This window comes from Octadecabacter dasysiphoniae (assembly GCF_021532615.1).
GTDB lineage: Bacteria > Pseudomonadota > Alphaproteobacteria > Rhodobacterales > Rhodobacteraceae > Octadecabacter > Octadecabacter dasysiphoniae.
In genome coordinates, this window is sequence record NZ_JAKGAQ010000002.1 from 56,388 (window position 1) to 171,730 (window position 115,343).

Here is a 115,343-nt window from a genome sequence, read left to right on the forward strand (position 1 = left end):
TGACGTGCCAAAAAACTATACAATTTTGCAAAGCCTGTTTCAGTCATCCAATTTGGCTGGTCGATATCTTTGCCATGGAGCATTTCAATGCCGGACTATGCACTTCGCGCACAAAACGTGACCCAGAAATTTGGGGCCTTTGTCGCGCTTGAGGATGTTTCTTTTGATTTGAAAGTGGGTGAAGTCCATTGCCTTGCCGGCGAAAACGGATCTGGGAAAAGCACCTTGATCAAAGTGATCAACGGGGTGAACACGCCAGAGCCGGGCGCGCAGATCAGCTTTTATGACAGCGCCCCTGCCGCGCGCGTGTCCCCGACGGATGCAAAGCGACATGGCGTGCACGTGATTTGGCAAGACCTTGCACTATTTCCCGACCTGACAGTGGCGGAAAACATCACATTTGACAGCTTCATCGCCGCCCCTTTCGCGCCGCGCGGTACTGCGGCGAAAACCGACCGCGCCGCGCAGATCATTACGCGACTGGGGGTCAAACTGGACCCGCATGCTAAATTGGGCGATCTCAGCATTGCCAAACGGCAATTGGTCGCCATTTGTCGCGTGCTGGACGCCAATGCGCGGATCATCTTTATGGATGAACCGACAGCTTCCCTTACCCGCAAAGAAACTCAAACTTTGTTGGACATCGTGCGCAAGCTTTCGGGGGACGGCATTTCGATTGTTTTCGTCAGTCACCGTCTGGCCGAAGTGCTCGACGTATGCGAACGCGTTACAGTCTTACGCGATGGTGCTTTCGTCGGATCCTACCCGACCGAGGGAATGACACAGAAACGGCTGTCCACACTAATGACCGGCCTGGACCTGGATGAGCACCCCCGTGACATTGAGAACTTTGGCGAGACTGCAATAGAAGTACGCGGCCTGTCACGTGATGCGGAATACGACGACATTTCCTTCTCGGTCCGCCGCGGCGAAATCCTCGGACTGACGGGCCTCATGGGGTCAGGCCGCACGGAAATTGCGCTATCGCTGTTTGGCATGACGCAAGCCGACCAAGGCGCAATCCTGATTGACGGCAAACCGGTGAACTTTCGTAACAGCCGCGCGGCGATTGCCGCGGGGATAGCCTATGTTTCCGAAGACCGCCTTAATCTTGGTCTGGTGCAAAGCCAGTCCATTATCAAAAACACGGCTTCAACAGTTCTTGATGATCTTGCCAAACCTTCCTTCTACCTCTCGCCCAAACGCCTTCGGGCTTTGTGCATCGATTGGATCGCTCGGCTCAAGACCAAGGTCAGCGACCCACGCTTGCCTGTGTCGTCACTATCAGGCGGCAACCAACAACGCATTGTGTTGGCCAAATGGCTCGCGACTAATCCCAAAGTTCTGATCCTCGATGCGCCCACAGTTGGCGTGGACGTGGGTGCCAAGGCAGGCATTTTTGAAATCGTGCGGGAGTTGGCCGCAAAAGGGATGGCCATCATTCTAATCAGCGACGAGGCCAGCGAGATCCACACACATACGGACCGTGTTTTGATCCTGCGGGGCGGCAAAGTTCACAAGGACCTGAAACCCGCAACCGTAAATGAAGAAGCGCTGGAGGAGATGATCAATGCGTAAAGTATTTGCATCTGCCGAGGGTATTCTTGGATTTCTCATCATCTGCCTGTCAGTCCTTTTGACCCTAACAACAGACAGTTTTGCATCCATTCAGAACATCTTTGACCTGCTCAACAACCAATCGGTGAACATCATCTTCGCGGTAGGTCTTGTGGTCGTTCTTGTGGCGGGAGGGATCGATATTTCCTTCTCGGTTGCCGCTTCAGTCGTACAGTACGTTGTTGTGACATTGCTTATTTCGATGGGCGGCGGAAACTGGGCCATTGGCCTGCTGTTGGCCGCCGCGACGGGCATCAGTTTGGGTCTGATCAACGCATTGTTCATTCATCGATTTCGGATCGTTTCGATCATCGTCACGATCGGGACGTTCAATATATTCTTTGGCTTACTAATGTATTTGTCACGTGGACGGTCGATCTACACGATCCCTGACTGGCTTTACGCACGTGTTTCGATCTTTAGCGTTGAATTGGAGCGCGGCGCGGCCACGCTATACCTGCCTGTGCTTGTCATGTTCGTTATGGTCGTGGCGACATGGCTTATCCTTTCTAGAACAGGATTTGGCCGCCAGATTTACGGCTTTGGCTCAAATCCCGACGCTGCACGCCGCTCTGGGATCAATGTCGCGCTGATCCAAGGGTTTGCCTATGGCTGGCTGGGACTTTGCGCCGGTATCGCCGGTATGATGCAAGCCCATATCGTACGCGAGGTCGTGCCCAACGCCCTTTATGGTCGCGAGCTGGATATCCTCGCCGCTGTTGTTCTTGGCGGCGCAGTTTTGGGCGGCGGGCGCGGCACGGTGCTCGGGGCAGTATTGGGCGTAATGCTCTTGGCGTTGATCCAGAACGGGCTGAACCTTTTGGGGATTTCACCCTTCGCGTTCAAAATGATCGTGGGTGCCATCATCCTGTGCGCCATCACGGCCACGAACCTTGACCGTATTTTGCCCCAAACACGCAGATCCACAAAGGGAGGCGCACTAGATGCGTAAGCTATTTCAAGGCTGGTCAGGCGACCGCATAGAACTGACCGCGATGGTGGCATTCCTTGCTCTGTCGGTCCTGTCTTTCGCAGCGATTGCCCCCAATTTCCTATCAGTTGGCATTTTCCGCTCCATGGCGTTTCAGCTGCCCGAACTTGGATTGCTGACCCTTGCAATGTTTATTCCGATTATTGCGGGCGGCCTGAACCTTGCCGTGACATTTACGGCCAACATCTGCGGATTGGCAGCTGCCTTCATCGTTCAGAAGTTCCTATTGGAAAACGGCGGTCTCGCCCTGCCCATCGCGTTGATTGTCGCCCTTTTGACAGGTTTGGTCATGGGCATGCTCGTCGGCGCAATGGTCGCCTATGTGGGTGCGCATCCGATCCTTGTGACGCTGGGAGCGATGATTTTCTTGCGTGGATTGGGTGAGTTACTGACCCGGGGCGGCGATATTTCCGGCATGCCCCCTGTATTTGAAACCATCGGCCACGGCACATTGCTTGGCGTTCCCAATCCAATGTGGATATTCCTCGCCGCCGTCGTGGTTTGTTTTTACATCATGCAATTCACTAAACTTGGGTTCTCGATCCATATGGTTGGCTCGAACCCCAAGGCGACACTATTTTCCGGTATCGATGTGAACCGCGTATTGGTCTGGGTTTATGGCCTGTCTGGTGCATTGTCCGGGCTTGCGGGCTTTTTGATGTTGGCGCGCTTTAATTCGGTACGTGTGGGCCACGGCGAAAGCTATCTGCTCATTACGATCCTCGCGTGTTTTCTGGCGGGCGCAAACCCGTTTGGCGGCTTTGGGCGCGTGCTGCCCTTGGCCGTCGGCCTGATCAGCCTGCAAGTCATCGCATCCGGCATGAACCTGATGGGCGCAAGCCAGCACTTGGCGACAGCAGCATGGGGTGGTTTTCTGATCCTTGTCATGATCCTGCGCGCGCCGTTCCAGTCAAAGACGTAAAGGACCTCACATGACCTATGTACTCGGAATTGATGTGGGGTCCGGCAGCGCGCGCTGCGGCGTGTTTGATCAAAACGGAACATTGCTGGGTACGGCAAAGCAGACGATTGCCATCCACCGCCCCGCGCCCAACCATATCGAGCAATCCTCAACCGATATATGGTCAGCCATTTGCGCCGCTACTAAAGGTGCAATTGCGCAGGCAAATGTTACGCCCGACGAGGTGATCAGCCTGTCGTTCAGCGCGACCTGCTCGCTCGTCTTGCTGGATCAAAACCACGCACCCTTGCCCCTCAGCGAAGGCGACGAAGGTTGGAACATCATCATGTGGATGGACCACCGCGCGAGTGCGGAGGCTGGCATATGCAATGCGACAGGCGCGTCTGTATTGAACAACCTTGGCGGCGCGATATCGCTCGAGATGCAGATACCCAAACTCATGTGGCTCAAACGCCAGCGGCCTGAGCTTTGGAATAAACTGGGGTATGCCGCTGATCTCGCCGATTATCTGGGGTGGCGCTGCACGGGCCAAAACGAACGCTCAATTTGCACGGTGGGCTGCAAATGGACTTACGACGCCGACAATGGATGCTGGGATGATCGGTTCTTTGATCAAGTCGGGCTGCCGGATCTGCGCGCGCGCGCCGCCTTGCCCGACACGGCTTGCGAGATTGGCGCACATCTTGGCACATTAACGCAATCCGCAGCAGATGATCTTGGCCTGACCACGCAGTGCCACGTGGCCGTCGGATTAATTGATGCGCACGCAGGCGCTCTGGGAACGTCTGGGCTGTTTGCAGACGACGCGCCAGAAACCCGCCTTGCCTTGATTGCGGGTACTTCAAACTGCCATATCGCCCTTACGAAAAACCGTATCGAAGTATCAGGTGTCTGGGGCCCTTACTACGGGGCCGTCCAAAACGGGCTTTATGCCCTCGAAGGCGGGCAAAGTGCGACCGGCGCGATGCTTGACCAGATCGTAGCACTGTTTGCAGGTGCGCAATCATTTGGGGACGCACCCCATGGCCCAATCTCCGATACGCTGATGAAGCGCATGGTAACAGACCCCGATCAGGGTAAAGACGTTATGGTCCTGCCTGACTTTATCGGCAACCGCTCTCCCTATGCCAACCCCGACCTGCGCGGCGCAATCATGGGGCTGACCTTGGAGGCACCGGAAGAGACCTTTCTCAAGGTCTATTGGGCCGCCTGCGCCAGTATAGCTTACGGCACGCGCCAGATCATTGATACCATGAGGGCGCAGGGTGTTCCGATTAACAAATTACATCTCAGCGGCGGCCATGCCCAATCTGCGCTGCTGGTGCAGATCTATGCCGATGCTACGGGCTGTGATGTGATCGTTGCCGAGACACCCGAACCTGTCCTGCTGGGCGCTGCAATCGCTGCTGCGATGCCGCTCGGAAATGATTTTCCAATCTCTCAAGGGCTAGCGGTCCGCGCTGCTCGCACCATTTCACCAAATCCATTCGCAACAGAAATGCACACGGCACGCTACGCGATGTTTTGCACCCATTACGAGGGTGATGCAGCACCGGCGGCCACGCCTGTCGCAGTCACCGCATAACCAAACTTACAGGATATCAGGATGACCATGACGGCGGGCCAAACGGCCGATTTTTCCACGCTTGCCAGCACGCTTCGCGGCCTTGCGATTGACGCGGTTGAAACGGCTGGCCACGGGCACCCGGGTGCGGCGATGGGGATGGCAGACTTTGCCACGGTCCTGTACGCAAATCACCTCCGGTTTGATGCAAGTAACCCCGAGTGGCCCGATCGCGACCGTGTGGTGTTATCAAACGGACATGCTTCGATCTTGTTGTACTCATTGCTCCATCTGACAGGCGTTCTGGGCGTAGACTTGGACGATATCAAGGCCTTCCGACAGGCAGGATCAAAGACTCCAGGTCACCCTGAAGTCGGGCATACACCGGGTGTTGAAACCACGACTGGCCCGCTTGGTCAGGGGTTTGCTACGGCGGTTGGCATGGCCCTCGCAGAGCGACGCCTGCGCGATGAAGTTGGCGCAGACCTTTGCCATCACCGCACATGGGTTTTTGCCGGTGATGGTTGCTTGATGGAGGGAGTCGGTCAAGAGGCCGCATCGCTCGCCGGACACCTTAGGCTTGGTCATTTGAACGTCCTATATGACATGAATGCGATCACGATCGACGGCAGCACAGATCTCTCTTTTACCGATGATACTGCTGCAAAGTTCAAAGCAATGGGCTGGCATGTCCTTGAAGCATGCGGTCACACGCATGGCGAAATCGACGACGCATTGGCCGCCGCCAAGCAAGAAACGGATCGACCAACCATTATTATGTTCCGTACGACAATCGGGTTTGGTGCCCCGACAAAGGCCGGAACGTCGGGCATTCATGGCGCCAAACTTGGAACAGAAGAAGCGGCAGGCGCAAAGGCTGCGCTCGGCTTGCCCCCTGCCCCGTTCGACATCCCTCAAGATATTAGTGACGCATGGTTGGCCATCGGTTCACGGGGTTCTGCTGGGCGACAGGCGTGGATCAAGCGGAGTGAGCGCTTGCCAGCCTCCGAATTAGCGGAGTTCTATCGCCGTGCAGAAGGGCGTCGGCCAAGCACGTTCCCATCCTCCACGAATGCCCCAAAGGCTGACTGGATCGACTCACAAGCTTCTGTCGCAACGCGCAAAGCCAGCCAAATGGCGCTTGACGTGTTGACCCATCAATTGCCTGAACTGATCGGCGGCTCTGCGGATCTGTTGGGCTCCAACCTGACCAAGACTGCTGCGACAGACACAGCGTTTACCGCTACATCCTCGGGCCGCTACATCAACTATGGCGTCCGGGAATTCGCAATGGCAGCTGCAATGAACGGCCTGGCATTGCACGGCGGCTTTGTACCTTACGGGGGCACATTCCTCGTGTTCTCAGACTACATGCGCAACGCGATCCGGCTGTCTGCGCTGATGGGTACAAGGGTGCTGTATGTCATGACCCACGATAGCATCGGCCTTGGCGAAGATGGCCCAACTCATCAGCCCGTTGAGCACTTGGCCAGCCTCCGCGCGATCCCGGGGTTAAACGTGTTCCGCCCTGCCGATGTGATTGAAACCATGGAGGCCTACGAAGTCGCCCTCGTCGGACCATCCGTACCGTCGTTGTTTACATTCTCACGCCAAAGCGTACCGCAAGTCAGGCTGACCGGCGGTTCAGAAAACCTCACCGCAAAAGGTGGCTATGTCTTACGAGAGGTAGACACCCGCGACATTACTTTGATCGCCACTGGCTCGGAAGTCAGCCTTGTTATGGCGGCCGCTGAGTTGTTGGCTAGGGATGGTGTGTCTGCTGCGGTAGTATCTCTGCCCTGCTGGGAGTTGTTCGATGCTCAGCCCCAAGCCTACCGCGATGCCACCCTTGGTGCAGCGCCACGTTTGGCCGTTGAAGCGGCGAATCCCTTTGGTTGGGGCCGCTATGTTGGCCATGAGGACAACATGATTGGGGTGCCTACCTTTGGCGCTTCGGCCAGCGCCGAGCATCTGTATGAACAGTTCGGCCTTACCCCTGAAAACATTGCAGCGATGTCTCAGGCCCGCATCGCTGCCACAAAATCATAGTACAGGATAAACTCATGAAATTCTTCGTCGACACCGCTGACGTCACTGCCATCCGCCACCTGAATGACATCGGGTTGATCGATGGCGTGACAACCAATCCAAGCATCATCGCCAAGAGCGGACGCGACATTATGGAGGTCACCAAAGAAATCTGCGGATTGGTCACCGGGCCCGTGTCGGCCGAAGTAACCGCGCTTGATTACGATGGCATGATGAAAGAGGCCGCCGTTCTGGCTAAGATTGCTGACAACATCTGCATTAAACTGCCGCTGACCATCGATGGCTTGAAAGCCTGCAAGGCTCTGACGTCTGACGGGCACCAGACCAACGTGACGCTCTGCTTTTCAGTCAATCAAGCCTTGTTGGCCGCCAAATGCGGCGCGACTTATGTCTCACCATTTGTTGGCCGTCTTGATGACATCAACCTCGATGGGATGCAGCTAATCCGAGACATCCGCACGATGTTCAACAATTACGACACTCTCAACACCCAGATACTTGCCGCGTCCCTGCGCAATGCTAATCACGTCTCAGGTGCAGCTCTCGCTGGCGCGGACGTCGGTACGATCCCCCCGAACGTTATCGAAGATCTTGCTGAACACACGCTCACCAAGAACGGCCTCGATACGTTCATGACTGACTGGGCAAAAACGGGACAGACAATCGTCTGAATTCAAATTCCGAAAATCTGCGTAGTAGTGGAAAAAGAGCATTCCTGATGTTCGCAACACAAAGATGTTGTTCCAGTAATTCACCGTGTACGTTCATGCGCCGCTAAGGGCTACTGGAGCCGCTTTCCTCCTGCTGCCTTCGCCAAAGCAGCCCTCGGATTCGACGCAGCATCTGGTCAATTTTAGCTTCGGCTGGCGACACGAGCGGCCCATTGCTGTCGTCGACCACGGCTTGCCATACTGCGTTGCGGCCCGTCCTTCCGGCCATTCGCTGCAACTGCACCAATGTCGGACCTTACGTAATCTCCTTAAGCGCACTCACCGAATTGACGATTTACCAGAGGCCTAGACATACGTATCTGATACGGGCCCTATGCGCATCATACCAGTCTTTGGTATTGTTCTGCGCAATCTGGGCCAACAGGTTAAAGGTGCTGCCTGAAATCTGGGTCAGGGGGGCCATCCATTGTTGCGTGCAGGCTTACGGTGCTACTTCGTGCATGCGTAAAATCGTGGCCACTGCGCGCGTCGTGCGTTTTTCGATGTTCGTATACGGCACCTTGATGACACCCAATTGCACGCGCACCATCCCCAGTCCTTCGAGCAAACCTATCAGGTCTTCGGCAATATCCATCGGGTCAGTCGCATCCGACAAAGCGCCCTGAGTTTGAGCCGATTGGAACATCAGGGCAAAGTCCCTTTGTGTCTGACCGTAGGCCGCATCAAAGAAGGTCTGTCCGATATGCGGATTGTCGCGTGCTTCTTCGTGCATCACACGTGCAAATTCCATCGTGTCGGCTGCGTTCAGGAACGTCAAAAGCTTGGTGCCGTATTGGACTAAAGCTTCGCGAAGTTCCGAGATCGTCTCGGTTTTGGGCGGGGTCACCTCACGGAATTTCACGGCTTCGGCTTCGGTCACGCAGCGCAGGATATCGGCCATATTTTCAAAGTGCCGGTAGATTGACGCTTTGGACACTGCCGCCTCGCGTGCGAGCAGATCCGTGGATACTTTTTCGAAACCGTGTTCGAAAAACAGCCGGCGTGCTGTGTGGATAATGCGGTCGCGTGCTGGTTGCTTGCTCATAAACCACACCTAGGCCGGGTGGTGCAAAAAGAAAAGTACTGCTCCGTACTCTTTTGACTTGCCGTCTTGGTGGCGTGCTCTAGGTACGGCGCAGTACCCATGCAGAAAGCCACCTGATGAAAACGACCATCTTGTTCTTAGTCACTCTTGCCCTTGCAGTTCCAGTGCACGCCCAAGACACCGAAAATTTGACCCCGTCGGGCGATCCCGCGCCCATAAGGGCGGTTAAGCTCATTCAGGCGGGGGGCGGCGCTGTACCGCTTGAGCGCGTTTTTTTCGGTCAAGTGGCGGCGCGCGAAACGGTTGATTTGTCGTTTGAGGTTGGTGGGCGGTTGATCATGTTTGATGCCCAAGAAGGCCAGTTTCTGGACGATGGCATCCAAATTGCCGCAATGGATTTGGCCCCGTTTGAACGTGCAGTCGAGCGTGCGACCCTACAGCTCGCCCAAGCCAATCGTGATCTGACGCGTGCGCAAACGCTTGTTCAATCCAACGCGGCCTCGGCAACGCAGGCCGAGAATGCAGAAACGGCGCGTGATCTGGCCGCAGTGGCCCTGCGCGAGGCGACAGATGCGCTTGAGGACGCGACGCTCCACGCCCCGTTCCGTGCGCTGGTCGCATCGCGTCTGACGCCCAATTTTGCCAATGTATCGCCTGGCCAACCCATCGTGCGTTTGCATGACATGTCCGAAGTTCGCGTTGAAATCGACGTACCAGAGCGGCTTTTCCAAAGCCTATCTGATGTTGAAGGTATCAGTTTTGTCGGCACATCGCCCCTGTTTGAGGGCGAAGTGCCGCTGACCTTGCGCGAATTCAACGCTGAGACGCAAAATATCGGCCAAAGTTATCGGGTCACACTTGCCTTGCCACCCACACAAGTGCCCACAGCGATTATTCCGGGCGCGTCAATGACCGTGACGGCGCGCTTGCGGGGCAGCGATGCAACGGCGATCACGCTGCCGCCATCAGCCGTTACGATGACCAACGATGGTGCGCAGGTCATGGTCTACAGCCCCAATGCAGACGGTGAAAACGGGACAGTTGGCTTGGTGCTCGTCAATGTGGCCTCGGCCAATGGTGCGCAGATCACTGTTACGGGCGTTGGATCAGACCAGTGGATTGTTGGTGCGGGCATTCAAATGCTGCGCGACGGCGAAACCGTGCGCCCCTTCACTGGCATGAGTGTGGAGTAGGTTGATGAAAATCGCGCGTTTCTCAATTGAATATCCGATCTACACGTGGCTTTTCATGCTGTTCGCCCTGATTGGTGGCGCGGTAGGGTACTTGTCGGTGGGCAAGCTTGAAGACCCCACATTTACCCTCAAATCTGCATTGGTGATTACCCCCTATCCGGGTGCGACGGCAGCAGAGGTCGCGACAGAAATTTCCGAAGTGCTAGAGGCCGAAATCCAGCAGATGGATGAGATCAAGACAGTCACATCGCGCAACACCCAAGGCAGTTCCGTGATTGAGGTTGAGGTCAAAGACCAATTTGGCGGCGACGAGTTGCCGCAAATATGGGACGACCTGCGCGACCGCGTGGAAGATGCCAGTGCCGCACTTCCAAATGGTGCCTTGCCGTCAATCGTGAATGACGATTTCGGAGACGTCTTTGGCATTCTATACGCCGTATCGGCGCCTGGGTTTTCGGACGCCGAAATATGGGACATCGCGACCTTCATGCGCCGCGATCTGCTGACCGTCGAAGGCGTCGCGAACGTTGAAATTCAAGGCCTCCCCGAAGAAGCAATTTTTGTCGAACCATCCTCGCAGATCGTGTCGTCCCTTGGCATTGATCCGGGGCTGATTATTGGGGCGATTAGCGCGTCAACGGCGATTAACCCAACAGGGTTTGTCAGCAATGGTAGTGCAAATCTGCGCATTCAAGGCCCCTCCGCCGAGGATAGCGTAAGCGAGATCAGCGGCCTGACGTTCGGGTTTCAGGGTGAGGTTCTGAACCTGCTTGATATCGCCGAAGTCAGCCGTGGCCGCGTTGATGATCCCGAACACATTCTGCGTCACAACGGCCAAGAGGTGTTTACCCTTGGCGTGTCTGGCTTGCTATCTGAGAATATCGTCACTGTCGGGCAGAGGGTGGAGGCGGAACTCAAGGTTCTAGAAGACCTTTTGCCGGTGGGCGTCACGGTCACGCCCATCTACGAACAACACCGCGTCGTTGATGATGCCAACAACAGCTTCCTTTTGTCCTTGGCGATGTCTGTGGGGGTCGTGATTGGTGTTCTGGCGCTGTTTATGGGGCCGCGCGCCGCGATTGTGGTTGGCGTGTCGCTGTTGCTAACTGTCACGTCCACCTTCTTTTTCATGTATCTCTTTGACGTCAAAGTCGAACGGATCAGCCTTGGCGCGTTGATTATCGCGATGGGTATGTTGGTCGACAACGGCATCGTGATTGCCGAAGGGATGCAGCAGGAAATGCGCAAAGGACGTTCCTCGCGCGAGGCTGCGGACACTGCGTCAAAGAAGACCCAGATCCCACTGCTGGGGGCGACCATTATTGGCATTATGGCCTTTGCGGGGATTGGTCTTTCGCCTGACGCCACCGGTGAATTCATGTTCTCGCTGTTTGCAGTCATCGCGATCTCGCTGTTGCTGTCATGGTTCGTTGCCGTGACGGTGACGCCGCTGCTGGGTCATTACTTGTTCAAAACGGGCGGTCTGGTCGGTGATGATACCGGCTATGATGGCCCTGTTTTTCGCGCCTATGGCGACGTCGTTCGTTGGGCGCTCAAGCTGCGATGGTTGGTCATTGCAGGGTTGATCGGCACGACTGTCGCCTGCGTCATGGCCTTTGCGCAGGTCAAGCAGCAGTTCTTTCCACCCGCGACAACGCCGCTGTTTTACCTTGAATACAAGGCAGCCCAAGGCACCGCGATTGGCGAAGTTTCAAACGATTTGGAGGTCATCGAAGACTGGCTTTTGGCCCGCGATGATGTTGCAGATGTAACGGCAACCATTGGCCAAGGCCTGACGCGGTTCATCCTCACCTATAACCCCGCGCGCGCTGATAGCTCTTACGGGCAATTGGTGATCCGTGCCACATCGCCAGAGGCAATTCCCGCCTTGCGCGCCGAGCTGGACCAGTTCGGGATCGAAACGCTGCCATGGGCGGAACTGCAAACGAAACGCATTATCTATGGCCCGCCGGTCAGTTCCGACATTGAAGCGCGCTTTTCCGGTCCGGACCCCGACGTACTTCGGGCGCTGGCGACACAAGCCGAAGATATTTTGCGCACGGCCACGCCGCTTTTGCATAGTGAGCATAGTGACTGGCGCGAACGTGAGATCATAACGCGCCCGATTTATGCCGAAGACCGCGCACAAGCCGCCGGGATTGCGCGCAGCGATGTGGCAAATGCCATTGCACTGGCCACGAACGGGATACCCGCGGGCACCTTTCGCGAACGGGACCGCCTGATTGATATCGTCGTGCGGACACCGCGCAGTGAAACGGCCCGCGACGGGCAACTTCTGGACCAGATTGTTTATTCTAACGCCATCGGGGGCTATCTTCCGCTCAGCCAAGTCATCGACGGGTTTGCAGTGGTGGCCGAAAACCCGGTGATCGAACGGCGCAACCGTGTCCCGACAATCACCGTGCAAGCGAACGTCATCGACGGGCTGACACCACCAACTGTTTTTGGTGAAATCCGCCCCCTGATCGAAGCGATTGATCTGCCCGTCGGTTACCGCCTTGAATGGGGCGGCGAGTTTGAAAGCGCGGGCGAGGCGCAAGCGTCATTGGGCCGTCAAATGCCGCTGGCCTTCGGAACCATGTTGCTGATCACGGTCCTGTTGTTCGGCAAACTGCGCCAGACTGCGGTGATCTGGACGATTGTGCCAATGGCGATCAACGGCGTGGCGCTTGGCCTGCTTTATGCAAACCTCGCGTTCAGCTTTACGGCGATGCTGGGGCTGTTGTCCCTGTCTGGCATGCTGATCAAAAACGCCATTGTGCTGGTTGAGGAAATCGACGCGCAAAAGGCCGACGGGTTGCCGCAGGATAAGGCGATCATCACCGCAAGTGTCAGTCGTTTGCGCCCTGTCGTGCTGGCTGCTGGAACCACGATCCTTGGGATGCTACCGCTTCTGGCTGACGGGTTCTTTGCGGCGATGGCGGTGACAATTATGGGTGGTTTGGGCTTTGCGTCCATCCTGACGCTGATCGGCGTGCCGGTGCTGTATCACACATATCTGCGCAAAGAACGACGCGCGGACAAACGTGCCGCCAGCGCACTGGCAGTGGCGTAATGGCCGGTATCCCGACAGATCGCTTTGAGAAGGTGCAGGTCTGCTCCGCCGCTGAGTTGCGCGATTGGCTGACAGCGCATCACACCCAGTCGGAAAACGTCTGGCTGGTGACATTCAAGAAAAGCGTGCCGGACAAGTATGTGTCCACACACGACATTTTGGATGAGGTTATTGCATTTGGGTGGATCGACGGAATTCGGCGCAAGTTGGATGATGACCGCACCATGCAAATCATCGGACCACGACAGACCCAAGCCTGGGCGAAAAGCTATAAGGATCGTGCCGCGCAGCTGATTGCGGATGGGCGAATGACCGATGCCGGGCTAAAATCAATTGCAGCGTCCAAGGAAAACGGGCTGTGGGATTATTGGGCGGATGTGGATGCGCTGATCGTGCCTGACGATTTGCGCGTGGCACTTGATGGCACTCCGATTGCCGCGCAGAACTTCGATCAATGCGCGCCGTCTTACAGGCGTAATTTGTTACGTTGGGTGAAGCTGGCCAAGACACCACAAACCCGGGCCAAGCGGATTGCGCAAATTGTTGACAACACAGCGCGGGACGAGAAAATTCCGCAGATGTAGTTTCATCCACAAATTTTTAGGTTTTCTAACAATCGAGCGAGACGATAGACCTTGGTCGTCGGACGCGCATGGATTGGTTTTTGTGCCTAAGCCGACATTCATGCGTACTGCGGCATCAATCCCTTCGGGCTCAAAGCAGCCATTCGCCGCACCCTCCATAACGTCTCCAACCTCCCCAACCTTGACCCCGACCCCCAAACAAGGGAAATGGTTAGTCAGCAATCGGGGAGCACACCATGACAATCCAAATGAACGGAAAACGCGGACTTATCATGGGTGTGGCCAACAACAGGTCCATTGCGTGGGGCATTGCCGACGCGATGCACAAGGCCGGCGCGGAACTGGCGTTCTCCTATCAGGGCGAAGGTTTGCTGAAACGGGTCGCACCGCTGGCCGAAAGCGTGGGATCAGATACGCTGGTCGAAGCGGACGTGATGGATGACGCCTCCCTTGATCAGTGTTTCAAAACCCTCAAAGACAAATGGGGCAAGATCGATTTCGTGGTCCACGCCATCGCCTATTCCGACAAGAACGAACTCACGGGGCGCGTGTCCGACACCAGCCGCGCGAACTTTACCAATTCCATGGCCATCAGCTGCTACAGCTTTATCGACGTGGCCCGCCGCGCCGCTGAAATCATGCCCGACGGCGGCACATTGCTGACGTTGACGTATCAGGGCAGCCACCGCGTCACGCCGAATTACAACGTCATGGGTGTGGCCAAGGCCGCTCTTGAATCCGCGACAATGTATTTGGCCGCAGATCTTGGCCCGCAGCAAATCCGCGTCAACGCCATCAGCCCGGGCCCGATGAAAACCCTTGCGGGGGCGGCCATCGCGGGCGCGCGCCGCACGTTCCGCTACGCCGAAGAAAACGCACCGCTGCGCCACAACGCAACACTAGAAGCCGTGGGCGGCACAGCCGTTTACCTCGCCTCTGACGCGGGGGCCTGCACAACGGGTGAAATCATCCGCGTGGATTCCGGTTTGCATACGATGATGATGCCAGCGCTCGAAAACCTCGGTTGATCGCGCGGTGAACCCCACAATCTTTCTTTTCTGCGCGCTTGCGGCGTGTTTTGGCACGGGTCTGGCCCTGCGCGGCGGTTGGACGTCGCCGTTGAAAACCACAATCCTCGGGCTTGATCCGCAAGGATTGGGGATTTCGGCACTGGCCGTCGCGGCTGCGATGTTCTTTTTCGGGCCGGTGTTCGGGATATGCATCATTCTGGTGATCGTGATCCACGAATTCGGCCATGTCGCCGCGTTCCGCGTGGCAGGACATCACGATGCATCCTTTCGGCTGGTGCCGCTTTTGGGTGGCTACGCGATTTCAAACCGTGCGGTCGACACCCAAGAAGAAGACGTGTTCATCACCTTGATGGGCCCCGCCATTTGCCTCGCACCGATGCTGTTGGCCTATGCGCTGGTCCCGTTCGCCACGCAATACTACCCCGCCGCAATCGGCCCGCTTTATACGTTTGCAGGCATCGCGGGCGCGCTGAATTTCTTTAACTTGCTGCCGATCTGGCCACTGGACGGCGGGCGCCTAACGGCGGCCATCACATCCGTGTTCCACGACCGCGCCCCGTTTTACATCTTTGCGGTATCGTCTGCGCTGATCGGGCTGATCGCCGTGCTGGCGCAATCGCTGTTCATGCTGATCTTCGTGATCATGACCGTGCAACACATGATCCAGAACGGCGGCGGCGATGGCCGCGCGCCCTACCGCCGCATGACCAAGAAACGTGCACGGATGTGTCTGGGTGCATGGCTGTTCACCGCCGCGGCCCTGTTCATGGGCGGCTTCAGCACAATCGTGCAGTTCGTCTAACCCGACAAACGCGCGCCTAAACGCCCGCCTTTAACATGTCGCGTATTTTCACCGCCTTCTCGAAATGATCCAGCCGGTGGGTTTCGATCCACCACCGCGCAGCCTCCATCAACTGCTCAGGATCATCGTTGCGGTTGGCAAAGAAGGCATAGAACGACAGCCCCACGCCATCGCCCTTTTTGGCAATCTTATCGCTACAAACCGCGATGGCCTTGGCGCGAAACGCCGGTTTCAGGCTCACGCTGCTTTGATTTCGATCAGTTCAATCGCAAAGGTCAAATCCTTGCCCGCCAGCGCGTGATTTGCATCCAGCGTCACCTCGGTCTCGCTCAGCTCAACCACAGTCACCGGCATCACGTGCGCACCATCAGGCGATTGCATCTGCAACGTCAGCCCCATTTCCAACGGGATTTCCGCAGGGATCTGTTCGCGCGGAATGGATTGGCGGTTGTCCGGATTGCTCTCTCCGTAGGCCTCGGCACACGGGATTTCCACAACCTTTTTGTCGCCCACTTCCATGCCTGGAATCGCCTTATCAAGGCCGGGAATAATCTGGCCGGACCCGACCACAAATTCCAACGGATCACGCCCGTCGCTGGAATCAAACGTGGACCCGTCGCCCAATGTGCCTGTGTAGTGGATGGAAACCGTATCGCCGGATTTGACCTGACCCATGAAAATCGTCCTTTAGCTAAAGCTGTGAAATTTGTTGGCGCGTGCCTAACAATCCACGCGCCAGTTTGCAAACGGGGGCCATCCGGCGCAGTCTTGCCCCATGCAACATCCTTTCCAGACCCCCGCCATCAAGGCCGCATTCGCCGCGTTCGCCCCGCCCCACCGCGCGGCCCTTCTGACCCTGCGCGATCTGATCTTTGACACCGCCGCGCCCCTTCCCATCGGCCAAATCACGGAATCGCTGAAATGGGGCCAGCCCTCCTACACCACAAACACCGCCACCCCGATCCGGCTGGGTGTGACCAAAACAAACGACATCGCAATACTCACCCATTGCCAATCCACCGTCATGTCGGACTTTCGCGCACTCGCCCCGCCCGACATGCGCTTTGACGGCAATCGCGCGCTGCATCTGGACCCAACAGACACGATCCCGCTTAATGACATCACGCCGCTCATCCGCGCCGCGCTCACTTACCGTTTATGAGGCTTCCCAAGGGCATCCCCCCATGCAAAGCTGTGATCAAATGAAAGGCCACACATGACAATCACAACCTGCATCTTCGACGCCTACGGAACCCTGTTTGACGTGGACGCCGCCGCGCGCAACGTCGCCAAAGAACCGGGGCAATCCCAACTGGCCGCTGTGTGGGGGACATTGTCAAAGGACTGGCGCTCCAAACAGCTTGAATATTCATGGCTGCGCGCCATCGGCGGCCGCCACATTCCATTCTGGCAAGTCACACAAGACGCGCTGGATTGGGCCATGGAAAACAACGGCCTGTTCGACAACGCCCTGCGCGCCAAACTGCTATCTGTTTACAAAGAATGCCCCGCCTTCCCCGAAGTCGCCGATATGCTCAAGGCGCTGAAAGAAAAGGACATGAACATCGCCATCCTGTCCAACGGATCACCCGATATGCTGGTCAGCGCCGTGCGCTCTGCGGGCATCGGCGAATATCTTGACGATGTGCTGTCGGTTGAAGAAGTCGAAATCTACAAACCCCACACCAACGTCTATGACATGGTCTGGGACCGCTTCGATGTGCCCCAAACCGATGTTTTGTTCGCCTCCTCAAACGGCTGGGACGCCGCAGGCGCTGCCGGATACGGCTTTGGCACCGTCTGGGTCAACCGCAACGGCGCCCCCCAAGACCGCCTATGGGCCGAACCGCACCGCACCCTCCCCGATCTCAAAACGATCCCCGATCTGGTCTGATGCCGCAGTTCACGACCGCTGACGGCACGCAGCTGTATTACACCGATGAAGGCCAGGGCCTGCCCGTCCTCGCGCTGGCGGGCTTGACCCGCAACACGGCCGATTTTGATCACGTGGCCCCACATCTGAACTGCCGTTTGATCCGCATGGATTATCGCGGGCGCGGCCAGTCCGATTGGGCCGATCCCGCGACCTACACAATCCCGCAAGAAGCGATGGATGCGCTGGCCCTCCTCGATCATCTGGACATCGAAAAGGCCGCAATCCTTGGCACGTCACGCGGCGGGCTGATCGCGATGGTGCTGGCCGCGACCGCCAAAAACCGCCTGCTCGGCGTCGCCCTCAACGACATCGGCCCCGAAATTGAGGCGGCGGGCCTGTCCGTCATCAAAGATTACATTGGCCGCAATCCGGCCCAATCCACCCACATCGACGCCGCCAAATTCCGCGCCAAAGCATGGTCCCATTTCAAAGGCGTGCCCATGGATCGCTGGCTGGCCGAAGTCCAGAACCACTACACACAAACCGACGACGGGCTGGTCATCAAATACGATCCCAAACTGCGCGACGCGGTGCTGGACGCGGGCGCGCGACCTGCCCCCGATCTGTGGCCGCTCTACGATGCACTGTCAGATCTGCCGCTGGCGATGCTGCGCGGCGATGCCTCTGATCTGCTCTCAGCCCAAACCTTCGAAACGATGCGCAATCGGCGCCCCGATGCCCATGCCGCCACCGTTCTGGGGCGCGGCCATGTTCCGTTCCTGGATGAACCGGAATCCTTGGGGGTCCTTCACGACTGGATACTAAGCTTATGAACATCGACATGATCCGCGCCGCCGCCACGCGCCTGCATGGCTTTGCCCGCCGCACGCCGCTGCTGTCGTCCCCGTTCCTAGATGACATCGCGGGGCGTCGCGTCTACGTCAAACCCGAATGCCTGCAACACACCGGCAGCTTCAAATTCCGCGGCGCATGGTCGGCCCTTTCTGCGCTCGACCCCGATGTGCGCGCCCGCGGCGTTATCGCGTTTTCCTCCGGCAACCACGCCCAAGGCGTCGCACTGGCCGCCGCGCGCCATAACACGACGTCGGTCATCATCATGCCCGCCGACGCGCCGCAGCTGAAAATCGATAACACGCGTGCTTTGGGGGCCGAGGTGATCCTGTATGACCGCGACCACGAGGACCGCGACGACATCGGCGCACGCCTATCGGCTCAGCGCGGCCTGACCCTCATCAAACCCTTCGACAACGAACAGGTCATCGCAGGCCAAGGCACCACAGGGCTTGAGATCGCGCAAGACGCCAACGAACTGGGCCTGCAAAACGCCGACGTTCTGGTGTGTTGCGGCGGTGGCGGCCTCACGTCCGGCATTGCGCTCGCGTGCGACGCAGACGCCCCAACCCTGCGCGTCCGCCCCGTCGAACCCGAAGGCTTTGACGATGTAAAACGCTCCCTCGAAACGGGCACCATTCAAACCAACACACACACCTCCGGCAACATCTGCGACGCGATCATCACGCCCCAACCCGGCGATCTCACCTTCCCGATCATGAAACGCCTCTGCGGCCCCGCCCTCACCATCTCCGAACAAGACGCCCTGCACGCCATGGCCCACGCCTTCCTGCGCCTCAAACTCGTGGCCGAACCGGGCGGTGCCGCCGCCCTCGCCGCCGCCCTGTTTCGCAAACACGACATCAAAGGCGACGCCGTCATCGTCACCATCTCGGGCGGCAACGTCGACCCGGCCCAATTCGCCCAAGCCCTCGACACTCTGCGCTGAAACCCCGCTTCTTTGGTTCCAAAATATCCCCGCCGGAGGCATCCAGCGTCACAACAGAAAGCCAGCACATGACCCGCTTCACCATCGCCAGCTTCAACGTCAAAAATCTCATCGGGGCGGACAAGGAATACTACAAATTCCAATCCTACACCCCCGAAGAATACGCCTGGAAACAGGATTGGATGGCAGACCAACTGCTCACCATGGACGCCGACATCGTGGGCTTTCAGGAAATCTTCGAAGAAGACGCCCTGCGCTCCGTGATCGCAGAAGCCGACGCATTGGGTGCCGCCTCAAACGCGGCGTCCATCCCCGACAAATCCAAACGCTACCACCGCAAAGCGATCTTTCGAAAACTCGCCTACACCCCCTACGGCACCAATGGTCTGGCCTTTGCGCCCAATGTCGCTGACGGCGGCCCGGGTGAACGCCGCCCCGGTGTCGCCATCGTGTCGCGTTTCGGTTTTGTCGGCACGCCGCAGGTGATCCAGGACCTCCCCGAACCTGTTGATATTCCGTTCTCGGCGTTGCGCCGCGCGGATGGGGACGCCGTGGGGGACGACGCCGACGCCGGCTATTTCCGCCTGCGCCGCCTGTCCCGCCCGATCCTCAAGGCCAAAATCCCCGTGCCCACCAACGACGGACAAACCCAAACCATCACCGTCTTCAACTGCCATCTCAAATCCAAGCTCGGCGAACACATCTCGCCCGAACCGCGCGATCTGACGAACTATGATCCAACGGCGCGCGCGCTCGGTTCTTTGCGTGCCGCCCTGCGCCGCATGGCCGAAGCATGGGTTTTGCGCGCTGAAATCGTCAAAGAACTCGACGCTGGCAATCCAGTCATGGTGCTGGGTGATTTCAACGACGGCGAACATGCCGTCAGCTCTGAAATCATCTCGGGCGAGGTCCCGTTCAAAAACTACGCATGGATGCTGCGCCACGACGCCAAAACCAAACGCGACCGTTACACCGACAGCGAAAACCAGAAAATTCGCGGCGCCATCAATAAGGTCCGCCTGCATTCTGCCGAAAAACTGTTCGTGCGCGGCTCCTCTCGCGATATGGTCTATACGTCCGCGTTTGGCGGCACGTTCGAATCCATCGACCAGATTTACATGTCGCGCCATTTCCACCCCGATTACAAAAAACGCATCGGCCAGATGGAATATTTCTCCGCGCTCAACGATCACCTGACCGACGGGTCCCACCCCGAAGCGCCCTACAACAAACTCGCGTCCGATCACGGCCAGATCATCGCGCATATAGTGATGGGCCAAGATGACGACGCATAACGTCCAATCCAAAGGCGCGGACCTGTTCGTACACGATGTTGGAACAGGCCCCACCATCGTCATGGCCCATTGTCTTGGCCTTGATCACACCGTCTGGGATGGCGTCGCCGATCTGCTGCCAGATCACCGCGTGATCCGCTACGATTTGCGCGGGCACGGTGCATCCGATGCGCCCGACGGTCCCTATTCCATGGGCACGCTGGTCGCAGACGCCGAAACGATCTGTGACGCGCTTGATCTAAAGGATGTGGTGTTCATCGGCCTGTCTGTCGGCGGGTTGATCGCCCAAGGCCTCGCGGTGAAACGCCTTGATCTTGTGCGCGCTATGGTGCTGTCCAACACGGCCGCAAAACTCGGCCAGCCGGGCCCGTGGCACGCCCGCGCCAAAGCCGCGCGCGCCGACGGCATGGATGGTATCGCGGATGCAACCGCAGACCGCTGGCACGTCAAGCGGGTCGAAAGTGCGGACAGTGCAATCGCGCAGCTGAAACAGGCCAACCCCGAAGGCTACGCCGCCACCTGTGAAGCCATCGCAGGCACAGATTTCTACACCCCGACATCCGGCTTGCGCCTGCCAACACTTGCCATCGCGGGCAGTCTTGATGGCGCCACCCCGCCCGATCTGGTCCGCGAAACCGCTGACCTTATCCCGGGGTCGGACTTCCACCTGATCAAAGGCGCCGGGCATATCCCGCCCGTCACACACCCCCGCGACGTCACAGCGGTGTTGCATGGGTTTCTAGGCGGAATCGGCCACGTTTGAGTGCGCCAGACCTTCAAGCGCGCGCGCCGACCAATAGGCCCCCGCCACATCGTGGCTAAGGGATGCAGTCCCCGTCACCCCGATGATGCGCCGGAACGGGCGCAACCCACGGCCCAGCGCCACCAACCTCGGGCCGACCACATCGGGTAAGTCCGCAATGAACACCGCCAACTGGTCGCGCAATCCGGCCCCAGGATTGTCGTAAAATTCCGCGCACGACATCAAAAACAGCCAGACATCCCGCGCCTGCGCATCCGCCACAGCCATGTGCCCACAGGGGTCTTCCTCCAGATCCAGAAGATAGATTTGCCCGTCATCCGCGCTGATCGTCATGTCTTTGACAAACGGTCGCCCGTGGGCGCGCCCGCTGTGATGCACCTGCACCAGAACATCCTGCGCCGCCTTGATCAGCCGCGCGCGCTCCGCCGTGTCTGTAATGGCCCGCAACTGGCTGCGCAGGGTGACACCGCAATCGGCCAACACGATGTGATCGCCGGTTTCGTCCAAAACCTCGGGCACGGGCAAACCTGCGGCATGAAAATCGCGCAACCGCGCCGCTTCGCCCCGCAATGCCGCCATGCCCCCAACCGCATTGGTCGGGCGCAACACCTTTGGCAAAACACGCGCCAGAACACGGTGCAGCCCGCTGAAAAACGTGGATCGCTCAGCCTCGGGGCGTTTGATCCATGCGTCTCGCCCCGCAAATGTGGTTTTTTCGACGCGCGCCGCGCTGGCAGCTTTTTGTTGGGCAAACACAATACTGGTCCCTAAATGACTGGGCCGAACCATATTCTGCACCCACCCGCACGCAACTGCAAATTATGTCACCCGAGGGCTTGCAGTTGCCCCCCTATCGCCGCACGGTCCGCCCATGGATCCGGCATCGCGCAAACGCGCCTTCACCTTTATTCTGATCACGCTGACCCTTGATGCCATGGGCATCGGTCTGATCCTGCCCGTCATGCCCGATCTTATCGTCGAGGTAGAGGGCGGCACCATCGGTGATGCGGCCCTTTGGGGCGGTATCCTCGCAACGACCTTTGCCGTGATGCAGTTCATTTTCGGCCCCATCCTCGGGTCGCTGTCAGATCGGTTTGGCCGCCGCCCGGTCCTGCTGATTTCGCTGCTGGTGATGACAATCGACTACCTCGTGATGGCCGTCGCCGGTACCATCTGGCTGCTGTTCGTCACCCGCGTGATTGGCGGCATCACGGCGGCCACGCAATCCACCGCCTCTGCCTTCATCGCCGACATTTCCAAACCCGAGGAAAAATCCGCGAACTTCGGGCTGATTGGTGCGGCGTTCGGCCTTGGCTTCGTGCTCGGCCCGGTGATCGGCGGCCTGCTGGGCGAATACGGCACCCGCGCACCGTTCTATGCCGCCGCCGCCCTTGGCGCTGTGAACCTGATCTTCGGCTACTACGTGCTCCCCGAAACCGTGACCGACCGAATCCGCCGCCCGTTCCTGTGGCGCCGCGCGAACCCCTTTGGCGCGTTCAAGGCACTGGGCCAACTGGACGGCGTGCGCCGCCTGATCTTCCTCGTGTTCTTGTATGAATTCGCCTTCATCGTGTACCCCGCCACATGGGCTTTCTTCACCAAAGAGGCTTTTGGCTGGTCCCCCGGCATGGTCGGCGCCTCCCTTGCGCTGTTCGGCATCGGCATCGCAATCGTGCAGGGCGGCCTGATCCGCTTTGCCCTCAAACGGTTCGGCGAACGCGGCACGATCGTCTATGGCATCACCTTCAACTTCCTCGCGTTCGTGATGCTCACCATGATCACAAACGGCTGGGTCGCACTTGCGTTCATCCCCCTCACCGCACTGGGCGCGGTCGTCACGCCAGCCCTGCAAGGGTTGATGTCGCAACGTGCGGGCGACGATCAACAGGGCGAACTCCAAGGCGTGATAGCATCCGCCAAATCCATCGCGATGATCTTTTCACCCATCGTGATGACACAAGCCTTCTACGCCTTCACCAACGACACAGGCATCTACTTCCCCGGTGCGGCGTTTGCCCTGTCGGCAGGCCTGATGATCCTATGCATGGTTGTCTTTCTGGGCCGCAAACGGCAGGTGGCGATCTAAACGACAAAACCTGTCGTTTTCGAACTTGCGCCGGGCCAGCCCCACCGCCACGCTCGACAAAACACATGAATCGAGATCGCCCATGCCCACCATCAAAGCAGCCGTTTGCCATGAATTCGGCCAGCCCTTCGTTATCGAAAACATCGACATCCGCGCACCCCAAGACGCCGAAGTCGAAGTCACCCTCGCGGCCTGCGCGATCTGCCACTCTGACATCACCTACGCCAGCGGCGCTTGGGGCGGATCATTGCCAGCGGTCTACGGGCACGAGGCCGCAGGCACCGTCACCGCCATCGGCCCCAACACCAAGGACGTCAAAATCGGCGACAAAGTCGTCGTCACGCTGATCCGGTCTTGCGGCACCTGCCCGTCCTGCGCCTCCGCGCGGCCCACCAACTGCGAAGAAGGATATGAGGGCGACCATGGCCCGATCAAAACTGCCGACGGCGGAAAACTCCACCAGGCGATGGCGTGCGGCGGGTTCGCCGAAAAGGTCGTCGTGGACGCCTCTCAGGTCGTGACCCTCCCCGACGGGATAACAATGGAGGCCGCATCCCTCCTCGCATGTGGCGTCATCACCGGCATCGGTGCTGTGGTAAACGCCGCCAAAGTCCGCCCCGGTCAAGACGTTGTCGTGATTGGCGCGGGCGGTGTCGGCCTGAACGCGATCCAAGGCGCAAAAATCGCGGGCGCACGCCGCATCGTCGCCGTCGATATGGAACCAAGCAAACTCGACATCGCGCGCGAATTCGGGGCCACCGATGCTGTCCTCGCCAGCACCGACGCCCCGTGGCGTGACGCCAAGGCCGCAATGGGCCGTGGCGCAGATGCGGTTCTGGTCACTGTTGGCATCGCGCCTGTGTATGACCAAGCCCCCAAATACCTCGCCAAGGGGGGCAACATTGTGATGGTCGGCATGCCCGCATCCGGCGCGTTCTCGCAATACGAGGCCGCAAATTTCGCCGCTGCAGGTCAGGGCATGATCGGGTCCAAAATGGGCGACGTCGTGATCAAACGCGATATCCCGTGGATGGTTGATCTGTACAAACAGGGCCGCCTGAAATTGGACGAACTGATCTCCGGCACATGGTCCCTCGATCAGATCAACGACGCGATTGACGATACCAAAACAGGCGCCGCCAAACGCAACGTCATCGTTTTTTGACCCATCCGGCGAAAACGGCGCGTCATCAAAGGGTTAGCAAAAACAGCCCCGTCAGCCCATAAAACGCCCATACCGGACCCATACCCAACCCATACCAGACCCATACGCCCGATTGGACAGATCATGAAACTTCAGGACCTCGACATCATCGTGACAGCCCCCCCCGCCCCGGGGTGGGGTGGCAGGTACTGGATACTGGTCAAAGTCACGACAGACACAGGCATCACTGGTTGGGGTGAATGTTACGCCAGCAGCGTCGGCCCGAACGCGATGACCGCCGTGATCAAGGACGTGTTCGAACGTCACATGCAGGACGAAAACCCTGAAAACATTGAACTTATGTTTCGCCGTGCCTATTCCAGCGGCTTCACCCAGCGCCCTGATTTAACGGTGATGGGCGCGTTCAGCGGCCTTGAAATTGCCTGTTGGGATATCCTTGGCAAAGACCGCGATCGCCCTGTCCATGCCCTCATCGGCGGGCGGCTAAACGACAAAATCCGCGCGTATACCTACCTCTATCCGCAAAAACACCATCCCCTACCTGATTTTTGGGCCAGCGCCGAAATGGCCGCAGACGTCGCAATTTCCCTTGTAAATCAGGGGTATACGGCCCTGAAGTTCGACCCGGCAGGCCCCTACACAATCCGCAGCGGCCACATGCCATCGCTACACGACATCGAAACATCCATCGCCTTTTGCCAAACCATCCGCGACGCTGTCGGCCCGAACGCCGATTTGCTGTTTGGCACCCACGGGCAGTTTTCAACGGGCGGCGCGATCCGCATGGGCCAAGCCCTCGAACGCTTCAGCCCCCTGTGGTACGAAGAACCCATTCCACCTGATGCCGTGGCAGAAATGGCAAAGGTCGCCAGCGCCGTGCGCATCCCCGTCGCCACAGGCGAACGCCTGACCACAAAGGCCGAATTCGCCACCGTTCTGCGCGCCGGCGCCGCCACAATCCTGCAACCCGCCCTGGGCCGCTCGGGCGGTATCTGGGAAACGAAAAAAATCGCAACATTGGCCGAAGTCTACAACGCTCAAGTCGCCCCGCATCTTTATGCAGGCCCCATCGAATGGGCCGCCAACATCCAGCTCGCCGCGACGCTGCCCAACATCCTGATGGCCGAAACCATCGAAACCCCGTTCCATGACGCGCTGATAAAATCGTCAATTACAATTGAAAACGGCTACATTCCGGTGCCAGCCGCCCCCGGACTCGGCATCGACGTAGACGAGGCCCTTGCCCGCGCGCACCCCTACACAGACACAGGCCTGCACCTCGAAATGCAAAGCGATCCCATCAGCTATCACGCGCCCAACCTGTTTGCAGGCGGCGCCCCGGTTAAAGATCAATCCTGACCGCCCCTTCATCTAGGCCAAAAACTCAATTCCATCTTTTCCTCATGCTCGATCCTCGCTATTCTTGAACAAAGTTCAAAGGATATCCCATGGCCGGAAAAGTCCAAGCACGGCGCGCCGCTCTACGCGATGCCCTGATCCAACACGCCGAACAGCGTATCGAAACCGACGGGCTGAAAAACCTGCGCGCGCGTGATCTTGCCAAAGACGCGGGCTGCGCGCTGGGGGCTATCTATAATGTCTTTGGCGATTTGAATGATCTGGTCCTTGCCGTAAACGCCCGCTCCTTTCACGCGCTGGGGGCACAAGTCGCCGAAGCCCTCGCCGACGCACCACAGGACGCGACCGAGCAATTGATCGTGATGTCACACGCCTACCACCGTTTTGCCGCCGAAAACTTCAACACATGGCGCGCGCTGTTTGATATCGAACGCCCCGCAGGCCAAGCCGCCCCCGATTGGTATCTTCAGGAAATGGGCCAACTGTTCGCCTATATCGACGCCCCGCTGTCCGTTTTATTCCCCGACCACGACGCCGAAAAACGCGCCCTTTTGACCAAAGCGCTGTTTTCCAGCGTACATGGAATCGTTCTTTTGGGCTTGGACGAGGCGTCAGCAGGGGTTCCGGCGGCGCAGCTGGATGAAATGATTTCCCTTATTCTCAGCCACTTAGCTTCCTAAATCTCAATTTCGTGAACATTGTTCAAAAAATATCTTGAACAAACGAACTTAGCTCGCTATCTCTAATTCATGAACGACGTTCACAATACAACGTGAACCACGACACATGAAAGGAAGCGATATGTTCAAGACACTTTCAACCCTCATTGCAGGGGTCAACGCACGCTCCGAAGACCGCGTTCGCGATGCCTTTGCCATTGAACTGATTGATCAGAAAATCCGCGAGGCCGAACAATCCCTGAAGGCCGCCAAGGCCACCCTCGCCTCTCTGATCCAGCGCCAGCGCAGCGAGGTCCGCCAACGCGACACCTTGAAAAACCGCATCAAGGATATGATGTCGCGCGCCCAAAGCGCGATGGATCAGGACCGCGATGATTTGGCAACCGAGGCCGCGCAGGCCGTCGCGAGCATGGAAAACGAACTAACCATCCGCAACGAAACCTGTGATCGCCTTGATCAAAAGGTCATCCGCCTGCGCAATTCAATCGAGGCCGGCCACCGCCGCATAATCGATCTGAAACAAGGTGCCATTCAGGCCCGCGCCGTGCGCCGTGAACAGGCGATCCAGACCAAGCTGAATTCGACGATCGGGCATACGTCCAACACACAAGAAGCCGAAGAATTGATCACCCGTGTCATGGGCCGTGACGACCCGTTCGAGCAGTCCGAAATCCTGCGAGAGATCGACCGCGACCTTGGCCATGAAACCCTTGCCGATCGCATGGCCGACAACGGCTTTGGCGCATCAACCCGCACCACGGCAGACGATGTTCTGGGCCGCCTGAAGAAAAAGAAATCCGCTTAACCAACCAATTTCAAAAGGAATAAACCGATGAACAACTTCAACAAATCCGACAACGGCCTGATCATTTTCTTCAACGGCATCGCAGTCGTTATCGCCTACGGCATGCTTGGACTGTCCCTTTATATGTCCCCGGACGTGCCGCTGGCGACCAAAGGATACTGGGGAATCGGCATCCTGCTGCTCACCCTCGCTTTGGTGAATTTCGTGAAACTGCGCTTTGACGAACGCCTTGCCGATGACCGAATCAGCCGTGTCGAAGAAGCCCGCAATGAACGCCTTTTGGCCGAATATGTTGGTGGCGAAGACCACAAAGACGCCGCTTAAACCAACATCACCCTTGCCGCTCACGGCAAAGCGCCCCGCTTCTTTCCTGTCCCTAGGGAGGCGGGGCGCACCCTTTCCAATCCCTCAAACGTCAGCCAAGATCACCCAGATGAAATCGATCCTGTCCCTCCCCCGTCGCGCCGCCGCCAAATTGGTCGGCCTCGCTATTTCGCTATTGGTGCGTTTCCTGACCGCTGTGCGCGCGAACTGGCAGGGGATTGAACCGATCAACAAACAGCGGGTCTATTTTGCCAACCACGTCAGCAATGCCGATATGCCGATGATCTGGTCGTGCCTGCCGCCCAACCTGCGCCGTGATGTGCGCCCGGTCGCTGCCGCCGATTACTGGTTGAAAAACAAACTGCGCGCCTTCGTCGGCCCCGAAGTTTTCAATTGCGTGCTGGTGGATCGCCGCCCCGAGGCGCGGACAGACGGCCATGACCCGATGCAAAATATCCTTGATGCGCTGGATGCCGGATCATCCCTGATCATTTTCCCCGAAGGCAACCGCAACATGACGGAAGACCCGCTTTTGCCCTTCAAATCAGGGCTTTATAATATGGGTAAGGCGCGCCCGGATGTGGATCTTGTGCCCACATGGATCGCCAATGTCACCGAAATCATGCCCAAGGGCGAGGTCATCCCCCTGCCTCTGATTTGCACAGTCACCTTCGGCGAACCGATCCACGTGGGCGACACAGAGGCAAAGGACGACTTTTTGAAACGCGCGTCAGATGCGCTTGTCGGGCTCGCCCCCTCGCAGGAGGATCGGCTATGACATCCACCAACGCGGAAATTCTATGGCTGGCCATTGGCGTGTGCGGATTGATGACGTTGTTGTCAATTTTCGGCGAAGTCCTGCGCGCACGCACGGACGTCAACAACCCCGTTGTTGAAACCTTTATGACCCGCGTGCGCAGCTGGTGGGGCATGGTGATCTTGTTCACGCTGGCCCTGATCGCGGGCAAAATCGGCATTATTGTTCTGTTTGCTTTCGCGTCTTTTGCGGCATTGCGTGAATTTCTGACGCTGACGAACAAACGACAGGCCGATCATCTTGCCCTCGCGCTCGGCTTTTTTGTCGTGTTGCCGCTGCAATACCTGTTTGTGGGCCTTGGCTGGCAGGCGCTTTATACGGTTTTCATCCCCGTCTATGCGTTTTTGATGCTGCCCATCGTGTCCGCCCTGCGCGGCAATGCGGACAGGTTCCTGATCCGTGTCGCGGAAACCCAGTGGGCGCTGATGATCGCTGTGTTCTGCATGTCCCACGTGCCCGCATTGCTGATGATTGACGTCGAAGGCTACCCCGCAGATCGCGGCATATTGCTGATCGTCTTCCTGATTATGGTCGTACAAATCGGCGATCTTCTTGATTTCTTTTTTGGCCGTCGCATCGGCAAAACCCGCATCATCCCGAAACTGTCCGCCAAGACATGGGAAGGCATGGCCTGCGGGGTTGTCTGCGCTGCCCTTGCGGGCGGATTGCTCGCGTGGTTGACGCCATTCGGGGTCGGTATGGCGATGGCGATGGCCGCGCTTGCGTCCACCGTCGGCATGTTTGGCAACCTCGTGTTCGCCGCCATCAAACGGGATCGCGGCGTCAAAGACTGGTCACACCTGATCCCCGGCCAAGGCGGGTTCACGGACCAGCTCGATTCTGTGATTTTTGCAGCGCCCGTGTTCTACCACATCACGCATCTGATTTATGGCTGACGCACCATGAAATCACCGACAACGGGGTAGTGATCCGTCGCCCATTCCCCGTCAAACCGCCCCCGCACCGAAAACGTTTCACCGAGCGGCGCAATGCCATCCGTCCCACCGATGTGGTCAATGGCGGGAAACAGGTTCAGCCCGCGATTGAAATGGAACGTCGATCCCTGCACAGGCCAGAACGTCACGCCAACGTCCTCAAGAATACCCAGCGTCGTGGACCCGCGGATCGCGTTGAAATCACCAATGACGAAAACCGGCATGCGCGTCGCAGGCTCTGCGATCCGTTCTGCCACCAATGCCGCAGACAGCTTGCGGTTCGACGCACTGCGATATTCCGTATGAAGATTATAGACGCGGAAAACGGTGCCGTTGCGGTCACTAAATTCCGCCCAAGACGTAAACGCGGGCCAGGACCCGTTGAACGTGCGCGAATAGATCACATCAGGCGTATCGCTGAAAAAGAACCACCCCTCGTCGCGCAACGTAAGGCGATCAGCGCGGTAGAAAACCGGCTGGGTGGATGGGAAATCGGCAGGGTCGCCCACAGCCGCCACGCGGTAATCGGGGTTTTGATCAATCAACCAGTCCAGCGTCAGGTTGGCTGGTGCCATGCCGCGCCCGAAACTCTCCATCTCTTGAAAACCGACGACATCGGCATCCAAAGACCGGAACGCCGATTGCAGCGGCCCCTTGCGGCGTTCCCAATCGCCAACAGACCAATCGCCCGTGTCACGCCCGAGCCAGATATAATGCACATTATACGTCGCCACCCGCAGCGCGCCGGCGTCGCGATCCTGCACAGGTTGGGGCAAAGAATTACACGCAACCATCGTGATAAAGAGCGCGCAGATCAGCCCAATCGCCGTCCCAATTCGTTTGACCCACCGCATCATGGCAGGACCAGCAAAGCGCGAAAATCGTTGACGTTCGTCATGGTTGGTCCTGTCACAACCTGCATTCCGATCTTGCCAAAGAAACCGTGCGCATCGTTGCGCGCCAATGCGCCGTCCGCCGACACCTCCATCGCTTCGGCCAGCGCCAATGTCGTGGGGTCTGCGATGGCGCCTGCGACTTCTGCTGCGCCATCAACGCCGTCTGTGTCCCCCGCCATAACATGTATTTTAGGGTGGCCTTTCAGCGCGATCGCCGCCGCCAATGTGAATTCTGCGTTCGGCCCACCGATGCCGTCACCCGTCCGCGTGACCGTACATTCGCCGCCCGACAACAACAGCACAGGATGCGGCAGGCGCTGTTTGGCAACCTCAACCGCCATGGCCGCCTGCGACACAGCCAAATCCCGCGCCTCACCTTCAATGGCGTCGCCCAGCATGCGCACTTCGACGCCTAGCCCCTCGGCCAGTTCCGCAGCCGCCGCCAAAGACTGCGACGGGGCTGCGATGATTGTGTTCACCACCCCCGCCAACCGCGGATCGTCCACAGCCAAAGGATCACCGCCGCGTGCCAAATAGGCGTTCACCGCATCGGGGGCCTCAACCTTCCACTTTGCCAATGTCGCGATGGCCAGATCAGCGTGGCCTGCATGGCCCACCGTCGGTCCGCTTGCGATGTCGCTCGGATCATCCCCCGGCACATCCGAAATCAGCAGCGCGTGCAATTTCGCCGGATGCACCGCCGCCGCCAACCGCCCACCCTTCACGGCTGACAATTCCTTGCGGATGCCGTTGATATCCCCGATGGGCATGCCGGACGCCAACATTGCCGCGCTCAGCGATTGTTTGTCTTCCAATGTCAGCCCGTCCGCAGGGGCGCACAACAGCGCGGAACCGCCACCAGAAATGAGCATCACAACAGTGTCGTCCGCCCCCAAACCTTTCGCGATCTCAAGCAACCGTTGCGTGGCATCAATGCCTGCTTGGTCGGGGACAGGGTGGGATGCCTCTACGATTTTTATGCCTTCACACGGGCGGCCATATCCATAGCGGGTGATCACGAACCCCTCACACGGCCCCCATGCGGCCTCAATAGCCTCTGCCATGCGTGCGGATGCCTTACCGGCCCCCAACACCACCACACGGCCTGCGGGTTTGGCGGGCAACGCGCGCGGCACACACAACATCGGATCCGCCCGCGCCACGGCCGCCGCAAACAAATCACGCAAAAACTGGTTCGGGTCGGTAAGGGCGTTCATCAGTGTTCTTTCATCCAGGATCGGCGTGCATTGCCACAGCACAGACCATAACTGCGCCCGCGTCAGAATAAAACGAAACTGGTTGTGATAAATGGCGATCCGGGAAGGACTCGAACCCTCAACATCCTGATTAGAAGTCAGGTGCTCTATCCAGTTGAGCTACCGGACCGCTGCTGACCTTCTAACGATGTCGCGCGGGGTCGTGCAAGCGCTGACGCAGGGTGTTGCGCGCAACTGTGTTCAGTGCGTCCAGGCACCGCGGCGGTTGGTCGCAAAATTCTCACCGTAGCCACCCGCGCGAATGTTGACGCCGCGCTTTTTCGGTTCCTGCACGGTCGCCTCAATGCCATTGTCGGCAGCATATTCAAGTGCGGCCTCTTTGGTGTCGAACGACATCTTTACCTGCGTTTGCGTGTCTGACGACGACGTCCACCCCATCAACGGATCAACCTCACGCGCGGATGTTTGCGCAAATTCCAGCACCCAATGCTTTGTCTTGGCCGTGCCAGATGACATTGCAGTACGGGCTGGTTGATAAATACGTGCGCGCATGGCGGGCTCCCTTGATGTGTTCGCTATATCGGCATTTTCGGCCCGCCATGCAAGCGGATCACGATCTAAATTTTCTACTCACTCAACATACTTTCTACACTTCTATGTTCCATCAGCGGTGAAAGGCTGTGCGATTCACGCCCTAAATTGGCGAAGGGATCATAATAAAATGGCGAGCTTCGTCGCACAGGGCGCTGATATTGTTCAGAATGCCAATGTCGCGACGAACAGCTCACTCGGGCAGGATGGCGCGGGTCAGATCACCGTCACCAGCGGCACATCCCCGTTTCCCGACGGCTACATCATCGAATTCGAGGTCATCAACGTCGCGACCAACGGCGAATTCAGCACATCGACAGCGTTCACCGGCATCACCGTCTACGCGAGCGAGGCTGACTACATCGCCGGAACACCGATCTATACCTATACCCCTCAAAACGCCGGCCAGACTGCCGCTGTTCAGGATTCCACGGACAGAATTGGCGATGAATATATCCAGTTCAATGCCAACATTCTAACCTCGTCCGACCCGGGCGCACCCAACCTCAATTCCCTGTTCGTCGCCCCCGGCAGCAATATCGGCAACCAGACGTCTACAGTTTTCGACCACCACACGGACATAGATTATGACGGCAGCGGTGGGATTGACGCGGGCACAATCGAAGACGGCAACGGCTTTTTTAACATCGCCAACAGTTCCACCGTTTGTTTTGATGCCAGCACCTATATTTTAACGCCCAACGGCCAAACTCCGATCCTTGATCTGTTGGTCGGGGATTGTGTCGTTACGGCGGACAATGGCCCCCAGAAAATCGTCTGGATCGGCAAGCGCCACGTCACGCGGTTGCAATTGATAACACAGCCCAAATTGCGCCCCGTTCTGATCCCCCAAGGCGTTCTTGGCGCCCACATTGATACCTTGGTGTCCCGCCAGCATGCCTTGGTGACGAAGGGTGGATCGCTGATGCGATCCGCAAAGCTTGCGGGGCGGGCAAGGTCGCGTATGCGCATCGCCAATGGCCGGAAATCCGTGACCTACCTGCACCTGATGTTTGACTCCCATCAAATTATTTTCGCCAACGGCATCGCCGCCGAAAGCTTTTATCCCGGTCCACATGCCCTGCGCGCTTTGACCAAACGACAATTGCACACCCTCAGGCCCGTTCTTCCTGACATCGTCAGATCCGGCATAATTTCGGGCAAGGCCCTGTCAATGTACGGCGCAATGGCCAGACCAATCGCGCATTAGGCCAGTCTGCTGACATAACCTTGTCAGCATGCCCCTTTGAAGACCCTGCGATCGGTGTCACATTACCCCGTGACAGGAGCATCCATGCCATACGCCCAAACCGACAAATCCGAAGCTGAACAATTCCTCGCCAATCCCGCGCCGGATGTAAAAACCCGTGAAAAGCTGGAAGGCGGCCGCGCGTTTGTGCTGAGCACCGAATTCGAACCCGCCGGCGATCAGCCCACAGCCATCAAAGAATTGTCCGAAGGCATCCGTCAGGGTGAACGCGACCAGGTTTTGCTGGGCGCAACGGGCACCGGTAAAACCTTTACCATGGCCAAAATGATCGAGGAAACGCAGCGCCCCGCGATCATCCTTGCGCCTAATAAAACCCTCGCCGCGCAGCTATATGGCGAATTCAAAGGGTTTTTCCCCGACGCAGCCGTCGAATATTTCGTGTCTTTCTATGACTACTACCAGCCAGAAGCCTACGTCGCGCGCTCTGACACGTTCATCGAAAAAGAATCCCAGATCAACGAACAGATCGACCGGATGCGCCACTCTGCCACCCGTGCCCTGCTGGAACGCGATGACGTGATCATCGTGGCCTCCGTGTCATGCATCTACGGCATCGGCAGCGTCGAAACTTACGGCGCGATGACGCAAGACATCCACGTTGGGGAATCCTATGACCAGCGCGCCATCATGGCCGACCTCATCGCGCAGGCCTACAAACGCAACGACCAAGCATTCCAGCGCGGCACATTCCGTGTGCGTGGCGATTCACTCGAAATCTGGCCCGCCCACTTGGATGATCGTGCTTGGAAACTGTCGTTTTTTGGCGAAGAACTCGAAACCATCACGGAATTTGACCCTCTGACGGGCGAAAAAACCGACACCTTCGAAAAGGTCCGCGTCTACGCGAATTCCCACTACGTCACGCCGAAACCAACGATGAACCAAGCGATCGTCGGCATCAAAAAAGAACTGCGCATGCGGCTGGATCAACTGGTCGCCGAAGGCAAACTGCTTGAGGCCCAGCGTCTTGAGCAACGCTGTAATTTCGACCTTGAGATGCTTGAGGCGACGGGCGTGTGCAACGGCATCGAAAACTATTCCCGCTACCTGACGGGCCGCGCACCGGGTGAACCACCCCCCACATTGTTCGAATTCATTCCCGACAATGCGATAGTGTTCGCCGATGAATCCCACGTGTCCGTGCCCCAAATCGGCGGCATGTATAAGGGCGACTTCCGACGCAAAATGACACTGGCCGAACACGGGTTCCGCCTGCCGTCCTGCATGGACAACCGCCCCCTGAAGTTCGAAGAATGGGACGCCATGCGCCCCCAATCCGTTTTCGTATCCGCCACCCCCGCATCGTGGGAGCTCGAACAGACAGGCGGTGTGTTCACCGAACAGATCATCCGCCCAACAGGGCTGCTTGACCCGATCATCGAAATTCGCCCCGTAGACACGCAAGTCGATGATGTCATGGATGAAATTCGCCATGTGACGGCCCAAGGGTTCCGCACGTTGGTCACCACATTGACCAAACGCATGGCCGAAGACCTCACCGAATATCTGCACGAAAACGGCATCAAAGTGCGCTACATGCACTCTGACATCGATACGATCGAACGCATTGAAATCCTGCGCGATCTGCGCCTTGGCGCGTTTGATGTGCTGATCGGGATCAACCTGTTGCGCGAAGGATTGGACATCCCCGAATGTGGACTGGTTGCCATTTTGGACGCCGACAAAGAGGGCTTTTTGCGCTCCGAAACCTCGCTCATCCAAACCATCGGGCGTGCGGCCCGTAACGCCGATGGCCGCGTCATCATGTACGCCGACCGCATCACCGGATCGATGGAACGCGCCATGGGCGAAACCGATCGCCGCCGCGCGCGCCAGATCGCATACAATGAAAAACACGGCATCACGCCCGCGACAGTGAAAAAGAACGTCGAGGATATCCTCGCCGGTCTTTACAAAGGCGACGTCGACATGAACCGCGTCACCGCCAAAGTCGACAAACACGCAGGCGCCAATCTGGCCGCCGTGTTGGATGGCCTACGCACCGACATGCGCAAAGCCGCCGAGAATTTGGAATTCGAAGAAGCCGCCCGCCTTCGCGACGAGGTCAAACGCCTCGAAACCGTGGACCTCGTTGTGTCCGACGACCCCATGGCGCGCCAATATCAGGTGGATAAAGCCGTGAAGGAAAGCGAGAAAATGGCGGGGCGATCGACGGCAGGCCGACCGGGGCAAAGGGGTGGTGTGAAGCCGAGGAAGAAACGGGGTGGTTAAGTTACCCTGACTTATGAGGTGTCAAAACAGAGAAATATACAACCCATGCAAAGACCGTTGGAGGGACAACGACTGCGCATAGAAGAATTACCCAGCAGTCCAGCCAGTATTTGACCGCATGCCAAACAGAAAAAGAGATCTCACCTTTGTGTTTGCCGATATTTATTCGAAACGTACGAAAATCGGTCTCCGAATGGTTCTCCGAAAATGAATTGAGCAATTCGTTGTATTTTCGAACGGTGCTCTCGATCTCACCGGTTACATGAGCCCCCGTACGGTGAACGAAATCAAGGCGGTCATGAAGTTCCTGCACGCCCTGTGCGCATCTCAAAAAGAGTTCTGCTTTGAGATCATGCTTCTTGCCCTGTTCGAGAACGGTAAATGCAATAATGAATGCAGACATAACAATGGACATCAAAATCAGCGGTTTTTCAACGTTGGGCGCCCCAGCGACGTCGTAGACGGCCAAGTAACTTGTTGATGAAAAAACATAGAGCGAAAGAGCCGTCACCGCCCATGTTGACGCAATCGCTCTTCGTTTGTGCCGACGAGCAGCTTGGAACCGCGCCCCTTTGGTTAGATGCATCCTATACATCAAACGTTCCGCGTAGGATCGAACCGCTTCTTCTTCTACAGCTGTAATCTGCTCAGTGGCACCATCCATAAACGCTCTCCCCTTCAACAAAATATAAAACAATGCCGAACATTCAACGAACACTAAGCAAATATAACAGAAATTTAACTCTGTTTTTACAAATTCTGAAAAGATTATTAAGAATTAATCGCTGCGAAGACAACCTAAGTCTAACGGACAACCGTCAGAAGGGGACTTGTTTCACTCCACCACACCACCAGCCTCAACCCAGTCCTTGAACCCGCCTGCGTTACGCACGTCCTCAAACCCGAGCGCCTTCAAAGTCGCGCCCGCCAGCGCCGCTCGCCCACCAGCGGCGCAATAGACCACTACGGTTTTGGCGCCCTCCAAGGCTTGCATTTGAAATTCTAGCACGCCGCGCGGGATCGCCACGGCACCTGCCACCTTCCCGCCCGCAACCTCACCGGGTTCGCGCACGTCCAAAAACACCACGCCGTCCTGACCATGCAACGCCATCGCGTCCTCGGCAGAGATATCAGGCACGGTTGTTTTGGCGGCAGTCACGAGGTCATTCGGGGTCTGTGTCATGGGGTTCTCCAATTTCTGATTGCCCCACCCTACCCTTCCGCGCGCGATCCGCTACATTGAAATCATGCGTTTGATCCTCGCCCTACTAACACTCCCCCTTCCTGCCGCCGCGTGGGAGTTTTCAGCCGACCCGATTTGCACGCTGACCCACCAGACAACAGACGCCGAAATCGCGATCACCTATGACGCCGCGCTGCCGGAATACGCGCTGTTCATCACACTGCGCACAGGCACATGGGGGGAACCACCTGCCTTTCAAATAGGGTTCCTAGGTGGGCGCAACGGTCAGATCGGAACAACCCAACACCGCCTTAGCGGCGACGGCGCAACGCTGAGCGTGCGCGACAGCGGCTTTGGCAATGTGTTGGACGGTTTGGAATTCAACGCAGACGGTTTTGCCACGACCGGCGCCACCACCGTCGATTTCACCCTGACAGATGCCGCACCAGCCGTGCGCGCCTTTCGAGACTGCCCGTCAGGGGTGCCCGCAACGTCATGACACGCGGCGGATCATCTACAGAAATGCGTTTGGGCTAAGACAATGACAGACCCCATTCGCCCGACAGATGCACAGGCCCGCGCGCTGGCCAAATCCCTGCTGACACAGGCAAGCTACGGCGCCTTGGGGGTGATTGACCCCGATACAAACACGCCCCTCGTTAGCCGCGTCGCGGTTTCATGGATAATGGGCGCGCCGCATATCCTGATTTCGGATTTGTCGTTGCACACCAAGGCTTTGTCAAAAAATTCCGCCTGTTCGTTATTGATCGCGGAACTACATTCGAAGGGCGATCCCCTTACCCATCCGCGCATAACACTGCAATGTGACGCCAAGCCTGCGGATAAGGCCACGGTGCGCGATACGTGGTTGGAATTGCACCCGAAATCAAAGCTCTATATCGATTTTTCCGATTTCCGGGTGAAACGGCTGCAGGTTCGCAATGCCTTTCTCAACGGTGGATTTGGGCGTGCATTTCACCTCGGCCCGAATGATTTGACGTAACAAAAGGGGCACCCGAAGGCGCCCCAATCTTCATCTATGCAGGATTGTCCATCCGCGCCGAATAGCGGATTTCACCCTTCACGGGTTCGGGCCAAATAATGTCGAACGCATCCGAATTGGACCCGTTCACAGGGCTTGCGTAAGGCATCGCAAACACCGCTTGATTGGACCCGTTGCGAATAACTTCAACAGGGACCAACGCATCAATCGTGCGCGCCCAGCCCCCGAAGGGCAGATAGCCACCGGTATCAATCGTCCACGTCTGATCCACGGAACTTTCTTCGTGGGTGTCCACGTGCGGATTGCGCGTCGGCTGGTCGATCCCGTTGAACGCATTGCCCTGAAAGATGATGTTGCGCATCAGATCAAACCGCAGATCGGCATAGGTGGTGTCGATCTTTTCAACACGGCCCACGCGCGCGGAATTGGTGCGAAATACATTGCCCGATACGTTTAGCCCGTTAATGGCATGATCCGTGCCATGGGGTTTCACGACAATCCATGCAAAATCGGTTGTCACCTCGCTCACCAGAAAAATATTGCCGGTGATGGTCAGGCCGCCAAACGAATACCCTGTCGCTTCGGGCGTGGCGTCATGCTCGTTCGTCCATTCGATATAATTGTTATCGATGTAGTTGCCGACCAGCGTGGTCAGACAGTTGGGCGACGTCAGCACGATACCCGACAGGCGCGGCCCGTCGTCCTGATTGTCCCCTTGGAACCAGTGGTTGTTGGCCACGATATTGCCGTTGCCCTGAAGCACACAGAAATGGCGGAACCGGACGCCGCGGTTGTTGCGAATTTTGGGATCGTTCGCATTGACGTTGAACGCGATAGACTGCCGGTTGCGCGATTCAATGTCCTGTTCGTCGGACACAAACATATTTCGGTCAATGATCATGCCTTGGCAACCAGTGGCGTGGCTGGTCATCCCACGGTTCTTGGGCTTGTCGAAACTACAGTCGCGCACCTGAAACACCAGACCGTTCGGTGGCAACATCACAGCGCTGCATTCACCCCCGCAGGCAAATTCGATGTGATCAAGGATCATATCCGACATCTTGGTGAAGCCGCTGAAATCCAACATGTATTTGAACCGCGTGAACGTGAATTCCTGCGTGCCGATGGCATCAAACAACTGCGCATTCAGGGTGATGGTGCTGGTCGCGATGTCCACGTCAGACACATAAATCTCGCGCCCGACACCGTTGCCAGTCACAAGCGACCCGACGGCGATGGCACTGATGTTGGCAACGTTCGTCAGTTTGATGGAATTGGACGCGCTATAGGTCGCCTGGGCCACAATCACATCATTGTCCCAATTCGGCCCGTCAATCGGTTGAAACTGGCCATTGCGAATGGCGCGGCGGGTTTCAAAGCTGGTTTTGTTGCCCACAGCGGCCTGCATATCCACCGGACCCGACAGCGAAATGCGCCGCCCCCCCAGATCAAGGCTTTCGTGATCCGAAAAATTCAAAAGCGCCTGAAACGCCTTTTTGAACGCCACTTCTTCGTCGCCAAACGCATCCACATAAGTCGGATAATCAAAGTTCTTCTGGAAAATCATCCGGAAGTCGTTGGATTGGATGACCGTCCCCTGAAACCGGACCTGATTGTTGAACGTGACCGACCCGCCAAGGAAATACGTGCCCTCAGACACCAGAACCTCGCGGCCATCCGCATCGGCATCGGCCGCCTCGAAGGCTGCGGAATCGTCGGTGACACCGTCCCCGATCGCGCCGTAATCGCGCACATCGACCAGGCCGATCATGTCGCGCAGAAACACACCGGACACATCTTCGATCACCAGATCATCAATGCGCACGATCCCGCCATTCGGCCCCGTCAAATCCAGCCCGATATGCCCGTAATTCGCATCCGCCCAGACCATATCAACGCCCGTGCGCTGGCCCGTGCCGATGATGGCTGACACCTCAACCACATCACCGTAACTGGTCAGGGAAACGGATGGGCCAACCGTCACAACGCCCGTCAATTCAGATCCGCCTGCCGTACCGGCCCAACCCGCGATGCGCACATCCGGCAGCGCGCCGCCCACGGCCTTTACCCGTGCCGTCACGCGCAGATAGCACCCGGGCAGAATCGATGTTTCGCCCATATAGCGCAGGGTCGTGACGCTGTTGGTTTTCACAATCTCAAGCGCGCCGGCAAAATCGGCATCTGCGGGCACGAACGCCCCACTGCCTGACCCTTCATAGGTGTCCGACCCCGGTGTGCCGTCGCCGCTGGACCACACATCCAGACCGTCAACAAATGGTGGCGGCATCAGGACCAGCCCGTCGGTAATGACCTTGTTCATGTAGTAAACCCCTCAAAAGCGGGGCGACCCTCGGCCACCCCATCAAAATCCCGACCCGCCGCGATGTGCGCACACGGATCACCGGCTCAAAGGGGTAAATGGTCTGGGTAAACGAGGTCTGACAGCACCGTCACGATGGCTGCGCAACAGGTTAGGAAAAAACCTCGGGTGCGGGGATGACTTGCACGCCGTTGATCTGCCAGCCTTCCGGCGTCTCAATCATTTGATAATCAAGGATATAAAACAAACCGTCCGGTCCCTGGATCTGGACTTCTTGGCGGGTGGTATTGGTCATGTCCGTGCGATCCAAAAACCGCACATCGCTGTTGTCCCACACCATCGGATATCCGTTTTCAACCATGCGGGCGAAATTGTCAGGGGTGCGAAACATGCCTTGGATCATCGGGCTGGCATGTTCCCACGCCCCATCCACATCACGTTCATTAAACGCCGAAAGCTGATCGCGGATGACAGTTTCAATCGTGTTGTCTTGCGCCTGTGCACCAAGGGGCAGCATCAGCAAAACAGTCAACAAAAGGCGTTTCATGGCAGGGCTCCTTGCGCGTATCCTATATCAGATACGCGCAAAGTCCCGTTCCGGTTTCAAATCGGGCCTTAGTTGACCAGTTCGCCCGCCAAACCCTGTTCGATCAATGCGATAGATTCCTCTACGCCATACAGCGCGATGAACCCGCCAAAGCGCGGCCCTTGTTTGGCGCCCAATAGCACCTCGTAGAGGCACGAGAACCATGCGCGCAGCGGGTCAAACCCGTGCACTTTGCCAACGGCGAACACGATGGATTGCAAGAATTCATCGTCAGACCAATTGACCTCTGGCAGGGGGGTATCCTTGCCCTCTTGCGCGTTCTTTTGCGCAATAACAGCCAGCGCCGCATCCTCGGATTTCAACGCCGCAACCAATGCCTGCAATGCACCGCGTTCTTGCTCATCGGGCAAGCGGAACACTTTTTGCGGCTCAACAAAGTCCTTGTAATACCGCACGGCGTAACCTGCCGCGGCGTCCAGATCGGGATTGCCTTCAGGCGATGCATCCGGCGCATACCGCTGAATAAAGCTCCACAGCTTATCTTTGTCGCTTGCTTGCGACACGGAGGCCAAATTCAACAGCATCGAAAACGGCACGACCATCGTGGACGCTGGTACATTTTCACCGTGGATGTGGAACACCGGATTGTTCAGTTTGCCCGCATCATCCTGCGTCGGATACGCGCGCAGCTGCTGGTGGTATTCATCTACTGCCTTCGGGATCACATCAAAATGCATCCGCTTGGCCGTCTTCGGCTTGAGGTACATGAAATACGAAAGGCTTTCCGTGCTCGCATAGGTCAGCCATTCGTCAATCGACACACCATTGCCGGACGTTTTGGAAATCTTGTGGCCTTGGTCGTCAAGAAACAGCTCATAGCTGAAATGTTCAGGCTTTTTGCCGCCCAAAATCTCGCAGATGCGGTCATAGATCGGCGTGTTGGTGGAATGGTCTTTGCCGTACATCTCAAAATCGACGCCAAGCGATGCCCAGCGCGCACCGAAATCAGGCTTCCACTGCAATTTCACGTTGCCGCCCGTCACAGGGACGGTCCATTCCTTGCCCGTTTCATCGTCAAACGTCACGGTACCGGCCTTCGCATCCACAGATTTCATCGGCACATACATCACGCGACCCGATTCAGGGTGCATGGGCAGAAAAATCGAATAGGTCTCTTGGCGTTCTTCGCGCAATGACTTCAGCATCACCGCCATAACGTCATCGTAGCGTTCAGCGGCACGCAAAAGCACGGCGTCAAACGCGCCGCTCTCGTAATATTCCTTGCCCGAAATGAACTCGTACTCGAACCCGAAGGTATCAAGAAAGCGGCGCAGCATTGCATTGTTATGATGGCCAAAGCTTTCGAATTGATCGAACGGATCAGGCACAGACGTTAGCGGCAGTTGCATGTACTGCTCAAGACGCTCGGGGTTGGGCACGTTGCTCGGCACCTTACGCATCCCGTCCAGATCGTCGGAAAAACAGATCAGGCGTGTGGGGATATCGGAAATCACCTCAAACGCGCGGCGCACCATCGTTGTGCGGCTGACCTCACCGAACGTGCCGATATGGGGCAGGCCGGACGGGCCATAGCCCGTTTCGAACAACACATGATCCTTGCCGGATTTCTCAACCCGTTTGAGCAGCGTGCGCGCCTCTACAAATGGCCAAGCCTTGGACGTCATGCCCGCATCGCGCAAATTGCTCATGATTTCTCTCGATCTATATCGCCGCGACCCCCATGGTGCGGCATGTCGCGCGTCCTATTGTAGTGCGCCCATGTCGTCAATAAATGTGACGTAACCAAGTAGGAGCCGATCTGATGTCTGACACCCCTTCCCTCACCGCCCAGGACGCGCTGTGCGCCGTCATGATCGCCGTATCCGCCAGCGATGAGATGATCCGCACTGCCGAACTCGTCAAAATCACGAATATCATCAACAATCTGCCCGTCTTCGCGAGCTATGACGCCGATCATGTGCCCCGCGTGTCCCAAACCGTGTTCGACCTGTTCGATCAAGAAGACGGCCTTGATGCACTGTTTGGCCTCATCCGCGACACGCTGCCAGAACGGCTGAATGAAACCGCCTACGCGCTGGCCTGTGATGTGGCCGCCGCAGACGGTGAAATCGCGCAATCAGAACTGCGGATGCTGGAAGAAATGCGGTATGAATTGAACATTGATCGCCTGCACGCCGCCGCGATTGAACGCGGGGCCCGTGCGCGCCACATGACCCTTTAGTCCGACACCAGCGCATCTAGCGATACACCACCACGCGGCGCATCGTTCAACTGCGCCTCGTCAATCTGCGCGTCAATGTCGATCCCTTGGGAAAACGGGCCGTCGTCGCGTGATGTCAGCCCCCAGCGCTGCAACAAAACCTGCTGCAACCGCTTGGCGCGCCTGTTCCATTCGATCGATCCCGCAGGTACTTCGTCCCCAGCCGCTTTGCCCCGCGCACGCCGTTCCAGATCAGCGGCGAAAATCGCGAAAACAACATCAGACCCGTCTGACGTTTCGACATATCCAGCAAGGCTGCTGACAAAGTTCAGCGTTCCGGTTTTTGCCCTAACTTCAATGGGATAGTTTTCAATCCGGTTGTTGTCTGCATCCCGCATGGCGATGCGACGCATGATCGGGCGCAGATCATCATCGCCGTAAACCGCCAACAGCAACTTCGCCATCGCGCTGGCACTGATACGGTTTTCATCGCTCAGGCCTGAATGGTCTTTGAAATCACATTCAACGCCATATGTCTCACCCACCCAGCGGGTCATCTGCGCGGCGGAATTCTCAATTTCCAATGACGTGCGGAACTTGGCCTCCGTCGCCGCCAGCCCGCAAATTTCAGCCGTCAGGTTCGTGGAATACAACAGCATTTCCTGCAAGATCGTGCGCAGCGTCGGGCTGGCATGCTGCACGAGCTCCATCCGGCCCTCGGGCAAATCATCAACAACTTCGGGCGCAGGAAGGGTAATTCCGACGTCGCGCGCCAATGTCTGAAACACATCCCCCGCATACAGCGCCGGCTGGCGCACGGGCATCCATCGCGATCCACCATTGCCCAACGCGGATCGTGCCACGCTCCAGGAATCCGGGGCATCCGTGGCAAAAACAGGCGATCCGCGATCCACGATGCGCACCCGTGCCATGCTGACCCGCGGCACACGTTCATCCGTGCGCGCATCCATCGTTGTTTGCCACGTGCCATTCACCCGCCGCCATTCAAAATGCACACGGTTGTAATTCAGGTTCAGCCCGCTGACCGCAGGATTATATCCCAGATGGTCCAACTGTGACGGCTCGATCTCTTCTGCGTAGGGCAGCGCGCCGCGCCAGCACAGCAGCCGCCCCGTTACCCGCACAACACCGACGTCCTTTAGCGCAACCGCGAGGTCTGCCAAATGATCCGCAGACAAAGTCGGGTCACCGCCCCCCGCCAAAATCAAATCGCCATCTAAAATACCGTCATTTATGGCACCAACCGCAAAAACCCGCGTCACAAATCGAAACGCGCCGCCCAACGTGTCCAATGCATAAAGGGCGCTCACCGCCTTGGTGACGCTCGCCGGGGGCAGCGAAACCTCCCCGTCTACGGCTTCCAAAATCTCGCCCGTGCTCGCGTCCGCCAGAACACAGCCCACTGTGCCATCCAGATCCGCCGCGGCAATCAGCTGTTCAAGCGTGGCGCGCACGCGTGGTGCAATGCGCGGGATCGGGCTGACGTCGGGCGCGCTTGAAACCGGTGTGACGACCGTTCGTGCACGCGGGCGCAAAGACGCCAGCGGTGCCTCTGCCAATGCCGCCCCCGCAACACTGGACAAAAGCCCGCCAACAAACGCGCGGCGTGTACCCGTAATCGACATCCTACCCCCAGTTCCCCGCCGCGCGGATCGCCGAAGACGACGACGCTGACATGGGCAAATTCACAAACGACCACATAGGCGCATCTGCGCGCCCCAACAACTGCGACGCCCGCCCGATCAGGCGGTTTTCGCGATAAAGCCGCGCCGTCTTTGACATGCGTGCCGAAATCCTGTCCCCTGGGCGCGCCAACACGCCAACAGGCACACGCTCCATAATCTCTCGCCAGTCCTGCCAGCGATGGAATTGCGCCAGATTATCCGCCCCCATCAGCCATACAAACCGCACATCAGGATACACCATTTGCAACGCTGCAATCGTCTGCGCCGTATACCGTGTCCCCAACCGCGCCTCGATATCCGTCACTTTGACGCGCGGGTGCTGCATGACAGCGCGCGCGGTTGCCAGACGTTCCGCCATCGGGGCAGGTCCACGGGATTTCAACGGGTTACCCGGACTGACAAGCCACCAGACACTGTCCAACCCGAACCGTTCCAACGCGGCCTTGGTGATATGCACATGCCCCTCATGGGCCGGATCAAACGACCCGCCCAACACCCCAATAACTTGTCCGGCCCGCGCCTGTGGTAATCCATGACGTAACATTCAAATTCCTTACCCACCGCCACCGTCAAACGCAATTCACAAGCAGCGGTGCATAAAGTTTCCGGCATTAACCGAAGTCATACAGTTTGCCTCTAAGGGGAATGCAGCGTGCAGATTGAACGGACCAATGCAAACGATTGTCAGCTTCATAATGGTACTATTGGCACTGGTGCTGCTCTTGTCACCAGCCCTCGTTCTTTATTTTTGGGAACGGGTAGGCATGCGTGGCAAACTGCAAAAAACCCAGCATCGCCTTAGTGAAATCCTCAAAGAAGCAGATATTCACCGCTTGGCGAGCGAGAATGCATCCGACGGCTTGCTTATTCAGGATATGCGCGGCCGCATCGTATGGTGCAATCCTGCCTATTGCCGCATTCACGGCCGCACCAGCGAAGAAATGTTAGGCCGTCATCCGCGCGAATTTGCCCCGCCGCCCGAACATCGCCCCCCCAAAGACGTGATTGACGCGTTTCGGTTCAACACCAATGACCCTGGCTACGCAAAACTCCAACTCTTTGAAAATCAACACAAAGACGGGCATTTATTCTGGAACCAGATCAGCGTGTCGTTCAAAACGCTGCGCAACGGACGCGAATATGCCATCGCAGTGTGCCGCGATATCACCGAACAGATTGAGCAGGAAAAAGCCCTGCGGACCCTCTCGCTTGAGCTTGAGCATGAGGCCAGCCACGACAGTCTTACAGGTGTGCCCAACCGCGCGGCGTTCATGTCCTTTTTCGAAAACATGCTCAACAATACCGACCACCCCCACGTCGGCCTGCTGCACATCGATATGGACGACTTCAAATCAATCAATGACACCCACGGTCACTCTGCGGGCGACGCTGTCTTGATCCACGCCGCCGCAGCCGTGCGGTCCCACATTCGCAGCAGCGACTTGGTCGCCCGCGTGGGGGGCGATGAATTTGTCGTGGTTTGCCTTGGCATCAATCGGCATGATCAGTTGCAACAACTGGCCAACGATCTGATCGACGTCATTTCAGAACCCTTTGAATGGACAAATCGCACCCTCCAAAGCGAAGCCAGCATAGGGGCGGTCCTGTCCTCGCGCGGTGCAAACGGCACCGAAAACCTCCTCGTTCAGGCCGATTTCGCATTATACGAAGCCAAAGGCGCAGGCCGCAATCGGGTCGCTCTTTACGATGAATACATGCACGAACGGCACAATTACCTGAACCGCCGGTCAGCTGAACTGATCGATGTTGTCGACACCGACGCCCTGAAATATTTTTTCCAACCGACAATGGACCTTGCGACAGGTGCGGTGATCGGGTTCGAAACGCTGGTGCGCTGGGAACACCCGATTGACGGGATCATTCCGCCAGATCATTTCCTACCTCTCGCCAAAGATCTGGGCTTGATGGGGGCCCTTGATTTACTCTCCATGACAGCAGCCCTCAAGGAAAAGCGGCGGCTGACACTGGCGGGATTTCCCGACATCAAAATGGCCTTCAACGCCTCGCCCGAACTTTTGACCCACCCGGAATTCATCAACCGGCTGATCTGGGGCGTCGAAGCCGGCAACATCCACCGATCCGACATCACGATTGAGGTTCTCGAAACCACCAACTTCGGCGAAGTGCAGGAAACCAGTTCCCATGCGGCAATTATCGGCGATTTGCGCAGCGCCGGATTTAATGTCCACCTTGATGACTTCGGCGTTGGATTCGCGGGCCTGTCCCACCTCGCGACCCTTGATGTCACGGGCGTCAAAGTTGACCGCAGCCTTGTGAAAGACATCCTAACAGATCCTGTCAGCCAAAAAATCGTGCGCAAAATCATCGAGTTGAGCAATGATCTGGGTCTCTGCGTCATCGCCGAAGGGGTCGAAGACCAAGACACGGCCGCGGAATTGGGCAACATGGGGTGTAATGTCATCCAAGGTTATTGGCTCAGCCGCCCCCTGCCACAAGATTGCGTCGATGATTGGTTGCGGCAACACATCCAATCCAATGCCGCGCGCAGCGCCTAGCGCAGCAATAACGCAGGCCCCATTGCGCCGCCCCGACGCCTTGCGTATTCACTCCTTTAACGCTCGCTTTTTCAAAGGATGTGACCCATGGCCGCTTACCAATATGTCTACTTCATGGACGGTGTGTCCAAGACTTACCCCGGTGGTAAAAAAGTCTTTGAAAACATTCGGTTGAACTTCCTCCCCGGTGTAAAAATCGGCGTGGTCGGTGTGAACGGCACGGGTAAATCCACCTTGATGCGGATCATGGCGGGCCAAGACAAAGAATTCCAAGGCGAAGCATGGGCAGCAGAAGGCGCAACCGTCGGTTATCTGCCCCAAGAACCCGAACTCGACCCCGCGATGACTGTGCGCGAAAACGTCATGCTCGGCGTCAAAGCGAAAAAAGACATTCTTGATCGCTACAACGAACTGGCGATGAACTATTCCGAAGAAACCGCCGATGAAATGGCCCAGTTGCAAGATGAAATCGACGCGCAAAACCTGTGGGACCTCGACGCGCAGATCGACGTGAGCATGGAGGCTTTGCGTTGCCCCCCCGATGATGCCGACGTCACAACACTTTCGGGCGGTGAAAAACGCCGCGTCGCGCTGTGCCAGCTGCTGCTTGACGCGCCAGATATGCTGCTGCTCGACGAACCGACCAACCACCTCGACGCCGAAACAATCGCATGGCTACAACAGCACCTTGTTGATTACAAAGGCACAATTCTGATCGTCACCCACGACCGTTATTTCCTCGACGCGATCACAGGTTGGATTCTGGAACTCGACCGCGGCTCTGGCATTCCGCACGAAGGCAACTATTCCAGCTGGTTGGAAGCCAAGGCAAAACGCCTCGAAAAAGAGGCCCGCGAAGATAAATCCAAGCAGCGCACGCTTGAACGCGAACTCGAATGGATGCGCCAAGGCGCCAAGGCCCGTCAGGCGAAATCCAAGGCCCGTATTTCGGCCTACAACGACCTCGCCAACCAGTCCGAGCGTGAAAAAATGGGCCGCGCCCAGATCATCATCCCCAACGGCCAACGCCTCGGGTCTCAGGTCATCGAAGTCGACGGTCTGACCAAAGCCATGGGCGACAAACTGTTGGTGGAAGGCCTGTCCTTCGACCTGCCCCCAGGCGGCATCGTCGGCGTGATCGGCCCCAACGGCGCGGGTAAATCGACGCTGTTTTCCATGCTGACCGGCCAACTCGAACCCGACGCAGGCACCGTCACCTACGGCGACACCGTGCAGCTGTCCTACGTCGATCAATCCCGCGACGCTCTCGACGCGGACGTCACCGTCTGGGAAGAAATCACCGGCGGCGCAGAGGTCATTAAACTGGGCGACGCGGAAATGAACTCCCGCGCCTATTGTTCTGCCTTCAACTTCAAAGGCGGGGATCAGCAGAAAAAGGTTGGCATCCTGTCTGGCGGCGAACGCAACCGCGTCCACATGGCCAAGCTATTGAAATCAGGCGGAAACGTCCTGCTTCTCGATGAACCGACAAACGACCTCGACGTCGAAACCCTCCGCGCCCTCGAAGACGCGCTCGTCGATTTTGCAGGCTGCGCCGTGGTCATCTCCCACGACCGCTTCTTCCTCGACCGGATTTGCACCCACATTCTGGCGTTTGAGGGCGAAGCCCACGTGGAGTGGTTCCAAGGCAACTTTGAAGACTACGAAGAAGACAAGAAAAAACGCCTAGGTGCCGACGCGATGGAACCCAAGCGGATGAAGCATAAAAAGTTTGCGCGTTAAAAAATGGACTTTGCCGATCTCCCTTTATCGGCAAAGTCTGCCTATCGTTCAGCTTGCCAGAGGGCTAGACGCAACGGCCTCGCTCTCCTCAGCGAGAATGAATTTGTGATCCTCTGGCAAGCTTCAAATGGCAAATGCGCGCTCAGCGGAATTGCGTTTTCAGACGATCTAGAGACTGGCAATGAAGACGCCGGATATGTGAGGGCTAATTCCTATCCTTGGCAGCCGTCACTTGATCAAATTTTGCCTAACCGTGGGTATTCAAATGCGAACGTGCAGCTTGTCTGTAAATGCGTCAACATTGGGAAATCAGGGTATGCCGCCCAGACTTTTGCACGCTGGGTTGTTCAAGTCGCCAAGCAAATGGGAAGCTAGCCCCTCACTTCCGCTTCACAAACTCCGTCAAAATCACGATCCGCTGGCCTTCGACCTTCCCCTCAATCTGGCCCGCGTCCTCCGGCACAAGCGATATGTTCCGCACCGCAGTCCCGCGTTTCGCCGTGAACCCCGCGCCCTTCACCACCAAATCCTTCACCAGCACCACCGTGTCGCCGTGTTCTAACCGCATCCCGTTGCTATCAAAATGCTCAACCACCAGCGCATTCGCCTGTGCGCGGGCCATGACCTCCGGCTCCATCATCATGCTTTCGCGCGCATCTGACGCCCACATCTCGTCGATCTCACCCAGTTTGCGCCACACGGCGATCTGTACGGCAGGTTCAGCCGACCACATCGCGCCCTCAAGACAGCGCCAATGGGCCGCCGGAACGTCGCCCTCACCGCGGCACGCGCCACACAACAGCACCTGATCCTCTGGCGGGACGTCAACGCTGACCAATCCATCGCCCGCACCGCAAAATTCGCAAACGCCGCCCGCGCGATCCATCAATTCATCCCAACGCATCGAAATTCTCCTGTAAATTCATGCCCCTTGGACACAAATGCGCAGTAAACTACAAGCCTTCACAACCTTGGCGTGAATCTGCCGATTAACGCGGACGTCACCGATACCCCTTGCCAAACAGCTTGGCCTGCCCCATATGCAGCCTTGCAAACGTTATCTATCTCGACCAACTGTCTTCCTTTATCGGCGACACTCGATCTAGCACTAACTTCGCCAAGCTGTCGCATTTCGCGGGCAGAACTACAAAAGGAAGACATGACATGGCCAACGGTACAGTCAAATGGTTCAACACAACAAAAGGCTTCGGCTTTATCGCTCCTGAAACTGGCGGCAAGGACGTTTTCGTTCACATCTCCGCAGTTGAGCGTTCCGGCCTCACAGGTCTGGCAGACGATCAAAAGGTAACTTTTGACGTTGAAGCTGGCCGCGACGGTCGTGAGTCCGCGGTTAACCTCGCACTCGCATAAGCTTCTTACCTTCGGGTAAAAGTTAGGGCGGTTCCTTCGGGGACCGCCCTTTTTCGTGCGCCTAAACGTCGGATTTTTCTTCTGTCGCTGCGCTGTCCGCATCCGGGGCAGGCAGTGCCAGCGCCTCATCCGGCATCTGATCCGGCAAATCCACTGTGATCAGCCCGGTGTTCAGATCCACGCCCACCACAGGCTTATCCGCCATCAGCGCCAAAACACCGTTCAGATCCGCAACCGCACGCGCAACCACATCGCGCTGCGTTTCGATCTTGGCTTTGCCGCCGACTTTTTCGAAAAGAAATTTGAACATACTGTCCCCCAATTGAGTTTCACCAAACCCTATCGCCCGCGCGCTGCCACCGCAGGGGGAAAGCATGCCCGACCTTCCCATCCACAAAAAACGGGCGCTTGGCCAATGCAAACGCCCGTTCAATCCAGTGTCGTCAGGTTTTAGTCTTCGAGGACAAACGTCAGCTTAAGAACAACGCGGTATTCGTCGATCTTGCCGTTTTTCACGGTGACTTTCTGGTCTGCAACCCATGCGCCCGTGATCCCTTTCAGGGTTTTGGATGCGCGCTCAATCCCGTTCTCGACCGCGTCGTCAAACGACTTGGAGGAGGAGGAGATGACTTCGGTGACCTTAGCAATAGACATGATATGTTCCCTTTTGGTTAGGCCAACACGCTATCTGCCAGTTGCGCGAACGTCCACCAAATCGCTTAATCGGCGATCAATTCCAGCACAGCAGGCCCGATTCCGCCGACAATCAATGCCACGCCTTCTGCGCTCGGGTGAATTCCGTCGCGCTGCAAATAAGTGGCGCGTGCGATGTCTAAATCAGTGCCATCATTTAACGGCGCAAAGAAATCCGGATAATAGATCGTGCCATACTGCACGGCCAATTCAGGGTACATCGCGTCAAACGCGGCCTCATAGGCGGGGCCGTAATTGCCCGGCGCGTCCAAACCCACCAGCAAAACGTCGACGTCTTGCGCTTGTGCGGTCGCCAAAATCTCGTCCAGATTGGCGCGGCTGACCGCCGGATCAATCCCGCGCAGCAGATCATTGCCACCAAGGTTCACGATCATCTTGTCCACGTCCGGCGTCAGCGTCCACGCCACACGGCTGACCCCGCCTGCCGTCGTATCACCGGACACACCCGCATTGATCACCACCGTGTCCGCACCCTGCGCGTCTAGCCATCCCTGCAATTGCGGCACAAATCCGTCCTGTGCCGGCAACCCGTACCCGGCGGTCAAACTGTCGCCCAGCGCGGCAATCGTCACTTGGTCTGCGGCAGCGATCGTTGGCACCATTAAAATGAAACTCAATCCGATGTTGCGCGCCCGCCGTAACACCCCATATGACACTGAACCGTAGCGATCCAAGGCACCCCGCATGACCGATGCTCTCTCCCTCACCGATGTCTCCCTTTCGCTGTCCGGCAACGCGGGCAAGATCGACATCTTGCACGACATTTCGTTGACAGTGCCGCAGGGGAAAACGTTGGGGTTGGTCGGGCCAAGTGGATCGGGCAAATCTTCTCTCCTGATGGTGATGGGCGGGCTCGAAACCGCCACATCTGGAACTATCGCGGCACTCGGCAAAGACATCACACGATTGGGTGAAGACGACCTTGCCCGCTTTCGTAGGGACAATATGGGGGTGGTGTTCCAATCATTCCACCTTATCCCGACAATGACGGCGCTGGAAAACGTCGCAACCCCGCTCGAACTTGCGGGCGTGCGCGATGCGTTTGATCGCGCCGAGGCTGAACTGGACGCCGTCGGCCTGTCCCACCGCACCCACCACTACCCTGCGCAAATGTCAGGTGGCGAACAGCAGCGTGTGGCGCTGGCCCGCGCCTCTGTGACACGCCCTAAAATCCTGCTGGCGGATGAACCCACCGGCAACCTTGATGAAACCAACGGCGCCGCCATCATCGACATGCTGTTTTCTTTGCGCGAACAACACGGCGCAACCCTCATCATGGTCACCCATTCCAACGAACTCGCCGCGCGCTGTGATCGTGTGATCCGTCTGCGCGACGGGCGCATCGACACCCTTCAGGCCGCCGCCGAATGACCGTTAAACTCGCCTGGACCTTTGCAAAACGCGAATTGCGCGGCGGATTGCGCGGCTTTCGAATCTTCCTCGCGTGCCTCGCCCTCGGCGTGGCGGCCATCGCTGCTGTGGGAACAGTGCGCGCGTCGATCCAAGCAGGATTAGAACAAAACGGTGCGGCCCTGTTGGGGGGCGATGCCGTCGTGCGCTTCACCTACCGCTTTGCCAATGACGAAGAACGCGGCTGGATGACTTCTATCGCCACCCGCGTCTCTGAAACCACCGATTTCCGTTCCATGATTGTGGTCGAACGCGACGAGATTGAACGCGGCCTCACCCAAGTCCAAGCAGTTGATGATCTTTATCCCCTCATCGGCGAAACTGTCCTTGATCCCCCCATGCCCCTCGCCGATGCCTTCGCGGGCGACGGCCAAACCCCCGGCGGCGTCATGGAACGTGTGCTCGCCGACCGCCTCGGCCTCAGTCCGGGCGACACCTTTAACATGGGCGCGACAACCTTCACGCTGTCCGCCATCCTCGTGTCCTACCCCGACAATTCCGGCGGTGGTTTTGGCCTTGGCCCGCGCACGCTGGTCTTGCTTGATGATCTGGAAAACTCCGGCCTTCTGGCACAAGGCACCTTGATGGAAACCAACTACCGCCTCGATCTGCCCGGCACCGCAGACCTGCAAGCGCTTGAAGACCAATCAGAAACCCTGTTCCGAGATTCCGGCCTGCGCTGGCGTGACGCGCGCGAAGGGGCCCCCGGCGTCGCGCGTTTTGTCGATCGCATCGGCGCATTTTTGATCCTCATCGGTCTGTCAGGATTGGCTGTGGGCGGGGTCGGTGTTTCCGCCGCCGTGCGGTCCTACCTCAGCAGCAAAGCCCCCGTTATTGCGATCCTCAAAACCCTTGGTGCAACGCGAGGCACGATCTTTCTGACGTATTTCCTGCAAATCGGCGTCCTGACCCTCGCTGGCGTCACCCTTGGCCTGATCCTCGGCGCGGCTATCCCGCTGGCCTTCGCGCCCATCATCGAATCCCGTTTGCCGATCCCATCCGATTTCACCCTGCACGCCGCCCCACTGGTTGAGGCCGCGATTTACGGCACCCTCGCCGCCCTCATCTTCACCCTCTGGCCACTGGCGCGCACCGAAGACATCAAGGCCGCGACCCTGTTTCGCGACGCATTCGGCGCGGGCCGCACCTTGCCTGCATTCAAATACCTGATCGCCACGGCTCTCCTCCTCGCCACGCTGCTTGGCACTGCAATTGTGTTTTCCGGCACCGCGTTCCTGACGCTTTGGACCGCTGGGGGCATTCTGTTCGCGCTGACGCTTTTGGTGGCCGCCGCCGCCCTTGCCCGTGTGACCGCACGCAGATTGCGGCGCAGTGCCCGGGGCCGCCCTGCCCTGCGCACAGCCTTCGGGGCCATCGGCGCGCGCGGCGGGGAAACGACATCCGTGGTGCTGTCCCTTGGCCTTGGCCTCGCCGTGCTTGCCGCCGTGGGCCAGATTGATGGCAACTTGCGCGGTTCCATAGCCAATGAACTGCCCGACGTCGCGCCCAGCTATTTCTTCGTCGATATCCAGCCCGATCAGATCGACGGTTTCCGCACCCGTCTTGATGATGACCCACAGGTCAGCGATTACGAAGCCGCCCCCATGCTGCGCGGCATCATTACCCAAATCAACGGCACCCCCGCACGCGAATTCACAGATCACTGGGTCTTGCGCGGGGATCGCGGGGTTACCTATTCTGCGCTGCCCTCTGATGGCACCGTCATCACACAAGGCGACTGGTGGCCCGAAGACTACAGCGGCCCCCCGCTGATCAGTTTTGCCACCGAAGAAGGCATGGAAATGGGCCTGTCCATCGGTGACACCATCACCACCAACATCCTTGGCCGCGATATCACTGCCACCATCGCCAACTTCCGCGAAGTGTCGTTCGAGGATGCAGGCATCGGATTTATAATGTCGATGAACCCATCCGCCCTGCAAGGCGCGCCGCACAGCTGGATCAGCACGGTCTATTCCGAACCCGAGGCAGAGGCCGCAATCCTACGCGACCTCGCCACCGCCTACCCCAACATCACCGCCATCCGCGTGCGCGACGCAATTGATCAAGTCGTCGTTCTGCTGGGCGGTATTTCCGCCGCCACGCGATATGGCGCGCTGGCCACCCTGCTGACCGGTTTCCTCGTGTTGATCGGGGCGGCGGCCGCAGGCGAACGCGCCCGCACCTATGAGGCAGCAGTCCTGAAAACCCTCGGCGCATCGCGCGGCACCATCCTGCGCAGCTTCGCCCTACGATCTGCGCTTCTGGGCCTTGCGGCATCCATCGTCGCACTGACCGCGGGCATCGCGGGGGGCTGGGCCGTCAGCACCTTCATCATGGAAACGGATTACACACCGATCTGGGGCTCTGCGGGCACAATCATCGTTGGCGGCGTCGCGACCACCCTGCTCGCGGGCCTCGCGTTCGCATGGCGTCCCTTGGCCGCCAAACCCGCCCAAGTCCTAAGGTCACGCGAATGAACACGACTAATTCTTGGCCCCGTTTCTTCGGTTATGGCAGTCTCGTAAATCTGGCCACCCACACCTACCCCGACGCCCGGGCTGCCACGCTAACAGGCTGGCGGCGCGTCTGGCGTCACGCCAAGGCCCGCCCGGTTGCATTCCTATCAGTTGAACCCTGCGCCACCACGGTACTGCACGGCATCACCGCACAGGTGCCCGACGGTGATTGGGCCGCGCTGGATCTGCGCGAACACGCCTATACCCGCCGCGACGTCACTGCCCAATTTGGCCACGACACCGCCGTCTACGAAGCAGACCCCGCCCACACAACATCGCCCCAAATCGGCCACCCGATCCTGCTCAGCTATCTGGATGTGGTCATCGCGGGCTACCTCGATCAATTCGGCGATACCGGCCCGCAGCACTTTTTCGAAACAACACACGGCTGGGGGCCGATCCTGAATGACCGCGCCGATCCGTTATATCCGCGCGCCCGGCCCCTGGCCGCTGATGTAAAATCCATTGTAGACAGCGCGCTGCAAACCCTACCGGTTTCGGTGCATCCAGCCAAAGGTGCGCTTGTCGATGCTCTCCGCAATAGTGGCGCCAACACCACCTGAACGCATGATCCGCTGCGCCACGATAAACGCGATCAGTGCGAACAATACGCCCCCGACGGCCTGCCCGATCAACACACCGCTGGCCCCGAACCACGCTGAAAAGACGATCACAAACGGGATCGTGCCTATCGTATGCCGCCCCCAATTCACCAGCGTTGAATAAAACGGGTGGCCCATGTTGTTACACGCCGCGTTGGACACGAAAATCATCCCGTTGAAAAACCACATCAGGCTCAGCGGGCCGGCGAACAAGAACACCAGCGTCTGTGCTTGTCCGTCCAGACTGAACAACATCACCAGCAACGGACGCACCGCAAACAAAAGCCCCGACACAACGACCACGACAATGCCCGTAAACAACAATCCTTCACGGAACGCGCGGCGCACGCGGTCCGTTTGTCCGGCCCCGAAATTCTGCCCGATAATCGGGCCAATCGCCCCCGACAGCGCAAAAATAATCGCAAAGGCGACAGGCGTCAGACGGCCTACAATCGCCATGCCTGCAACCGCATCTTCGCCAAACGACGCCATCTGCCGCGTGACATAGGCCTGCCCGATGGGCGTTGCCAATTGGGTCAGGATCGCGGGAAAGGCAATGATCATGACAGGGCGCAGATCCGGTAACATGCTTGCCAGATTGGGCCGCCCGAAGCCGCCGTAATACCGCACAATCGGCACCAGTGCCATGCCGCCAATCGCGCCGCGCGCCGCAACGGATGCCCATGCGGCACCCTGCAATTCCATCCCCAAACCAAAGATCAAAATCGGGTCCAGCACCGCATTTACCAACGCGCCCACAATCGTGGCCATCATGGACCTGCGCGCATCCCCGTGTGCACGCAAAATCGCCCCGCCGACCATCCCCACAAGAAGCAAAGGCAGAGACGGGATGATGATCGACAAATACATCACCGCCAAATCCGCGGTTGCACCCGTTGCGCCAACAAGCCCGACAATGGGCCGCAGGTTAAACCACACAAGGGCGGCAAACATCGCCCCGAACACGGCCCCGAAAATCAAAACATTGGTGGCTTGGCGTTGGGCCAGTTCCTCTTTGCCCTCGCCCAGACTGCGCGCCACCAACGCGCCGCCCGCAATCGCCATGCCGATCCCGAAGCTTGAGGTGAAAAACAAAATCGCACCGGCATACCCGATCGCCGCCGCCAATTCGGCCTTGCCCAGCATCGAAATGAAAATCATGTCGATAAAATCGACAAGAAAAACCGCCATCAACCCCACCGAAGACGTCATCGCCATCACCGTGATGTGACGCATCAGCGATCCGGACAAAAACTTTGCTTGGGCGTGATCGGTGCCCGCCATTACGCTTTGGGCTTCACTTGTAGCAGCGGCATCACCTCGGCCATTTCAGGGCCGCGCGTGCGTCCCGTCACCGCGTGGCGCAGCGGCATGAACAGCCCCTTACCCTTGCGGCCTGTCGCCTCTTTTACTGCACCAGTCCACGTGGACCACGTGTCATCCGCATAGGGTGGATCGCCCAACAAGGCCAACGCCTGCGGGATAAATTCAGCGTCCTCATCGGCAATCTGTGGCGCGGCCCCATCGCGGAACACAGCCCACCAATCGCCCATCTCATCCATGGAATTGATGTTTTCACGCACGACATTCCAAAACCGTTCCGCCAATGCCGCGGGCACACCCAAGGCCGCAACATTATCCGCCACATCCGCGAACGGACGCGCCGCCAACCAACGGGCGGTCAGCGGGGCAAGGTCATCAGCGTCAAATTTCGTCGGGGCGGACCCGAATTTGGCCATATCAAATCCGTCAACGATCTCCTCAACTGTCTCACGCAGCTCAACCGGATCGCTCGATCCCAATCGCGCCATCAGCGACAGAATAGCCATGGGGGCTGTCCCGTTCTTGCGCAAATCGCGCAGTGCCAAAGTGCCAAGACGTTTTGACAATGCTTCACCCTGCGGTCCGGTAAGCAAAGAATGGTGCGCAAACGTGGGGACAGTGCCGCCCAACGCTTCGATCATCTGGATTTGCGTCGCCGTGTTGGTCACGTGGTCAGACCCGCGCACAACATTCGTGATGCCCATTTCGGTGTCATCCACCACGGACGCCAAAGTGTACAAAATCTGGCCGTCGTTCTTGAACAACACAGGGTCACTGACCGATGCCGCATCAATCGAAATGTCGCCGATAATGCCGTCCGTCCACTCGATCCGTTTATGATCCAGCTTGAAACGCCAATGCGACCCACGCTCGTTGCGCAACGCATCCTTTTCAGCGTCCGACAACGCCAGCGCCGCACGATCATAGACCGGTGGTTTGCCCATATTCAGCTGTTTCTTGCGCTTCAAGTCCAGCTCAACCGGGGTTTCGAAACATTCATACAAACGCCCCATCTCGATCAGCTTTTGCTTGGCCATATCGTAGCGGTCCAACCGCTTGGACTGATATTCAACACGGTCCCACGAAATCCCCAACCACGTCAGGTCTTCCATAATTCCATCAATGAACTCCTGCTTTGACCGCTCCGGATCGGTGTCATCAATCCGCAAAACGAACGTGCCGCCCGCCTTGCGCGCAATCGCGTAATTGAACAGCGCCGCGCGCAGGTTTCCGATGTGCAAATAGCCCGTTGGCGATGGGGCAAAACGAGTCGTGGTCATTGGGCTATTCCAGTCTGAAAGGTTGCGCTCGCACCTGTCACGCTTGAACCGGAATGTCCATATTTCAGCGCACTTTCACGACACGAACAGCATCAAATCTGGCTAAATAACTTTGCGACGCCCGAATATGCGCTCCCCGAAGGTCGGGGGCGACTGCACGGGCCCCGCCCCAAAATCTTGCGGGCGCAGTCCGGGCGGGCGGCGTTGCACCGCAGGTTCTGGGGCGGTGGGCCGCACATTTTCCTCAACACGCGGCACGGGGTATTTATCCACCACTGTCGCACCATCGCGCGTGATCGAGGCTGCAAATTCCTCAATCCGGCGCGCCATCGTCAATGCCGGTTCCGACATCTGCAAATGGTTGATCTGCACGTAGCCACCAAGAATAGATTTCCCCACACGCACGCGGATCATCTTGGTCAACGACACCAGCCCACCGGACGATTTATGCACCGTCACACCGCGAAATTCCGACCAAGGCCGCTTTGTCTTGCCCTTCACGGAAAACCCATGGGCATCCGCCTCAAAAACAGGACGCGGATTGAAGAACTGAAAGACCGACCGCATTCCGGTCCAAACACCGATCGCCATCACCAGATAGCCAAAAATATTGAACTGGAGATCGCCGTTCAAAAACACAAGATATCCACCAAGTGCCAAAGCACCAACGCCTTGTAGAACGCTTAGTTTCTTATTTAGATCAGACGGGTAAAGGGTCAGGGTCGCCATAATGTCCTCGCATGTTACCACCCCTTCATCCCTCATGAATGTGGCCAAAGTGGCCCGAAATCAGCGCAAAAGACGCAGGGTAAACCGCTTGAATGTGTGAAAGATTGACTGGCCTCTCACAGGCCTGTTGCGGGCACGTTCGCGTGCGGCAACGACCGGTGACGGACCAAGATCAATCCGTTCAGCTTCCTCGGCCCAGAGGGTATCGAGGCTTTGCTTGAACACGACAATCCGGTCAGCCATCGACCACGCGCTGCCCCATCTGCCAAACCTCGCGACGAGACATCTATGGAACGGCCATTTGTAGTTCAGCGTAATCCACAGCGACTCCCCGCTTTTGGAACCATCGGAATAAATATCGGTAACGTCGACCCCGTGATACGTGCTCCAGGCGCGCAGACGACCCCCGCGAATCCGAAACCCCGTGCGATCCGCGTAAAACGTAGGGCACCCCCGGCTAACCCGAAAACCATTTGCAAAGATCATGATCAGACCGATGATCATCACCAGACCCCCGACGACAACGCCAAGAATTGATCCCGCTGCCAAAACCATCAGACTCATCCCCAAAACACCAAGGATGAACCCCTGCAACACGCCCAGCATGAACTGCATCTTGCCACCATACAGGCGTAATACGAGCGGTTTGGTAGTGTTGCCCATGACGTCCTCCTGATGCGGCTGGCGTCATGTATCTTCGCAAAAAAGGTCGATTTGTGGGCTTAATCGGGGCCAATGGGCAAAAACTTTAGCCCTCGTCGCGCCATCCGTTCACGATCGGATACCGTCGGTCCAACCAGAATGCCTTCATCGACAATCTCGGCCCCGGTGCAGACTGGAACCGTTTGTATTCGGAAATATAAAGCAGATGTTCGACCCGTTTGACCACATCGCGCGCATATCCGGCGGCAACGCAGTCGGCCACACTGGCCTCCTCGTCCACCAGCATCGTCAGGATACCATCAAGCACATCATATTCCGGCAGGCTGTCGCTGTCTTTTTGATCATCGCGCAGCTCCGCACTGGGGGGTTTGTCGATGATCGCCACGGGAATCATTTCCCCCGCAGGTGCCTTCATCCACGGACGGTGGTTTGCGTTCCGCCAGCGACAAATATCAAATACCCGCGTTTTATACAGGTCTTTGATCGGGTTATATCCACCTGCCATATCTCCATAGATCGTCGCATACCCGACCGCGACCTCGGATTTATTGCCTGTCGTCAGCAGCATTTCCCCAAACTTGTTGGACTGCGCCATCAACAACAGCCCCCGAATACGCGACTGGATGTTTTCTTCTGTCAGGCCTTCGTCCAGCCCTTCAAACAGCCCCGCCAAGGTCTCGGTGACAGCGCTGCGCACCGCGCCAATCGGCACAATATCATATCCCACGCCCAACGCCGCTGCGGCTGCTTTGGCATCATCAAGCGACGCGTCGGATGTATATTCAGACGGCATCATCACGCAGCGCACATTGTCGGGCCCCAACGCGTCCGCAGCAATCGCCGCGACGATGGCCGAATCCACGCCGCCCGACAGCCCCAGCAGCACCTTTTTGAATCCGGTCTTGGCCATATAGTCGCGCAGGCCGATGACCATCGCGGTGTAATCGGTCTCCATCGTGTCCGGTTCCAGCGCCTTGTCGCCGTCCTCAACCACCCAAAGGCCATCGACTTGAGCAAAATCAACATGGGCAATCGCCTCTTGGAACCACGGCATCTGAACGGCAAGCGCGCCGTGGCGGTTCAGCACGAACGACCCGCCATCAAACACCTGATCATCCTGCCCACCGACCATATTCAGATAGACAAGCGGCACGTCATTTTCGATCACGCGGGCCACCATCTGGTTCATCCGCACGGCATGTTTATCCCGAAAATACGGGCTGCCATTTGGCACCAACAACACTTCTGCGCCGCTTTCGACCATCGCCTCGCAGACGTCAGGATACCAGGAATCCTCGCAGACCGGCGTGCCGATCCGCAACGGTCCCGCGCTCCACGGGCCTTGCATATCAGCACGGCTGAACAGGCGAACCTCATCGAAGACATTGAAATTGGGTAGGAAATATTTGCGCGTGGTGTTGTGAACAGCCCCACCCTTCAGCACGAAATACGCATTGCGCAGCTTGTCACCTTCGCGCAGCGGCCCGCCAATCGCCAACATCGGGCCATCCGCACAGGCCACCGCCAATCCCTCCAGCGCGGCCATGGCAGCCTGTTCAAAAACGGGCTTCATCACGAGGTCTTGTGTCTGATACCCGACCAAAAACATCTCGGGCAGCATGACCATATCGGCGCCCGCCGCACGGCCGGCCTCCCATGCCTCAACCGCCTTTGCTGCATTGCCTTGGATATCGCCCACAACAGGGTTCAACTGCGCCATCGTCAGGCGGAAACGGTTGGTCATAGCACGGCCTTTCTTGCACTTACCCTTCATCTAGTCCGACACGGCGGCAAGGGGAAGCCGAACCCGTTAATGGGACGTTGAATTGCCCCGATCTTCCCCCTATTCTCTCCTGAAATTCCGCCAAGAAAGACCGCCCATGTTGCGCTTTACGCCTCATCTCCTCGCCGCCCTGATGTTTGCGACCCCCGCTGTCGCCCAGTCGGTGCAGACCAAACAATACGACGACGGCGGCATCTATGAAGGCCAGTTCCTGAACGGATTGCAGCACGGCATGGGCACCTACACACTGCCCAACGGGTACGAATACACTGGCGAATGGTTCGAAGGCGAAATCCGCGGCGACGGATCAGCGCGCTTTCCCAACGGATCGCTCTACGAAGGCCAGTTCGCCGCCGGAAAACCCGAAGGCTTTGGCGTGATCAATTTCGCAGGTGGCGGCACCTATGAGGGTGATTGGCTCGACGGCAAAATCACCGGACGCGGCATCGCGCGCTACGCCAACGGAGTGGTCTACGAGGGCGATTTCAGAAACGCGATGCACCACGGCCAAGGCACAATGACCAGCCCGGGCGGCTACACCTACGAAGGCCCGTGGGTCAACGGCGTCATAGAAGGCAACGGTCGGATCACCTACACCGATGGCACCGTCTACGTCGGTGACCTTGCGGATGGTGAACGCAACGGCATCGGCACACTGACAATGGCCAACGGCATGACAATCGAAGGCACATGGAAAGCAGGCCAGATTGAGGGCACGGGCCGCATGGTCCAGCCCAACGGCGATGTCTACGAAGGCGATCTGGTCGCGGGTAAACGCACCGGCTCCGGCACGCTCACCTACGCCAACGGCGACGTCTACACAGGTGATTTCCTGAACGATGAACGCAGTGGCACGGGCAGCTTTACGGGCGCAGACGGCTACATCTACACGGGCGATTGGCGTGACGGGCAGCAACACGGCGCAGGCGAAATCACATACCCCGACGGGTCCGTCTATGTCGGCGCCTTCGCCAATGGCTTTACCGAAGGTCTGGGCAAAATCACCTACGCTGACGGATCAACCTTTGAAGGCGATTGGGTCGGCGGCGTTATCAACGGCAGCGGCACCGCGACCTATCCCAACGGCGTTGTCTACGTCGGTGGCTTTCTGAATGGCAAAAACCACGGCGACGGCACGATCACCTATCCGGACGGCTACAGCTATGTCGGCGCATGGGCGAACGGCAAACGCGAAGGCTACGGCGTGGCGACATTCGCATCGGGCGACGTCTACGAAGGCGAATTCCGCGATGGCCAACGCCACGGCTCGGGTACGCTGACGAAAACAGACGGCTTTACCTACGAAGGCCTGTGGGACACGGGCGAAATCTCGGGCCTCGGCGTGGCGACCTACACAAACGGCGATATCTACTCCGGTGAATTCCGTTCAGGCCGCCGCCAAGGCACAGGCACAATGACCTACGCAACAGGCGAAACCGCCGAAGGTGATTGGCAGGACGGCGCTTTGGTCAGCCAAGGCGCGGGCGCCCCGGCGACAGATGCCGTTGTGGCAGAAGAACCGACAGACAACTAAGCCCGGCGTTCAATCGGCCAAGCGCGCGGCGGCGACCTGCGCATCATTCAATGGACGATCCGGCGCGCCTGTCACGGACGGGTCATAGGCCTGTCTTGCGAACACCTCGCGCACCATCGGTGCAAAAAACGACAATGGCAGCGTGTCATAATCGGGATCAAAACTCGATTGATCCCACTGCTCACAGAATGAAGCACAATCATCGAAATACTTATGCCCGCGATGGCGGTCACGCTTGTTCTGATCAAACCCATCCAGATAATGCCCGTAATACAGCATCTGAAAATCGCCGTGGGTTTCAACGCACCACCGGCACTGCTCGCGCACAAACGGCTTCAGAATCGTGGCCGCGTATTCGTCGTGATTGTAGGGGGCAAAGATGTCGCCAATGTCATGCAACAGCGCGCTCACCACCCAATCAATATCCGCACCATCCCGCCATGCCCGCGTCGCCGCCTGCGTCGAATGCTGCATCCGCGTGATCTGATAACCCGACAGCCCTTCGTCCAGATGTTCCAGCGCCGCCAACAAACGGTCCGCCGTCCCCTTGGTATATTCAATCTCATGGGCGGTCAGAAATTCATATTCGTCCCGCGTTCCGTCCTTCATTTGCTTAAACTGGACTTTGTCCATGCGCCCCTCCAAGGCAAAGTGTCAGGGCAAAACATGCATCAGAACGGGGTGCCCGTCCAAGACAATGTTCCCTTAGCCCACGGCCTTGCGAAACATAATCGACGTGGGTTTACGATACCCGTCATGGGTCGTGCGCGCGACCTCGTGAAACCCCAGCCTTTTGAACACCGCGTGAACCTCTACCAGTTCAACCCGGCTTTCCAATTCCAACCAGCCCAACCCCAGCGCAGCGGCCCTCTCCTCGGCCAACGCCATCAAAGCGCGCCCAAGTCCGGCCCGCCTGCGTCCAACGGCAAGCTTCCCGACATACAAAACCCGACCCTTTGGCGTGAGAACAACCGTGCCCGCAATCGGATTCCCCTCGACCCAAATTTCGGATTTTTCTGCGGCCTCTTGCAGTGATTGCACCGTCATTCTTGAAAGCGACGAAGGCGGATCAATCCGCCCGTCCATCCCCGCAAAGGCCGCGCGCATCACCTCCAGCGCATCCGCTAAAGCAGGGTCATCCGCGCCCAATTGTCGAAATTCAAAACCCGTCATATGGGCAGATTAGCCATACCAGACCCATACGCAAACCATACCAGACCCATACGCCCGATTTTGCCGCCCTAAACTGTTTCGCCGCCATCCAGTTTCGCCAAAAACGCGTCCGCTTGCGCCAGCACGGTCTCGCGCTTTTCGTCCGTCATTTTGTCCCACACACGGTACATATTTCCCATGCGGTGATTGTCTTTGAAACGGTCGCGGTGACGGTCCAGAAAATGCCAGTACAACAGGTTGAACGGGCAGGCATCGGGGCCCGTTTTGTCCTTCACCTTATAACTGCAATCCTTGCAGTAATCCGACATCTTATCGATGTAATTTCCTGAGGAAATATAAGGCTTTGACGCGATAATACCCCCATCCGCAAACTGGCTCATGCCGATGGTATTGGGGGCCTCGACCCACTCGAACGCGTCCGCATAAACGGCCAGATACCACTCATGGATTTCGCTTGGAGCAACCCCGATCAGCAGCGCAAAATTCCCCGTCACCATCAGCCGCTGAATGTGGTGCGCATAGGCCTCCTCGCGGGTCTGCTCAACCGCCTTGTCCAAACACCGCATCCACGTCTTTTCGCCCCAATACAAATCAGGCAATTTTCGGTTATGATTCAGATGGTTACGCGACACATAATCAGGCCCTTCAAGGAAATAAATCCCCCGCACATATTCGCGCCAACCGATGATCTGGCGAATGAATCCTTCGGCCGCATTGATCGGCGCGGCGCCGTCTTTCCAAGCCTTTTCAACCGCTTGGCACACCTCCAGCGGGTCCAGCAATCCTGCATTGATATAAAGGCCGACGATCGCGTGATAAAGGAACCGTTCCCCCCCCATCATCGCATCTTGAAAATCGCCAAACTTCGGCAATCCGCCCTTTATCCAATGGGCCAAATGCTGCCGCGCCTGCGCCTGATCCGTAGCAAACCAAAAATCATCCAAGGTCCCGAAATTGTTCGGGAATTTCTCGCGCACAAGGTCAATGACCTCACGCGTGACATCATCCGTCTGGAACCGCATCGGCCCTGAATAATCAACTGATCCAGGCGCAGGTTTGCGGTTGTCGTGGTCGAAATTCCACTTGTCACCGGCAGGCTTGTCGCCCTCCATCATCAGTCCGGTTTTGCGGCGCATGTCGCGGTAAAAATACTCCATCCGCAGGGCCTTGCGTCCCTCAGCCCAGTCCTCAAATTCCTTGTGGGTCGCGATAAACCGATCATCAGGCAACACCGTCACATCCAACGGCACGTCCTCCAGCGCTTTGATAACACGCCATTCTCCGGCTTCGGTCGTCAGAACCTCTGACGTCTCGAACGCCTCCGCACGGCGCAATAACTCCCCGTTAAGGGTACCTGCGTTATCTTTATCGTCCAGACGCGTGTAGGCGACGCGCCAGCCGTCTTCCTCCAAATGGGCGGCAAATTTGCGCATCGATGCAAACAAAAACGCGATCTTTTTGGGATGGTGGGGGACATATTCTGCTTCGCCCATGACCTCGGCCATGACGACGATATCGGTGTCACGATCCGCCTCACGCAGGGCTGCTATATTCATCGACAGCTGATCACCAAGGACCAAAACCAACTTTACCACGCAACAACCGCCCCCGAATAATCAAAGAAATTGCCAGTTTGGGATGCATCCAACCCCATCATAACATGACACAAATTTGCCGCCGCTTGCTGCGCGGACACTTTTGAATGGCCCGGGTAGCCAGCGGTAAACGCCGTTTCCACTGTCCCGGGATGCAGGGCGACGACCGCGGCCTCTTTGCGCTTGCGCCCCACCTCAATCGCGGCGCCGTGCACGATCTGGTTCAACGCCGCCTTGGACGCGCGGTAGGAATGCCACCCGCCGATCTTGTTATCCCCAATCGATCCGACCCGCGCGGACAACACCCCGACAACCGATGGGCGGTCAGCTGGCAAAAGGCGTTCGAGTTGTGCCAAAATCAAAGCGGGGCCGATGGCGTTGATCGCGAACACATCTGCCATGCGCTGCGCCTCAACCGCGGCCAGCGATTTTTCCGGCACGCCCCCAGCGGCCAATGTTCCGATAGCGATGAACACAATGTCGAACACGCCATCAAGCGCGCCCAACACCCGTGCGACCGATCCCGCGTCCGTCACGTCCAGCCCGTCCCTGCGCGACAGGCCCGTAACGGCAAAACCGCGTGTTTCCAATTCGGCGCTGACGGCCGATCCAATTCCGCCCGTGGCGCCGATGATCAATGCTCTTTTCATGCAACCCAACCTAGACCCGACACCGCTTGCGTCCACACAAATACCAAAACACCCTTTTCAAACGCGCTGTCGTGCGTATAACGGACCCCATGATGCAGATCGCACATATCCAGGCCAACCTTAGCCTCCTCCTTAGTCGCCTCTGAGCGTGCCCTTCGGCGCGACCGCTCAGAGGGTATGACGCGCCAAGAAAAACTAAGGAAAACAAGGAAATACTAAAATGACCGATCAAGTTCTGATCTTTGACACGACCCTGCGCGACGGCGAACAATCCCCCGGCGCAACCATGTCCCACCACGAAAAACTGGAAATCGCCGAAATGCTGGACGACATGGGCGTCGACATCATCGAAGCCGGGTTTCCAATCGCGTCCGAAGGTGATTTCAACGCGGTGAGCGAAATTTCAAAACGCGCCAAGACGTCAACGATTTGCGGGCTGAGCCGGGCAAACTTCAAAGACATCGACCGCTGTTGGGACGCCGTGAAACATGCGAAATCCCCACGTATCCACACGTTTATCGGCACATCGCCCCTGCACCGCGCGATCCCGAACCTCGATATGGATCAGATGGCCGAACGTATCCACGACTGCGTCACCCATGCGCGCAACCTGTGTGACAACGTGCAGTGGTCATCGATGGATGCGACCCGCACAGAATGGGATTTTCTGAAGCGCACCGTTGATATCGCCATCAAGGCAGGTGCCACGACGATCAATATTCCTGACACCGTGGGCTACACTGAACCCGTAGAATCCGCCGATCTGATCAAACGTCTGATTGCCGAAGTAGACCGCGCCGACACGGTGATATTCTCAACCCATTGTCACAACGATCTGGGCATGGCGACGGCAAATTCACTGGCCGCTGTGGCCGGCGGCGCGCGCCAAATTGAATGCACAATCAATGGTTTGGGCGAACGCGCGGGCAACACTGCGCTCGAAGAAGTCGTGATGGCCATGAAGGTGCGCAGCGATGTGATGCCCTACGGCACCAAGATCGACACACGCAAAATCATGAACATTTCACGGCGCGTTGCGGCTGTGTCGGGTTTTGCGGTGCAGTTTAACAAAGCCATCGTCGGCAAAAACGCCTTTGCCCACGAATCCGGCATCCACCAAGACGGCATGCTGAAAAACCGCGAAACGTTCGAGGTCATGCGCCCCGAAGACGTCGGCCTGTCTGGAACGTCCCTGCCGCTGGGCAAACATTCGGGCCGTGCTGCGCTGCGCGATAAGCTGGAAAAGCTCGGCTATGATATGGGCGACAATGAATTGAAGGACGTCTTCGTGCGCTTCAAGGATCTGGCCGACCGCAAGAAAGAAGTCTTTGATGACGACCTGATCGCACTGGTCCGCCAGAATGAGGGCGAAGACGACCGCCTGAAGTTGAAAGACCTGACCGTCATTTGCGGGATGAACGGCCCCCAAAAAGCAACAATGGTGCTTGAGGTCGACGGCACGGATCACACGACCATCGCCACGGGTGATGGCCCTGTTGATGCGACGTTCAACGCCGTCAAAGCACTGTTTCCCCATGACGTCAGCCTGCAATTGTATCAAGTCCACGCGGTCACAGAAGGAACGGATGCACAGGCCACAGTGTCCGTACGCATGGAAGAAGATGGGCGCATCGCGACGGGTGAATCCGCAGACACTGACACAGTCGTTGCATCCGCCAAGGCCTATATCAACGCGCTGAACCGCCTTCTGGTAAAGCGTGAAAAGACGGCACCGGGCGCGGATTCCAAGGGAATCCGTTACACCGACGCGGGCGAATAATCTGATCAAACGCGGGGGCGGTGCATATGCCCGCCACCGCGCATCAAACCACGGCGGAATAGCGCCCAGAGCAAACGTTAATCCCCCTTCCCCCCAAGTCCCACTGACCCTATAAGCGCGCAGGTCCGCCTCCATAGGGGAGTCGCGGGCAAATACTCTATGGGAACGGCGCTTCAATGTTTGGCTTAGGCAATCTCTTTTCGTCCGATATGGCAATCGACCTCGGGACAGCGAACACGCTGGTCTACGTCAAAGGTAAGGGCGTCGTATTGTCCGAACCCTCGGTGGTTGCCTACCACATGAAAGACGGCGTGAAAAAAGTGCTGGCCGTGGGCGAAGATGCGAAATTGATGCTGGGCCGCACGCCCGGTTCGATTGAGGCGATCCGCCCTATGCGCGAAGGCGTAATTGCTGATTTTGACACCGCCGAAGAGATGATCAAACATTTCATCCGCAAGGTTCACAAGCGTTCGACTTTTTCCAAACCCAAGATCATCGTCTGCGTGCCCCACGGCGCCACACCCGTTGAAAAACGCGCGATCCGTCAGTCGGTTTTGTCCGCAGGTGCACGCCGCGCGGGCCTTATTGCAGAACCCATTGCAGCCGCCATTGGTGCGGGCATGCCGATCACTGACCCGACAGGCAACATGGTTGTCGATATCGGCGGTGGTACAACCGAAGTCGCCGTGCTGTCCTTGGGTGACATTGTGTACGCCCGTTCCGTGCGCGTCGGTGGTGACCGCATGGACGAAGCCATCATTTCCTACCTGCGCCGTCAGCATAACCTGCTGATCGGTGAATCCACAGCTGAACGTATCAAGACATCCATCGGCACGGCCCGCATGCCCGATGATGGCCGTGGCCAATCCATGATGATCCGTGGTCGCGATTTGCTGAACGGTGTCCCGAAAGAAACCGAGATCAGCCAAGCGCAGGTCGCAGAAGCGCTCGCCGAACCTGTCCAGCAGATTTGCGAAGCGGTTATGACAGCCCTTGAGGCGACCCCACCCGATTTGGCCGCAGACATCGTAGACCGCGGTGTGATGCTGACGGGCGGTGGTGCATTGTTGGGTGAACTCGACCTCGCGCTGCGTGAACAGACGGGCCTTGCGATTTCCGTGGCTGACGAAAGCCTGAACTGTGTTGCGCTGGGAACAGGCAAAGCACTGGAATATGAAACGCAACTGCGGCACGTTATCGACTACGATAGCTAAATCCCGATCGGGAGCCCGTTTTGGCACGAGACCGACAGCAATCAGAAGACTTCGTAAGCCCCGTCCGCCGTTTGCTGGTGGGGATACTGGTGCTGTTCCTGCTCGGTACGTTCCTGATCTGGCGCATCGACAACCCGCGTGTTGAACGGTTTCGCATGATGGTGATTGATACCGTTGTGCCCAGTTTTGATTGGGCCATGGCGCCGGTCACAGGCATGGCGAACTTGTTGGCGGGTTTTCAATCCTATCAACGGCTTGCCCAGCAAAACGTCGATCTACGCCGTGAACTTCAGGATATGAAAAGCTGGCGGGAAGCGGCCATTCAACTTGATCAGGAAAACGCCCGATTGCGTGATCTGATCAACGTGCAGCTTGATCCGCAACTGACACGGATCACGGGTGTTGTTATGGCCGACAGCGGATCACCCTTTCGCCAGTCGGTGCTGCTGAACGTCGGGGCGCGCGATGGTATCCTTGACGGCTGGCCCGCCATGGACGGCATCGGCCTTGTTGGCCGCATTTCAGGTGTGGGCGATGAAACATCCCGCGTGATCCTAGTCACCGACACCTCAAGCCAAATTCCAGTAACGATCCAGCCCTCAGGGCAACGCGCGATTTTGTCTGGCGACAACACCGTCAATCCGCTTTTGGATTTCATCGAAGATCCGGACCTTGTGAAACCCGGTGACCGCGTTGTGACGTCAGGCGATGGTGGTGTGTTTCCAGCCGATTTATTGGTCGGCCAATTGGCGCGCGGCACCGACGGACGGATGCGGACGCGCCTGTCTGCCGATCTAGAACGCCTCGAATTTCTGCGCGTCCTGCGCAGCCAACCCGCCGCGCGGATCGAAGAGGCGGGCACATTGCTGGCCCCGACAGTACAACCGCAGCTGCCCGTTGAACCCGTGATCGAAGTGCCGGCAGATGGATGAAAACGTCACGCGTCGCCGCTGGCTGGGTCGCATGACCTTCGTACTGCTAGGCCTGTTTATTATCTTCACACATTTGATCCCGCTTGAAACGGTGCCGCCAAGCCTTGGGGGATCATCGCTGGAACCTATTGTGCAGCCGCGCGCAACAGCGGGCACCGAAACGGATGTCCTGTTTGACCCGGTGCGCTGGATCGCGCCTGATCTGTTGATCCTGCTTGCCCTTGCGTGGGTCACACGCCGCCCGTCGTTTGCGCCCGCCCTTGCGATTGGTGTCATATTCTTGCTCGCTGACATGTTGTTCCAACGCCCCCCGGGTCTGTGGGCGGGGTTGGTTCTGATCCTCAGTGAAATCCTGCGCGGACGGGCGCGTTCCATGCGCACGCTGCCCTTCTGGTTGGAATGGGCGACGGTTGCCTTCGGAATTGTTGTGATCACGCTGATCTATCGCTTCACATTATCGATGGTTTTGGTGGCCCAGGCCCCGCTGGGGCTGACTTTGGTGCAATTAATGCTAACTATTACACTGTATCCGGCGGTGGTTTTCGTGTCGTACGCGCTGTTCGGCGTGAACCGGCCTGCACCGGGTGAAGTGGACGCATTGGGACATAGGTTATGAAGCGCGGGCCAAAGGAGATCGAGGACAGTTCACGCCGCATTTCGCGCCGTGCGATGCTGCTTGGCACGGCCCAGTTGGGCATGATCGGCATCCTTGGCGCACGCATGGCGTCCATGCAGGTTGAACAGGCGGATACGTTTCGCATGTTGGCGGAAGAAAACCGCATCAACATCGGCCTCATCCCACCCGCACGCGGCCTGATTTATGACAGCGAAGGCGTTGTGCTCGCTGATAACGAACAACACTACACCATCACCATGACCCGGGAAGGTGCCGGCGATGTGGACGAGGTGTTGGCACGGCTCGACCGCATCATCGCCCTTGATCCTGAAGTGCTGGAAAAGGCGCGCAAAGAACTCAAAGAGCTCAGCCCGTTTGTGCCCGTCACCATTGCGCGGCGCATCTCATGGGAAGACGTGGCACGAGTTACCGTGAATGCCCCCGCCCTGCCCGGCGTCGTAGCGGAATTGGGCCGCAGCCGCACCTACCCTCAAGGCCTCGATATGGCGCATGTCGTTGGGTACGTCGGCCCTGTTTCGGATTTTGACCTGAGCCGGATCGAAGACCAAGACCCGCTGTTACAAATTCCACGCTTCCAGATCGGTAAAACGATGGTGGAAAACAATCTTGAACATGCGCTTCGCGGGTCAGCAGGCACCAAGCGTGTTGAAGTGAACGCCGCGGGGCGCGTGATGCGCGAACTTGATCGTGTCGAAGGTATCCCCGGCGCGGATGTGCAATTGACCGTGGACGCGCGGCTGCAAAACTACATTCAGGCACGGCTGGACGGTGAATCCGCAGCCGCCGTTGTGATCGATGTCACAAACGGGGATATCAAAGGCATCGGATCCGCGCCGACGTTTGACCCCAATGTGTTCGTTCAGGGCATATCCGTCGCCCTGTGGGACGAGTTGAACGAACGCGAAATTGACGCGAAGTTGCACCGCCGCCCGCTGGCTGCAAAAACCGTTCAAGGCACCTATCCGCCCGGATCGACCTTCAAGATGGTGACAGCCCTTGCCGCACTTGAAGACGGCGCGATTGAGGCCGAGGACACCGTGCGATGCGTTGGCCACACGGATGTGTTTGACGTACGGTTTCACTGCTGGCGCCGTGCGGGCCATGGCAACATGAACCTGAACGAGAGCCTGAAACAATCCTGCGATGTCTATTATTACGATATCGCCCAGCGCGTTGGGATTGATAAAATCGCTGCGATGGGGCGTAAGCTCGGGCTTGGGGAACGTCACGATCTGCCAATGTCCGCGATCCGCAGCGGCATCATGCCTGACAAGGAATGGAAACGCGAAGCACGCGGCGAAGACTGGCGTGTCGGTGACACGGTGAACGCATCGATCGGCCAAGGATATGTGCAAACCTCGCCGTTACAGCTTGCCGTTATGACGGCACGGATTGCGACAGGGCGCGCCGTGAAACCGCGCCTTGTGCGGTCTATCGACGGGGTCGAACAGCCATCCGGCGCGGGCGAAAGCCTTGGTTTGAACGAAAACAACCTGCGCCGCGTGCGCCGTGCGATGTATGACGTGTCCAATCATTCACGCGGCACCGCCTACCGCACCCGCATCCAAGAAGAACAATTTCGCATGGCGGGCAAAACGGGCACCAGCCAAGTGCGCCGCATCACACAAGCCGAACGCGACGCAGGTGTAACCCGCAATGCCGACTTGCCATGGAACCGCCGCGATCACGCGCTGTTTGTGTCCTTTGCGCCCGCTGACAATCCAAAATATGCGGTCGCTGTTGTTGTGGAACATGGTGGCGGTGGATCAACCGCCGCCGCACCGATTGCGCGCGATGTAATGCTTCAGGCGCTGTACGAAGGCACGCCGCCCCTGTCGGCCTACCCCTCCGCTTCACGTGGGCAGATCGCCGAACAGCAACGCCGCCTCGCTGATTTGATCCGCGACATTCAGCCCGGACGGGGCACGCAAGACACATGAGTTATCTTGAATATCAGGTCAAATACGTCCCCGCCGGATTTCGCAAACTTCTGTTTCTGAACTGGCCTGTTGTGTTCCTCGTGACAGCTGTGTCCGGCTTTGGCTTTTTGATGCTGTATTCTGTGGCGGGCGGATCAATGGACCCTTGGGTAACCCCGCAAGTTCAGCGTTTCGGACTTGGCGTGGCAGTCATGATCGGCATGGCGATGGTCCCGATCTGGTTCTGGCGCAACATGGCGGTCGTCGCCTATTTGCTCGCCTTTGTTCTATTGGTTCTTGTTGAATTCGTCGGTGTGGAACGCAACGGATCACAGCGTTGGCTGGACCTCGGGCCGATGGATTTGCAACCCTCCGAACTGATGAAAATATCGTTGATTATGCTGCTGGCCGCCTATTACGACTGGCTGCCCCTCAATAAAGTGAGCAAGCCCGTCTGGATCCTTGTCCCGCTGATCTTCATCGCAGCCCCCGCCTATCTGGTGCTGTCCCAACCCGACCTTGGCACAACAATCCTGCTGGTATCCGGCGGGGGCGCAATCATGTTTTTGGCTGGCGTCCACTGGGCCTATTTCGCAACTGTCATTGCAGGCGTTGTCGGGCTTGTCACCGCCGTGTTCCAGTCGCGCGGCACCGGATGGCAGGTTCTCAAAGACTATCAGTATCGCCGCATTGATACCTTCCTCGATCCGACCCAAGACCCCCTTGGCGCGGGCTATCACATCACACAAGCCAAGATCGCACTCGGGTCCGGCGGCTGGACCGGGCGCGGATTCATGCAAGGCACACAAAGCCGGCTGAACTTTCTACCCGAAAAGCACACAGACTTCATCTTCACGACCTTGGCCGAAGAATTCGGGTTCGTCGGCGCCTTCGGCTTGTTGGTACTTTACGCCCTCATCATTATTTTCTGCGTGATGTCGGCCATCACCAACAAGGATCGGTTTGCATCCCTGATCACCATGGGCGTCGCCGTGACGTTCTTTTTGTTTTTCTCGGTGAACATGGCAATGGTCATGGGCCTCGCGCCCGTTGTGGGTGTGCCGTTGCCGCTGGTTTCCTATGGCGGGTCAGCGATGTTGGTTCTGATGGTCGCATTCGGGCTCGTGCAATCCGCGCACGTGCATAAACCCCGATGATCCGCGCCCTATTTTCCGCAGGCGATCCTATTTGGCCAGAATATCAAACCACCCTGCCGCCCGCCTTCGCCAAAGCAGGCCTTAGCGTTGATTTGTCCCGCGATCACGCCCCCGATACGGTTGATTACATCATTGCCGCGCCGAATGGCCCCGTGCAGGATTTCACCCCCTTCACACGGTGCAAAGCAGTCCTGAACCTGTGGGCCGGCGTCGAAGACATCGCACCAAACCCGACCCTCACCCAGCCGCTCGCCCGCATGGTGGATCCGGGGCTTACGGATGGGATGGTGGAATGGGTCGTGGGCCACACGATGCGCCATCATCTGGGACTGGATGTGCATGTCCACGGCCAGGACGGCCAGTGGCGTACAGATTACCCCCCACTTGCATCACAACGGCCTGTGACGATCCTCGGCCTTGGCGCACTTGGCACGGCCTGCGCGCGCGCCCTTATCGGTTTGGGTTTTCCCGTCACCGGATGGAGCCGTTCGCAAAAGGCCATCGATGGCGTCACATGCTTGTCTGGCAACGGTGGCCTGCGGGCGGCCCTCACAGATGCGCAGATCGTGATCCTTTTGCTGCCACTGACAAACGCCACGACCAACATCTTGGACCGACAAACGCTGGCTTTGCTCGCGCCGGGGTCCTTTATCATCAACCCCGGCCGCGGCCCACTGATTGATGATGATGATTTGCTGACAGCCCTGGATGCAAATGTTGCCCATGCAACGCTAGATGTGTTTCGCGTTGAACCACTGCCAGCGCAACATCCCTTTTGGGCCCACCCCAAGATCACCGTGACACCGCATATCGCGTCCACAACACGCCCCGAAACCGCTGCCCTGTGCATCGCCGAAAACATCCGCCGCGGTGAGGCGGGCGAGGCGTTACTCCACCTCGTGGATCGCACCAAGGGCTACTAGCCCCGTCTGAGCTTCCTAAATATTCTGGGGTGAGGCCTCGGGCCGAGGGGCAAAGCCCCTTCTTACTGGCGCACCGCAGGTGCGCCCCCGCTCGCGGCACGCGCCTAGTGCAGCTTCGGCGGCTTGTCTGGGTCCATCCCGGGGTTCGCACCCGGTGTTTGGGGCATCTGCGGCGTTGGCAAATCAAACCGCAAACCGACCTTGGCCACGCGTTCAGACACCGGATCACCACCTTCAAGATGGGCCACGTCCAACATGCCCGCATCAATCCCCGAAAACACCAGTGCCTCGTTTACTGCGGCTGTCAACGCGCCTTCGGCACCCTCAACAGTTCCAACAAAGGCGAGCATATGCCCGCGCCCGCCACCTTCATAAGTAACGCCGCACAAATACGCCTCGACGGCCAGTCCAGCGGCCGTCGCCAGTTTTCGATCAAGCGCCTCTAGCAACACTTCGGGCAGTCCTTTGGGCGGGGTCAATTCGGTGATCTGGCCCTCGACCTCTTCGGGATCAGACCCAAGCGTTTGGGCCAACCAATCCACCGCTTCGGCAGGCACCAACATTGCCGACGGGGCAACGCCCATATTCAACGCCATCCCGATCCGCTGGCCTTCTAGCATCTGCGCCATGCCACGCCCGGACAGCGCCGCGTATGGCGCAATGGCCTTGCCGTAAAAATCCGACATCCGGGCTTCGCGATCAAAAATCAGCACAAACTGCTGGTCTTCGGCTTCGAACATGGCCGGGGAAATCTGGTCGCCCTCGGCTTCGCCCTCCAGCAGCATGAACAATTCTGATTCCGCCAGCCGTTCGTAGAACCGCAATCGCGCCAGATCATCCGCTTCATCCGCGACCATGGCAGCATGGGCCAAATCGATTTCAGTCGTTTCCGTCATTCAGAACCTCTTTCACGCGGGCGCGCAGCGCGGGCAACACATCCGCCCCGAACCACTGATTTTTCTTCAGCCATCCGGTATTGCGCCAAGACGGATGAGGCAAGACAAAGGTGTGCGGCGCATGGTCCTGCCAACCGACAACCGTGTCAGTCACATTTGATTTGACGCCCAGATGGTACCGATGTGCCGATGCACCCACTAAGATGCGCAGCGCCACATTCGGCAAACTGTCCATCACGCGACCATGCCATGTTTGTCCGCATATTTTCGGCGGCGGCAAATCTGATCCTTTGGCATCATACCCCGGAAAACAAAACGCCATCGGGACAATCGCCACGCGGGCCCGATCGTAAAAGGTGTCTTCGTCCACACCCAACCAATCACGCAACCGATCCCCTGACGGATCAGTGAACGGACGGCCACTGTGGTATACTTTCATGCCCGGTGCCTGCCCTGCGATCAAAATCCGCGCGCTGGGGGCAAACCACACAACGGGGCGGGGCACGTGGGCCGTATGCGTGGCTGCAAAACGGTCCGCACATATCCGGCAGTTTTCGATTTCGGGCATCAGCGTCATACCGCCAAACTATGGATCGATCGCCCAAACGCCAGTAAAATGGGCACAATCTCGGCTCACCCCCTCAACTTCTTGTCAATTTCGTTGTAAAAAGGCGAACCGCACCGACATATTATAGCCAGATTGTTCTCTTATTGGAGACAATAGACGGGTAATCTGTCACCAAAGACCGAACCCATTTGAGGTGTAGTTAGGCTGAAATGCTTGAGTTTGTGAACGTCAGTAAGTCCTTTTGGACAGGCACCCAGCGCAAGGTTATCCTTGATCGCGCCAATTTCCGCGTGGAACTTGGCAATTCGCTTGGCATTCTGGCCCCGAACGGAACCGGTAAGACGACGATCATCAACATGATGGCCGGTCTTGAAAAACCGGATGAAGGCGAAGTGCATCGCGCATGTCGCGTGTCTTTCCCGCTCGGGTTTATGGGCGGCGTCGTGAACAGGCATTCGGCCAAGGAAAATTGTCGCTACATCGCGCGGCTGTACGGCCTTGACCCCGATTATGTTGAGGCGTTTTGCCGTTGGATGGCTGGCATCGAAGAATATTTCGACATGCCGGTCGGCACTTACAGCCAAGGTATGCGCGCGCGCTTTACGTTCGCGTTGATGCTGTCTTTGGATTTTGACATATACCTCATCGACGAAGGCATGCCCCAAACGACGGATGCGGAATTCAACCGCAAAGCCGGGGAAGTCCTCAAGGAACGATTGGCGACCACGACGGTCATCATCGTATCCCACCAAGCGAAAACGCTTGAAAGATTCGCCCGATCGGCGGCCGTTCTGAAAGACGGGCAGTTGGTCATGTTTGACACCTTGGAAGAAGCGAAACAGCTGTATGACTACGAAACCCAAGGCACAGAAATTCCGGATACGACGCAGTTCGAACAGCACGGTTAACCCTGCTTCTGCGCCCGACCCGACGCCACAATCTGCCGCCCCTCAGCAGGCAGCACCATCAGGTGTGTCCGGGTCTGTGGACAGCGCCGCCACCGTATCGTCCGAAACAGATATCGATGCGATCCGCCAAGAAGGGCTGACAGGGCGTCAATTGCGCATGGCGCGGCGCGTGGCCCAGAAAAACGGCCTTGCGGTGACGTCAGATTTTGATGCGGTGCGCCAGTTGCGCCAGCAGGGTGTTGATCCGTTCCAGCGCGCCAATGTGCTGGAACTGGTCACGCCCAACGATGCCCAGACCAAAGCCGCGGCCGGCCAAATGCAGGTCGCAACGGCTAAGGTCCCCGCTGAACAGGCCAAGGTGCAATTGCCCCAAACCGTGCAGCGCAAAGGCACGCTTCCGTCCACCAAAGTAGGCGCACACGATAACCCGGCTGAACGGCGCGCAGGTGAAATCCGGCGCATTCAGAAAGACATCGCCAAACGCCGCCGCCGCAATATGCTGGCGCTGTTCGGGCGTTTGGGCATGTTTGTGATCCTGCCGACAGTGGCCGCGGGTTGGTATTTCTTCGTGCACGCCACACCCATGTACGGGACGAAATCCGAATTCGTGATCCAGCAGGCCGAAAGCAGTGGCGGCGGCGGACTTGGTGGTTTGTTCCAAGGCACAGGGCTTGCGACGCAAACCGACAGCACCACGGTACAATCCTACATCACGTCCCGTTCGGCACTGGAACGTCTGAACGAAGACCATGGATTTGCCGAACATTTCATGAATCCCGAAATCGACGCGATCCAGCGTCTTGCACCGGATTCGTCCAACGAAGACGCCTTTGCTGTGTTTCAGGACCACGTGCAGGTCGGCTATGACCCGACCGAAGGCATTCTGAAAATGGAAGTCATCGCGGCGGACCCTGACAAAAGCCAGGAATTTTCCGAAGCGCTGATCGGCTACGCAGAAGAACAGGTCGATCAACTGACCCAACGGGTTCGTTCTGATCAAATGGAAGGTGCGATGGCCGACAGTGAACAGGCCGAAGTCCGTCGTCAGGCCGCACTGGCCGAACTTGTGGCCGTGCAGGAAGAAATCCAGCAACCCGATGCCACAGGCGCAACAGCCGCCCTGCAACAGCGGATTACGACGCTCGAAATCAGCCTTGATAACGAACGCCTGAACCTCGCCAGTCTTCTCAACAACCGCCGCCCGAACGAGGCGCAGGTGAACGCGGCTGAAAACCAGATCCTGTTTATCCAGGAACAAATTGATTTGCTGCGTGGGCAATTGTCCGGCGGCGAAGGTGGATCAATCGTGTCCAACAATGCGCGCCTGCGTCAGGCCGAAGAAAACTATCTGATCGCCGTGCAAAAGGTGCAAACATCCCTCGCGTCGCTGGACACAGCCCGCATCGAGGCGAACCGCCAAGTGCGTTACATGTCGGTATCGGTCGAACCCATCGCACCGGACGAAGCCACCTATCCGAAATCGTTTGAGAACACGCTGCTTGCGTTCCTCATCTTTTCAGGTGTCTATCTGATGATCTCCCTCACCACTTCCATCCTTCGTGAACAGGTAAGCTCCTAATGCATGACGTCAAAATCGGGTCTGTCACGGCCTCAAATGATCGCCCTTTGACGGTCATCGCAGGGCCCTGCCAGCTGGAATCCCTGGACCACGCCCGTATGATCGCCACCGAAATGGCGCGCGTTTGTGACGCCTACGGCGCGCAATTCGTGTTCAAAGGCAGCTACGACAAGGCCAACCGCACATCCCTGTCAGGTAAACGCGGCCTTGGCATGGACGAAGGTCTTGCGATCCACGCGGCCATCAAAGCCGAATTTGGCTGCCCCGTACTGACAGATATCCACACCCCCGAACAATGCGCGCCCGTGGCCGAAGTCTGCGACATCATCCAAATCCCCGCATTCCTGTGCCGCCAGACTGACCTGCTGCTGGCCGCTGGCGAAAGCGGCGCGGCTGTGAACATCAAAAAGGGCCAGTTCCTTGCGCCGTGGGATATGGCGAACGTCGTCACCAAAGTAGAATCGACAGGCAACAAACGCATCCTGCTGACCGAACGCGGTGTGTCCTTTGGCTACAACGCGCTGGTCGCCGATATGCGATCCCTGCCCGAAATGATGAAAACCGGATATCCGGTTGTGATGGACGCCACCCACGCAGTGGCCCAACCCGGTGGGCTTGGCGGTTCAAGTGGTGGCCAACGGGAATTTGCCCCGGTTCTGGCCCGCGCTGCCGTCGCACAGGGCATCGGCGCGGTTTTCCTTGAAACGCACGAAGACCCCGACAATGCCCCATCTGATGGACCAAACATGATCCACCTGTCGGATATGGATGCGACACTGAAAACGCTTATGGCGCTGGACGCTATCGCCAAGGCGGACCCTGTTCGCCTCTAGCCACTCTATACTGATGCGCCTAAGATTGCCGTGACCTTATTATTTAAGCGGCGATCCATTATGCACATTCTACGTCTTCTCGCAGTCCTATTTGCACTGCTGCCAGCCCTGCCCGCCCTGGCACAAGAAGCCCCAACAGGCGCAATCACCACCGAAGACACAGGTGCGCTGGATGCAAGCATCGCTGTGCGTATCCGCGAAATCCTCGGAGAGCTTGGCAACTACGAAGACGTGACCGTCACCGTATCTGATGGCGTCGTGACCCTGCGCGGTACGACGAATTCCCTGCCAGAAGCACAAGCATTGGACGATCTTGTAAACCGCATCGAAGGGGTCGTCGCGATCAAGAATGACGTGCGCGAAACCACCGACATTCGCCGCCGTCTTGATCCCGCGATAGATCGTTTCATGAACCGGATGGAACAACTGGCAATTCAGCTCCCGCTCGCGCTGATCGCGCTGACCGTTTTCCTGATTATCTGGTGGATCGGCCGGCGTGTGGGTCGTTGGGATAACCCGTGGAATAGGCTCGCTCCGAATGCGTTTATCGCCGATCTGTTCCGCATGCTTGTCCAGATCGCGTTTGTGATCGCAGGGATTGTCATTGCCCTTGATATTATGAATGCGACGGCCTTGCTGTCCACGATCCTTGGCGCCGCTGGTTTGATCGGTTTGGCCATTGGTTTCGCCGTGCGCGACACGGTCGAAAACTTTATCGCCTCCGTTATGCTGTCAATCCGCCAACCGTTTCGCCCCAATGATGTGGTCGAAATCAATGGTGACCAAGGCAAAGTTATCCGTCTGACAAGCCGCGCCACCATCCTGCTGAGCTTTGATGGCAACCACATCCGCATCCCCAACGCGACCGTGTTCAAATCGCGCATCATCAACTTCAGCCAAAACCGTGAACGGCGGTTTATGTTCACCTTGGGCGTGGACAGCGGCGCCGATCTGGGCGCGACCCGCGAACTGGCCGTGACCACCGTTCAAGACTTGCCATTCATCCTGTCAGAACCTGCGGCGAATGCGTGGATTGGTGATATCACCGATGCAGGCGTTGAAATCGTGGTGGTCGGATGGATAGACCAGCGCGCCACGTCCATGACACTGGCCCGAGGCGAGGCATTGCGCCTTGTGAAACGGGCCATAGAAGCATCCGGCGTCGCTTTGCCCAACACGACCTACACCATCCAGATGGACGGTGCAGCGGCCCCTGAACACCCCGCTGGCAATGCATTACAGACGCCAGCATCACCGCCCCAAGACAGCGGCGAAGTCGCGGTTGTCAGTGCCGAAGCCGAAGGCGCGTTGGACCGGATGATCGACGCCGAACGCGAGATATCAGACGGCGAAGACCTCCTGCGTGACGACGCCGCCAAGGAATAGAAAAATAGCCTGATTCAGGGCTTGATCACCTGTAGGGATTTGCGTATCACCCACGACGCTGGTGGGATGTAGCCAAGTGGTAAGGCAACTGTTTTTGGTACAGTGTACCGTAGGTTCGAATCCTACCATCCCAGCCAGCCATTCCTGACATTGCGAGTAACCTCCCAGCGGTGCTTCTGGCTGCCTAAATGCCCCAATAACTGCCCCAGACGGGTTGAACGGGTGCGAAGGGTGCTGGAGCCCCAAGAGTGCTCAAGGGGCCCCTGCCACGGTCTTGGCGCGCAAAAGAAAATCACTTCCGCAGACCGCGATGAAAAAACAGGAATGAGAGCCGATCTCTGCGAGTTCGAGACGCACCCTGATTGCCCATACGTGCTTTGGTTTCAAAGGCCGTTTCTGTGCAACGATGCGGCCTTTGTTCCATGCAGGGCGAAGTGCGCGAATTGCAGGTAAGTTTGGTGTTTCCATGACCAATCCTCCGATCCGCCATGCCCTCCCACAACGACAACCCGACGTTGACAAGCCCTAATATCATAGGATGCTGCGTCGCATCTCGGGTTTGTTCCGCGCTCGTCCCAATCGACCCTATTGCTGTGCGGGACGCCCCTGAAGGTGACCCAGTTTTGAACTTCGCCAGAGACACTTTGAGGCACATCAGATAGTTGGACCCATATCAGGGACGTTTTGTGCCTTTTGAAGCATCTTCTGTTACCTGATCCTGCACATTCTCTTCAAGGATCACACAAAATGTCAGACGATACGTCGAAGACCCACTACATTTGTCAGACCTACATCGAGACAAAGAGCACAAAGGGTGCTCCGGCTGGCGTAAAAATTGACAAACAGTTCCAGTACACAACGGCGGAAGAGGCCGAGAGCCGAGCGGAACGTGCGAGCCAGTCACCTGATTGCGCAGGTGCGGATGCTTATATGATTGTCGAAGACCCAAGTTCTGGCGAAATTAGCCCGCCAACGTTTTTGGCTCGGATCGGCAATGTGCCAGAATTCGATGATTTTTGATCAGTTATTTGAACGCCGGCCAATGCGCCCAGAGAGTGAGCGAATAGCGCAAGCCTGATTGCACAGGAACCACCTGATGCAAGTTATAGCTAGGGAAGATGCTGACACAACCTTGGGCGCGGTTGGCCGACAGGATTGCCTCAGAAAGAAAATTGAACGGCAGCGGCTTTAGCCCATTGATTGAGTGTTTGAGTATTGCTGATTTTGCTGATGCGGCGAATGTCGGCAATGCGGGCTGCGATTGGGGCGATGCTGCGCTGCATCCGATGACTGTAGAGAGCCCTTTTGCCCAATTTTTGCATCGCAGCGAATGATCGCTAACGGGGCGTTGGAAGAAAGATCTTCAAGAGCGGCTTCGGCTTATATCTAGGGCTTGTTAGGACAAGTTGTGCAAAGTAGCGTTTGGGGAGTGAACAAGCCCGCCTAACTTAAGCTAGGAAAACTAATGGATTCGCTGAACCCGCTCTACAAAGAGGTTTTAGAGTGGGCGCAAACTGACGAAGATATCCCCGAACAAGATTGGGATCTTGCCCTGATCAATAGCTTTTCAGTTGCTGAATTTGACAGACTGATTGCGGATACATCAATACGAGAAGGTGCCCGCAGCTTTTTTATAGGGTGCCTTTACACGCTAGCAGGCGATGCTGTTCGGACAAATGATGAGGAACTTATCAACGCGCTTGAGGCCTATTGCAAAGAACCTGCATCCCAAAATATGTATCTAAAGTTATGGCAAACGAGGGTCCTGAAGTTGATTAGAAATCCAGCCAGCTACGAATACGCGTACTGGGGAGACAATCCATCTCGGTTTGTTCATGAAGGCGGTCTATAAGCATTGCTCAGCAACTTAATCGTATCCCAAGCAGCCATTGCGGCATTGCGCAGCGAACGGCTGTTAAGTCCCGCGTTGCAGCCGCTCTAGCAGCGTTTAGGTTGGTCTGCTACTCAATGTCAGCTTTGGGGAAGCTGCACCGCGGCGATCCCTTTCATCACCAACGGCAGGTTTGGGCCGTGATCAGCGCTGCCCAAGACTGGAGAAACTCCGGTTGCGGCGATGCGGAGACACAATCGTCGCAACCGCATTGAACGAATTTTAGGCAAGCTCAAAGACTGACGACGTGTCTCACCCTGTTATGACCACTGCCCGACTGTATGCCTCAATGCATTCGCTCTCGCCGCAGTCGTCATCTTTTGGTTATGAGTCCTGCACCTAGGGGCTTTATTATTTTTAGCAATACAACTTTTGATTGCGTCAAGCCTCGATCCTTTTACAGTTGAACACCTATCAATGTTTCAGACAATCGGGGGAATTTTATGAAACGCTTCGGGCTCAACACCACACGTCGCAACTTTCTTACGCTTTTGGGCAGCACGGCGCTGGCGAAAACGATCAGTATTCCAAGCACCGCGAACGCGAACGCCAACGCGCCCACACCTTTTGCGCCACCCAGCCTGATGGCGAAAACAAGCGGCACACATCTAGCGGATTACCAAGCTAGCCTGACGGCATTTGTGAACATGATTACGGAGAAGGAGATTGCGATCGCTCTAATGCCAACCAACACTGACGCAGAGAAAGCAGCCAAAGCAGCAGCTGAGGCACAATTTGCGCGACTTTATGACACCGACGTCACCACAACCATGGCAAACGCAGTTACCGACGTTTATGCGCTGTCCGCTGGCAGCAGACCCGCGCCTTTTGCCAACGGCACGCTAACTGGCAAAACCGTCTATACACAGTCTTATCAGGACCTCACCAATTTGGACGACAGCTTGTCGAATGTGGGACCAACGATGGAGTTTATACGTGGCGAGGCCACAAGCGTCTGGTTGGAAAATAGCCTGAGCGTCTGTGGCAGAAACCCGCGACCGGAAGAGATCGGCGACCAGAAGCTCGGCTTTACACCACACAGCTATGACTACACCAACTTGCATACGCACGGCCTGCATGTGGCGCCCAACGCACCCTCAGACGATGTACTGGTGACAGTCAAGTCCAGCAGTGCCACGGTATCCACACACGCGGACCACAGTGGCCACGGTGCGCATATGGAGTCCATCTCAGCCACGCCAGACACGGCGTTCCCAAACTACTACGACATCGACAAAACACATCCCGTTGGCACCTTTTGGTATCACCCGCATATGCACGGCACCGTCGCCGCGCAGGTCGGCCCCGGAATGGCAGGCGCCTTGCTGATGCGCAGCGGATCACTGGAGATCGATTTTGACGAAATCCTGGAAAATCAGTGCAACATCCTGAAGCCAAATTCGTCAGGCACAACCCAAGCAGAAATATGGGGAGACGAACGAGTGATCGTTCTCCAAGGTTTCGAAAGTCTTTATAGTGTGAGCGACGCATCAACGCCGACCGTCGATGGCGTCTTTGTCCCAGATGCCTATTACACAGGCAATGACCCCAGCGGTACAACATGCCTTGATGGAGCAACGGTAGGGGATGCAATTGCGACAACTTCAGAAATGGATAATTCCAATGTCCAAATTCTGTGGGTTAATGGCACCTATCAACCGACGCTGACCATGCATGCGGGGGAAATCCTGCGTTTCCGCATGATCAACGCAACCAATGGGCAAACTGTTATCCCAATGTTCAAAGCCACCGGAACCAATACATCCCTGCCAGGTGTCTATGCCATCGGCGTGGATGGGATCACGCTTTTGCCGATAGGCACTGATGATGATCAGGTCACTTTGCCGATTGCGATGGATACCGGGCCGTCAACAGTGACAGCATACACGGATGATACGGAATATTTTGAAATCGACTATTCTACATCGGAAGCGTCGGATCCGAAAAAGTACTGGACAACCGCTGAGCTCATCACGCTGGCACCTGCGCAGCGCTTGGATATCCTTGTTAAGGCGCCGATGTCGGCGGGCACGTATCAAATGGTCGGTGCGTCTCAGGACGAAGCGCCCACAGTTGTTGGGGCTGAAGGTGAGGTCAACACCAGCGTCATACTGAACGTCAATGTGGTGGCCACCCCACGCACCCTGACCACAAGTCAATCGCTTCCCACGATGAAGCTGTTCGACAATTCCAAATTACCTGCAATCGAGGCGGGCGCAAAAATTGAACGCCCACCGATGGCGCCTTCTTTGAATGCCTCACCAACGGCAACGCAAAGCCAATGGTTCGGGTATGTTGGGGCGGCGGACATGTTGGGTACGGGGAACTTCCAGATCAACGGCAGGACCTTTGACGCCAATTTGGCGGATGGGGCGCAGATCATTTTGACAAATGACACGCTGACAGCGTGGGAACTTTACAGTTCAAATGGTCCTCACATGATGCACATCCACATCAACTCATTTGCAATCCACGGGCGGTATCTGGTCGACAAGAATTCGGGCGGCTCGGGGAGCTTCGGTTGGCCATCTGCTGATCAAGGCAGTTGGCCCACACCGAGTGTGACCATGCCCTATCTCATGCCGATTTGGCGCGATACAGTCTATTTTGACAGCTCGGACGGCTCAAATTCAGGCGCAACAAACGGTGGGCGCGTTCTGGCGACAAGTTACCAGCAAGACTACACCGGAGAATTCGTGATGCACTGTCACAACTTGTTTCACGAAGACAACGGCATGATGCACACCGTGCAGATCAAACCTTCGGCCTAGTCCGACGCCTAGCTCTCTGCGGCACCGTTCACGCGGTTACCGCAGAGAATTGCCGTTTTGAAAGACGCAAGCAAATTGCCAAGGCAAACTTGGATCTGCTGACGTTAAGCATCTGCAGGGGAAGCAATCAGATCCCGGCCAAACTGGACGTGACCTGCGTCTCGTTGCAAAGGCCGTTCTTTGGATCGTTCGCACTTATGCGCAGCGGCGGGGTGACGACCAAGATACTGGCACTGATGGATACGCTCGAAATCGTCGCCGACTTTTGCCTTCCGCCCGGACAGGTCCATGACCTGCGCGGTGTACCAGAGGTCGGCTTCGGCCCACTTTACCTATTTTCTGTCTCGCAGCGAATGTCCGGTACCGGGCGAACTTGCAAGCGAAACACGGAAATTTCGGTCCAAACCGGATATGCAATGCGTTGGCAGTACAATCCCCATACCGGACAATTGTGTTGTTCTCTATATCTTCGGGAGTCTGCGCTCATACTTCTGAAACATTTTACCTGCAGGTTAAAGTCGCGACCATAAACGGTTTTGGCACATTGATGCATCTTGCTAAAACAGACAGCGTCCCAAATTCGGAAAGCTGATCAACGCATCACAAATGGGTTCGACATTGGCTCCGCGGATGTGTTGATCCACGTTGTTTTTGTTCGGGTATAGTCATTGATGGCATCAAGGCCCGCTTCGCGTCCGTAGCCCGAACGGTTGTACCCCCCAAATGGTGCGATTGGCGAAATGGCTCGATAGGTGTTCACCCAGCAAATTCCAGCCTTCAGTCGTGATGAGACGCGGTGGGCACGTGCAAGGTTTTGGGTGAAAACACCTGAGCCAAGACCAAAGGGTGTGCTGTTGGCCAAGACAATGGCCTCTTCTTCGGTGTCAAACGGGAGCAACGACATCACTGGGCCGAAAAGCTCGACGTTCAGTGTTTCAATGCTGTGGTTTGCACATTCCACAAGGGTTGGTGCCATGAAGTTCCCAGGCCGATCAAGTGCTGCGCCCCCGAAGCGGATTTTTGCGCCTTGTTCCTTAGCTGTAGCCAAAGTTGCTGTGATGTGATCGAGCTGCGATTTTGTGCAAAGCGGACCAAGATGGGTCCGTGTATCCAGCGGGTCGCTGACGACGATTTTCGCACATTTTTCTGTAATCCGCTCGATCAGAGTCTCAAAGATGGGCCTGTGTATCAAACCACGCGATCCAGCAACGCAGCTTTGCCCTGACGCGCCGAAATTACCTGCAATCAACCCATTTGCCGCGCCATCAAGATCGGCGTCATCAAACACCAAGATTGGGGACTTGCCCCCAAGTTCGAGCGAGGTGACAGCAAAATTCTCGGCCGAGTTTCGAACAACATGACGGGCGGTTTCAGGGCCTCCGGTAAAGGCAATGCGATCCACGTCTGCATGGCGGGTCAGTGGAATGGCGCAATTTGCGGCATCGCCTGTAATGATCGAAACCACGCCGGGTGGGAAGCCTGCCTGTTCGATCAAGCGGGCGAACTCCAGCATCGGCGCGGGCGCTATCTCAGAGGCTTTCAAAACAACAGAACACCCAGCGGCCAGTGCTGGTCCCAGCTTTGTCGCGGTCAAGAACATCTGAGCGTTCCACGGCACAATCGCTACCACAACACCAATCGGTTCACGGCGGGTAAAGACATGCATGTCGGGTTTATCGATTGGCAGGACTGCCCCTTCGATTTTATCCGCCAGTCCGGCGTAATAGCGGTAATATTCCCCAACATACCCTGTCTGGCTTGTCGTTTCCGCAAGGAGTTTGCCGCTGTCTGTCGTCTCGATCCGGCCCAAGTGGTCAGCATGATCCGCGATCAATTCGCCGAGACGATACAGCAGTTTGCCGCGCTGCGTTTGGGTCATATCGCGCCATGCGGGGTCATCCAACACGCGCCGCGCGGCTGTGATCGCACGATCAACATCCTGAGGTGCGGCGCAGGCGAAAGTGGCCCAATCCTCCCCCGTCGCGGGGTTTTGGGTGGTCATCGTTTGCCCGCTACGGCCTTCGGTAAACGCACCGTCGATATAGAGTTGGAAATGCGGAAGCCTTGTCATCGTGTTCCTCAGGTGAATGCTGGCATAACGTCGTCAATGAAGCGCGATAGTGAACTGCGTTTGCGTTCGAAGTCCATGCCGCTATCAATCCAAAACGCATACTCATCATAGCCAAGATCTTCGTACCGTTTGATCTGGTCAATGACTTCCTGTGCTGTCCCAATAGTCAGGTCGCGCATCATATTTTCCGCAGACATCATGTTGTTCGCGGCCAAATCATTGTCGCTTAAGGTTTCGATCAGGCCCTGCGATACGGGTCGCCTATTCTGGAACCATGCACCGAAGTAATTGTAGAACTTAGACAACTGCTTTGCGGCCAATGCGGTGTCGTCAGCGTCTACGCCGACATAGGTGTGGTGCAAAAGCATAATCTTTGGGCGCTGCCCTTCAAAGGCTGCGCAGGCCTCATTGAACTTGCTCATCAGATCCTTGATCTCATCAATGCCCTGCCACAACGGGGTCACCTGAATGTTGAACCCATTATTGACCCCAAAGGTATGGCTGTTGATATCACGCGCCGCGATCCAGATCGGCGGGCCGTCCGTTTGAACTGGTTTTGGCGCAGAGGTCGTTGTCGGAAACTGGAAATACGTCCCGTCATGGGCACAGTCGCCCGCCCAAAGGTCGCGCAGCAGCGGCGTTATCTCACGCATCCGAGACCCTGCCTCCATCGCATCCATGCCCGGCATCAGGCGTTCGTATTCGTAAGAATAGGCACCACGTGCAATGCCCAATTCGATCCGACCCTCAGTGATCAGATCGGCTGCTGCGGCTTCGCCAGCTAGCTTAATCGGGTGCCAGAACGGTGCTACGATCGTCCCCGTCCCAAGGCGCACGTTCTTGGTGTGCTGGCTGAGGTCTACAAGCGTCAAAAAGGGATTGGGTGCGATGGTAAAATCCATCCCATGATGTTCCCCCGACCAGACCGCACGCATGCCACCATCATCGGCCATTTTCGCAAGCCCGATCAGTTCCTCGCGCAAACTGGCATGATCTTGTTCGGGCGAAAGCCGTTCCATATGCGCAAAAAGAGAGAAATCCATATTTTACATCCTTTCTGAGGTTTTCGCGACGAAGGTGCTCAAAAGCCCGTTCAATTGCGCGGCATGTGTCATCGGTAACATGTGGGCAGCGTTTTCAAAAATCTCGGCTCGTCCGCTTGGGGCCAATGCGGCCATGTTCTTGGACATGGCCGGAGTGGAATTTGGCTCCTGTTCACCAGTTACGAAGAGCGCGGGACAGTCCAGTGCCCTCAGACCAGCCTCTGTCGGTCCGTCTTCTTGGGCAAATATGCAGTAGGCGTTGCGGTATCCCACTGGGTTAACTGTCTGCAGCCATTCTTTGCACGCGTTCCTCTGTGGCGAAGGCGCGCCGCCAAACCAGCGTTCCAAGGTGGCGGTTGGATCTGCAACCATTTTGCCATCAAGACTGTTCGCCCTTGCCATCACCGCGGTCTGTGCTGCGGCATCACGACGATAGATGGCATTCAAAGCGACAACGCCGTTCACACGCGCGTTGTGCTTGATCGCCATATCCAGCGCGATCATTGCCCCGAACGAATGCCCGACAACGATCGCGGGTTCGTCCAATGCCGCCACAATCCCATCCGTGAAATCTGCCAAAACAGCTGTGTCTGGCAATGCCGAACTGTGACCATGGCCTGGCATGTCGATGGCGACGACACGGCAAGTCCGCGATAGATCATCTATCTGGGCACACCATGCCTCGGCACGCAAACCAACGCCATGGATCAGCAAGACCAGCGGACCGTCACCAGACGTGATCACCGCCAGTGACCCGACTTTAAACCGCGGCCGGGTTGTCCAGATCATGGCCCAAATCCTTCAGATCTTGATAACGATCACCAATCCGATGATGCGGGCGCCCATTCATTGCAGCGCCCAATACAACCACGATTTCATCGTCGCGTGGCGCATCGGGGATGGCAAACTGAATGGTCAGATAGTGCGACCTGCGACCTGCATCATTTTTGTCCATGAGCGGCACCATGATTGGGGCGTTGGCCCCGCCACGTGTGTTTGTGAAGGCGAGATAGGATTTTGCGCCCACAGCTTCGCGGAAATGATTGCCAAACCGCAGGGTGTGGATCAGGCCAGAGGCATGTTCAATTTCGCCGTTTAGGCCGACGACTGCGGCTTTCCCATAGGCTTCAATTGCGTCGCCTGATCCGGCCAATGCAATCATGCGCTCTGTAAGCAATGCGCCTAGCACAGGACCGTAAGCGTGAATTTCAGGCTTCAGGTCTTCTACAAAACGACCCGCCCAAGGGTTGGTCACAACAGCAGCCACAGCAAACATGCGCCACGGAATTTCCGCTGACTTGAACCCTTCGACAAGAATCTCTTCATCGTAGGTGACAATTTTTCGAATGACTGGCTGCATGGTGTTCTTCCTTGTACGCGTGGTTCGAATACTCAGCCCTATCCGACAATTTGACAAACGCAGAAATCACAGGCTTATGCATTAGTATGACTAATGGGTAACTTGATCATGACCAAAGCACTGCCCCCCCTGACATGGTTTCGCGCCTTTGAAGCCGCCGCCCGTAGGTTAAGCTTTACGGCTGCCGCAGAAGAAATTGGCATGACTCAATCTGCGGTCAGTCAGCACGTAAAATCATTGGAGAACAGATTGGGCGTGGCGCTGTTTATTCGACAGGCGCGGAGTTTGATGCTGACGGACGATGGGCGCAAATTGATGCCGCAAGTCGCCTCCGCATTGGAAACCCTGACGGCGGCAGCTCGGACTTTCGAAATGGGGCCAACCCAAAACCTGCTCACGGTGGCCACATCCGTAAGCGTCGCCCAATGGATCATTGCACCACGCCTTGCGGACTTCACAGCCCGGCATCCCGAAGTCCGTTTGCGATTTCTAAGCACGATCTGGCCTGATGACTTCCATTCCGTGCGCGCAGATGTCGAAATCCCATTCGGGTCTCACAAGCAATTCGGGCGCGATGCAACTTTGCTGGAACCCAACGGACTTTTGGCCTTGAAGTCCCCCGATTTGGTGGGCGCGCTGCACACTCTGCCATTGATCGAGGCTGTTGGAACATCTGCTGGCTGGGCGAGCTGGCAAGAGGGCGGAGATGAGAACTTGACGCCCCACATTTTCGTGGACTCCTTCGGTGCAGCCCTCAACATGGCGATTTATGGAAACGGCGTTGCATTGGTCAGCGAAAGCTTAGCACATTCCGCAATCGCTTTGGGCCAACTTGTTTTGGCACATAGCAAAATTGCGCCTTGCCTCGAGGGTTATTATGTCCGCGTAAATGAGAAGAATAAAACCGCCGTCAAATTTCGAGATTGGCTGCTAGATTAAGAAAACCTTGAGCTAACCTCTACAGCCTAGCATGCGGGATATTGTTGGACGCGACAAAACCGATCCAAGTCTAAAGTTATGCAAGCGGACTTTGGCGCAGATGCAGCGAATTAGCGCTTTGTCCGCTTAACGGACCTCGACGCGTGCTACAGTGACATTTGCTACCCACCCTTTCTAACACCCCCACAGCCCACAGCCCTTCGCACAGCCACGGTCGTTCACAACCGATGGCAGTTCGATGGCCAGCAACCGTGGACGAGTTGGTCCGTGCTTAGCAAATTGCCCAACGCCCCCAGACACCCGCCAGCGATGGTCTCGGTGCTCGCAGTTGATAGCGACTGGTGGCGTGCCAGAGTGACCGTGGGCGGTGTGGTGCGATGATGGCGAATGAGGGCAACCGTGGGCGCCGTGAGCTACGGCTTCGAAATCCCACACCCTTGGCACCTGAAAGGCCCCAGAAACTGCCCCAGTCGTCGGAGCCCGCTAGCTAAGGGGAAGAATTCAATCAAGAGGCAGGGTTTCCTACCATCCCAGCCAGCAAAACCTTCCTAAATACCCAAGATGATAACGGCTGCTGAGGCGCCTAAGTGCCCCAATCGGGTTGAACAGGTGTCAGTGTGGGTGCAGGAGCCCCTCAATTGCTCAGGGGGGCACTGCCACAGTCTAAAGCAGATCGAATCCACAAAGTTAGCCGCAATAATCCCTTTCATCCCGCTTGTTATCTGCGGCGGGCCTGTCACTGCGTTGCAGCTAACGTGGCGATATCGGCTGTTGAAAACTCCGCATCTTCAACGCCATGTGAAGGATCCTTTCGACGCAGTCCAAAGAAGATATCATAAAGCACAGGCGCAGCGATCAATGTCAAAATGGAGGCAAAGGCAAGCCCAGCCATGATCGTAACCGACATGGAGACAAAGAACGCATCCGTCAGCAAAGGGGCCATTCCAAGAATGGTCGTTGCGGCCGCAAGCATGACAGGGCGTAGACGCGATTTGCTTGCGGTCACAATTGCCTCGCGTATCTCAAGACCCTCTGCGCGCACCAGATCGATTTCTTCGATCAACACGATACCGTTCTTGATGAGCATTCCCGATAGGCTGAGAAGTCCGAGCAGGGCTGTAAAGGTAAACGGCAAACCGGTTCCCAATAGCCCGATCGTCACGCCGTTCACGGCCATTGGAACCAGAAGCCATATGATCAATGGCTGCCGGATTGCGTTGAATAGCAAGACGGAAATCAGGACCATGATCAGGATCGACAACGGCAGTTGCTGCGCCAGACTGCTACGCGCCCGCGCTGAGTTTTCAAACTCGCCACCCCACTCCATTAGATAGCCTGACGGCAATGGAATTGCCTCGATTGCAGCACGAATGTCCCCGTGCACTTTTGCGGCTGTGACGTCCGGGGCGATACTTGCACCAACGGTGATGGTCGGAACGCGCCCGCGTCTGTGCATAAGGGTATTTTGAGCCTCGAACATGTAGCCGTCCACCACTTGTTCAATCGGCAACAGGGTGCCCGCGCCAGAGGCGACGACCATGTCAAACGGGCTCAGTCCCGCTGCTTGCGGAACACGGACGATGATTGGTAGTTGCCGGTCACCTTCGCGGTAAGCACCAGCCGTAATCCCATCCGTCGCAAAGGAGAATATTTGGGCGACATTTTCGCGCGTCACACCGGCTGTTTGCGCCCGTTCGACGGCATAGTTTGGACGCAGCACGAGTTCCTGTTCGCGCCAATTCGTGCGCGGCAAGGCGATATCACTAGACGTTTGCGCCATGACGCTCATTGCTTGATCGGACAAATCCCGAAGGACTTTTGGGTCAGGGCCAGAAAAGCGAACCTCGATTGGATCACCGCCACCGGGACCAAAGACAAGGCGCGCCGTGCGAAACTCGCCTTCCGGCAAAATCGATGCGGCATAGGTTTCCAGATCTTGTTGAAGGTCCGGGATCGCGTCCAGATTGTCAGCACGAATGATCAAATGACCGTAGCTGGGGTTTGGGCTTTCGCCCGAATAGGTCAGCATAAACCGCGCCGCACCCTGCCCGACGAATGTGGACGTTGAAACAACGCTATCCTGCTCAGCCAACCAAGTTTCCAGCTGGGCGAGGTGTGCAGAGGTGACCTCAATCGGGGTGCCTTGCTCAAGCTTGTAATGTGCAAAAAACAAAGGCGTATTCGAATTCGGGAAAAACTGTTGTTTGACCTGACCGAACCCCCAAAAACTGCCAACTGTAATGACAACCAAACCGGCAACGACAGCCCATCTGAATTTGAGAGCCAGACCCAGCAGCGCGCCGTAAGCACGAAACATAAGGCCGGAATATTCAACAACAGTTCCGGCTGCACCTTGTTTGAAGAAATAGTGACCGAGCAAGGGCGTGACCGTCAAAGCCAGAACCCAAGACAACATCAACGAGATCGAGATCACCGCGAAGAGCGAGAACAAAAATTCGCCAGTTGAATCCGGGCTAAGGCCAATCCCCGCAAAGGCCATAATGCCGATCACAGTGGCACCGAGCAGTGGTACCTGCGTCTTGCCTGCTGCTTCATCTGCCGCGTCGCGGGATGATTTGCCCCGCAGCATCGCGATTTGCATGCCTTCCGCGACAACAATTGCGTTGTCCACCAACATCCCCATCGCAATGATCAACGCACCAAGCGAGATGCGTTCCATTTCAATCGAAAAAAGCGCCATAAACAAAAGAGTGCCCACAACGGTCAGCAGCAGGGTCGACCCAACAACCATTGCAGCCCGCGGTCCCATGAACACGGCCAGAACCAACACGACAATCGCCACGGACATGGCAAGATTGACCAGAAACGCATTTGAAGCCTCGTCCACAACAGTATGTTGTTCATAAATCGGGTGGAGTTTGATGCCGACAGGAATATCTGCATCCATAGCGGCCAAACGCGCATCGACGCGCTTGCCAACTTCGACGATATTTTCTGTCGACAGACCGGCCACGCCGATGGTGAACGCCTCTTGCCCATTGTAGCGGATCAAAATGGACGGATCGGCCTGCCGATCACGGGAAACCTGCGCGATGTCGATCAGATTGACGACTTCGCCGTCAACGCCGACAGTCAGCCCCGCAATGTCCGTGACGCTATCGGAACCGATAGGCGTCTGTATTGGTGTCGACACCAAACCCCCATCAACAGAACCTGCGGCATCGATCGAATTGGCCGAAGAAAGGGCCGAAATGATGACTTCGGGCGAAATGTTCTGGTGCGCCATCAGGGTCATGTCAGGTTCGACGAAAATCGCCTCGTCGGGTAAGCCCTGCACCTCAACATTTGCAACACCGTCGACTGCCAAAATCTCACGACGCAAGAACTGGGCCAGCAGATGCTTTTCCTGATCTGAATACCCATCCGACGTCACAGCATAAAAGATGCCAAACACGTCACCGAAACTATCGTTCACGTATGGCTCGCTGGTGCCTTCGGGCAGAAAGCGAGCAGCATCAGCCACACTGTCACGAAGATCAGACCAAATCGCCGGTAGATCTGCGCCGCTGTATGTCGGTTTAATATCAATTTCGATCCGGGAAAGCCCCGGTTGATTGACAGAATTTATCGTGTCGATTTCACCCATTCCTTGAATGGCTGCTTCCAGCGGCTCGGTCACTTCGTTCATGACCTGTTCGGCCGAAGCGCCCGGGTACTCGGTTATGACGATGGCAGTCTTGATGGTGAAAGCCGGATCTTCGAGACGGCCGAGCGATGAGAACCCCCAGATTCCACCAAACAGAGAAATCAGGATGACCATCCAAGTCAGGATTGGTTTGTCAATTGAAGCGCGTGCAATGTTCATCGATCCACCCTCTAATTCGCAAAACCGGTGAACGGCTGCACCGTCTCGCCGTCGATTAAGTCAGATGCCCCGGTGGTCACAACAAGATCACCAGCGACGAGGCCTTCGATAACACGGAACGACGCATCACGATCCGGAACCAGCGACACCGGTCTTTTCTCGATCCGCCCGCGCTGATTGCCAGAAGGCACGAACACCATAGCGAAGGTCGCACCGTCATTTCCGATCAGGATGGCCGACGTCGGAAGGATCGGCGTGATCACTTCGTCCTGCAGCCGTGCCTCGACTGTTACCGACGATCCGGGAATGATGGCCAACCCCTCTGGGCGCGGCAGCGCCAAGGTTAACTGGAACGTCTGACCAACTGATGACGCTTGCGCGTCGTATTCTCTGATCTCTAGCGGATAGACCTCATCGCTTCCGGGGAATGTCGCAGTCAGATGGATATCCGGGTTCTGCCCGGCGCGTTGGAATAGGATTTCAGGCACATCAATTTCGATCCGCAGTTCGGACATGTCATGCAAACGCACAATAGATGCACCGGCACCAACGGTGGTGAAATTAGCAACGGCACGGGTCGCAACAAGCGCATCAAAGGGGGCATAAAGCGACGCATGATCAAGTGCATATTGGGCATTGCGAACTGCAAGGCCCGCCAGATCCAACTGTGTATTTGCATCATCTAGCGTCACCTGAGAAACGCTGGATCCGGCCAATCGCTCAAGCCGCGCAACCGTCCGTTCTGCTTGATCCAGTTGTATTTGCGACTGCTGTAACTGTAGCGAAAACGATTCCAGATCGAGCTGCGCGACCAGATCGCCTTCGGGCACGATTTGACCTTCCAAGACAGCAAACTCATTCAATTGGCCACCGACCTGGAACGCCAGATCAACAGTTTGGCGCGCAACAACTTGGCCGAAAAACCGACGCGAGATGCCCGCACGTTCATGGCTGATCTCGGTCAGTTTTACGGACCGCACCGGTTGGTCCAATTCGGTTTCTTGTGCGGCGGCCAATTGGGCACCCATCAGTAGGGCAATGATGGCGATGATATTTCTCATGGGGTTTGCCTTTCTTTTGTAGCGGCTCGGTGACCGACGTTCATGTGTTCGATTTCGTAGCATTGGCGTTATATGATGGCGCTGATGCCTTGGACGGCTTCAAGCTTTCTGCAAATCTTGCGGTCAACCGCCCATTGATGCGCGCCATGTTTGGCCAGCATCAGCAAGCCGCCTGCAATGGCGAGGTTCTTCAAGAACATGACCATCTGCGTTTGGTCAGCGAAATCTGCATGAAAGACGACGCCAGAGATCACGGAAAACACCGCAAGCCCCAAGGCAACGGGCCGCGTCGCCAAACCAATAAGAAGCAGAAACCCACCTAGGAGTTCCAAAAGAATAGTCGGGATGTAAAAGAACACCGGAACACCAAAGTTCTGCATATGTTGCAGTGTTTCTTGGGGCGCGCTTAATTTGCCAACGGCGGCAAGAATGAAAATTGCTGCCAGCAAGAACCGCGCAAGAACTTCGGTAAGGTCTGTGATTTTGCACAACATGTCAGGCTTCCTTCTTTGAAATGCGAAAACGAGCGAGGGGAACAACGTCGTTTGCGCGTTCAATTTGTTCATCACAAAATTCGAGAATTTCGTCGGCCAGATGACCCTGGTTCGCGAACGCCGGCAGGCTCCGCCTCTTTCCACCGGGATAAAATCCACCGGACTGATCGGCCCGGGCTTCGCTGTCCAAGGCGGCAAAAACCTTTGCGGCACCTTTTTCAGGCGTCGCGTATAGGAACGGGCGCAACAGTTTCAGAAGCCCCGGCATGCCATCGCCACTGGTCATCCCTGATTTGACCGGGCCGGGGTCGGCAGCGACGATACGAATTCCGTCCGTCAGAAAATCAGGGGCGATCGTCTGCGTTATCAGCGCGACAGCCAGCTTTGATTGGGCATAGGCTCCGAATAGTTTTCGGGTGTCTGTGGGTTTTTTCAAAGACCGCACTGAAAGGGTTTTGACCCGGCGCGCGGACCCAGACGCCACGTTAATAACAGAACCTTTGACCTCGGACAGGGCAGGCTTCAGGCGCTGCATTAAGACATATGGGGCGATCAGGTTAACTTGCGTATGCATGTCGATGCCATCTGGCGATACGGGTAACCCGCCCAGCAACACACCCGCATTGTTAATGAGCAAATCCAGCTTTGGCGCGACCTTCGAAATCTCGCCCGCAACCTGTTCAGCGCCGAAGGCAGTTCCAAGATCACCGACCACCAGCGCGATATCCAATGTCGGATGACGCTGAGAGATTTCCTCTTTCATCGCCTCCAGCTTTGAAACCGAACGTCCGTGCAGCACCAAATCAAATCCGCGACGAACCGCTTCATCAGCCAAAGCCGCACCGATTCCACCCGTCGCCCCCGTGATTGCGCAAATTCTACGTTCCACTGTCATTTCTCCATGATCTAATCAGTGATTAATTGACATCTAATCGGCGATTAGATATGTGTCAAGCGACTAAAATACTGGAGTGTGAAAATGGCCGATGATCCTTACCATCATGGTGACCTGCGCATGGCGATACTGGATGCAGCGGAAGCCCTGTTGGCTGAGAAACCTATCGAAGTGATTTCGATGCGGGAACTTGCAAGAAGCGCTGGCGTCTCACCGGGTGCGCCTTACCATCACTTCAAGGATCGATCTGGATTGATCATCGCGTTGTGCCAGCGTGGGTTCGCACGGCTTGGGAAAGAGTTGACGGAGAAACGCACGTCCCGAGGTGTCGAGGGAATGGTGGCCGGCTATTTATCTTTCAGCGGCAATAACCCAGCTCTCTATCGTTTGATGTTCTCCGCCGAAGCAACCCTTGGGAATCGAGAGGCGGAAATACACCCCTATGCAAGCCCTGTCGCAGATCTTTTGTTCAACGAAATCGCGGCGAACACCGCTCAGGACATGACCCACGACGAAGAACTGGTTGGCGTGTCAGTTTGGTGTTTCATGCACGGACTTGTCACCTTGGGCATGGCTACTCCGCTCAAAGCGCGCCTTGGCGAAACAGGCTTGCAAGAGTTTTCCGAGGAGATTGTGGGGCGCTTGGTCAGATCCCGCGTTGCGTGATGAGGATCAGCTAGAAGGCGCACCAAAAAGCGGATCAGTGTCTGCGATGGAGGTAAAGACGTTAGGTTCGATTGATGTCGTTATTTTATGTGGACGCCCCTAAGGCTACGCTCTTTTCGCCGCGCACCGGCATCAGGTTGGCGCTCGCGCAGCACAAATTCAACAGTTCCGCTATGGGCTCAAGGCAGACATTGGTTGCAATGATATGCGATGACCGCCACAACAACTGATATTCCAAGCAAAGGAATTGATAGGAATTCAAGAAGATCAATGCATTAGATGGCCGCCCTGTCTCTTCTCGATAGGCGCCCATGGTGAAACATGACCTATCACGTCATGAGGGGCGCCAAACTGCGCTATGCGATTTGCGAATTAAGTGTCGTCGAAATTTCCTGAACCAGGTCAGTTACTTCCTTCAGGCTGAGGGGCTTGCCAAAATAGAACCCTTGAACCGAGTTACATTTTTCCGCGACCAGAAAAGCAAGCTCCTGTTCGTTCTCAACGCCTTCGGCCAGCACCGGAATTCCAAGGGCCGCACCCAACAGTAAGGTCGATCTAACAATCGCCGCCCGTTGATCGTCCAGATGCACGTTGGTGATAAAACTTCGATCAATTTTGATTTTGTCGAAAGGAAAGGCCTGCAAAGTCGCGAGCGAGGAATATCCGGTTCCAAAATCGTCCATCGCAACGCGGACCCCCATGCCTTTCAGTTCATGCATGACCCTTAAAGTGTGGGCTTGATCATCTATCATACTGGCTTCTGTGACTTCCAGTTCCAACCGGGCGGGCGACAGTCCTGCCGCAAAAAGCGCATCCGCCACCTGTTCGGAAAACGACGGCTGAAGCAATTGCAGAGGGGCCACGTTGACGGCAATGCTGTAAGGGGACGGCCACGCCGCCGCCGTCAAACAAGCCTCGCGCAAGACCCACTGTCCGATTTCACAGATCAATCCGGATTCTTCGGCCAACGGGATGAAGACAGAGGGCGATATTCGCCCGCGTTCCGGGTGGTTCCAGCGCAGCAAACTTTCAAAGCCGACAGGTTCCTTCGTGCTGACAGAATTTTGCAGCTGGTAAACAAGTTCCAGCTCATTGTTGTTGACGGCATTTCGCAGATCCGAAACAAGAACGGTCTTTTCATGGTTCTTGCTTTCGATTTCAGCGTTGAAAGCACACAGATGCGAATTCGGTTGTGTTTTTGATCGATACATCGCCTGATCCGATTTCATCAACAGGGCTTCAAGATCGCGACCATCTTGCACCGTGCTCGCCATCCCGATTGAGGCACGTTGATTGATCCGAAGCTGCGCCAACTCGATCGGTTCGACAATTCTGGCGTGCAGACGATTTGCAAAGGCCGTCACCTCTTTCGGGCGGCGAAATCCGTGCTTTATCGCAACAAATTCGTCACCGCCTACGCGAGCAAGGAACTCGTTTTCCTCCAAGACATCAGAAAACCGCCGCGCGATTTCACATAAGACAGAATCCCCAACAGCATGACCGTGGATATCATTGATCGACTTGAACAGATCGAGGTCGATTGACAAAATTGCCGCTTTGTAAGTCGCGTCGCGGTTTAGCCGCGCGTTCACAGTTTCGACTGTTTTCGAAAGATGCAGACGGTTGGGCAACCCTGTCAGGTTGTCATGCATCGCGGCATGATACAGTTGCCCCCGCGCTTCCTTTTCCAGATTTATTTCGATGCTGTAGGACGTAAATCCAACTACGAAAATAACGGCAGTCACGCTGCTGACCAAAATACCGAATTCCAGATCTGAAAGGGTTTTTTCCGGAACGGGAATTGATGAATCAAGAAACACTGTGAACGATGTCATGCCGGCAAAATGCATGGCGGAAATCGCCAAGATCATCCCGATGGCACCACCCATCCAGCAGTAACGTGTGACGGGATGAAGAAAGCGATGATAGGCAATCGCGCCCAATATCGCGCCTGCAATGATTGATCCGACGATGCGCGCGGGCTCCCAAATCAATTCGCCCGGCAATCGATACGCCGCCATACCAAGGTAGTGCATGCCCGATACCGTCAGTCCAAACAGAACGCCCGCAATCGGTGCGCGCCACGGCAGTTTTTTGAACGTCAGCGTCGCATTGGACGCAAGAAGACCTATGGCGGCAAAGCCCAATGAAACAGTCGTCATCGCAAATTCGTAGCTGTGCCCAATCCCGGGATCAAACGCCACCATTGCAATAAAGTGCGTTGACCAGATCGTCGTCCCGCCAATCACACTCGAAAGCGCCCAGAGAAACCACAATCGTTGCCCGCTGGCATGAACCATGCGCCGCAACAGCAGCGCTGATAACATCGACCCGACAACGCATATCGCAACTGCCAGCAGCACCAGCCCGCGATGATGTTCTTGGGTAAGGCATTCGATAATACGGTACATGCAATGGCCAACTTGTGAAAAGACACAGGCTCTATTGCATGGCGGCCCTTAACATCGACTTACCAATCTTGCGCCTCACGATATCATCGGCGCTGGCCCATCACTGGCGCGATACATTCATACGTCTTCACCTTTGGTGACAGCCGATTGCACGGCTGCAATGTCAGACGGACTCAGACCATAAATCTTCGCTGCCGTTTCCTCAGAAATGTAACCGCGGGCAAGGTCGCGTTTGATGGATGCCGCGCCCCGATCTTTGGGATCGCCGTAGCCAGCACCCCCTGGAAACGCCATGACGACTTTGCGGCCATGGGCGACGAATTGCTTGCCCTTGCCGTTCATTTTGGATCCGTCGTCTTGGACAATCGTCGTGGGCGCACCTTCACCACCACCGCGCCGCCCTTTGGCCGGATGATGCACGCGGTCAAACATGGCCTGAATATCGAATTCATGCCCTTCGCGCGCGCCGACCTCCATGAATTGACCAAGGCCTCCACGTTGCTGCCCCGCCCCACCCGAATCGGGGCGCAGTTCTTTGCGCCAGATGATGACGGGACCGGCATGTTCCGTGGCCTCGACAGGCATTGTCATCACACCGGATGGAAAGGCCGTTGCGTTCAAACCGTCATGTTCTGGCCGCGCCCCGGACCCGCCAGAATTAAATGTCAGAACCTCGGACCGGCGCGCGTCTGCGGGGGCCCGGCCATCACTGCGCGGGCGCAGCGACACTTGGAAATTACACAGACAGGCGGCACCTTCGGCGGGGACCAGTCCGGGCACAATCTGATCAAAGGCATTAAACACCGCATCAGGGACAAAATGCCCGACGATATGGCGCAGCGCGACAGGTGCCGGGTGGATCGCGTTGACGATCGAATTCACCGGTGCCTCAATCTCGAACGGCGCAAGGGACGCGGCGTTGTTGGGGATTTCAGGCGCAATCGCCACCTTGAGAGCATAGCACGCATAGGCCTTCGCATAGACCAGCGGGCAATTGATCCCCTTTTTGTCGACACCGGATGATCCGGTGAAATCCGACACAATCCGGTCGTCATGCACCGTGACCTTCACCTTAAGCGTGATGGGCGTATCAAACCCGTCCATCGTAATCTCGCCCGTCGCCGAAGACCGTGGCAAAGCGGCAATCCGTTCAAGCGTCGCACGTCGGGAATTGTCTAGAATGAACGCGGCAATGCCCGTCAGATCGGCCAGATCAAATTCTTCCATCATTTCGATCAGGCGGCGGTGCCCGATTTCATTACAGGTGGCCAAGGCATAAATATCGCCGATCAACTGATCCGGTTCGCGCACGTTACCACGCACGATCCGCACGAGGGTCTGGTCAACCTCACCGCGTTGGGCAAACTTCATGATCGGAATATACAGGCCTTCTTCGTAAACACTGGCCGCATCCGCACCGAACCCGCGCCCGCCGATATCCACGATATGGGCGGTACATGCGAAAAACCCGACGAGAGCACCGCGATGAAACGACGGAGTCACCATGGTGATGTCGTGCAGATGGCCAGTGCCCTCCCACGGGTCGTTTGTGATATAGATATCGCCTTCGAAAATGTTGTCGCGCCCGATGCGACGGATGAAATGCGCAACGGCGTCGGCCATTGCGTTCACATGGCCCGGCGTGCCTGTGACGGCTTGGGCCAACATCTGCCCTTGTATGTCGTAAACCCCCGCAGACAAATCGCCAGCTTCGCGCACGGACGTCGAAAACGCCGTTCGCACCAACGCCTGTGCCTGTTCTTCGACAACCGAAATCAGGCGGTTCCACATGACTTGATAGGCGACATTGGACTGGGTCATGGCTTGATCCTCATATCAATACAGCCATCGGGCTGACGCGTTGCGATCCGGCTAGACGGCACAATGATCGTCGTTTCGTCTTCGGTGATCACGGTCGGGCCATCACAGGTGGCGCCGACCGCCATATCATCGCGCAACACAACACCCGCTGACACGAAATCGGCAACAGCAGGGTCAAACAACTGGCGCGTTTCATGGGGCGCAGCAACGCCTAACCCAGCATCCTGCTCAACCCGCGCGACCGTTTCGGGCGGTGTCGTGGCGTTGACCGACCACACCGTGATTTCGATATCCATGCCATCAACTGCACGGCCAAACAATTTGACATAGTCTTCGATGAACCGCGCCTCAAAGGTGGCGACATCGGGGTTCATCGCCTGATCTTCGGTGAGGGTAATCGGAATTTCCCAACCTTGCCCGCTGTATCGCATGTAAACTTTGAACTCGGACAGGATCGGGCTGATCGCGTCACAATTGCGCACGAACCCCGTGGCTTCTGATTGCAAGTCCGCCAACAACGCCTTGATCTTGTCGGGCTGAAAACCCGCAAGCGTCATGTAGACAGATCTGTTTGCCTCAAACGAAAAGGGTGCGCGCAAGAACCCGATGGCAGACCCAACGCCCGCGCCCTCGGGCACCAACAAACGATCCACACCAAGCTTTTCACAAAGACGCCCAGCATGAAGCGGGGCCGCGCCACCAAAGGCAATCATGGTGTATTCTGACAAATCCTCGCCGTTCTCAACGGCATGAACCCGCGCTGCATTGGCCATGTTTTCATCCACCACCTCGGCAAGGCCAAAGGCGGATGTAGCCGCGTCCATGTTCAGCGTGTCCCCCAACACATCTGTCAGCGCTTTGGCGGACGACGCGGTGTCCAACACCATTGACCCACCTGCAAAATTATCAGGGTCGAGCTTGCCCAACACCAAATCAGCATCCGTCACGGCAGGTTTGGCCCCGCCCCGCCCATAACATGCAGGCCCCGGTTCTGATCCCGCACTTTCAGGGCCAACGCGTATCTGGCGCATCGCGTCTACGTGCGCCAGCGACCCACCGCCTGCCCCGATTTCAACCATATCAATCACAGGGATCGAAATCGGCATGCCGGACCCCTTTTTGAAACGATACGTACGCGCCACTTCGAACACGCGCGACGTTTTCGGGGTTTGGTTTTTGATCAGGCAAATCTTGGCCGTCGTGCCGCCCATGTCGAACGACAGAACCTTATCCAACCCGTACCGCGCGGCGATGTTGGCCGCAAAAACCGCACCGCCCGCAGGGCCGGATTCAACCAGACGCACCGGAAATTCGGCTGCACTTTCGATGGAAATAATCCCACCACCGGAGTGCATCAGAAAGATGTTACACGTCACACCCTCGTCGCGCAGCCGCCCCTCAAGACGGCCCAAATAGGATTTCATCAGCGGCTTGATATAGGCATTCGCAACGACAGTGTTGAACCGCTCGTATTCCCGCATCTGTGGGGACACTTCGCAAGACAGCGACACCATCGCATCCGGCATCATGTCCGCCAGAACATCACCCACCAGCTTTTCGTGCGCATCATTGAGGTAGGAATGAATAAGCCCCACCGCCACGCTGTCATATCCTGCGGCAGCAATCTGCGCGACGACAGGTTCGATGTCTGCGCGTGTCAGCGGCAGCAATTCCTGTCCGCTGGCATCCATACGGCCGGGCACAGTGTAACGCATCTGGCGCGCCAACAACGGTTCGGGCAGGGTCAGGTTCAGGTCATATTGTTCAAATCGCGATTCAGTGCGCATTTCGATCACATCCCGAAACCCCTCGGTGGTGATCAATGCGGTCTTGGCACCGCGCCGTTCGATCAGGGCATTCGTCGCAAGGGTCGTGCCGTGAATAATCTGGTCAATCGCGCTCGGATCGATGCCGGCCTTCGCGCAGACCTGCTGCATGCCATCAATAATCGCGTTTTCCGGCGCGACATATGTCGTCAGCACCTTGGCAGAGAACGACACCGTGCCGACCTCAAGAACAACGTCCGTGAACGTCCCCCCGATATCGACACCCAAGCGCACGGATTGTTTGGTCATTAGACTCATCCCAAGTTTGATTTCCTTCAGTTTAGGGAGGTCCGCTGCATAAATTCCAATTATTTATCTATATACCAGTGATCTTTTTTCGTGATCCTAAGTCTTTGCCGCATCTGCCGCCATCTGGGCGCAATGGGTCAAATACAACGCTGCCCTTTCAGATTGATACCGCGCTGCAAACCGCAACGGCGTGGGCGTCCAACTGACATCCACCTCAATCAAGCGATGTTCAGCGATCTCTTTTTCAACCAGCGCTTTTGGCAAAAGCGTCACCCCCATCCCGTCAGCCGCCATCTGCACACAAGACGCAAGGCTGCTTGAGGACACGAACCGCGACACCGGCAATGATTTCGCAACGGCATATTCAACCAGTTCGCCGTAGGCCTGCGTGTGGCGCGCATGGGTTAGAACGGTATGGGGCAGCAGATCCGCAACGGTGACAGGCCCGACAAGCGCACTGGCAATCTGCGGCGTGGCCACCCAAATATAGGGAAACGTCCCCAGCTCGATCACACCGGATGCCGCACTTGCGAACGGTGCGGTTTGAATGGCGATGTCCAACCGGTTCGACCGCAGTTCGCTATCAAGATTGCGCGACAGATCGACGGTCAATTCAACATTCAGACTCGGATACGCCGCCTTGATGGCGCGCAAATAGGCATGCAACCATGTACAGGCCACAAGTTCGGTCACCCCCAAACGCAGACGATCCGCGACAAGATCGGGCCGGTCGCAAATTTGGACAATTTCCTCTGCGTTTCGAAGCAATTTGTGCGCAACGGCCAGAATTTCACGGCCCTTGTCTGTCAACTGAATAGACCCCGCATCGCGCTGCATCACCACAACACCCAGCGTCTTTTCTAGCCCCGAAATCCGCGACGAGATATTGGGCTGGGTCGTACCCAGATGATGCGCGGCTTTGCGAAAGCTCCCCAATTCCGCCACCCAGACCAGCGCCTCAAGCTGTTTGATATTCAGCACATTACCGATCATGGGACACGGGACCTTGCTGGGATAACATCGCCCCTACACACCCAATTTACGCAGGGCCGCAGTTTGGCGCTGCGCAAGAATATCGACTTCGCGCGCGGCAATAGCGTTCAACGTGGCGCCCGGGTTGCGCAGGGTCGGATGCGCGATCGCGCCGCGCTGCGCGAGGCTGTATTTACGAATGGCCAAACCAAGGCCCGGTTGGGCCTCATAGCGGACCATCGGCATGTAAGCGTCAAAAATATCGCGCGCACGGCTTTCATCGCCCGCATTCACGGCGGCAACCACCTGCGCCATCATTTCGGGGTAGGCAAATCCGGTCATGGCACCGTCCGCCCCCCGCAGTATTTCCTCCAACAGATACATCCCGCCATTGCCGCACAGAATCGATATGCGGCGCGATCCCGCATCGGATGCCGCGCGCAGGGCCGTGATCTTTTCCAACCCCGGCCAGTCTTCGTGTTTCAGCATCACGCACGTCGGACAATCATCAACGATCTGCAAAATCACATTCGTCGGGATCACGACACCCGTGGCCAGCGGGAAATCCTGCAACACAAAGGGCGCATCGCCAAGAACCCGTGCCGCGCCGTGATAATATGCCGTGATCTGGCTGTCGGATCGCAAATTGGACGTCGGCGCGACCATGACACCAGCCGCACCCGCGTCCATCGATGCCTTGCTTAGGGTTTCCATCGCCGCGTAACCGGGCGCAGACACACCGACCACAACGGGAACAGATGTGCGGGCAATGACGCGGTCCACCACCTGCATGCTTTCGTGCGCCGACAGCTTTCCGGCCTCACCCATCATGCCCAGAATGGTCAGCCCCGTCGCCCCCTGTTCGATGTAAAAATCAACCATGCGATCGATGCTGTCAAAATCGATGGCACCATCCGGCAAAAACGGTGTGACGGCGATTGTGTAAACACCTTTGGCGGTTTCATTCAGCATGTTTGGTTTTCCTATGACTTTGCCCCAGCGCGATATGGCTTAGCGCCATTGCAGCGGCGGCCTGACAGGGTTCAACGACGGGCAGGCCTGTCGCGCCTTCGATCTGTGCACGGTATTGCGCCATTCCGGCACAGCCCATGATCAACACGTTCGCCCCGTCGATATCGCGCAACTGATTGCCCGTCCGGATCATCGCGGCAAGGCTTTTGTCCGCGCTTGCCAGATCAGCCACACCTAGTCCCAAGGCGCGATCCCCCGCCAAACGATCCAGCACGCCCATCGCACCAAAGCTGCGCAAATGGCGCGGGATAGAACCGGGCATGATCGCGATCACGCCAAACCGCTGGCCCAGTGTCAGGGCCGTCATCACCGACGCCTCTTGAATGCCCACAACGGGCTTGTCCGTCTGGTCGCGCAAGGCATGCAGGCCCGGATCACCAAAACACGCGATAACAAATCCCGCGGCATCCGTTTGTGCGTCCGCCAATTCCAGCATCGGCGCGATTGTCAGATCCGCCTGCATCTGGCTTTCGATGCCCTTGGGCCCCGCGGCCAGAGTCAGACACTTGATCGGCACACCAAAGCCGCGCAGCGGATCAACAGCGGCATCAATGCCCGCCGTCACCGTTTCAGACGAATTCGGGTTGATGATAATCAGCGGATTATTCATGCGCCCGCCCGCGTCGCAGATTGCATTTCAATTTGATATCCTTCGGGATCGTTGAACACGAACGCACGAATGCCCAGCGCGTCGTTCACAAACAGCTCGGACAAATTTTCCAGCTTTCGATCCGTCGCATATTCAAACCACGCATCCACGTCCTCAACCCGAATACAAAGCTGCACGGGCTTAACGGCGGCCCATTTGTTCATCCCCTTTGCCTCATCCACCAGCCCCACATGCGCGCCCGGGCAAATCTCGTAAATCTTGCACCAGCCCTGATCAATCGCGAGAGTCAGGCCCATGACATCTTCGTAAAACGTCATCGCCGCTGCCAGATCGCGGTAATAGAAAAACGTGATCGCCAATTGGGTGGGGGTTTCGGGTCGTTTCATCACAGGGCACCTGTTGGTTGGGTTGCAAGGGTCGGGCGATCAATCCAGCGGCCTGCATCTGCCGCGCCGTGAAAAACACCGTCCTGCATCACAGTTTGACCGCGCAGAATTACATGAACAGGCCAGCCTTTGATCGTGCGACCAACCCAAGGATTATAGCCGACATTATCGTGCAGATCGTTTTCGCCGTATGTCACCTGCGTGTCAGGGTCCCAGATCACCAGATCGGCGTCCTTGCCCACCGCAATCGCCCCTTTTTGCGTCAGTCCATAAAGATCGGCGGGCGCGGTGGATGTGATCTGCGCAAAGGCCTCTGGCCCCAGTTTCCCGCCGCTTACCATTGCATCAAACATCAATGGCAATCGGGTTTCGAGGCCCGGCAACCCATTCGCGATTTCATGAAATCCAGCGTCCAAACCAGCCGAGAGTTTCCCCGTCTCATCATAGCGGTAGGGTGCGTGATCAGATGAAACAAGCTGCAGGTCGCCCCCCTTAAGGGCCGCCCAAAGCGCGTCTTGATCCTCGGTCGTGCGTTGGGGCGGCGAACACATCCACTTTGCCCCCTCAAGGCCTGGCTGATCCAGAATATCAGCCGTCATGAACAGATAGTGCGGGCAGGTTTCAGCCCAAACAGGCACGCCCCGCGCACGGGCATCACGCACCAACGCAGCCCCCTCTGCCGTTGAAATATGAAACAACATCACCGGCTGGTTAAGAAATTCCGCAAACCTGCACATGCGCGCAACGGATTCAATTTCCGCCATCGCAGGATGGGACAACGCATGATCTGACGGGCGCAGGTGCCCGTTTGCAATCAATTCCTCTTTGGCCCGCGCAATGATCGCGTCATTTTCAGCATGCACGCACACCAGCGCACCGTGCTGGCGCGCCAGTGCCATCGTATCAAGAATTTCACGATCGCTCAGTTGGATATTATAGGTCGTAAATACCTTCAAAGACCGGTGCCCTGCACCGATCAAATCCGCCAAATCATCGCCAAATCCCGGCACGGATGTATCTGTCACGGTGATGTGGAAGGCATGATCAATTATCGCACCACGTTTTGCCCGTGCCGAATAATCCGCCACCGTGTCCGCCAACCGCTGCCCCTTGGCCTGTGCCGCGAATGAAATGACGCTCGTGGTGCCGCCCATCGCCGCAGACAGTGTGGCCGTTTCAAAGGTGTCCGCATTCATCACACCCATGCCAGACATCTGTTCAATATGGGCATGGGGATCAACACCACCGGGCATCACCCAATGCCCCCGCGCATCGATGTCCCGTGTGGCTGATGCGACAGATCGCCCAATGCTTTCAATCCGCCCGCCCTGAACGGCAATATCGCCCTCCACAATCCCTTGCGGGGTCACGACTTTGCCGTTTCGGATCAACAAATCGATTGTCATAGCCCTGTCCCCCGATGCGTCACGATGGGTTGCCTGCGCAGGGCGACACGTACGCCCCCGGTGATCCCACCCAAAAGCTAGGGCATGAACGCCCTTTGGTCCATATAATGATCAGACGACAAGTACGTGACCACTGATCCCAACTGGACGAGCTTGCCCAAATCCTGAACGTCTTTCGAAATGAAATAAGCCTCATCAGCCCGCGCCGCAAAAAGGTGGCGCACGATCCAGACAGTGCTGATCTGTAATGCGCCCTAAGACGCCATTTGAACGCGGTGACCTTCCAGTGAGCGCGGCGTTGATCTGCGCACTTCGCACAAAACGAAACGCATCCAACGGCGCGCCCGACGCTGGGCTTCTACATCTGCCGAGGCCAATCCATGTTTTCGCTGCCGCTTCGCCACAAAGGCCGCATGCAAAGCACCCGACGCGTAGACGTAAATCACACGTTCCGCGACGTTGATTTCCCGTATCAGCCGCGCACAGGCCCGTTTGTTTTCATCCGTCAGGTCGCGCTGGTAAAACAACGCCCAGACAGCCTGCAACGGCCCTTCGTCCACGGCTGATGACGCCTGACACGACAAACGCCCCACACGTTCAAGCAAGACCAAGAACCGCTTTGCGCCCAACCGGGTTTTGCCGGAAAAGCTGTGCGTCACAAAAAGGGCCGCCAAACGCGGAAACCCGAACGCCCCGCGCGCAATATTGCGAACCTTCGTGGCCGTTGACCCGCCAACTGTCACAGGGCGCGGATCAGGATGGGACGGGGCCAGATGTTCATTTAAATAGTACGACTTCCCAACACCTGGCAGCCCGATCAATTCAACCCTCATGTGCTGGCCCTCGCTCTTAGGTCTATGCGATCCAGTATCAGATTTCGAAACAGGATCAGGCAGGTCGCGAAAAACAAAAAGCGCCCGTCTGCGACGTCGCCGCTGGATTGCTGGGCGAGGAACAAGAACAGGAACAAATAAAAGAACGGGTCTTTATGATACCGCAGCGGCAAAAGAAGCAGAACAGCAAAGAACCCGCCCGCAATCAGGCCCATCTCGGACAAAAGTTCCAGAAACAGGTTATGCGGGTAGGTGAACGGGGTAATGCCGTCATAAAAATTCGCGCCCCAGTTCCCCATTCCAACGCCTAGAAAAGGCGATTCCAGGATCATGCCCTGCGTGGCCCCGTACATGTTGCCACGAATACCAATAGAACCGGACGTGTTCACCGTCACTTCGCTGCCCATCAAGATGTCGAACAACACCGTGACGCGCGCAAACTGCGCGGGCAGTCCGTAGGTCGACACATAATAACTGACCGCCGCCAAAAGCATCGCAAACAGGACCAGATTGCGCAGCTTGAACAGCTCTGATCGGTTCAACAGCAGGTACAATAAACCGCAGGCCGTGATCGCAACAATCGGCCCTTTTGACAGGCTCCACACGATGCCGAATGCGAAACAGGCGTTCAACGCCCAAGAAAGTTTCCCGGGGACAATGGGGATGAACAGGTTCAGCAACAGCCCCATCGCCATCAGGCGGCCGAATACAATTGATCCGTGCATGAAATACGGGTTCTGGCGAAACCAAAACCCCGTCTGGAGCTTTACGAACACCGCACCGATAAACAGCACAAACAACACCGCGACGAACACTTTGACAGCCCAGTCAAGACAGCCCCGCCGATCCAGCGCATGCATCAGAAACGCCAAGGTGAACCCGATCAACGCGAAATTCATGAACTTGATGATGCCCATGATATCGACGCCCAAAACCACCGCCGCCAACACGGCGTGGCTGATCAAAACAGTCATCAGCGCCAACAAAAACAAGAACTTTTTGGGATATCGGGGCAGTTCAACCGCCGCACAGGCCAATGCCACAAGAAACGCGACAGTGTTCACGCTGATGTAGGCGCTCGGCAAAATCGCCAAACGGCTTTCGAAAAAAATCGACCCCGTCAGCACCGGGGCAAACAGCATCAGAAAACCACACTGAAGGAGGATCTTATTCATCCCGAAGGTCTAATCCACTGATGTCTTTGTTAATTTCCGCGACGATATTGGCATCAACCGTCGGGATATCGTCGTTGGCATCAATGATAACCACCCGTTTGGCGGGCCACACGATAGACAACAGATTTTCACGCACCACCTTCGCGCGCTCAAGCGTCAGGTCTTCGGGCTTTCGCTTCACCGAATTTTCGGGCGACACATCCATGACGAACATCAAATCGGGGCTGAGGCTGTCAGACAACCGAAAAATATCCGCCTCCAGCGCGGCGAGATAATCGCTCAACCGGCCAGTGGTCGCCAGATTGGTGGTCCGTGGCGCATCGATCGCGATCAGCAGCTGAGTTTGCAACCAGCGATCCACCAGAACAATCTTACCAAGCCGCTGGGCGTTCAATCCACGGCGAAGCTGGCTGCGTTTTTCCCAAAGGCAGATGATCAGCCACAGCTGATAATACCACGGGAACTTCTTGGGTTTACCCGCACGATCCCCGGATTCTCTGGCCGCTGTGTGCCCCTTGAGCTTTGCCTTGGTCCCAAAGACAGAAAACATGATACGGCGCACAAAACTCGCGCCGCTCTGACCGCTTCCCATCGAAATGGTTTCAATGCCGACACGCTTTGAAAAGCGGTCCTTGTAGCGTTCAAGCGCAGAGGACTTGCCAGACCCGTCAATCCCGACAAAGGCCACCATCATGCCGCCGCCCTGCATGACGCTCACGCCTGCTTGGGCAAAGCCAAGCCGCTTAAGAAGGGCGACCCATGCCAGCGCCACAAAGGCTGCCATTTTGCTGAGCGCCCGCCCCTTTAGGCGAAACGGTTTCAAATCCTGGCAGATACCGCGTCGTCCCGCACCCGATTGCGCCGCTGTGTCATTGATCAACGCCGCGCGGGCGGCAGGCACAATCGTCGGGATCAGTTCAGGGTCCAAATCCACCCCGTCGTAAAACGCCCGCAGGGACGCGTACTCAGATTTGAACGACACATAAAACCCGTTCTTCTTGCGCGCTGAATGGCGGCACAGAAACAGGAACTGGTCGTGTTCGGGCGTGGCACACCAGATCTCGTGATCATCGTCCCAGATGCGCGCGCGCAGCAGGTCGTGTTCAATCGGCACATGATAATCACGGATCAACGCATTCCCGAAAATGATCTGCGTGTGGATATGGATATGGAACACCCGGCCAGACGCATCCATATGAAAGAAATCACGCGCGCCAATATCGGACTTCGCGGCCATCTTTCTCACTTCGAAAAACTGGTGTGCCGCAAGGGTTTGCACAAAGGCCGTCACGTCCGCCGGATTGACCAGAACATCAAGGTCTTCGGTGCCCGCAAACACCTCATCCAGTTTGACGCGGCCCTTCCAGACACAATACAAAATGTCCTCGGCGTGAATGTCCGACAGAACCCGTTGCATGATATTTGTCTCTTTAGACATCCGTATTGCTCCGTTTCGTAGTGGAAAGGTGGCGCATCTCAAACTGGATCGCCATCGCATTTTTCGTAAGTAGCCCCGCCGCAAACGCAATCGCAGCCCCCGCAATCCCCAACATCGGGGTCAGCAAAAGCGCAAGGCCCAGTTGCAGCGCAAAGGTGAACATCACAACGTTACGCAGATACCGTTCATGTCCGACCATCTTAAGAACAACGGGCGATATTCCCGTTGCGACGTTCAAAACCTGCACCACCAAAAGGCCCGTCAAAATCAGGCTGGCGTTCGCGGCAGTGATTTGAAATTGCGCCAAGATCGGTTGATTGAACACAAACAAGATCAGCGCAACAGGCAGCGCGATGCCCAGCATGATCAACCGCGCCTGCCCGCGCACCTTGGCGACACGTTCAAAGTTGTTGTCTGCATAAAGGCTCGAAATCTGCGCCGAGACTGTGTTGCTCATGACGCCAAGAATAAAGTTCACCAAAAACGCGAGCTTCAGGATCGCCGAAAACGTCCCCACCTCTTGCGAACTGACAAACAGCCCGATCACAAGGATCAGCCCCCACTGGGAAAAATACTGCGCGAACTCCATGACAAAGAAATTCTTGGTCTTGCGCGGGTGATCCAGAACCGCTTGCGCAACAGATATCGGCTGTGACCAAAACCCCGAAATCCGGCGCGCCAGGACGACAAAACTAACGCCAAGCACAACATAGGTAATCACAAACAAAATCAGGCCAAGGCGCGTCAACGTGACGTCCGTGCCAAGGTATTGCGCCCCAAGCAGAACCGCACTGGCGGCAAGGCTCAGGAATCCAAATTCACAAAACGGCGCAATGCTGGCATCCAGATTTGCCCGAAACATCGCAGCATTCAAAAGCAGCAGCGCAACGCCCGGCGCGCAAATAAGAAGCCACATCACAATGATCGGGCCATCAAAATAAGCCACATACAAAACGCCAAGGATCGCGGCCGCCAAAGTGCCAAGCAGGCTCAGCTTTGCTGCATTCAAATAGGTCGCCCGCGCCGCGCCGAAATCACCCTGACTCAGGTTGATACCCGCCGTCTTGATAATCAGGGTGGAGCTGCCAAAGTTGGACAAAATCACAACACCCAGCATCACCGCCGCCGCACTCGAAAACACACCAAGCGCGCTAAGACCAAGGGACGCAGAAATAACGTACGTCAGCAGCAAAGACCCGAAAGCAGAAATCGTCCGCGACACCAGCGTGCGAAAGACCCTCAGGATCAGCGTGATCCCTGTCGCGCCATAGGTGCTTTTGCGTTCCATCGCTTAGCGTTTCTCGTCCATCGACTGGATCGCATCACGGACCTTTTCATAGACGCTCTGACGTGAAAAATCCTGCGCCGCATCAAGAACCATCTGCGCGGTAATTCCCGCCAACGTCGTGCCCATCACATCCATCTGACCTGCGGCCTCTTCGATATCGCGCGACAACTGTTGCCCCACGCCTTTGGCATTCACAAAATCAGCCTGCCAACCGCCATAGTTTATCAACACAGGCTTACCTGCGGCGAGCGTATCAAAAAACTTGTTGGCCGAATTCTTTTCCATTTCAGGCAGGTCGATAAACAGCGACAGGCCCGCATCACAGGCGGCAAAATAATCAACAATTTCGCGTTTCGGCACGCGCCCCTGGATTTTGACGTTTTGCAATTTCTCGGCCGCTACAAAGTCACGAATTTTCTGATCGTTGATGCCACCGCCCACAATCACATAGAACAGATCGGCGTTGTCTTTGGTGCGCTTTGCCAGCGTCAAAAGATATTCAACGTCATTCAACAAACCAAACGTACCCGCATAAAGCAGCATCGTTTGACCGTTCGTCAGGTTCAGCTTGGCGCGCATATCAGCACGGCGCGCTGCATAATCTTCGTTCAGCGGGGAACACAGATTGTCGAAATCACAGGCATTGGGGGCCGTATAAATCGGGCGGGTCACGCCCTTTTCGGCCAGCACATCCGCGATGCCCTCCGACATGCCGGGCGACAGACCGACCAGCGCATGGGCATTCACATAGATTTTCGCCTCAAGCCATTTCAGCACGCGGATCAGCCGTGGATTGCGGATCGTCCCAAGGGCAATCGGCATTTCCGGCCACAGATCACGCACCTCGAACACATATGGTTTGCTGCGGATTTTCTTGGCCACCAACGCGGGAATACCTGTCGTCAGCGGGGTGGACGTTGCGAAAATCACATCGAACTTCAGCCACAGCACGTAAAAACACGTCACCAGCGAAAACAGCAAAAACGCCATGGCCTTACGGAACGGCCCATAGGAATTGTGATAGGCGCCGGGCACCCAGATCACATCGAACCCTTCGATGGTTTCACGCTTGGGCATGCCGAACCCTTTGGTGCGGTCCGCCGTCAGCATCGTGACGCTATAGCCATCATCAACCAAACGGCGCGCCATTTCATAAGATCGCGTGCCGCCGCTCATTTCGAGGGTGTTAAAATACTGGTGAATATAAAGAAGGTTACGTGCCATATTGGTCTTCATCCGAAATCAAAGGTGTCCCGTCCCCGAGACTGAAAATAACTATTGGGAGTCCTGAAGCGGTCGGTTGGTCACATCGTCCACTTGGCTTGCGTTGCGATCATCCGCGATGTCTTTGCGCAAAATTACTGTCATCAGCGTCTTATACACAATCCACGCATCCAACCGGATGCCCGCTGTCTTAACGTATGTGACATCATATTCGAACCGCTTGCTCCACTTCACGGAATTGCGGCCGCTGACCTGCGCAAAGCCCGACAATCCCGGGCGCACTTGGAACCGTTCCTTTTCCTGCCGCGTCATAAACGGCAACATGCGTGGCAGGATGGGCCGTGGGCCGATCAGCGCCATATCCCCCAGCACCACGTTGATAAACTGCGGCAGCTCATCGATGCTGGTCTTGCGGATAAACTGGCCGACACGGGTGATCCGCGGGCGGGATGCTTCGCCTTTTTCGTTCAGATACTTGTCCGCATCCACGATCATGGACCGGAATTTGAACACTGAAAATTCCGCACCGCCCAGCCCCAATCGGGCTTGGCGAAAGAACACAGGGCCACCGTCCGTTTTGATAAAGACAGCCACAATCAGCAGCACGGGCGACAAAGCGAT

At 57.0% G+C, this 115,343-nt stretch carries 105 protein-coding genes, 2 tRNA genes and 3 pseudogenes (1 of these 110 only partly in view); 57 read left to right on the forward strand and 53 right to left on the reverse strand.

Features of this window, described 5'->3' with window-relative positions; genetic code table 11:
• Positions 1–117 precede the first annotated feature (117 nt).
• The 6 genes from L0664_RS07160 to fsa are packed head-to-tail and all read left to right on the forward strand — an operon-like array spanning position 118 to position 7,814.
• Positions 118–1,578, forward strand: a complete 1,461-nt coding sequence (locus tag L0664_RS07160) for a sugar ABC transporter ATP-binding protein (RefSeq protein WP_235224968.1) — start codon at positions 118–120, stop codon at positions 1,576–1,578.
• Positions 1,571–2,569 (forward strand): ABC transporter permease, encoded by a 999-nt coding sequence (locus L0664_RS07165; protein WP_235224969.1) that lies wholly within the window; start codon positions 1,571–1,573, stop codon positions 2,567–2,569. The genes L0664_RS07160 and L0664_RS07165 overlap by 8 nt, the downstream gene beginning before the upstream one ends.
• On the forward strand, positions 2,562–3,530 hold the full coding sequence (locus L0664_RS07170; protein WP_235224970.1) for an ABC transporter permease: 969 nt from the start codon (positions 2,562–2,564) through the stop codon (positions 3,528–3,530). The genes L0664_RS07165 and L0664_RS07170 overlap by 8 nt, the downstream gene beginning before the upstream one ends.
• 10 nt (positions 3,531–3,540) lie before the next feature.
• Positions 3,541–5,115 carry an FGGY-family carbohydrate kinase gene (locus tag L0664_RS07175; RefSeq protein WP_235224971.1) on the forward strand — a complete coding sequence of 525 codons (1,575 nt, stop codon included), beginning with the start codon at positions 3,541–3,543 and terminating at the stop codon, positions 5,113–5,115.
• A 21-nt stretch (positions 5,116–5,136) separates the two neighbouring features.
• Positions 5,137–7,143, forward strand: a complete 2,007-nt coding sequence (tkt, locus tag L0664_RS07180; RefSeq protein ID WP_235224972.1) for a transketolase — start codon at positions 5,137–5,139, stop codon at positions 7,141–7,143.
• A gap of 14 nt (positions 7,144–7,157) precedes the next feature.
• Positions 7,158–7,814, forward strand: coding sequence for a fructose-6-phosphate aldolase (gene fsa / locus L0664_RS07185; RefSeq protein WP_235224973.1), 657 nt, complete (start codon positions 7,158–7,160; stop codon positions 7,812–7,814).
• A 481-nt stretch (positions 7,815–8,295) separates the two neighbouring features.
• Here fsa and L0664_RS07190 read toward each other — a convergent pair whose 3' ends face one another.
• Positions 8,296–8,898 (reverse strand): TetR/AcrR family transcriptional regulator, encoded by a 603-nt coding sequence (locus L0664_RS07190; RefSeq protein ID WP_235224974.1) that lies wholly within the window; start codon positions 8,896–8,898, stop codon positions 8,296–8,298.
• A gap of 116 nt (positions 8,899–9,014) precedes the next feature.
• Here L0664_RS07190 and L0664_RS07195 point away from each other — a divergent pair, with 116 nt between their 5' ends.
• The 5 genes from L0664_RS07195 (at position 9,015) to L0664_RS07215 (ending at position 15,584) form a co-directional block, all read left to right on the forward strand.
• The gene (locus tag L0664_RS07195; protein ID WP_235224975.1) at positions 9,015–10,091 is read left to right on the forward strand and encodes an efflux RND transporter periplasmic adaptor subunit; all 1,077 of its coding nucleotides are present in this window, start codon (positions 9,015–9,017) and stop codon (positions 10,089–10,091) included.
• A 4-nt stretch (positions 10,092–10,095) separates the two neighbouring features.
• Positions 10,096–13,167: an efflux RND transporter permease subunit gene (locus tag L0664_RS07200; protein WP_235224976.1), complete on the forward strand. Its 3,072-nt coding sequence runs from the start codon at positions 10,096–10,098 to the stop codon at positions 13,165–13,167.
• Complete coding sequence (locus tag L0664_RS07205; protein WP_235224977.1) at positions 13,167–13,751, forward strand: YdeI/OmpD-associated family protein; 585 nt, start codon at positions 13,167–13,169, stop codon at positions 13,749–13,751. The genes L0664_RS07200 and L0664_RS07205 overlap by 1 nt, the downstream gene beginning before the upstream one ends.
• 236 nt (positions 13,752–13,987) lie before the next feature.
• Positions 13,988–14,779: an enoyl-ACP reductase FabI gene (locus L0664_RS07210; protein ID WP_235224978.1), complete on the forward strand. Its 792-nt coding sequence runs from the start codon at positions 13,988–13,990 to the stop codon at positions 14,777–14,779.
• A 7-nt stretch (positions 14,780–14,786) separates the two neighbouring features.
• Positions 14,787–15,584, forward strand: coding sequence for a metalloprotease (locus L0664_RS07215; RefSeq protein ID WP_235224979.1), 798 nt, complete (start codon positions 14,787–14,789; stop codon positions 15,582–15,584).
• 16 nt (positions 15,585–15,600) lie between these two features.
• Here L0664_RS07215 and L0664_RS07220 read toward each other — a convergent pair whose 3' ends face one another.
• Both L0664_RS07220 and L0664_RS07225 read right to left on the reverse strand, forming a co-directional pair.
• Positions 15,601–15,825: a DUF6500 family protein gene (locus L0664_RS07220; RefSeq protein ID WP_235224980.1), complete on the reverse strand. Its 225-nt coding sequence runs from the start codon at positions 15,823–15,825 to the stop codon at positions 15,601–15,603.
• Entirely contained in the window at positions 15,822–16,259 is a 438-nt protein-coding gene (locus tag L0664_RS07225) for an FKBP-type peptidyl-prolyl cis-trans isomerase (RefSeq protein WP_235224981.1), read from the reverse strand. Before L0664_RS07225 ends, L0664_RS07220 begins: the two co-directional genes overlap by 4 nt.
• A 100-nt stretch (positions 16,260–16,359) precedes the next feature.
• Between L0664_RS07225 and L0664_RS07230 the strand changes: the two genes are divergently transcribed.
• The 6 genes from L0664_RS07230 to L0664_RS07255 all read left to right on the forward strand — a co-directional run bounded on the left by L0664_RS07230 (position 16,360) and on the right by L0664_RS07255 (position 21,319).
• A complete protein-coding gene (locus tag L0664_RS07230; RefSeq protein ID WP_235224982.1) occupies positions 16,360–16,746 on the forward strand; it encodes a DUF1801 domain-containing protein in 387 nt (128 codons plus the stop codon).
• A gap of 54 nt (positions 16,747–16,800) precedes the next feature.
• The gene (locus L0664_RS07235) at positions 16,801–17,478 is read left to right on the forward strand and encodes a haloacid dehalogenase type II (RefSeq protein WP_235224983.1); all 678 of its coding nucleotides are present in this window, start codon (positions 16,801–16,803) and stop codon (positions 17,476–17,478) included.
• Positions 17,478–18,293, forward strand: a complete 816-nt coding sequence (locus L0664_RS07240) for an alpha/beta fold hydrolase (RefSeq protein ID WP_235224984.1) — start codon at positions 17,478–17,480, stop codon at positions 18,291–18,293. Before L0664_RS07235 ends, L0664_RS07240 begins: the two co-directional genes overlap by 1 nt.
• Entirely contained in the window at positions 18,290–19,261 is a 972-nt protein-coding gene (locus tag L0664_RS07245; protein ID WP_235224985.1) for a threonine ammonia-lyase, read from the forward strand. Before L0664_RS07240 ends, L0664_RS07245 begins: the two co-directional genes overlap by 4 nt.
• A 68-nt stretch (positions 19,262–19,329) precedes the next feature.
• A complete protein-coding gene (locus L0664_RS07250) occupies positions 19,330–20,556 on the forward strand; it encodes an endonuclease/exonuclease/phosphatase family protein (protein ID WP_235224986.1) in 1,227 nt (408 codons plus the stop codon).
• A complete protein-coding gene (locus L0664_RS07255) occupies positions 20,543–21,319 on the forward strand; it encodes an alpha/beta fold hydrolase (RefSeq protein ID WP_235224987.1) in 777 nt (258 codons plus the stop codon). The genes L0664_RS07250 and L0664_RS07255 overlap by 14 nt, the downstream gene beginning before the upstream one ends.
• Here L0664_RS07255 and L0664_RS07260 read toward each other — a convergent pair.
• Positions 21,296–22,075, reverse strand: a complete 780-nt coding sequence (locus tag L0664_RS07260) for a BUD32 family EKC/KEOPS complex subunit (protein WP_235224988.1) — start codon at positions 22,073–22,075, stop codon at positions 21,296–21,298. The two genes, L0664_RS07255 and L0664_RS07260, sit on opposite strands and share 24 nt — an antisense overlap.
• Before the next feature lie 115 nt (positions 22,076–22,190).
• Here L0664_RS07260 and L0664_RS07265 point away from each other — a divergent pair, with 115 nt between their 5' ends.
• The 8 genes from L0664_RS07265 to L0664_RS07300 all read left to right on the forward strand — a co-directional run bounded on the left by L0664_RS07265 (position 22,191) and on the right by L0664_RS07300 (position 29,451).
• Positions 22,191–23,405, forward strand: a complete 1,215-nt coding sequence (locus L0664_RS07265; protein WP_235224989.1) for a TCR/Tet family MFS transporter — start codon at positions 22,191–22,193, stop codon at positions 23,403–23,405.
• Positions 23,406–23,487: 82 nt separating this feature from the next.
• On the forward strand, positions 23,488–24,570 hold the full coding sequence (locus L0664_RS07270) for a Zn-dependent alcohol dehydrogenase (RefSeq protein WP_235224990.1): 1,083 nt from the start codon (positions 23,488–23,490) through the stop codon (positions 24,568–24,570).
• A gap of 123 nt (positions 24,571–24,693) precedes the next feature.
• Positions 24,694–25,929, forward strand: coding sequence for a mandelate racemase/muconate lactonizing enzyme family protein (locus tag L0664_RS07275; protein WP_235224991.1), 1,236 nt, complete (start codon positions 24,694–24,696; stop codon positions 25,927–25,929).
• Between the two features lie 89 nt (positions 25,930–26,018).
• Positions 26,019–26,609 carry a TetR/AcrR family transcriptional regulator gene (locus tag L0664_RS07280; RefSeq protein ID WP_235224992.1) on the forward strand — a complete coding sequence of 197 codons (591 nt, stop codon included), beginning with the start codon at positions 26,019–26,021 and terminating at the stop codon, positions 26,607–26,609.
• A 121-nt stretch (positions 26,610–26,730) separates the two neighbouring features.
• On the forward strand, positions 26,731–27,414 hold the full coding sequence (locus tag L0664_RS07285) for a PspA/IM30 family protein (RefSeq protein ID WP_235224993.1): 684 nt from the start codon (positions 26,731–26,733) through the stop codon (positions 27,412–27,414).
• Between the two features lie 27 nt (positions 27,415–27,441).
• On the forward strand, positions 27,442–27,738 hold the full coding sequence (locus tag L0664_RS07290) for a hypothetical protein (protein WP_235224994.1): 297 nt from the start codon (positions 27,442–27,444) through the stop codon (positions 27,736–27,738).
• Positions 27,739–27,847: 109 nt separating this feature from the next.
• Positions 27,848–28,516 (forward strand): lysophospholipid acyltransferase family protein, encoded by a 669-nt coding sequence (locus tag L0664_RS07295; RefSeq protein ID WP_235224995.1) that lies wholly within the window; start codon positions 27,848–27,850, stop codon positions 28,514–28,516.
• Positions 28,513–29,451, forward strand: coding sequence for a phosphatidate cytidylyltransferase (locus tag L0664_RS07300; protein WP_235224996.1), 939 nt, complete (start codon positions 28,513–28,515; stop codon positions 29,449–29,451). Before L0664_RS07295 ends, L0664_RS07300 begins: the two co-directional genes overlap by 4 nt.
• Here the strand turns inward: L0664_RS07300 and L0664_RS07305 are convergent.
• The 4 genes from L0664_RS07305 to L0664_RS07320 form a co-directional block, all read right to left on the reverse strand.
• Positions 29,442–30,284: an endonuclease/exonuclease/phosphatase family protein gene (locus L0664_RS07305; RefSeq protein ID WP_235224997.1), complete on the reverse strand. Its 843-nt coding sequence runs from the start codon at positions 30,282–30,284 to the stop codon at positions 29,442–29,444. The two genes, L0664_RS07300 and L0664_RS07305, sit on opposite strands and share 10 nt — an antisense overlap.
• 59 nt (positions 30,285–30,343) lie before the next feature.
• Positions 30,344–31,603 (reverse strand): glycerate kinase type-2 family protein, encoded by a 1,260-nt coding sequence (locus tag L0664_RS07310; protein ID WP_235224998.1) that lies wholly within the window; start codon positions 31,601–31,603, stop codon positions 30,344–30,346.
• A gap of 92 nt (positions 31,604–31,695) precedes the next feature.
• Positions 31,696–31,772: transfer RNA gene (locus L0664_RS07315), tRNA-Arg, on the reverse strand.
• A 71-nt stretch (positions 31,773–31,843) separates the two neighbouring features.
• Positions 31,844–32,155, reverse strand: a complete 312-nt coding sequence (locus tag L0664_RS07320) for an ETC complex I subunit (protein ID WP_235224999.1) — start codon at positions 32,153–32,155, stop codon at positions 31,844–31,846.
• 169 nt (positions 32,156–32,324) lie between these two features.
• Here L0664_RS07320 and L0664_RS07325 point away from each other — a divergent pair, with 169 nt between their 5' ends.
• On the forward strand, positions 32,325–33,404 hold the full coding sequence (locus L0664_RS07325) for a Hint domain-containing protein (RefSeq protein ID WP_235225000.1): 1,080 nt from the start codon (positions 32,325–32,327) through the stop codon (positions 33,402–33,404).
• A gap of 84 nt (positions 33,405–33,488) precedes the next feature.
• Positions 33,489–35,696 carry an excinuclease ABC subunit UvrB gene (gene uvrB / locus L0664_RS07330; protein ID WP_235225001.1) on the forward strand — a complete coding sequence of 736 codons (2,208 nt, stop codon included), beginning with the start codon at positions 33,489–33,491 and terminating at the stop codon, positions 35,694–35,696.
• A 1-nt stretch (position 35,697) separates the two neighbouring features.
• On the opposite strand, the gene L0664_RS07335 is transcribed toward uvrB, so the two are convergent.
• A complete protein-coding gene (locus tag L0664_RS07335) occupies positions 35,698–36,360 on the reverse strand; it encodes an SLATT domain-containing protein (RefSeq protein ID WP_235225002.1) in 663 nt (220 codons plus the stop codon).
• A 171-nt stretch (positions 36,361–36,531) separates the two neighbouring features.
• Complete coding sequence (locus L0664_RS07340) at positions 36,532–36,879, reverse strand: rhodanese-like domain-containing protein (protein ID WP_235225003.1); 348 nt, start codon at positions 36,877–36,879, stop codon at positions 36,532–36,534.
• A 64-nt stretch (positions 36,880–36,943) separates the two neighbouring features.
• Here L0664_RS07340 and L0664_RS07345 point away from each other — a divergent pair, with 64 nt between their 5' ends.
• Positions 36,944–37,378, forward strand: coding sequence for an excinuclease ABC subunit B (locus L0664_RS07345; protein WP_235225004.1), 435 nt, complete (start codon positions 36,944–36,946; stop codon positions 37,376–37,378).
• A 42-nt stretch (positions 37,379–37,420) separates the two neighbouring features.
• Complete coding sequence (locus L0664_RS07350) at positions 37,421–37,882, forward strand: HugZ family pyridoxamine 5'-phosphate oxidase (protein ID WP_235225005.1); 462 nt, start codon at positions 37,421–37,423, stop codon at positions 37,880–37,882.
• A gap of 34 nt (positions 37,883–37,916) precedes the next feature.
• Here the strand turns inward: L0664_RS07350 and L0664_RS07355 are convergent, their stop codons facing one another.
• The 3 genes from L0664_RS07355 to L0664_RS07365 form a co-directional block, all read right to left on the reverse strand.
• Positions 37,917–40,202, reverse strand: coding sequence for a glycosyl hydrolase family 28-related protein (locus L0664_RS07355; protein WP_235225006.1), 2,286 nt, complete (start codon positions 40,200–40,202; stop codon positions 37,917–37,919).
• A gap of 151 nt (positions 40,203–40,353) precedes the next feature.
• Positions 40,354–40,749, reverse strand: a complete 396-nt coding sequence (locus L0664_RS07360) for a DUF4864 domain-containing protein (protein WP_235225007.1) — start codon at positions 40,747–40,749, stop codon at positions 40,354–40,356.
• A gap of 68 nt (positions 40,750–40,817) precedes the next feature.
• Positions 40,818–42,458, reverse strand: a complete 1,641-nt coding sequence (locus L0664_RS07365; protein WP_235225008.1) for a lysine--tRNA ligase — start codon at positions 42,456–42,458, stop codon at positions 40,818–40,820.
• A 113-nt stretch (positions 42,459–42,571) separates the two neighbouring features.
• Between L0664_RS07365 and L0664_RS07370 the strand changes: the two genes are divergently transcribed.
• On the forward strand, positions 42,572–42,991 hold the full coding sequence (locus tag L0664_RS07370) for a tellurite resistance TerB family protein (protein WP_235225009.1): 420 nt from the start codon (positions 42,572–42,574) through the stop codon (positions 42,989–42,991).
• Here L0664_RS07370 and dacB read toward each other — a convergent pair.
• Both dacB and L0664_RS07380 read right to left on the reverse strand, forming a co-directional pair.
• Positions 42,988–44,616: a D-alanyl-D-alanine carboxypeptidase/D-alanyl-D-alanine endopeptidase gene (dacB, locus tag L0664_RS07375; protein ID WP_235225010.1), complete on the reverse strand. Its 1,629-nt coding sequence runs from the start codon at positions 44,614–44,616 to the stop codon at positions 42,988–42,990. The genes L0664_RS07370 and dacB overlap by 4 nt on opposite strands.
• A 1-nt stretch (position 44,617) precedes the next feature.
• Positions 44,618–45,220 carry a nicotinate-nucleotide adenylyltransferase gene (locus L0664_RS07380; RefSeq protein WP_235225011.1) on the reverse strand — a complete coding sequence of 201 codons (603 nt, stop codon included), beginning with the start codon at positions 45,218–45,220 and terminating at the stop codon, positions 44,618–44,620.
• A 151-nt stretch (positions 45,221–45,371) separates the two neighbouring features.
• On the opposite strand from L0664_RS07380, the gene L0664_RS07385 reads away from it, so the two are divergent.
• The 3 genes from L0664_RS07385 (at position 45,372) to L0664_RS07395 (ending at position 49,331) form a co-directional block, all read left to right on the forward strand.
• Positions 45,372–47,213 carry a putative bifunctional diguanylate cyclase/phosphodiesterase gene (locus L0664_RS07385; protein WP_235225012.1) on the forward strand — a complete coding sequence of 614 codons (1,842 nt, stop codon included), beginning with the start codon at positions 45,372–45,374 and terminating at the stop codon, positions 47,211–47,213.
• 87 nt (positions 47,214–47,300) lie between these two features.
• A complete protein-coding gene (gene ettA, locus L0664_RS07390) occupies positions 47,301–48,956 on the forward strand; it encodes an energy-dependent translational throttle protein EttA (RefSeq protein ID WP_235225013.1) in 1,656 nt (551 codons plus the stop codon).
• A gap of 3 nt (positions 48,957–48,959) precedes the next feature.
• Positions 48,960–49,331, forward strand: a complete 372-nt coding sequence (locus L0664_RS07395; RefSeq protein ID WP_235225014.1) for a hypothetical protein — start codon at positions 48,960–48,962, stop codon at positions 49,329–49,331.
• Between the two features lie 4 nt (positions 49,332–49,335).
• Here L0664_RS07395 and L0664_RS07400 read toward each other — a convergent pair whose 3' ends face one another.
• Entirely contained in the window at positions 49,336–49,860 is a 525-nt protein-coding gene (locus tag L0664_RS07400; protein ID WP_235225015.1) for a PhnA domain-containing protein, read from the reverse strand.
• A 260-nt stretch (positions 49,861–50,120) separates the two neighbouring features.
• Here L0664_RS07400 and L0664_RS07405 point away from each other — a divergent pair, with 260 nt between their 5' ends.
• Entirely contained in the window at positions 50,121–50,327 is a 207-nt protein-coding gene (locus L0664_RS07405) for a cold-shock protein (RefSeq protein ID WP_015496137.1), read from the forward strand.
• A 61-nt stretch (positions 50,328–50,388) separates the two neighbouring features.
• Here the strand turns inward: L0664_RS07405 and L0664_RS07410 are convergent, their stop codons facing one another.
• From L0664_RS07410 to L0664_RS07420, 3 genes are all read right to left on the reverse strand, one after another.
• Entirely contained in the window at positions 50,389–50,637 is a 249-nt protein-coding gene (locus tag L0664_RS07410) for a hypothetical protein (RefSeq protein WP_235225016.1), read from the reverse strand.
• Positions 50,638–50,777: 140 nt separating this feature from the next.
• Positions 50,778–50,981, reverse strand: coding sequence for a dodecin family protein (locus tag L0664_RS07415; protein ID WP_235225017.1), 204 nt, complete (start codon positions 50,979–50,981; stop codon positions 50,778–50,780).
• Between the two features lie 65 nt (positions 50,982–51,046).
• Entirely contained in the window at positions 51,047–51,727 is a 681-nt protein-coding gene (locus L0664_RS07420) for an arylesterase (protein WP_235225018.1), read from the reverse strand.
• Here L0664_RS07420 and L0664_RS07425 point away from each other — a divergent pair.
• From L0664_RS07425 to L0664_RS07435, 3 genes are read left to right on the forward strand one after another with little or no spacing between them, the layout of a single operon-like run.
• The gene (locus L0664_RS07425; protein ID WP_235225019.1) at positions 51,726–52,412 is read left to right on the forward strand and encodes an ABC transporter ATP-binding protein; all 687 of its coding nucleotides are present in this window, start codon (positions 51,726–51,728) and stop codon (positions 52,410–52,412) included. The genes L0664_RS07420 and L0664_RS07425 overlap by 2 nt on opposite strands.
• Positions 52,409–54,931 (forward strand): ABC transporter permease, encoded by a 2,523-nt coding sequence (locus L0664_RS07430; protein WP_235225020.1) that lies wholly within the window; start codon positions 52,409–52,411, stop codon positions 54,929–54,931. The genes L0664_RS07425 and L0664_RS07430 overlap by 4 nt, the downstream gene beginning before the upstream one ends.
• Positions 54,928–55,533: a gamma-glutamylcyclotransferase family protein gene (locus L0664_RS07435; RefSeq protein WP_235225021.1), complete on the forward strand. Its 606-nt coding sequence runs from the start codon at positions 54,928–54,930 to the stop codon at positions 55,531–55,533. Before L0664_RS07430 ends, L0664_RS07435 begins: the two co-directional genes overlap by 4 nt.
• Here L0664_RS07435 and L0664_RS07440 read toward each other — a convergent pair.
• From L0664_RS07440 to L0664_RS07460, 5 genes are all read right to left on the reverse strand, one after another.
• Positions 55,459–56,856 (reverse strand): MATE family efflux transporter, encoded by a 1,398-nt coding sequence (locus L0664_RS07440; RefSeq protein ID WP_235225022.1) that lies wholly within the window; start codon positions 56,854–56,856, stop codon positions 55,459–55,461. The genes L0664_RS07435 and L0664_RS07440 overlap by 75 nt on opposite strands.
• Positions 56,856–58,175: a glutamate--tRNA ligase gene (gltX, locus tag L0664_RS07445; RefSeq protein WP_235225023.1), complete on the reverse strand. Its 1,320-nt coding sequence runs from the start codon at positions 58,173–58,175 to the stop codon at positions 56,856–56,858. Before gltX ends, L0664_RS07440 begins: the two co-directional genes overlap by 1 nt.
• Before the next feature lie 102 nt (positions 58,176–58,277).
• Complete coding sequence (locus L0664_RS07450) at positions 58,278–58,904, reverse strand: hypothetical protein (protein ID WP_235225024.1); 627 nt, start codon at positions 58,902–58,904, stop codon at positions 58,278–58,280.
• A 60-nt stretch (positions 58,905–58,964) separates the two neighbouring features.
• On the reverse strand, positions 58,965–59,567 hold the full coding sequence (locus L0664_RS07455) for a hypothetical protein (RefSeq protein ID WP_235225025.1): 603 nt from the start codon (positions 59,565–59,567) through the stop codon (positions 58,965–58,967).
• A gap of 85 nt (positions 59,568–59,652) precedes the next feature.
• Positions 59,653–61,311, reverse strand: a complete 1,659-nt coding sequence (locus L0664_RS07460; RefSeq protein WP_235225026.1) for an NAD+ synthase — start codon at positions 61,309–61,311, stop codon at positions 59,653–59,655.
• Between the two features lie 136 nt (positions 61,312–61,447).
• Between L0664_RS07460 and L0664_RS07465 the strand changes: the two genes are divergently transcribed.
• Positions 61,448–62,884, forward strand: coding sequence for an MORN repeat-containing protein (locus L0664_RS07465; protein WP_235225027.1), 1,437 nt, complete (start codon positions 61,448–61,450; stop codon positions 62,882–62,884).
• A gap of 9 nt (positions 62,885–62,893) precedes the next feature.
• On the opposite strand, the gene L0664_RS07470 is transcribed toward L0664_RS07465, so the two are convergent.
• The 4 genes from L0664_RS07470 to L0664_RS07485 all read right to left on the reverse strand — a co-directional run bounded on the left by L0664_RS07470 (position 62,894) and on the right by L0664_RS07485 (position 66,302).
• Positions 62,894–63,493, reverse strand: coding sequence for an HD domain-containing protein (locus tag L0664_RS07470; RefSeq protein ID WP_418888022.1), 600 nt, complete (start codon positions 63,491–63,493; stop codon positions 62,894–62,896).
• A gap of 96 nt (positions 63,494–63,589) precedes the next feature.
• Positions 63,590–64,057 carry a GNAT family N-acetyltransferase gene (locus L0664_RS07475; protein WP_235225029.1) on the reverse strand — a complete coding sequence of 156 codons (468 nt, stop codon included), beginning with the start codon at positions 64,055–64,057 and terminating at the stop codon, positions 63,590–63,592.
• Between the two features lie 68 nt (positions 64,058–64,125).
• Positions 64,126–65,652, reverse strand: coding sequence for a cryptochrome/photolyase family protein (locus L0664_RS07480; RefSeq protein ID WP_235225030.1), 1,527 nt, complete (start codon positions 65,650–65,652; stop codon positions 64,126–64,128).
• Positions 65,646–66,302, reverse strand: coding sequence for an SDR family NAD(P)-dependent oxidoreductase (locus L0664_RS07485; protein ID WP_235225031.1), 657 nt, complete (start codon positions 66,300–66,302; stop codon positions 65,646–65,648). The genes L0664_RS07480 and L0664_RS07485 overlap by 7 nt, the downstream gene beginning before the upstream one ends.
• 220 nt (positions 66,303–66,522) lie before the next feature.
• Here L0664_RS07485 and L0664_RS07490 point away from each other — a divergent pair, with 220 nt between their 5' ends.
• The 7 genes from L0664_RS07490 to L0664_RS07520 all read left to right on the forward strand — a co-directional run bounded on the left by L0664_RS07490 (position 66,523) and on the right by L0664_RS07520 (position 74,864).
• A complete protein-coding gene (locus tag L0664_RS07490; protein ID WP_235225032.1) occupies positions 66,523–68,082 on the forward strand; it encodes a 2-isopropylmalate synthase in 1,560 nt (519 codons plus the stop codon).
• Positions 68,083–68,258: 176 nt separating this feature from the next.
• Positions 68,259–69,296 (forward strand): rod shape-determining protein, encoded by a 1,038-nt coding sequence (locus L0664_RS07495; protein ID WP_235225033.1) that lies wholly within the window; start codon positions 68,259–68,261, stop codon positions 69,294–69,296.
• Between the two features lie 20 nt (positions 69,297–69,316).
• Positions 69,317–70,228 (forward strand): rod shape-determining protein MreC, encoded by a 912-nt coding sequence (gene mreC / locus L0664_RS07500; protein WP_235225034.1) that lies wholly within the window; start codon positions 69,317–69,319, stop codon positions 70,226–70,228.
• Positions 70,229–70,259: 31 nt separating this feature from the next.
• The gene (locus L0664_RS07505) at positions 70,260–70,844 is read left to right on the forward strand and encodes a hypothetical protein (RefSeq protein ID WP_235225035.1); all 585 of its coding nucleotides are present in this window, start codon (positions 70,260–70,262) and stop codon (positions 70,842–70,844) included.
• On the forward strand, positions 70,841–72,805 hold the full coding sequence (gene mrdA / locus L0664_RS07510; protein WP_235225036.1) for a penicillin-binding protein 2: 1,965 nt from the start codon (positions 70,841–70,843) through the stop codon (positions 72,803–72,805). The genes L0664_RS07505 and mrdA overlap by 4 nt, the downstream gene beginning before the upstream one ends.
• Positions 72,802–73,941: a rod shape-determining protein RodA gene (rodA, locus tag L0664_RS07515; RefSeq protein ID WP_235225037.1), complete on the forward strand. Its 1,140-nt coding sequence runs from the start codon at positions 72,802–72,804 to the stop codon at positions 73,939–73,941. The genes mrdA and rodA overlap by 4 nt, the downstream gene beginning before the upstream one ends.
• Positions 73,938–74,864, forward strand: a complete 927-nt coding sequence (locus L0664_RS07520; protein WP_235225038.1) for a 2-hydroxyacid dehydrogenase — start codon at positions 73,938–73,940, stop codon at positions 74,862–74,864. Before rodA ends, L0664_RS07520 begins: the two co-directional genes overlap by 4 nt.
• Before the next feature lie 104 nt (positions 74,865–74,968).
• On the opposite strand, the gene L0664_RS07525 is transcribed toward L0664_RS07520, so the two are convergent.
• Together L0664_RS07525 and L0664_RS07530 are read right to left on the reverse strand one after the other, a co-directional pair.
• The gene (locus L0664_RS07525; RefSeq protein ID WP_235225039.1) at positions 74,969–75,760 is read right to left on the reverse strand and encodes an SseB family protein; all 792 of its coding nucleotides are present in this window, start codon (positions 75,758–75,760) and stop codon (positions 74,969–74,971) included.
• Complete coding sequence (locus L0664_RS07530; protein WP_235225040.1) at positions 75,744–76,337, reverse strand: uracil-DNA glycosylase family protein; 594 nt, start codon at positions 76,335–76,337, stop codon at positions 75,744–75,746. Before L0664_RS07530 ends, L0664_RS07525 begins: the two co-directional genes overlap by 17 nt.
• Positions 76,338–76,537: 200 nt before the next feature.
• On the opposite strand from L0664_RS07530, the gene L0664_RS07535 reads away from it, so the two are divergent.
• The 5 genes from L0664_RS07535 to L0664_RS07555 all read left to right on the forward strand — a co-directional run bounded on the left by L0664_RS07535 (position 76,538) and on the right by L0664_RS07555 (position 81,171).
• On the forward strand, positions 76,538–77,236 hold the full coding sequence (locus L0664_RS07535) for an ABC transporter ATP-binding protein (protein WP_235225041.1): 699 nt from the start codon (positions 76,538–76,540) through the stop codon (positions 77,234–77,236).
• Positions 77,175–78,815: a KpsE/RkpR family capsule polysaccharide export protein gene (locus L0664_RS07540; RefSeq protein WP_235225042.1), complete on the forward strand. Its 1,641-nt coding sequence runs from the start codon at positions 77,175–77,177 to the stop codon at positions 78,813–78,815. The genes L0664_RS07535 and L0664_RS07540 overlap by 62 nt, the downstream gene beginning before the upstream one ends.
• Positions 78,815–79,648, forward strand: a complete 834-nt coding sequence (gene kdsA, locus L0664_RS07545; protein ID WP_235225043.1) for a 3-deoxy-8-phosphooctulonate synthase — start codon at positions 78,815–78,817, stop codon at positions 79,646–79,648. The genes L0664_RS07540 and kdsA overlap by 1 nt, the downstream gene beginning before the upstream one ends.
• A 60-nt stretch (positions 79,649–79,708) precedes the next feature.
• The gene (locus tag L0664_RS07550; protein ID WP_235225044.1) at positions 79,709–81,034 is read left to right on the forward strand and encodes a mechanosensitive ion channel domain-containing protein; all 1,326 of its coding nucleotides are present in this window, start codon (positions 79,709–79,711) and stop codon (positions 81,032–81,034) included.
• A gap of 62 nt (positions 81,035–81,096) precedes the next feature.
• Positions 81,097–81,171: transfer RNA gene (locus L0664_RS07555), tRNA-Gln, on the forward strand.
• Between the two features lie 199 nt (positions 81,172–81,370).
• Here L0664_RS07555 and L0664_RS07560 read toward each other — a convergent pair.
• A pseudogene (locus L0664_RS07560) lies at positions 81,371–81,502 on the reverse strand (integrase); the annotation flags it as partial.
• A 279-nt stretch (positions 81,503–81,781) separates the two neighbouring features.
• Here L0664_RS07560 and L0664_RS07565 point away from each other — a divergent pair.
• From L0664_RS07565 to L0664_RS07585, 5 genes and pseudogenes are all read left to right on the forward strand, one after another.
• On the forward strand, positions 81,782–82,054 hold the full coding sequence (locus tag L0664_RS07565; RefSeq protein WP_235225045.1) for a hypothetical protein: 273 nt from the start codon (positions 81,782–81,784) through the stop codon (positions 82,052–82,054).
• Between the two features lie 98 nt (positions 82,055–82,152).
• Positions 82,153–82,368, forward strand: a complete 216-nt coding sequence (locus L0664_RS07570; RefSeq protein WP_235225046.1) for a hypothetical protein — start codon at positions 82,153–82,155, stop codon at positions 82,366–82,368.
• A 131-nt stretch (positions 82,369–82,499) separates the two neighbouring features.
• Positions 82,500–82,886 (forward strand): hypothetical protein, encoded by a 387-nt coding sequence (locus L0664_RS07575; RefSeq protein ID WP_235225047.1) that lies wholly within the window; start codon positions 82,500–82,502, stop codon positions 82,884–82,886.
• Positions 82,887–83,111: 225 nt separating this feature from the next.
• A pseudogene (locus L0664_RS07580) lies at positions 83,112–83,255 on the forward strand (IS5/IS1182 family transposase); the annotation flags it as partial.
• A gap of 113 nt (positions 83,256–83,368) precedes the next feature.
• Positions 83,369–85,696 (forward strand): multicopper oxidase family protein, encoded by a 2,328-nt coding sequence (locus L0664_RS07585; protein WP_235225048.1) that lies wholly within the window; start codon positions 83,369–83,371, stop codon positions 85,694–85,696.
• A 592-nt stretch (positions 85,697–86,288) separates the two neighbouring features.
• On the opposite strand, the gene L0664_RS07590 is transcribed toward L0664_RS07585, so the two are convergent.
• From L0664_RS07590 to L0664_RS07605, 4 genes are read right to left on the reverse strand one after another with little or no spacing between them, the layout of a single operon-like run.
• Positions 86,289–87,767 carry an aldehyde dehydrogenase gene (locus L0664_RS07590; protein WP_235225049.1) on the reverse strand — a complete coding sequence of 493 codons (1,479 nt, stop codon included), beginning with the start codon at positions 87,765–87,767 and terminating at the stop codon, positions 86,289–86,291.
• A gap of 8 nt (positions 87,768–87,775) precedes the next feature.
• Positions 87,776–88,810: an LLM class flavin-dependent oxidoreductase gene (locus L0664_RS07595; RefSeq protein ID WP_235225050.1), complete on the reverse strand. Its 1,035-nt coding sequence runs from the start codon at positions 88,808–88,810 to the stop codon at positions 87,776–87,778.
• Between the two features lie 3 nt (positions 88,811–88,813).
• Positions 88,814–89,599: an alpha/beta fold hydrolase gene (locus L0664_RS07600; RefSeq protein WP_235225051.1), complete on the reverse strand. Its 786-nt coding sequence runs from the start codon at positions 89,597–89,599 to the stop codon at positions 88,814–88,816.
• On the reverse strand, positions 89,571–90,170 hold the full coding sequence (locus L0664_RS07605; protein ID WP_235225052.1) for an amino acid synthesis family protein: 600 nt from the start codon (positions 90,168–90,170) through the stop codon (positions 89,571–89,573). Before L0664_RS07605 ends, L0664_RS07600 begins: the two co-directional genes overlap by 29 nt.
• Before the next feature lie 108 nt (positions 90,171–90,278).
• Between L0664_RS07605 and L0664_RS07610 the strand changes: the two genes are divergently transcribed.
• Positions 90,279–91,109: a LysR family transcriptional regulator gene (locus L0664_RS07610; RefSeq protein WP_235225053.1), complete on the forward strand. Its 831-nt coding sequence runs from the start codon at positions 90,279–90,281 to the stop codon at positions 91,107–91,109.
• 736 nt (positions 91,110–91,845) lie between these two features.
• On the opposite strand, the gene L0664_RS07615 is transcribed toward L0664_RS07610, so the two are convergent.
• From L0664_RS07615 to L0664_RS07630, 4 genes are all read right to left on the reverse strand, one after another.
• Positions 91,846–94,935, reverse strand: coding sequence for an efflux RND transporter permease subunit (locus L0664_RS07615; protein ID WP_235225054.1), 3,090 nt, complete (start codon positions 94,933–94,935; stop codon positions 91,846–91,848).
• 11 nt (positions 94,936–94,946) lie between these two features.
• Positions 94,947–95,996 carry an efflux RND transporter periplasmic adaptor subunit gene (locus L0664_RS07620; RefSeq protein ID WP_235225055.1) on the reverse strand — a complete coding sequence of 350 codons (1,050 nt, stop codon included), beginning with the start codon at positions 95,994–95,996 and terminating at the stop codon, positions 94,947–94,949.
• Positions 95,997–96,064: 68 nt separating this feature from the next.
• A complete protein-coding gene (locus L0664_RS07625; RefSeq protein ID WP_235225056.1) occupies positions 96,065–96,490 on the reverse strand; it encodes a DoxX family protein in 426 nt (141 codons plus the stop codon).
• A 1-nt stretch (position 96,491) separates the two neighbouring features.
• On the reverse strand, positions 96,492–97,379 hold the full coding sequence (locus L0664_RS07630) for an SDR family NAD(P)-dependent oxidoreductase (protein WP_235225057.1): 888 nt from the start codon (positions 97,377–97,379) through the stop codon (positions 96,492–96,494).
• 90 nt (positions 97,380–97,469) lie between these two features.
• Between L0664_RS07630 and L0664_RS07635 the strand changes: the two genes are divergently transcribed.
• The gene (locus L0664_RS07635; RefSeq protein ID WP_235225058.1) at positions 97,470–98,051 is read left to right on the forward strand and encodes a TetR/AcrR family transcriptional regulator; all 582 of its coding nucleotides are present in this window, start codon (positions 97,470–97,472) and stop codon (positions 98,049–98,051) included.
• Between the two features lie 356 nt (positions 98,052–98,407).
• On the opposite strand, the gene L0664_RS07640 is transcribed toward L0664_RS07635, so the two are convergent.
• The 14 genes and pseudogenes from L0664_RS07640 to L0664_RS07705 form a co-directional block, all read right to left on the reverse strand.
• Positions 98,408–100,462 (reverse strand): putative bifunctional diguanylate cyclase/phosphodiesterase, encoded by a 2,055-nt coding sequence (locus tag L0664_RS07640; RefSeq protein ID WP_235225059.1) that lies wholly within the window; start codon positions 100,460–100,462, stop codon positions 98,408–98,410.
• A gap of 117 nt (positions 100,463–100,579) precedes the next feature.
• The gene (locus L0664_RS07645) at positions 100,580–102,283 is read right to left on the reverse strand and encodes a hydantoinase B/oxoprolinase family protein (RefSeq protein ID WP_235225060.1); all 1,704 of its coding nucleotides are present in this window, start codon (positions 102,281–102,283) and stop codon (positions 100,580–100,582) included.
• Positions 102,280–104,358: a hydantoinase/oxoprolinase family protein gene (locus tag L0664_RS07650; RefSeq protein WP_235225061.1), complete on the reverse strand. Its 2,079-nt coding sequence runs from the start codon at positions 104,356–104,358 to the stop codon at positions 102,280–102,282. The genes L0664_RS07645 and L0664_RS07650 overlap by 4 nt, the downstream gene beginning before the upstream one ends.
• A gap of 96 nt (positions 104,359–104,454) precedes the next feature.
• Complete coding sequence (locus tag L0664_RS07655) at positions 104,455–105,351, reverse strand: LysR family transcriptional regulator (protein ID WP_235225062.1); 897 nt, start codon at positions 105,349–105,351, stop codon at positions 104,455–104,457.
• Between the two features lie 33 nt (positions 105,352–105,384).
• Positions 105,385–106,302: a dihydrodipicolinate synthase family protein gene (locus tag L0664_RS07660; protein ID WP_235225063.1), complete on the reverse strand. Its 918-nt coding sequence runs from the start codon at positions 106,300–106,302 to the stop codon at positions 105,385–105,387.
• The gene (locus tag L0664_RS07665; protein WP_235225064.1) at positions 106,292–106,972 is read right to left on the reverse strand and encodes an aspartate/glutamate racemase family protein; all 681 of its coding nucleotides are present in this window, start codon (positions 106,970–106,972) and stop codon (positions 106,292–106,294) included. Before L0664_RS07665 ends, L0664_RS07660 begins: the two co-directional genes overlap by 11 nt.
• Positions 106,969–107,358, reverse strand: coding sequence for a VOC family protein (locus L0664_RS07670; RefSeq protein ID WP_235225065.1), 390 nt, complete (start codon positions 107,356–107,358; stop codon positions 106,969–106,971). The genes L0664_RS07665 and L0664_RS07670 overlap by 4 nt, the downstream gene beginning before the upstream one ends.
• Positions 107,358–108,809: pseudogene (gene hydA, locus L0664_RS07675) on the reverse strand (dihydropyrimidinase); the annotation flags it as partial. The pseudogene hydA and the gene L0664_RS07670, both read right to left, overlap by 1 nt.
• A 209-nt stretch (positions 108,810–109,018) precedes the next feature.
• The gene (locus L0664_RS07680; RefSeq protein ID WP_235225067.1) at positions 109,019–109,597 is read right to left on the reverse strand and encodes a hypothetical protein; all 579 of its coding nucleotides are present in this window, start codon (positions 109,595–109,597) and stop codon (positions 109,019–109,021) included.
• Positions 109,594–110,772 carry an O-antigen ligase family protein gene (locus L0664_RS07685; RefSeq protein WP_235225068.1) on the reverse strand — a complete coding sequence of 393 codons (1,179 nt, stop codon included), beginning with the start codon at positions 110,770–110,772 and terminating at the stop codon, positions 109,594–109,596. Before L0664_RS07685 ends, L0664_RS07680 begins: the two co-directional genes overlap by 4 nt.
• Positions 110,765–112,210 carry a dTMP kinase gene (locus L0664_RS07690; protein ID WP_235225069.1) on the reverse strand — a complete coding sequence of 482 codons (1,446 nt, stop codon included), beginning with the start codon at positions 112,208–112,210 and terminating at the stop codon, positions 110,765–110,767. The genes L0664_RS07685 and L0664_RS07690 overlap by 8 nt, the downstream gene beginning before the upstream one ends.
• A complete protein-coding gene (locus tag L0664_RS07695; protein ID WP_235225070.1) occupies positions 112,203–113,498 on the reverse strand; it encodes a lipopolysaccharide biosynthesis protein in 1,296 nt (431 codons plus the stop codon). Before L0664_RS07695 ends, L0664_RS07690 begins: the two co-directional genes overlap by 8 nt.
• A gap of 3 nt (positions 113,499–113,501) precedes the next feature.
• The gene (locus L0664_RS07700) at positions 113,502–114,722 is read right to left on the reverse strand and encodes a glycosyltransferase family 4 protein (protein WP_235225071.1); all 1,221 of its coding nucleotides are present in this window, start codon (positions 114,720–114,722) and stop codon (positions 113,502–113,504) included.
• Positions 114,723–114,773: 51 nt separating this feature from the next.
• A protein-coding gene (locus tag L0664_RS07705; protein WP_235225072.1) for a sugar transferase crosses the window boundary here: on the reverse strand, positions 114,774–115,343 show its 3' portion. It continues 60 nt past the right edge of the window; only the last 570 of its 630 coding nucleotides appear in the window; the start codon falls outside the window, past its right edge; the stop codon is at positions 114,774–114,776.

What these genes read in the sequence shown, in the direction of transcription:
- L0664_RS07395 (WP_235225014.1), top strand. Translation starts at nt 48,960, where the DNA reads ATGGACTTTGCCGATCTCCCTTTATCGGCAAAGTCTGCCTATCGTTCA.
- L0664_RS07690 (WP_235225069.1), bottom strand. Translation starts at nt 112,210, where the DNA reads ATGTCTAAAGAGACAAATATCATGCAACGGGTTCTGTCGGACATTCAC.
- tkt (WP_235224972.1), top strand. Translation starts at nt 5,137, where the DNA reads ATGACCATGACGGCGGGCCAAACGGCCGATTTTTCCACGCTTGCCAGC.
- L0664_RS07460 (WP_235225026.1), bottom strand. Translation starts at nt 61,311, where the DNA reads ATGACCAACCGTTTCCGCCTGACGATGGCGCAGTTGAACCCTGTTGTG.
- L0664_RS07255 (WP_235224987.1), top strand. Translation starts at nt 20,543, where the DNA reads ATGACGACGCATAACGTCCAATCCAAAGGCGCGGACCTGTTCGTACAC.
- L0664_RS07300 (WP_235224996.1), top strand. Translation starts at nt 28,513, where the DNA reads ATGACATCCACCAACGCGGAAATTCTATGGCTGGCCATTGGCGTGTGC.
- L0664_RS07240 (WP_235224984.1), top strand. Translation starts at nt 17,478, where the DNA reads ATGCCGCAGTTCACGACCGCTGACGGCACGCAGCTGTATTACACCGAT.
- L0664_RS07585 (WP_235225048.1), top strand. Translation starts at nt 83,369, where the DNA reads ATGAAACGCTTCGGGCTCAACACCACACGTCGCAACTTTCTTACGCTT.
- L0664_RS07695 (WP_235225070.1), bottom strand. Translation starts at nt 113,498, where the DNA reads ATGGAACGCAAAAGCACCTATGGCGCGACAGGGATCACGCTGATCCTG.
- kdsA (WP_235225043.1), top strand. Translation starts at nt 78,815, where the DNA reads ATGCATGACGTCAAAATCGGGTCTGTCACGGCCTCAAATGATCGCCCT.
- L0664_RS07635 (WP_235225058.1), top strand. Translation starts at nt 97,470, where the DNA reads ATGGCCGATGATCCTTACCATCATGGTGACCTGCGCATGGCGATACTG.
- L0664_RS07700 (WP_235225071.1), bottom strand. Translation starts at nt 114,722, where the DNA reads ATGGCACGTAACCTTCTTTATATTCACCAGTATTTTAACACCCTCGAA.
- L0664_RS07680 (WP_235225067.1), bottom strand. Translation starts at nt 109,597, where the DNA reads ATGAGGGTTGAATTGATCGGGCTGCCAGGTGTTGGGAAGTCGTACTAT.
- L0664_RS07355 (WP_235225006.1), bottom strand. Translation starts at nt 40,202, where the DNA reads ATGAACAAGGTCATTACCGACGGGCTGGTCCTGATGCCGCCACCATTT.
- L0664_RS07295 (WP_235224995.1), top strand. Translation starts at nt 27,848, where the DNA reads ATGAAATCGATCCTGTCCCTCCCCCGTCGCGCCGCCGCCAAATTGGTC.
- L0664_RS07485 (WP_235225031.1), bottom strand. Translation starts at nt 66,302, where the DNA reads ATGAAAAGAGCATTGATCATCGGCGCCACGGGCGGAATTGGATCGGCC.
- L0664_RS07505 (WP_235225035.1), top strand. Translation starts at nt 70,260, where the DNA reads ATGACCTTCGTACTGCTAGGCCTGTTTATTATCTTCACACATTTGATC.
- L0664_RS07660 (WP_235225063.1), bottom strand. Translation starts at nt 106,302, where the DNA reads ATGCTGAATGAAACCGCCAAAGGTGTTTACACAATCGCCGTCACACCG.
- L0664_RS07615 (WP_235225054.1), bottom strand. Translation starts at nt 94,935, where the DNA reads ATGAACATTGCACGCGCTTCAATTGACAAACCAATCCTGACTTGGATG.
- L0664_RS07235 (WP_235224983.1), top strand. Translation starts at nt 16,801, where the DNA reads ATGACAATCACAACCTGCATCTTCGACGCCTACGGAACCCTGTTTGAC.
- fsa (WP_235224973.1), top strand. Translation starts at nt 7,158, where the DNA reads ATGAAATTCTTCGTCGACACCGCTGACGTCACTGCCATCCGCCACCTG.
- L0664_RS07285 (WP_235224993.1), top strand. Translation starts at nt 26,731, where the DNA reads ATGTTCAAGACACTTTCAACCCTCATTGCAGGGGTCAACGCACGCTCC.
- L0664_RS07495 (WP_235225033.1), top strand. Translation starts at nt 68,259, where the DNA reads ATGTTTGGCTTAGGCAATCTCTTTTCGTCCGATATGGCAATCGACCTC.
- gltX (WP_235225023.1), bottom strand. Translation starts at nt 58,175, where the DNA reads ATGACCACGACTCGTTTTGCCCCATCGCCAACGGGCTATTTGCACATC.
- L0664_RS07245 (WP_235224985.1), top strand. Translation starts at nt 18,290, where the DNA reads ATGAACATCGACATGATCCGCGCCGCCGCCACGCGCCTGCATGGCTTT.
- L0664_RS07415 (WP_235225017.1), bottom strand. Translation starts at nt 50,981, where the DNA reads ATGTCTATTGCTAAGGTCACCGAAGTCATCTCCTCCTCCTCCAAGTCG.
- L0664_RS07430 (WP_235225020.1), top strand. Translation starts at nt 52,409, where the DNA reads ATGACCGTTAAACTCGCCTGGACCTTTGCAAAACGCGAATTGCGCGGC.
- L0664_RS07670 (WP_235225065.1), bottom strand. Translation starts at nt 107,358, where the DNA reads ATGAAACGACCCGAAACCCCCACCCAATTGGCGATCACGTTTTTCTAT.
- L0664_RS07685 (WP_235225068.1), bottom strand. Translation starts at nt 110,772, where the DNA reads ATGAATAAGATCCTCCTTCAGTGTGGTTTTCTGATGCTGTTTGCCCCG.
- L0664_RS07370 (WP_235225009.1), top strand. Translation starts at nt 42,572, where the DNA reads ATGTCTGACACCCCTTCCCTCACCGCCCAGGACGCGCTGTGCGCCGTC.
- L0664_RS07290 (WP_235224994.1), top strand. Translation starts at nt 27,442, where the DNA reads ATGAACAACTTCAACAAATCCGACAACGGCCTGATCATTTTCTTCAAC.
- L0664_RS07175 (WP_235224971.1), top strand. Translation starts at nt 3,541, where the DNA reads ATGACCTATGTACTCGGAATTGATGTGGGGTCCGGCAGCGCGCGCTGC.
- L0664_RS07465 (WP_235225027.1), top strand. Translation starts at nt 61,448, where the DNA reads ATGTTGCGCTTTACGCCTCATCTCCTCGCCGCCCTGATGTTTGCGACC.
- L0664_RS07365 (WP_235225008.1), bottom strand. Translation starts at nt 42,458, where the DNA reads ATGAGCAATTTGCGCGATGCGGGCATGACGTCCAAGGCTTGGCCATTT.
- L0664_RS07250 (WP_235224986.1), top strand. Translation starts at nt 19,330, where the DNA reads ATGACCCGCTTCACCATCGCCAGCTTCAACGTCAAAAATCTCATCGGG.
- L0664_RS07305 (WP_235224997.1), bottom strand. Translation starts at nt 30,284, where the DNA reads ATGGTTGCGTGTAATTCTTTGCCCCAACCTGTGCAGGATCGCGACGCC.
- dacB (WP_235225010.1), bottom strand. Translation starts at nt 44,616, where the DNA reads ATGTCGATTACGGGTACACGCCGCGCGTTTGTTGGCGGGCTTTTGTCC.
- L0664_RS07575 (WP_235225047.1), top strand. Translation starts at nt 82,500, where the DNA reads ATGGATTCGCTGAACCCGCTCTACAAAGAGGTTTTAGAGTGGGCGCAA.
- L0664_RS07190 (WP_235224974.1), bottom strand. Translation starts at nt 8,898, where the DNA reads ATGAGCAAGCAACCAGCACGCGACCGCATTATCCACACAGCACGCCGG.
- L0664_RS07645 (WP_235225060.1), bottom strand. Translation starts at nt 102,283, where the DNA reads ATGACCCAGTCCAATGTCGCCTATCAAGTCATGTGGAACCGCCTGATT.
- L0664_RS07595 (WP_235225050.1), bottom strand. Translation starts at nt 88,810, where the DNA reads ATGGATTTCTCTCTTTTTGCGCATATGGAACGGCTTTCGCCCGAACAA.
- L0664_RS07325 (WP_235225000.1), top strand. Translation starts at nt 32,325, where the DNA reads ATGGCGAGCTTCGTCGCACAGGGCGCTGATATTGTTCAGAATGCCAAT.
- L0664_RS07400 (WP_235225015.1), bottom strand. Translation starts at nt 49,860, where the DNA reads ATGCGTTGGGATGAATTGATGGATCGCGCGGGCGGCGTTTGCGAATTT.
- rodA (WP_235225037.1), top strand. Translation starts at nt 72,802, where the DNA reads ATGAGTTATCTTGAATATCAGGTCAAATACGTCCCCGCCGGATTTCGC.
- L0664_RS07410 (WP_235225016.1), bottom strand. Translation starts at nt 50,637, where the DNA reads ATGTTCAAATTTCTTTTCGAAAAAGTCGGCGGCAAAGCCAAGATCGAA.
- L0664_RS07550 (WP_235225044.1), top strand. Translation starts at nt 79,709, where the DNA reads ATGCACATTCTACGTCTTCTCGCAGTCCTATTTGCACTGCTGCCAGCC.
- L0664_RS07590 (WP_235225049.1), bottom strand. Translation starts at nt 87,767, where the DNA reads ATGACAAGGCTTCCGCATTTCCAACTCTATATCGACGGTGCGTTTACC.
- L0664_RS07640 (WP_235225059.1), bottom strand. Translation starts at nt 100,462, where the DNA reads ATGTACCGTATTATCGAATGCCTTACCCAAGAACATCATCGCGGGCTG.
- L0664_RS07200 (WP_235224976.1), top strand. Translation starts at nt 10,096, where the DNA reads ATGAAAATCGCGCGTTTCTCAATTGAATATCCGATCTACACGTGGCTT.
- L0664_RS07600 (WP_235225051.1), bottom strand. Translation starts at nt 89,599, where the DNA reads ATGATCTGGACAACCCGGCCGCGGTTTAAAGTCGGGTCACTGGCGGTG.
- L0664_RS07665 (WP_235225064.1), bottom strand. Translation starts at nt 106,972, where the DNA reads ATGAATAATCCGCTGATTATCATCAACCCGAATTCGTCTGAAACGGTG.
- L0664_RS07565 (WP_235225045.1), top strand. Translation starts at nt 81,782, where the DNA reads ATGTCAGACGATACGTCGAAGACCCACTACATTTGTCAGACCTACATC.
- uvrB (WP_235225001.1), top strand. Translation starts at nt 33,489, where the DNA reads ATGCCATACGCCCAAACCGACAAATCCGAAGCTGAACAATTCCTCGCC.
- L0664_RS07380 (WP_235225011.1), bottom strand. Translation starts at nt 45,220, where the DNA reads ATGTTACGTCATGGATTACCACAGGCGCGGGCCGGACAAGTTATTGGG.
- L0664_RS07340 (WP_235225003.1), bottom strand. Translation starts at nt 36,879, where the DNA reads ATGACACAGACCCCGAATGACCTCGTGACTGCCGCCAAAACAACCGTG.
- L0664_RS07195 (WP_235224975.1), top strand. Translation starts at nt 9,015, where the DNA reads ATGAAAACGACCATCTTGTTCTTAGTCACTCTTGCCCTTGCAGTTCCA.
- ettA (WP_235225013.1), top strand. Translation starts at nt 47,301, where the DNA reads ATGGCCGCTTACCAATATGTCTACTTCATGGACGGTGTGTCCAAGACT.
- L0664_RS07320 (WP_235224999.1), bottom strand. Translation starts at nt 32,155, where the DNA reads ATGCGCGCACGTATTTATCAACCAGCCCGTACTGCAATGTCATCTGGC.
- L0664_RS07385 (WP_235225012.1), top strand. Translation starts at nt 45,372, where the DNA reads ATGGTACTATTGGCACTGGTGCTGCTCTTGTCACCAGCCCTCGTTCTT.
- L0664_RS07270 (WP_235224990.1), top strand. Translation starts at nt 23,488, where the DNA reads ATGCCCACCATCAAAGCAGCCGTTTGCCATGAATTCGGCCAGCCCTTC.
- L0664_RS07470 (WP_418888022.1), bottom strand. Translation starts at nt 63,493, where the DNA reads ATGAAGGACGGAACGCGGGACGAATATGAATTTCTGACCGCCCATGAG.
- L0664_RS07525 (WP_235225039.1), bottom strand. Translation starts at nt 75,760, where the DNA reads ATGACGGAAACGACTGAAATCGATTTGGCCCATGCTGCCATGGTCGCG.
- L0664_RS07605 (WP_235225052.1), bottom strand. Translation starts at nt 90,170, where the DNA reads ATGCAGCCAGTCATTCGAAAAATTGTCACCTACGATGAAGAGATTCTT.
- L0664_RS07455 (WP_235225025.1), bottom strand. Translation starts at nt 59,567, where the DNA reads ATGGGCAACACTACCAAACCGCTCGTATTACGCCTGTATGGTGGCAAG.
- L0664_RS07610 (WP_235225053.1), top strand. Translation starts at nt 90,279, where the DNA reads ATGACCAAAGCACTGCCCCCCCTGACATGGTTTCGCGCCTTTGAAGCC.
- L0664_RS07280 (WP_235224992.1), top strand. Translation starts at nt 26,019, where the DNA reads ATGGCCGGAAAAGTCCAAGCACGGCGCGCCGCTCTACGCGATGCCCTG.
- L0664_RS07275 (WP_235224991.1), top strand. Translation starts at nt 24,694, where the DNA reads ATGAAACTTCAGGACCTCGACATCATCGTGACAGCCCCCCCCGCCCCG.
- L0664_RS07360 (WP_235225007.1), bottom strand. Translation starts at nt 40,749, where the DNA reads ATGAAACGCCTTTTGTTGACTGTTTTGCTGATGCTGCCCCTTGGTGCA.
- L0664_RS07475 (WP_235225029.1), bottom strand. Translation starts at nt 64,057, where the DNA reads ATGACGGGTTTTGAATTTCGACAATTGGGCGCGGATGACCCTGCTTTA.
- L0664_RS07520 (WP_235225038.1), top strand. Translation starts at nt 73,938, where the DNA reads ATGATCCGCGCCCTATTTTCCGCAGGCGATCCTATTTGGCCAGAATAT.
- mrdA (WP_235225036.1), top strand. Translation starts at nt 70,841, where the DNA reads ATGAAGCGCGGGCCAAAGGAGATCGAGGACAGTTCACGCCGCATTTCG.
- L0664_RS07165 (WP_235224969.1), top strand. Translation starts at nt 1,571, where the DNA reads ATGCGTAAAGTATTTGCATCTGCCGAGGGTATTCTTGGATTTCTCATC.
- L0664_RS07435 (WP_235225021.1), top strand. Translation starts at nt 54,928, where the DNA reads ATGAACACGACTAATTCTTGGCCCCGTTTCTTCGGTTATGGCAGTCTC.
- L0664_RS07420 (WP_235225018.1), bottom strand. Translation starts at nt 51,727, where the DNA reads ATGCGGGGTGCCTTGGATCGCTACGGTTCAGTGTCATATGGGGTGTTA.
- L0664_RS07620 (WP_235225055.1), bottom strand. Translation starts at nt 95,996, where the DNA reads ATGAGAAATATCATCGCCATCATTGCCCTACTGATGGGTGCCCAATTG.
- L0664_RS07405 (WP_015496137.1), top strand. Translation starts at nt 50,121, where the DNA reads ATGGCCAACGGTACAGTCAAATGGTTCAACACAACAAAAGGCTTCGGC.
- L0664_RS07350 (WP_235225005.1), top strand. Translation starts at nt 37,421, where the DNA reads ATGACAGACCCCATTCGCCCGACAGATGCACAGGCCCGCGCGCTGGCC.
- L0664_RS07425 (WP_235225019.1), top strand. Translation starts at nt 51,726, where the DNA reads ATGACCGATGCTCTCTCCCTCACCGATGTCTCCCTTTCGCTGTCCGGC.
- L0664_RS07570 (WP_235225046.1), top strand. Translation starts at nt 82,153, where the DNA reads ATGCTGACACAACCTTGGGCGCGGTTGGCCGACAGGATTGCCTCAGAA.
- L0664_RS07335 (WP_235225002.1), bottom strand. Translation starts at nt 36,360, where the DNA reads ATGGATGGTGCCACTGAGCAGATTACAGCTGTAGAAGAAGAAGCGGTT.
- L0664_RS07210 (WP_235224978.1), top strand. Translation starts at nt 13,988, where the DNA reads ATGACAATCCAAATGAACGGAAAACGCGGACTTATCATGGGTGTGGCC.
- L0664_RS07535 (WP_235225041.1), top strand. Translation starts at nt 76,538, where the DNA reads ATGCTTGAGTTTGTGAACGTCAGTAAGTCCTTTTGGACAGGCACCCAG.
- L0664_RS07265 (WP_235224989.1), top strand. Translation starts at nt 22,191, where the DNA reads ATGGATCCGGCATCGCGCAAACGCGCCTTCACCTTTATTCTGATCACG.
- L0664_RS07450 (WP_235225024.1), bottom strand. Translation starts at nt 58,904, where the DNA reads ATGGCGACCCTGACCCTTTACCCGTCTGATCTAAATAAGAAACTAAGC.
- L0664_RS07540 (WP_235225042.1), top strand. Translation starts at nt 77,175, where the DNA reads ATGACTACGAAACCCAAGGCACAGAAATTCCGGATACGACGCAGTTCG.
- L0664_RS07230 (WP_235224982.1), top strand. Translation starts at nt 16,360, where the DNA reads ATGCAACATCCTTTCCAGACCCCCGCCATCAAGGCCGCATTCGCCGCG.
- L0664_RS07205 (WP_235224977.1), top strand. Translation starts at nt 13,167, where the DNA reads ATGGCCGGTATCCCGACAGATCGCTTTGAGAAGGTGCAGGTCTGCTCC.
- L0664_RS07530 (WP_235225040.1), bottom strand. Translation starts at nt 76,337, where the DNA reads ATGACGCTGATGCCCGAAATCGAAAACTGCCGGATATGTGCGGACCGT.
- L0664_RS07345 (WP_235225004.1), top strand. Translation starts at nt 36,944, where the DNA reads ATGCGTTTGATCCTCGCCCTACTAACACTCCCCCTTCCTGCCGCCGCG.
- L0664_RS07490 (WP_235225032.1), top strand. Translation starts at nt 66,523, where the DNA reads ATGACCGATCAAGTTCTGATCTTTGACACGACCCTGCGCGACGGCGAA.
- L0664_RS07650 (WP_235225061.1), bottom strand. Translation starts at nt 104,358, where the DNA reads ATGACCAAACAATCCGTGCGCTTGGGTGTCGATATCGGGGGGACGTTC.
- L0664_RS07310 (WP_235224998.1), bottom strand. Translation starts at nt 31,603, where the DNA reads ATGAACGCCCTTACCGACCCGAACCAGTTTTTGCGTGATTTGTTTGCG.
- L0664_RS07225 (WP_235224981.1), bottom strand. Translation starts at nt 16,259, where the DNA reads ATGGGTCAGGTCAAATCCGGCGATACGGTTTCCATCCACTACACAGGC.
- L0664_RS07440 (WP_235225022.1), bottom strand. Translation starts at nt 56,856, where the DNA reads ATGGCGGGCACCGATCACGCCCAAGCAAAGTTTTTGTCCGGATCGCTG.
- L0664_RS07170 (WP_235224970.1), top strand. Translation starts at nt 2,562, where the DNA reads ATGCGTAAGCTATTTCAAGGCTGGTCAGGCGACCGCATAGAACTGACC.
- L0664_RS07625 (WP_235225056.1), bottom strand. Translation starts at nt 96,490, where the DNA reads ATGTTGTGCAAAATCACAGACCTTACCGAAGTTCTTGCGCGGTTCTTG.
- L0664_RS07655 (WP_235225062.1), bottom strand. Translation starts at nt 105,351, where the DNA reads ATGATCGGTAATGTGCTGAATATCAAACAGCTTGAGGCGCTGGTCTGG.